Origin of the sequence: Cobetia sp. UIB-001 (genome assembly GCF_044789135.1) — a bacterium.
Taxonomy (GTDB): domain Bacteria; phylum Pseudomonadota; class Gammaproteobacteria; order Pseudomonadales; family Halomonadaceae; genus Cobetia; species Cobetia amphilecti.
The window spans coordinates 2359985-2475327 of record NZ_CP058244.1; the positions used below are offsets into that span (position 1 = coordinate 2359985).

At 62.8% G+C, this 115343-nt stretch carries 97 protein-coding genes and 3 pseudogenes (1 of these 100 cut by a window edge); 48 read left to right on the top strand and 52 right to left on the bottom strand.

Going from position 1 to position 115343, the window contains the following annotated elements:
* Together HA399_RS09810 and HA399_RS09815 are read right to left on the bottom strand one after the other, a co-directional pair.
* Positions 1 to 525, bottom strand: partial view of a PA4780 family RIO1-like protein kinase gene (locus HA399_RS09810; protein WP_054557253.1) — the 5' portion only. 339 nt of this gene lie to the left of the window's left edge; only the first 525 of its 864 coding nucleotides appear in the window; its start codon is at positions 523 to 525; its stop codon lies off the left edge, out of view.
* A gap of 148 nt (positions 526 to 673) precedes the next feature.
* Positions 674 to 1759 carry an NAD(P)-dependent alcohol dehydrogenase gene (locus HA399_RS09815; RefSeq protein ID WP_404324817.1) on the bottom strand — a complete coding sequence of 362 codons (1086 nt, stop codon included), beginning with the start codon at positions 1757 to 1759 and terminating at the stop codon, positions 674 to 676.
* Between the two features lie 330 nt (positions 1760 to 2089).
* Here HA399_RS09815 and HA399_RS09820 point away from each other — a divergent pair, with 330 nt between their 5' ends.
* Positions 2090 to 2278, top strand: a complete 189-nt coding sequence (locus tag HA399_RS09820) for a hypothetical protein (RefSeq protein WP_084589604.1) — start codon at positions 2090 to 2092, stop codon at positions 2276 to 2278.
* Between the two features lie 205 nt (positions 2279 to 2483).
* The gene (locus tag HA399_RS09825; RefSeq protein ID WP_404324818.1) at positions 2484 to 3041 is read left to right on the top strand and encodes an NYN domain-containing protein; all 558 of its coding nucleotides are present in this window, start codon (positions 2484 to 2486) and stop codon (positions 3039 to 3041) included.
* A 151-nt stretch (positions 3042 to 3192) separates the two neighbouring features.
* On the opposite strand, the gene HA399_RS09830 is transcribed toward HA399_RS09825, so the two are convergent.
* Complete coding sequence (locus HA399_RS09830) at positions 3193 to 3963, bottom strand: UTRA domain-containing protein (RefSeq protein ID WP_404324819.1); 771 nt, start codon at positions 3961 to 3963, stop codon at positions 3193 to 3195.
* 655 nt (positions 3964 to 4618) lie between these two features.
* Between HA399_RS09830 and HA399_RS09835 the strand changes: the two genes are divergently transcribed.
* The 7 genes from HA399_RS09835 to HA399_RS09865 all read left to right on the top strand — a co-directional run bounded on the left by HA399_RS09835 (position 4619) and on the right by HA399_RS09865 (position 11694).
* Entirely contained in the window at positions 4619 to 5707 is a 1089-nt protein-coding gene (locus HA399_RS09835) for an ABC transporter substrate-binding protein (protein WP_404324820.1), read from the top strand.
* Between the two features lie 92 nt (positions 5708 to 5799).
* Positions 5800 to 6633, top strand: coding sequence for an alkaline phosphatase family protein (locus HA399_RS09840; RefSeq protein WP_404324821.1), 834 nt, complete (start codon positions 5800 to 5802; stop codon positions 6631 to 6633).
* Positions 6633 to 7481 (top strand): ABC transporter permease subunit, encoded by an 849-nt coding sequence (locus HA399_RS09845; RefSeq protein WP_054557250.1) that lies wholly within the window; start codon positions 6633 to 6635, stop codon positions 7479 to 7481. Before HA399_RS09840 ends, HA399_RS09845 begins: the two co-directional genes overlap by 1 nt.
* The gene (locus HA399_RS09850; RefSeq protein WP_404324822.1) at positions 7465 to 8445 is read left to right on the top strand and encodes an ABC transporter permease; all 981 of its coding nucleotides are present in this window, start codon (positions 7465 to 7467) and stop codon (positions 8443 to 8445) included. The genes HA399_RS09845 and HA399_RS09850 overlap by 17 nt, the downstream gene beginning before the upstream one ends.
* On the top strand, positions 8445 to 9632 hold the full coding sequence (locus HA399_RS09855; RefSeq protein ID WP_404324823.1) for an ABC transporter ATP-binding protein: 1188 nt from the start codon (positions 8445 to 8447) through the stop codon (positions 9630 to 9632). The genes HA399_RS09850 and HA399_RS09855 overlap by 1 nt, the downstream gene beginning before the upstream one ends.
* The gene (locus HA399_RS09860) at positions 9625 to 10299 is read left to right on the top strand and encodes an HAD family hydrolase (protein ID WP_404324824.1); all 675 of its coding nucleotides are present in this window, start codon (positions 9625 to 9627) and stop codon (positions 10297 to 10299) included. Before HA399_RS09855 ends, HA399_RS09860 begins: the two co-directional genes overlap by 8 nt.
* Positions 10300 to 10488: 189 nt before the next feature.
* Positions 10489 to 11694 carry a GAK system CofD-like protein gene (locus tag HA399_RS09865; protein ID WP_404324825.1) on the top strand — a complete coding sequence of 402 codons (1206 nt, stop codon included), beginning with the start codon at positions 10489 to 10491 and terminating at the stop codon, positions 11692 to 11694.
* A gap of 178 nt (positions 11695 to 11872) precedes the next feature.
* On the opposite strand, the gene chrA is transcribed toward HA399_RS09865, so the two are convergent.
* The 4 genes from chrA to HA399_RS09885 all read right to left on the bottom strand — a co-directional run bounded on the left by chrA (position 11873) and on the right by HA399_RS09885 (position 16244).
* Positions 11873 to 13150, bottom strand: a complete 1278-nt coding sequence (gene chrA / locus HA399_RS09870) for a chromate efflux transporter (RefSeq protein WP_404324826.1) — start codon at positions 13148 to 13150, stop codon at positions 11873 to 11875.
* A gap of 246 nt (positions 13151 to 13396) precedes the next feature.
* Positions 13397 to 14716, bottom strand: a complete 1320-nt coding sequence (arsJ, locus tag HA399_RS09875; protein ID WP_404324827.1) for an organoarsenical effux MFS transporter ArsJ — start codon at positions 14714 to 14716, stop codon at positions 13397 to 13399.
* Position 14717: 1 nt separating this feature from the next.
* Entirely contained in the window at positions 14718 to 15767 is a 1050-nt protein-coding gene (locus HA399_RS09880) for an ArsJ-associated glyceraldehyde-3-phosphate dehydrogenase (RefSeq protein WP_404326953.1), read from the bottom strand.
* A 114-nt stretch (positions 15768 to 15881) separates the two neighbouring features.
* Positions 15882 to 16244, bottom strand: a complete 363-nt coding sequence (locus HA399_RS09885) for a metalloregulator ArsR/SmtB family transcription factor (protein ID WP_054557247.1) — start codon at positions 16242 to 16244, stop codon at positions 15882 to 15884.
* Between the two features lie 487 nt (positions 16245 to 16731).
* Here HA399_RS09885 and trxA point away from each other — a divergent pair, with 487 nt between their 5' ends.
* On the top strand, positions 16732 to 17055 hold the full coding sequence (gene trxA / locus HA399_RS09890) for a thioredoxin (protein WP_054557199.1): 324 nt from the start codon (positions 16732 to 16734) through the stop codon (positions 17053 to 17055).
* A 107-nt stretch (positions 17056 to 17162) separates the two neighbouring features.
* On the opposite strand, the gene HA399_RS09895 is transcribed toward trxA, so the two are convergent.
* From HA399_RS09895 to HA399_RS09905, 3 genes are all read right to left on the bottom strand, one after another.
* Positions 17163 to 17816, bottom strand: coding sequence for a TetR/AcrR family transcriptional regulator (locus tag HA399_RS09895; protein ID WP_404324828.1), 654 nt, complete (start codon positions 17814 to 17816; stop codon positions 17163 to 17165).
* 110 nt (positions 17817 to 17926) lie between these two features.
* Positions 17927 to 18874 (bottom strand): thioredoxin-disulfide reductase, encoded by a 948-nt coding sequence (trxB, locus tag HA399_RS09900; protein WP_404324829.1) that lies wholly within the window; start codon positions 18872 to 18874, stop codon positions 17927 to 17929.
* A 14-nt stretch (positions 18875 to 18888) separates the two neighbouring features.
* On the bottom strand, positions 18889 to 19215 hold the full coding sequence (locus HA399_RS09905; RefSeq protein WP_253064482.1) for a co-chaperone YbbN: 327 nt from the start codon (positions 19213 to 19215) through the stop codon (positions 18889 to 18891).
* A gap of 546 nt (positions 19216 to 19761) precedes the next feature.
* Between HA399_RS09905 and HA399_RS09910 the strand changes: the two genes are divergently transcribed.
* Positions 19762 to 20892: an L-dopachrome tautomerase-related protein gene (locus HA399_RS09910; protein WP_404324830.1), complete on the top strand. Its 1131-nt coding sequence runs from the start codon at positions 19762 to 19764 to the stop codon at positions 20890 to 20892.
* 1215 nt (positions 20893 to 22107) lie between these two features.
* Here the strand turns inward: HA399_RS09910 and HA399_RS09915 are convergent.
* The 5 genes and pseudogenes from HA399_RS09915 to HA399_RS09935 form a co-directional block, all read right to left on the bottom strand.
* Positions 22108 to 22449, bottom strand: a pseudogene (locus HA399_RS09915) (nuclease-related domain-containing protein); the annotation flags it as partial.
* 248 nt (positions 22450 to 22697) lie between these two features.
* On the bottom strand, positions 22698 to 23588 hold the full coding sequence (locus HA399_RS09920) for a LysR family transcriptional regulator (protein WP_404324831.1): 891 nt from the start codon (positions 23586 to 23588) through the stop codon (positions 22698 to 22700).
* 415 nt (positions 23589 to 24003) lie between these two features.
* A pseudogene (locus tag HA399_RS09925) lies at positions 24004 to 24624 on the bottom strand (trimeric intracellular cation channel family protein); the annotation flags it as partial.
* Positions 24625 to 24869: 245 nt separating this feature from the next.
* Positions 24870 to 25925 carry a GlxA family transcriptional regulator gene (locus tag HA399_RS09930; protein WP_404324832.1) on the bottom strand — a complete coding sequence of 352 codons (1056 nt, stop codon included), beginning with the start codon at positions 25923 to 25925 and terminating at the stop codon, positions 24870 to 24872.
* Positions 25926 to 26227: 302 nt separating this feature from the next.
* Positions 26228 to 27211, bottom strand: a complete 984-nt coding sequence (locus HA399_RS09935; protein WP_404324833.1) for a DMT family transporter — start codon at positions 27209 to 27211, stop codon at positions 26228 to 26230.
* A gap of 289 nt (positions 27212 to 27500) precedes the next feature.
* On the opposite strand from HA399_RS09935, the gene HA399_RS09940 reads away from it, so the two are divergent.
* Entirely contained in the window at positions 27501 to 28436 is a 936-nt protein-coding gene (locus HA399_RS09940) for a LysR substrate-binding domain-containing protein (RefSeq protein ID WP_404324834.1), read from the top strand.
* A gap of 65 nt (positions 28437 to 28501) precedes the next feature.
* On the opposite strand, the gene HA399_RS09945 is transcribed toward HA399_RS09940, so the two are convergent.
* The 3 genes from HA399_RS09945 to HA399_RS09955 all read right to left on the bottom strand — a co-directional run bounded on the left by HA399_RS09945 (position 28502) and on the right by HA399_RS09955 (position 31783).
* The gene (locus HA399_RS09945; RefSeq protein WP_215822954.1) at positions 28502 to 29731 is read right to left on the bottom strand and encodes a GGDEF domain-containing protein; all 1230 of its coding nucleotides are present in this window, start codon (positions 29729 to 29731) and stop codon (positions 28502 to 28504) included.
* 217 nt (positions 29732 to 29948) lie between these two features.
* Positions 29949 to 31370 carry a sodium:solute symporter gene (locus HA399_RS09950; protein WP_404326956.1) on the bottom strand — a complete coding sequence of 474 codons (1422 nt, stop codon included), beginning with the start codon at positions 31368 to 31370 and terminating at the stop codon, positions 29949 to 29951.
* Between the two features lie 74 nt (positions 31371 to 31444).
* A complete protein-coding gene (locus HA399_RS09955) occupies positions 31445 to 31783 on the bottom strand; it encodes a hypothetical protein (RefSeq protein ID WP_404324835.1) in 339 nt (112 codons plus the stop codon).
* A gap of 376 nt (positions 31784 to 32159) precedes the next feature.
* Here HA399_RS09955 and HA399_RS09960 point away from each other — a divergent pair, with 376 nt between their 5' ends.
* From HA399_RS09960 to dkgB, 4 genes are all read left to right on the top strand, one after another.
* Positions 32160 to 33341 carry an MFS transporter gene (locus tag HA399_RS09960; protein ID WP_404324836.1) on the top strand — a complete coding sequence of 394 codons (1182 nt, stop codon included), beginning with the start codon at positions 32160 to 32162 and terminating at the stop codon, positions 33339 to 33341.
* 108 nt (positions 33342 to 33449) lie between these two features.
* A complete protein-coding gene (locus HA399_RS09965; protein ID WP_404324837.1) occupies positions 33450 to 34364 on the top strand; it encodes a TIGR03571 family LLM class oxidoreductase in 915 nt (304 codons plus the stop codon).
* 73 nt (positions 34365 to 34437) lie between these two features.
* Positions 34438 to 35448, top strand: coding sequence for an alcohol dehydrogenase catalytic domain-containing protein (locus HA399_RS09970; protein WP_404324838.1), 1011 nt, complete (start codon positions 34438 to 34440; stop codon positions 35446 to 35448).
* A gap of 157 nt (positions 35449 to 35605) precedes the next feature.
* The gene (gene dkgB, locus HA399_RS09975) at positions 35606 to 36412 is read left to right on the top strand and encodes a 2,5-didehydrogluconate reductase DkgB (protein ID WP_054557189.1); all 807 of its coding nucleotides are present in this window, start codon (positions 35606 to 35608) and stop codon (positions 36410 to 36412) included.
* A 119-nt stretch (positions 36413 to 36531) separates the two neighbouring features.
* Here the strand turns inward: dkgB and HA399_RS09980 are convergent, their stop codons facing one another.
* The 12 genes from HA399_RS09980 to ltnD all read right to left on the bottom strand — a co-directional run bounded on the left by HA399_RS09980 (position 36532) and on the right by ltnD (position 52555).
* Positions 36532 to 38361 carry an amino acid ABC transporter ATP-binding/permease protein gene (locus HA399_RS09980; protein WP_404324839.1) on the bottom strand — a complete coding sequence of 610 codons (1830 nt, stop codon included), beginning with the start codon at positions 38359 to 38361 and terminating at the stop codon, positions 36532 to 36534.
* Positions 38358 to 40205, bottom strand: coding sequence for a thiol reductant ABC exporter subunit CydD (cydD, locus tag HA399_RS09985; RefSeq protein WP_404324840.1), 1848 nt, complete (start codon positions 40203 to 40205; stop codon positions 38358 to 38360). The genes HA399_RS09980 and cydD overlap by 4 nt, the downstream gene beginning before the upstream one ends.
* On the bottom strand, positions 40192 to 41190 hold the full coding sequence (gene cydB, locus HA399_RS09990) for a cytochrome d ubiquinol oxidase subunit II (protein WP_054557187.1): 999 nt from the start codon (positions 41188 to 41190) through the stop codon (positions 40192 to 40194). Before cydB ends, cydD begins: the two co-directional genes overlap by 14 nt.
* Before the next feature lie 4 nt (positions 41191 to 41194).
* The gene (locus HA399_RS09995; protein ID WP_054557186.1) at positions 41195 to 42601 is read right to left on the bottom strand and encodes a cytochrome ubiquinol oxidase subunit I; all 1407 of its coding nucleotides are present in this window, start codon (positions 42599 to 42601) and stop codon (positions 41195 to 41197) included.
* 607 nt (positions 42602 to 43208) lie between these two features.
* Positions 43209 to 44453, bottom strand: coding sequence for a diguanylate cyclase domain-containing protein (locus HA399_RS10000; RefSeq protein WP_404324841.1), 1245 nt, complete (start codon positions 44451 to 44453; stop codon positions 43209 to 43211).
* A complete protein-coding gene (locus tag HA399_RS10005) occupies positions 44450 to 45847 on the bottom strand; it encodes a GGDEF domain-containing protein (protein ID WP_404324842.1) in 1398 nt (465 codons plus the stop codon). The genes HA399_RS10000 and HA399_RS10005 overlap by 4 nt, the downstream gene beginning before the upstream one ends.
* 298 nt (positions 45848 to 46145) lie before the next feature.
* Entirely contained in the window at positions 46146 to 47522 is a 1377-nt protein-coding gene (locus HA399_RS10010; protein ID WP_054557183.1) for a GntP family permease, read from the bottom strand.
* A 162-nt stretch (positions 47523 to 47684) separates the two neighbouring features.
* Positions 47685 to 48680: a D-erythronate dehydrogenase gene (gene denD / locus HA399_RS10015; RefSeq protein WP_404324843.1), complete on the bottom strand. Its 996-nt coding sequence runs from the start codon at positions 48678 to 48680 to the stop codon at positions 47685 to 47687.
* Positions 48681 to 48763: 83 nt separating this feature from the next.
* A complete protein-coding gene (otnI, locus tag HA399_RS10020) occupies positions 48764 to 49576 on the bottom strand; it encodes a 2-oxo-tetronate isomerase (protein ID WP_404324844.1) in 813 nt (270 codons plus the stop codon).
* 38 nt (positions 49577 to 49614) lie between these two features.
* Positions 49615 to 50268, bottom strand: a complete 654-nt coding sequence (gene otnC, locus HA399_RS10025; RefSeq protein WP_107334577.1) for a 3-oxo-tetronate 4-phosphate decarboxylase — start codon at positions 50266 to 50268, stop codon at positions 49615 to 49617.
* Positions 50265 to 51617 carry a 3-oxo-tetronate kinase gene (otnK, locus tag HA399_RS10030; protein ID WP_404324845.1) on the bottom strand — a complete coding sequence of 451 codons (1353 nt, stop codon included), beginning with the start codon at positions 51615 to 51617 and terminating at the stop codon, positions 50265 to 50267. Before otnK ends, otnC begins: the two co-directional genes overlap by 4 nt.
* On the bottom strand, positions 51617 to 52555 hold the full coding sequence (gene ltnD / locus HA399_RS10035; protein WP_404324846.1) for an L-threonate dehydrogenase: 939 nt from the start codon (positions 52553 to 52555) through the stop codon (positions 51617 to 51619). The genes otnK and ltnD overlap by 1 nt, the downstream gene beginning before the upstream one ends.
* A gap of 162 nt (positions 52556 to 52717) precedes the next feature.
* Here ltnD and HA399_RS10040 point away from each other — a divergent pair, with 162 nt between their 5' ends.
* From HA399_RS10040 to HA399_RS10060, 5 genes are all read left to right on the top strand, one after another.
* On the top strand, positions 52718 to 53755 hold the full coding sequence (locus HA399_RS10040) for a LacI family DNA-binding transcriptional regulator (RefSeq protein ID WP_404324847.1): 1038 nt from the start codon (positions 52718 to 52720) through the stop codon (positions 53753 to 53755).
* A 281-nt stretch (positions 53756 to 54036) separates the two neighbouring features.
* Positions 54037 to 54972 (top strand): 3-keto-5-aminohexanoate cleavage protein, encoded by a 936-nt coding sequence (locus tag HA399_RS10045; protein WP_215822968.1) that lies wholly within the window; start codon positions 54037 to 54039, stop codon positions 54970 to 54972.
* Entirely contained in the window at positions 54969 to 55922 is a 954-nt protein-coding gene (locus HA399_RS10050; protein ID WP_404324848.1) for an L-carnitine dehydrogenase, read from the top strand. The genes HA399_RS10045 and HA399_RS10050 overlap by 4 nt, the downstream gene beginning before the upstream one ends.
* Positions 55922 to 56389, top strand: a complete 468-nt coding sequence (locus HA399_RS10055; protein ID WP_404324849.1) for a thioesterase family protein — start codon at positions 55922 to 55924, stop codon at positions 56387 to 56389. Before HA399_RS10050 ends, HA399_RS10055 begins: the two co-directional genes overlap by 1 nt.
* Positions 56390 to 56509: 120 nt before the next feature.
* Entirely contained in the window at positions 56510 to 57556 is a 1047-nt protein-coding gene (locus HA399_RS10060) for an alpha/beta hydrolase (RefSeq protein ID WP_404324850.1), read from the top strand.
* Between the two features lie 158 nt (positions 57557 to 57714).
* Here the strand turns inward: HA399_RS10060 and HA399_RS10065 are convergent, their stop codons facing one another.
* The 7 genes from HA399_RS10065 to HA399_RS10095 form a co-directional block, all read right to left on the bottom strand.
* The gene (locus HA399_RS10065) at positions 57715 to 58629 is read right to left on the bottom strand and encodes a hypothetical protein (protein WP_404324851.1); all 915 of its coding nucleotides are present in this window, start codon (positions 58627 to 58629) and stop codon (positions 57715 to 57717) included.
* A gap of 80 nt (positions 58630 to 58709) precedes the next feature.
* Positions 58710 to 59261 (bottom strand): hypothetical protein, encoded by a 552-nt coding sequence (locus HA399_RS10070; protein WP_404324852.1) that lies wholly within the window; start codon positions 59259 to 59261, stop codon positions 58710 to 58712.
* Positions 59258 to 59878, bottom strand: a complete 621-nt coding sequence (locus HA399_RS10075; RefSeq protein ID WP_404324853.1) for a HupE/UreJ family protein — start codon at positions 59876 to 59878, stop codon at positions 59258 to 59260. Before HA399_RS10075 ends, HA399_RS10070 begins: the two co-directional genes overlap by 4 nt.
* Positions 59879 to 60035: 157 nt before the next feature.
* Positions 60036 to 61145, bottom strand: coding sequence for a YHYH protein (locus HA399_RS10080; RefSeq protein ID WP_404324854.1), 1110 nt, complete (start codon positions 61143 to 61145; stop codon positions 60036 to 60038).
* Positions 61146 to 61373: 228 nt separating this feature from the next.
* Positions 61374 to 61724: a hypothetical protein gene (locus HA399_RS10085; protein WP_404324855.1), complete on the bottom strand. Its 351-nt coding sequence runs from the start codon at positions 61722 to 61724 to the stop codon at positions 61374 to 61376.
* Between the two features lie 149 nt (positions 61725 to 61873).
* A complete protein-coding gene (locus HA399_RS10090; RefSeq protein ID WP_404324856.1) occupies positions 61874 to 62917 on the bottom strand; it encodes a YHYH protein in 1044 nt (347 codons plus the stop codon).
* A gap of 334 nt (positions 62918 to 63251) precedes the next feature.
* Positions 63252 to 64208 (bottom strand): GlxA family transcriptional regulator, encoded by a 957-nt coding sequence (locus HA399_RS10095; RefSeq protein ID WP_054557162.1) that lies wholly within the window; start codon positions 64206 to 64208, stop codon positions 63252 to 63254.
* A gap of 539 nt (positions 64209 to 64747) precedes the next feature.
* On the opposite strand from HA399_RS10095, the gene HA399_RS10100 reads away from it, so the two are divergent.
* The 6 genes from HA399_RS10100 (at position 64748) to tdh (ending at position 75062) form a co-directional block, all read left to right on the top strand.
* Positions 64748 to 66535, top strand: a complete 1788-nt coding sequence (locus HA399_RS10100) for a BCCT family transporter (protein ID WP_404324857.1) — start codon at positions 64748 to 64750, stop codon at positions 66533 to 66535.
* 589 nt (positions 66536 to 67124) lie between these two features.
* Complete coding sequence (locus HA399_RS10105; protein ID WP_404324858.1) at positions 67125 to 68822, top strand: BCCT family transporter; 1698 nt, start codon at positions 67125 to 67127, stop codon at positions 68820 to 68822.
* A gap of 370 nt (positions 68823 to 69192) precedes the next feature.
* Entirely contained in the window at positions 69193 to 70731 is a 1539-nt protein-coding gene (locus HA399_RS10110; RefSeq protein WP_404324859.1) for a BCCT family transporter, read from the top strand.
* A gap of 434 nt (positions 70732 to 71165) precedes the next feature.
* A complete protein-coding gene (locus tag HA399_RS10115; RefSeq protein WP_404324860.1) occupies positions 71166 to 72677 on the top strand; it encodes a Na+/H+ antiporter NhaC family protein in 1512 nt (503 codons plus the stop codon).
* A gap of 124 nt (positions 72678 to 72801) precedes the next feature.
* Positions 72802 to 74040, top strand: coding sequence for a glycine C-acetyltransferase (locus HA399_RS10120; RefSeq protein ID WP_213114467.1), 1239 nt, complete (start codon positions 72802 to 72804; stop codon positions 74038 to 74040).
* A complete protein-coding gene (gene tdh, locus HA399_RS10125) occupies positions 74037 to 75062 on the top strand; it encodes an L-threonine 3-dehydrogenase (protein WP_324689738.1) in 1026 nt (341 codons plus the stop codon). The genes HA399_RS10120 and tdh overlap by 4 nt, the downstream gene beginning before the upstream one ends.
* A gap of 15 nt (positions 75063 to 75077) precedes the next feature.
* Here the strand turns inward: tdh and HA399_RS10130 are convergent, their stop codons facing one another.
* Positions 75078 to 76019, bottom strand: a complete 942-nt coding sequence (locus HA399_RS10130; protein ID WP_216060823.1) for a LysR substrate-binding domain-containing protein — start codon at positions 76017 to 76019, stop codon at positions 75078 to 75080.
* A gap of 131 nt (positions 76020 to 76150) precedes the next feature.
* Between HA399_RS10130 and HA399_RS10135 the strand changes: the two genes are divergently transcribed.
* From HA399_RS10135 to HA399_RS10150, 4 genes are all read left to right on the top strand, one after another.
* The gene (locus HA399_RS10135; RefSeq protein ID WP_404324861.1) at positions 76151 to 76603 is read left to right on the top strand and encodes a DoxX family protein; all 453 of its coding nucleotides are present in this window, start codon (positions 76151 to 76153) and stop codon (positions 76601 to 76603) included.
* 61 nt (positions 76604 to 76664) lie between these two features.
* Positions 76665 to 77390 carry a pirin family protein gene (locus tag HA399_RS10140; protein ID WP_404324862.1) on the top strand — a complete coding sequence of 242 codons (726 nt, stop codon included), beginning with the start codon at positions 76665 to 76667 and terminating at the stop codon, positions 77388 to 77390.
* Between the two features lie 269 nt (positions 77391 to 77659).
* Positions 77660 to 78100 carry a YkvA family protein gene (locus HA399_RS10145; protein WP_288388152.1) on the top strand — a complete coding sequence of 147 codons (441 nt, stop codon included), beginning with the start codon at positions 77660 to 77662 and terminating at the stop codon, positions 78098 to 78100.
* Between the two features lie 175 nt (positions 78101 to 78275).
* The gene (locus HA399_RS10150; protein WP_131432260.1) at positions 78276 to 78959 is read left to right on the top strand and encodes a hypothetical protein; all 684 of its coding nucleotides are present in this window, start codon (positions 78276 to 78278) and stop codon (positions 78957 to 78959) included.
* Positions 78960 to 79171: 212 nt separating this feature from the next.
* On the opposite strand, the gene HA399_RS10155 is transcribed toward HA399_RS10150, so the two are convergent.
* Both HA399_RS10155 and HA399_RS10160 read right to left on the bottom strand, forming a co-directional pair.
* Complete coding sequence (locus HA399_RS10155; RefSeq protein ID WP_404324863.1) at positions 79172 to 80134, bottom strand: DMT family transporter; 963 nt, start codon at positions 80132 to 80134, stop codon at positions 79172 to 79174.
* A gap of 96 nt (positions 80135 to 80230) precedes the next feature.
* Positions 80231 to 80611 carry a hypothetical protein gene (locus tag HA399_RS10160; RefSeq protein WP_404324864.1) on the bottom strand — a complete coding sequence of 127 codons (381 nt, stop codon included), beginning with the start codon at positions 80609 to 80611 and terminating at the stop codon, positions 80231 to 80233.
* Positions 80612 to 80953: 342 nt separating this feature from the next.
* Here HA399_RS10160 and HA399_RS10165 point away from each other — a divergent pair, with 342 nt between their 5' ends.
* Together HA399_RS10165 and HA399_RS10170 are read left to right on the top strand one after the other, a co-directional pair.
* Positions 80954 to 82648: an L-lactate permease gene (locus HA399_RS10165; protein ID WP_404324865.1), complete on the top strand. Its 1695-nt coding sequence runs from the start codon at positions 80954 to 80956 to the stop codon at positions 82646 to 82648.
* A 198-nt stretch (positions 82649 to 82846) separates the two neighbouring features.
* A complete protein-coding gene (locus HA399_RS10170; protein WP_404324866.1) occupies positions 82847 to 83773 on the top strand; it encodes a 2OG-Fe(II) oxygenase in 927 nt (308 codons plus the stop codon).
* 111 nt (positions 83774 to 83884) lie between these two features.
* On the opposite strand, the gene HA399_RS10175 is transcribed toward HA399_RS10170, so the two are convergent.
* Positions 83885 to 84523, bottom strand: coding sequence for a DUF1294 domain-containing protein (locus HA399_RS10175; protein WP_404324867.1), 639 nt, complete (start codon positions 84521 to 84523; stop codon positions 83885 to 83887).
* Between the two features lie 26 nt (positions 84524 to 84549).
* A complete protein-coding gene (locus HA399_RS10180; RefSeq protein WP_324689755.1) occupies positions 84550 to 85119 on the bottom strand; it encodes a DUF2628 domain-containing protein in 570 nt (189 codons plus the stop codon).
* A gap of 199 nt (positions 85120 to 85318) precedes the next feature.
* Between HA399_RS10180 and HA399_RS10185 the strand changes: the two are divergent.
* Positions 85319 to 85525, top strand: a pseudogene (locus tag HA399_RS10185) (LysR substrate-binding domain-containing protein); the annotation flags it as partial.
* 100 nt (positions 85526 to 85625) lie between these two features.
* Here HA399_RS10185 and HA399_RS10190 read toward each other — a convergent pair.
* On the bottom strand, positions 85626 to 86531 hold the full coding sequence (locus HA399_RS10190; RefSeq protein ID WP_404324868.1) for a LysR substrate-binding domain-containing protein: 906 nt from the start codon (positions 86529 to 86531) through the stop codon (positions 85626 to 85628).
* A gap of 152 nt (positions 86532 to 86683) precedes the next feature.
* Between HA399_RS10190 and HA399_RS10195 the strand changes: the two genes are divergently transcribed.
* Positions 86684 to 87292 (top strand): short chain dehydrogenase, encoded by a 609-nt coding sequence (locus tag HA399_RS10195; protein WP_404324869.1) that lies wholly within the window; start codon positions 86684 to 86686, stop codon positions 87290 to 87292.
* A gap of 61 nt (positions 87293 to 87353) precedes the next feature.
* Here the strand turns inward: HA399_RS10195 and HA399_RS10200 are convergent, their stop codons facing one another.
* Positions 87354 to 88328: a LysR family transcriptional regulator gene (locus HA399_RS10200; protein WP_404324870.1), complete on the bottom strand. Its 975-nt coding sequence runs from the start codon at positions 88326 to 88328 to the stop codon at positions 87354 to 87356.
* Positions 88329 to 88456: 128 nt separating this feature from the next.
* On the opposite strand from HA399_RS10200, the gene HA399_RS10205 reads away from it, so the two are divergent.
* From HA399_RS10205 to HA399_RS10215, 3 genes are all read left to right on the top strand, one after another.
* Positions 88457 to 89389: an NAD(P)-dependent oxidoreductase gene (locus tag HA399_RS10205; RefSeq protein ID WP_215822996.1), complete on the top strand. Its 933-nt coding sequence runs from the start codon at positions 88457 to 88459 to the stop codon at positions 89387 to 89389.
* 3 nt (positions 89390 to 89392) lie between these two features.
* On the top strand, positions 89393 to 90958 hold the full coding sequence (locus tag HA399_RS10210; RefSeq protein WP_404324871.1) for an aldehyde dehydrogenase family protein: 1566 nt from the start codon (positions 89393 to 89395) through the stop codon (positions 90956 to 90958).
* A 322-nt stretch (positions 90959 to 91280) separates the two neighbouring features.
* Complete coding sequence (locus HA399_RS10215; protein ID WP_404324872.1) at positions 91281 to 93341, top strand: CocE/NonD family hydrolase; 2061 nt, start codon at positions 91281 to 91283, stop codon at positions 93339 to 93341.
* A 9-nt stretch (positions 93342 to 93350) separates the two neighbouring features.
* Here the strand turns inward: HA399_RS10215 and HA399_RS10220 are convergent, their stop codons facing one another.
* Positions 93351 to 94289 (bottom strand): LysR family transcriptional regulator, encoded by a 939-nt coding sequence (locus HA399_RS10220; protein WP_404324873.1) that lies wholly within the window; start codon positions 94287 to 94289, stop codon positions 93351 to 93353.
* Positions 94290 to 94523: 234 nt separating this feature from the next.
* Here HA399_RS10220 and HA399_RS10225 point away from each other — a divergent pair, with 234 nt between their 5' ends.
* A complete protein-coding gene (locus HA399_RS10225; protein WP_404324874.1) occupies positions 94524 to 95951 on the top strand; it encodes a sodium:solute symporter in 1428 nt (475 codons plus the stop codon).
* 235 nt (positions 95952 to 96186) lie between these two features.
* Positions 96187 to 97473 carry an FAD-dependent oxidoreductase gene (locus tag HA399_RS10230; protein ID WP_404324875.1) on the top strand — a complete coding sequence of 429 codons (1287 nt, stop codon included), beginning with the start codon at positions 96187 to 96189 and terminating at the stop codon, positions 97471 to 97473.
* Positions 97474 to 97620: 147 nt separating this feature from the next.
* Here the strand turns inward: HA399_RS10230 and HA399_RS10235 are convergent, their stop codons facing one another.
* Positions 97621 to 98922 carry an SLC13 family permease gene (locus HA399_RS10235; RefSeq protein ID WP_192839290.1) on the bottom strand — a complete coding sequence of 434 codons (1302 nt, stop codon included), beginning with the start codon at positions 98920 to 98922 and terminating at the stop codon, positions 97621 to 97623.
* Positions 98923 to 98974: 52 nt separating this feature from the next.
* A complete protein-coding gene (locus HA399_RS10240) occupies positions 98975 to 99799 on the bottom strand; it encodes an amidohydrolase (protein ID WP_276315199.1) in 825 nt (274 codons plus the stop codon).
* A 151-nt stretch (positions 99800 to 99950) separates the two neighbouring features.
* On the opposite strand from HA399_RS10240, the gene HA399_RS10245 reads away from it, so the two are divergent.
* The gene (locus HA399_RS10245) at positions 99951 to 100703 is read left to right on the top strand and encodes a GntR family transcriptional regulator (RefSeq protein WP_215823002.1); all 753 of its coding nucleotides are present in this window, start codon (positions 99951 to 99953) and stop codon (positions 100701 to 100703) included.
* A 244-nt stretch (positions 100704 to 100947) separates the two neighbouring features.
* Here the strand turns inward: HA399_RS10245 and HA399_RS10250 are convergent, their stop codons facing one another.
* Positions 100948 to 101136, bottom strand: coding sequence for a CopG family transcriptional regulator (locus HA399_RS10250; RefSeq protein ID WP_131432268.1), 189 nt, complete (start codon positions 101134 to 101136; stop codon positions 100948 to 100950).
* Positions 101137 to 101429: 293 nt separating this feature from the next.
* Here HA399_RS10250 and dauA point away from each other — a divergent pair, with 293 nt between their 5' ends.
* Positions 101430 to 103202, top strand: a complete 1773-nt coding sequence (gene dauA / locus HA399_RS10255; protein WP_404324876.1) for a C4-dicarboxylic acid transporter DauA — start codon at positions 101430 to 101432, stop codon at positions 103200 to 103202.
* A 206-nt stretch (positions 103203 to 103408) separates the two neighbouring features.
* Here dauA and HA399_RS10260 read toward each other — a convergent pair whose 3' ends face one another.
* The 4 genes from HA399_RS10260 to HA399_RS10275 form a co-directional block, all read right to left on the bottom strand.
* Positions 103409 to 104110: a FadR/GntR family transcriptional regulator gene (locus HA399_RS10260; protein WP_043334187.1), complete on the bottom strand. Its 702-nt coding sequence runs from the start codon at positions 104108 to 104110 to the stop codon at positions 103409 to 103411.
* A gap of 114 nt (positions 104111 to 104224) precedes the next feature.
* On the bottom strand, positions 104225 to 105745 hold the full coding sequence (locus HA399_RS10265; RefSeq protein WP_043334188.1) for a tripartite tricarboxylate transporter permease: 1521 nt from the start codon (positions 105743 to 105745) through the stop codon (positions 104225 to 104227).
* Positions 105745 to 106215: a tripartite tricarboxylate transporter TctB family protein gene (locus tag HA399_RS10270; protein WP_107334525.1), complete on the bottom strand. Its 471-nt coding sequence runs from the start codon at positions 106213 to 106215 to the stop codon at positions 105745 to 105747. Before HA399_RS10270 ends, HA399_RS10265 begins: the two co-directional genes overlap by 1 nt.
* A gap of 59 nt (positions 106216 to 106274) precedes the next feature.
* The gene (locus HA399_RS10275; RefSeq protein WP_404324877.1) at positions 106275 to 107240 is read right to left on the bottom strand and encodes a Bug family tripartite tricarboxylate transporter substrate binding protein; all 966 of its coding nucleotides are present in this window, start codon (positions 107238 to 107240) and stop codon (positions 106275 to 106277) included.
* Positions 107241 to 107888: 648 nt separating this feature from the next.
* Between HA399_RS10275 and HA399_RS10280 the strand changes: the two genes are divergently transcribed.
* The 6 genes from HA399_RS10280 (at position 107889) to HA399_RS10305 (ending at position 115272) form a co-directional block, all read left to right on the top strand.
* Positions 107889 to 108665 carry an SDR family NAD(P)-dependent oxidoreductase gene (locus tag HA399_RS10280; protein WP_404324878.1) on the top strand — a complete coding sequence of 259 codons (777 nt, stop codon included), beginning with the start codon at positions 107889 to 107891 and terminating at the stop codon, positions 108663 to 108665.
* A gap of 208 nt (positions 108666 to 108873) precedes the next feature.
* A complete protein-coding gene (locus HA399_RS10285) occupies positions 108874 to 110466 on the top strand; it encodes an aldehyde dehydrogenase (NADP(+)) (protein ID WP_404324880.1) in 1593 nt (530 codons plus the stop codon).
* A 107-nt stretch (positions 110467 to 110573) separates the two neighbouring features.
* The gene (locus HA399_RS10290) at positions 110574 to 111602 is read left to right on the top strand and encodes a sugar kinase (protein WP_404324881.1); all 1029 of its coding nucleotides are present in this window, start codon (positions 110574 to 110576) and stop codon (positions 111600 to 111602) included.
* Positions 111603 to 111716: 114 nt separating this feature from the next.
* Positions 111717 to 112730 (top strand): 2-hydroxyacid dehydrogenase, encoded by a 1014-nt coding sequence (locus tag HA399_RS10295; RefSeq protein WP_404326958.1) that lies wholly within the window; start codon positions 111717 to 111719, stop codon positions 112728 to 112730.
* A 145-nt stretch (positions 112731 to 112875) separates the two neighbouring features.
* The gene (locus HA399_RS10300; protein WP_404324882.1) at positions 112876 to 114003 is read left to right on the top strand and encodes a LacI family DNA-binding transcriptional regulator; all 1128 of its coding nucleotides are present in this window, start codon (positions 112876 to 112878) and stop codon (positions 114001 to 114003) included.
* Positions 114004 to 114177: 174 nt separating this feature from the next.
* Positions 114178 to 115272 carry a TRAP transporter substrate-binding protein gene (locus HA399_RS10305; RefSeq protein WP_404324883.1) on the top strand — a complete coding sequence of 365 codons (1095 nt, stop codon included), beginning with the start codon at positions 114178 to 114180 and terminating at the stop codon, positions 115270 to 115272.
* The last annotated feature ends 71 nt before the right edge of the window (positions 115273 to 115343 follow it).

Genomic DNA, 115343 nt, shown 5'->3' on the forward strand with positions numbered 1-115343 from the left:
CAGCACGTTGAACTCGGACAGGTCACCATGCACCAGGCCGGCATGCAGCATGCGCACGATGTACTGCATCATCAGCGCATGGTCTTCCCGCGCCTGCTCGGCGGACATCGAGACATCATTCAGGCGCGGTGCCACATTGCCGTCATCATCGGTGACCAGCTCCATCAGCAGCACGCCATCGAAGCAGCCGAACGGCTGCGGCACGCGCACACCGGCATCGGCCAGACGATACAGCGCATCGACCTCGGCATTCTGCCAGGCGGCTTCCTGCTGGTTGCGTCCGAAGCCGGAGCCCTTCTCCATCGCCCGTTGACGGCGACTGTTACGCACCTTGCGGCCTTCCTGATATAGCACAGCCTGCTTGAAGCTGCGCTGGGCAGCATCCTTGTAGACCTTGGCACAGCGAATCTCTTCTCCGCAGCGCACGACGTAAACCGAGGCTTCCTTGCCACTCATCAAGGGGCGGAGCACTTCATCGACCAGACCGTCATCTATGAGCGGCTGGATTCTCTTTGGCGTTTTCATCGCGTTCTTATACGCGTTTTGCGATACATCGGGAATCACCCTGTAGCAATTTTGTGACATACCTTACGACAAAACCCCCGCCAATGCGTCATTGGCGGGGGTTTCAGCATTCACTGACAGACTGCCTGGTCGGCAGCAGCGCCAGCGCTTATTGGGCGTTCTTGAGGCTCTGCATGTCAATCACGAAACGATACTTGACCTTGCCTTCCCGCATGCGCTTCCAGGCATCATTGATGGTGTCGATGTCGATCATCTCGATATCGCAGCCAATGTCGTGCTCGGCGCAGTAGTCGAGCACTTCCTGGGTCTCCGGCATGCCACCGATCAACGAGCCCGCCAGTACACGGCGCTTCATGACCAGGTTGCCGCCCTGCAGCGCGGGGTCCACTTCCTGCACCAGACCGACGAGGATATGCGTGCCGTCGTACTTCAGGGTATTGAGGTAGGGGTTGAGATCATGCGGCACCGGCACCGTGTCGAGCAGGAAGTCGAAGGTCTCGGTGGCACCTGCCATCTGCTCGTCATCCGTCGAGACGATCACATGATCGACGCCATTCTCGCGCGCCTCCTCGACCTTGCTCTCGCTGCGGGTGAAGAGCGTCACTTCACAGCCCATCGCCTTGGCGAACTTGATGCCCATGTGGCCCAGGCCGCCCATGCCGATCACCCCGACCTTATCACCGGACTTCACGCCATAGTGACGCAGCGGCGAATAGGTCGTGACACCCGCGCACAGCAGCGGCGCTGCCACAGCCGGGTCGAGCTTGTCCGGGATGGAGACCACGAAGCGCTCGCTGACGACGATCTTGTCGGAATAGCCACCCTGGGTGAGGCTGCCGTCGTGACGGTCCGGGCTGCCGTAGGTCATGGTCATGCCGTCGAGGCAGTATTGCTCGAGCCCCTTCTGACAGGCGCTGCATTCACGGCAGGAATCCACCATGCAGCCGACGCCGACCATGTCGCCCACCTTGTACTGACTGACGTCATTGCCCACCTGGGTCACCCGGCCCACGATCTCGTGCCCCGGCACTAGCGGATACTGAGAAAAGCCCCAGTCATTGCGGCCGACGTGCAGATCCGAGTGACAGACACCGCAGTAGAGAATCTCGATGGCCACGTCGTCCGGGCGCGGCTGGCGACGCTCGAAGTTCCAGGGCGCCAGGTCTGCTGTTTCGGATGCCACCGCATAAGCGCGTGTCTGGCCGTCAAAACCACCGTTGGAAGGGCTTGTCATGGAGTCTCTCCTTGCTTGGCTGAGCGTCGGACAGCCTGGTCATCAAAGATGATTCAGCGCCCGTAAAAGGATTCGCATGCCATGCGGCAGTCGCGATCATGCCCACTGACCTCTTGCCGACAGCCCGACTTTTCAATGGCTTGGCTGCCCTGCATCACTGTGTTGGTCAGATCGCAACAGCGCCCCACCAAGCTGTGCGAGGCTTGCAGACACAAGGAAAAGCGGCGCAAAACATCTTGCTTCTGATTCCAAATTGACGCCATCAAGCAGCAAAGTTGCCACTGTGTTATCATGCACCTTCACCCCTCACGTCTTGGAACGGAGTCCCGCATGGCGAATACTCGTACTGCTGCAAAGAAAAAAGCACCGGCTGCTGTCGAAACCTCAGCCTCGCTTGAAGCTCAGATGCAGGCCTTCCTGGACCGTGGTGGCAAGGTGGATGTGATTGAATCCGGTGTCAGCGGCCAGGTCATTGGCGTCAAGCCGACCAAGCCGTCAAACCCTGCTGCCAAGAGCTGAGGCTTGCCCATCAAGCCTTGGTGCCCGAACGCGCTGCTCGCCTCACTCAACTGGCGCCTGCCATCGAGTCACTGACCGGTGAGAGCGTTGTTCATCGCTAGACCTCCAGCCGCTGCCCTGCATCATCAGGTAGCGGCCGGCTTCTTTCTGGGGAGAGGAAAATCACCTCTTGCCTGCCCTTGCTCCTCCCGCCACGGCGACGCCCATGCCAGCATCCTCTTCGCGCGACAGCTCCCTAGACTCCCGCCAGCACAGCGTGCATGGCACTCGCGACGCGGATGGGGCACGTGCGCGCCTGGCCGTCTTCATTGATGTGCAGAACATCTACTACACCACCCGCGATACCTTCGGCCGGCAGTTCGATTATCGTCGCCTGTGGGCAGAGCTAGAGCGCCTCGGCTCGATCCAACATGCCTACGCCTACGCGATCGACCGTGGCGACCCCAAGCAGCAGCAATTCCAGCAGCGCCTGCGCGAGATAGGCTTCGAGGTCAAACTCAAGCCCTTCATCCAGCGCGGCGACGGCTCGGCCAAGGGCGACTGGGATGTCGGCATCACCATCGACGTGATGGAAGCCGCCCCCGAGGTCGATGAGATCATCCTCGCCTCCGGCGATGGCGACTTCGCCTTGCTGCTGGATCATGTCGCCACCCGCCACGCCATCACCACCCGCGTCTATGGCGTCGAAGCCCTCACCGCCCTCGCCCTGATGAAAAGCGCCCATCACTTCCGCGAAGTCGATGAAAGCCTGCTGATGCGCTGATACCGATCGATCGGGTCTCAACCGCGCCCGAATCCTGCCCGTCGCACAAAAAACACCCGCACGGCCTCCACTGACAGAGAGGTGTGCGGGTGTTTTCGTCTGGGCCACCAGCGGCTTGCCAGGCATTCAGGCTTTACCGCGAACTTGCCGACTAGCTCTGTGGTGCGGCACTCAGCGTCAATTCGATGGCATCGTGGCGCCAGTGTTCATCATCGCAGTCCACCGCGCGGCCATTCTGATCGAAGTTGATGCGGGTGATGCGCTGCGCGGGGCTGCCCTGCGCGGCGTTCAGCGCGGCGGCGGCCTCAACGTCGAACACCGTGGAGGCCAGCTCGAAGCTGACGCGGCTGACACGAATGGCGTATTCGCGTCGATAGAGGTCGGTCAGGGAGTGGGCTCCGAGATCGAAATCGAGGATGCCCGGGAAGCAGTCACGTCGCAGGTGATGGCAGACATGCAGCACGCGCCGCCCGTCGATACGCCGCACGCGAGTGATGCGATAGACCACTGAGCCCTCCGCAATCCCCAGTCGCCGCGCGATCACCGCGTTGGCAGCGACCTCTCCTGCCGCCAGTACCTCGGTGCTGGCCACCCGCTGCTGTGACTCGACCATGTCGCGAAATGGCAGGCACGCCAGCAAGTCATAGCGCAGTCGTGGCGGCGAGACGAACCAGCCCCGCCGATTCTCGCGATAGATACGCCCCTCCGCCTCCAGCTGCAGCAAGGTGTCGCGTAGCGTGACCCGCGTCGTGGCAAAGCGTTCGATCATCTCGCGTTCGGAAGGCAGGCGCTGTGAAGCGCGTAGCGGCGCTGCCTCAAGATGGTTCAGAAGCTTGCCCTTGAGCCCTGCCACGGGGACATCCGTGTCAGGAGTTGCCGATGAGGCGGCGTCACTCTGGGGCTCAAGCGAAGATGAAGGCATGCGAAGTTCCTGAAAGATAACGAAAGACAGCAATTTCTGGCGAGTCACTTGCATGACATCCAGGGCGTCCAGGATGGAAAGGGTCAGAGCGAAGCGATTTCTGTGGTCTAGTTCAGATGCCCCGCAAAGCTCAGAGCGACTTTTCAAGACACGCTTGTCGAGACACGCATGAGGAGAATAGTGGCATTGGCGTGACAACTCGGTGACAGCGCAGGTCTGGCTGCCACGTCAGGTCAGTCATCACGCGCTGACTCATGCCTTGCACACCCATGCTTTGCACACTTATGACTGTGGAAGATAGCGAGGACCGGGGCCCGCGGCAAGGCACGAAGAAGGCACGGAGAAGGTATGAAGATGGCAGAGGCAGAGCCGCCACCCCATGCCATGACAACGACATGTTGACGACACGCAACTGTCACAGGCGAGCGCTAGAGTCGATCGTGCCTTTCGAACTGAACTAGACCACACAGTTTCGGCTCTCTCGGCTCTTGCCTGAGCACTTGGCAGAACACTGGCCTGATCAATGATCCGAGAACTGGCCTGAGCAATGACCTGAGCACCCGGATGTGCTCTCAGCGTGTCGACAGGGTGTCTGATGCCCGTCACGCCTTACCTTCAGCGCAGCGATTGTTCATCACCTACTGGGGAAATCTCCTTGAAGTCGATTGCCACTACCTCATCCCGCTCCACCGGCCTGCTGGTTTCCACCTGCATGGCCGCCCTGTTGGGCAGTGCCTCCGTCAGTGCCGCCGACATGCCGGCTGACCTTCTCGAGGCCGCTCAGTCCGAAGGCCGTGTCGATAGCGTCGGCATGCCGGACAGCTGGGCCAACTGGAAGGACACCTGGGCAGACCTCGAGTCGAAGTATTCCATCGCGCATAGCGATACCGACATGAGCTCCGCCGAGGAAGTCGCCAAGTTCAAGGCCGAGGGTGAGAACTCCACCGCCGATATCGGTGACGTGGGCTTCGCCTTCGGTCCGATCGCGGTGCAGCAAGGCGTGACCCAGGCCTACAAGACCACGACCTGGGAGCAGATCCCGGAGTGGGCCAGGGACAAGGATGGGCACTGGGTACTGGGCTACACCGGCACCATTTCCTTCATGATCAACAAGACGCTGGTCAGCGAAGATGAGCGCCCGACCTCCTTCGCCGATCTCGCCGAGGGTGACTACAAGGTGTCCGTCGGCGCCGTGGGCAAGGCCTCACAGGCCAACAACGCCATTCTGGCCGCCGCCTTCGCCAATGGCGGCAAGGAATCCGACCTGACACCGGGCCTGGAAGTCTTCGCGGAACTGGCGCGCCAGGGCCGTCTGTCACTGGCAGAGCCGAGCATCGCCAACCTGGAGAAAGGCGAAGTCGAAGTCGCCCTGCTGTGGGACTTCAATGCCCTGAACTATCGCGATCAGATCAACCGCGACACCTTCGAGGTCGTCATCCCGTCTGATGCCTCCGTCACCTCCGGCTACGCCACCATCATCAACAAGCATGCCGCGCACCCGAATGCCGCCAAGCTGGCCCGTGAGTACATCCTCTCCGACGCCGGTCAGCTGAATCTGGCCAAGGGCTATGCCCGTCCCATCCGCGCCGAGCACCTCACCCTGCCCGAGGATATCGCCGCCAAGCTGCTGCCCAACGAGCAGTACGCCAATGCACGTCCGGTCCAGGACTTCGCGGGTTGGGAAGCCAGTGCCAAGCAGCTGCCGCGTCAGTGGCAGTCCCAGGTACTGATCCACCAGCAGTGATCCTCGGCCTCTGCTTCACGCGAGCAGAGCGCGCACCATCCTGACAGACGGCATCGCCTTTGCGGTGCCGTCTTGAGCTTCACGGAGTCACCATGTCTCAGCGTGTCATTCTTGTCGTGCTCGACGGCCTCAACCACGCCGTGGGTCATCATGCCATGGGCTATCTGAGTGCCCTGGTCGAGGCCGGCCGTGGCCAGTATCAATCACTGGACTGCGAACTGCCGGCCATGTCGCGCCCGCTCTATGAATGCCTGCTGACCGGCGACCTGCCTGTCGACTCAGGTATCGTCAACAACGGTATCGTGCGCCGCTCACGCGGCATCAGCCTGTTCGACCTTGCCAGCCAGCAGGGCAAGCGCACGGCTGCCGCCGCCTATCACTGGGTCAGCGAACTCTATGTCGCGGCCCCCTTCGTGCCGGCCCGCCATCGCTGGCTCGACAACCCGGAATCCGCCATCCAGGCGGGCATCTTCTACTGGCAGGACCATTATCCGGATGACCATCTGTTCAGTGACGCCGAAATGCTGCGCCTGCGTCACGACCCGGATTTGCTGCTGGTGCATAGCATGAACATCGACGATGCCGGCCATCGTCATGGCGGCGACACGCCGCAGTATCGCAACGCCGCGCGGCATGCCGACGTCGCCCTGGCCGACTACCTGCCGGCATGGCTGGAAGCCGGCTATCAGGTGATGGTCACCGCCGATCACGGCATGAATGCCGACCGCTCACACTCCGGCCTGCTGGAAGAGGAGCGTCGCGTGCCGCTGTGGACCTTCGGCACCGCCTTCGCCAATGGCGCCGCGACGGATCTCAAGCAACGCGAGCTCTGCGGCACCCTGGCCACACTGCTGGGGCTTGAGCACAGCAAGGCGAGCAATCCGTCGCTGCTGGCGAGTCATGCTGCCACGCGAGGCCTCGAGTGATGTCTGCCGCCTTCAAGCGCCGCCTGACCAGCCCCGTCATGTGGCTGCTGCCGTTTGCACTGATCTTCGGCGCCTTCCAGATCGCGCCGCTGGTGTGGGTGATGATCAGCGCCTTCAAGACTCCCACGGGCTGGGGGCTGGCCAACTTTCACGAGATCGCCTCCTCGGCCTTCTTCCGGCAGGCCATCTGGCGCAGCCTCGAGATCTCCTTCATGTCCAGCGTGCTGGGACTGGCGATCGCCGCCGTGACCTGTCACAGCATGCACCGCTGCGGCCCGCGCCTGACGCGCATGATGATTGCCTTCACCAACATGACCAGCAACTTCGCCGGTGTCCCGCTGGCCTTCGCCTTCATCATCCTGATGGGCGCCAACGGCATGCTGACCCTGATGCTGGAGCGCTTCGGTCTGCTCGAGGACTTCAATCTCTACTCGCGCACCGGCCTGATCGTCATCTACACCTGGTTCCAGATTCCGCTGGGCATCCTGTTGCTGTATCCCGCCTTCAGCACCCTGAAGACGGAATGGCGTGAAGCCGCCAGCCTGCTGGGCGCCAATCGCCTCGCCTACTGGCAGCACATCGGCCTGCCGGTGCTGTGGCCGTCACTGGCGGGCACGCTCACCGTACTCTTCGCCAATGCCATGGGCGCCTACGCCACCGTCTATGCGCTGGTGAACACCAGCTACAACCTGATGACCATCCGCATCGCCAATCTGGTCTCCGGCGACCTGTTCCTGCAGCCGGAACTGGCCAGTGCACTGGCCCTGGTGCTGGTCGTCATCCTCGTCATCGTCACGCTGATTCAGCAATGGCTCATGCGCAGGAGCTACCATGTCACTTCCCGCTGAACTGCCCTATCGCCACGGCAAGCCCTTGCTGCCCAGCCTGATGGCGCGCCTGCGCCGCGTGAACATCTACACCTTCATCGTCACCAGTGTCTTCGCACTGCTGGCACTGCCGCTGATCGCGACGCTGTTCTACGCCCTGGCGACACGCTGGGGCGCCAGCCTGACCCCCGACGCCCTGACCGTGAAATGGTTTCTGGAGCTCTGGACCACACCGCGTTTTCTGGCGGCGTTCGGGCGCTCTCTGCTGGTCGCCGTCGGCGCGCTGGCACTGTCGTTGCTGCTGATCGTGCCGGTGGTATTTCTCGCCCACACACGCTATCCGCGCCTGGACAGCGTGATGAATGGGCTGATCCTGTTGCCCTTCGCCGTGCCACCCATCGTGTCATCGGTCGGCCTGCTGCAGCTCTACGCAGGCGGTCCGCTGGCCATCGTCGGCACGCCGTGGATCCTGATCCCCACCTACTTCACCATCGTGCTGCCCTTCATGTACCGCGCCCTGGCCAACAGCCTACGCGCACTGGACGTGGCGTCCCTGATGGAGGCCGCTCAACTGCTGGGGGCAAGTCCGCTCAAGGCGTTCTTCCTGGTCGTACTGCCCAATATTCGCATCGGCATCCAGATTGCCGTCTTCCTGGCCTTCTCGTTCCTGGCTGGCGAATTCGTGTTTGCCAACATGCTGGTCGGCACCCGCTTCGAGACCCTGCAGGTCTATCTGAACAATATCCGCGGCGCCAGCGGCCACTTCACCAGCGCCCTGGTCATCACCCTGTTCGTGTTCACCCTGATCCTGACCTGGCTCGGCAATCGTCAGCCCGCCGAGCAGGAGATGCCCGCGGATGACCCCGACGAGGCGCTGGCCACCGCCATGACCGACGGCTTGCCCGGCCCGGTGCCGAGCGCCGACCCCGAGCCGCGCCACACCACTCACCAGTCGTCAGACTCCGCACCCCGAGGGGACCGCTGATGCTTGCCATCGACACCGCCACCACTTTCGATAGCCAGAGCGCCGGCGGCCTTCTGACCAGCGCCCTGCGCGAACGCGCCGCCGACCAGCACTACCTCAAGCTCAATGGCCTGGCCAAGAGCTTCGGCAAGACCCAGGTATTCGCCGAGATAGAGGCCGAGATCGCGCGGGGGGAATTCATCACCCTGCTCGGCCCCTCCGGCTGCGGCAAGTCGACCCTGCTGCGCGCCATCGCCGGCCTCAATGATGTCGATGCCGGCCAGATCATCGTCGATGGTCACGACATCACGCCGCTGCCGCCGCAGCGTCGCGGCATCGGCATGGTCTTCCAGCACTATGCGCTGTTCCCCAACATGCGCGTGGCGGACAACGTGGCCTTCGGGCTGCGCATGAAGAAGGTGCGCCTGGAAGAACGCGAACGGCGTGTCAGCGAGGTGCTCAGACTGGTGGAGCTGACCGATCAGGCGCAGCGTTTCCCGCATCAATTGTCCGGCGGTCAGCGTCAGCGTGTGGCACTGGCACGCGCGCTGGTGGTCGAGCCGCAGATCCTGCTGCTGGATGAGCCGCTGTCGGCACTCGATGCACGTATCCGCCGCCATCTGCGTGATCAGATCCGCGATATCCAGAAGAGCCTCGGCCTGACCACCCTGTTCGTGACCCACGATCAGGAAGAGGCACTGCTGCTGTCGGACCGCATCTTCCTGATGCATCAGGGGCGCATCCTGCAACAGGGCAATGCCGAGTCGCTGTATACGCGGCCGGTGGATGCCACGGCGGCAGGCTTCATGGGGCATTACAATCTGATCGGTCGCGAGCTGGCGCGCCCGCTGCTCGGCTATGAAAGCGACAGCCCGCGCGTGGCACTGCGTCCGGAAGCGCTGTATCTGCAACCGGACACCAGCCCCCAGGGACAGCAGGATGAATATGCCAACTTCCCGACCCAGCCCTTGCCGGACAATGCCGGCCCCGGCTGCCCGGGCGTGATTCGCCGCCACCAGCTGCTCGGCAATATCGTGCGCTACGAGGTGGACTGTCAGGGACTGCGCCTGAATGTCGATGTCCTCAATCGCAGCGCTCGGCAGTTATTGCCGCGCCATCTGCGCGTGATGCTGCACGCCGATCTGGATGAGGTTCAGGCGCTGGGCGGTCACGAGACCGCCGCCACGTCGCAGGTGCCCCATGGATGACATCACAGGACTTGCCATCTTCGATCTCGACGACACCTTGCTCGAGGGCGATGCCACGGGGCTTTGGACCGACTGGTTGATCGCAAGGGGCTGGATCGCCGATGGCGAGGAATATCGCGCGATCTGGGCACAACAGATGCTGGACTACGCGGCCGGTGAGCTGGACATGGAGGTCCACCTGACCCACCTGCTGGCCCCGCTGGCAGGGCGCGCCGTCAGTGAGGTCGATGCCGAGGTGGCGCGCTTTCTCGATGCCGAGCTGATGCCGCGCCTGTATCGTGAGGGGTTGGAGCGAATCCACTGGCACCGCGCGCAGAACCATCAGGTCGTGATCATCTCGGCCTCGACGGCGCATCTGGTCGCCCCCCTCGCCGAGCGCCTGGCGCTGGACGCGGCCCTGGCCACGGCACTTGAAACCGAGCAAGGCTATTACAACGGGCGCGCCCGTGGCATTCGCACCTTCCGCGAGGGCAAGCTCGCGGCACTCAAGGCTTGGCAGCAGCAACACGCCAACCACGGCGCTGGAGTGCCCAGCTGGGGCTATTCGGATTCACGCAATGATCTGGCCTTGCTGGAATTCGTCGATCACCCCTTCGCCGTCCACCCGGACCCGACCCTTGCCAGCCTGGCGCAACAGCGCGCCTGGCAGACACTACGTTGGCAATGAAGGAAACCGGGTTGGCAATGAGAGAGGCTGGCAGCAAGAGAGGCTGGCAACAAGAGACGCTGGGCTGGGATAGAGAGACGGGAATCGAGAGTCCCTGCGCTGGAATTGAGAGAAAGTGCATAATAGGCGACGCTGGGCGGAAAAAAAGGCACTCTATGCCAAAAATGCAAGCATAAAGGAAGCCATGCAATGGCCAAGGTCAGGGTCAGTCGGACCGCACGTGTACCCGATCCCATGCGCGTCAGGCGCTATCTGAAAGCCCCCGAAGTCGGCCCGCGCGTGCTGTTCTTCAGTGGCGGTACCGCGCTGACCGGGGCCTCGCGCACCCTGACCCGCTATACCCACCACAGCATCCATCTGGTGACGCCGTTCGACTCCGGTGGCAGCTCGGCCAAACTGCGCGATGCCTTCTCGATGCCCGCCATCGGCGATCTGCGTTCACGCCTGATGGCGCTGGCCGATGACAGTGTCCTGGGCCATCCCGACATCTATCGCCTGTTTACTCACCGCCTGCCGCGTGAAGCGCGCCCGGAGATGTTGCACGCCACGCTGCGCGAGCTGGCAGCCGGACGTCATCCGTTGACCATGGCGGTCGCGGAACCGATGCGCACCCTGATCTGCCATCAGCTGGGCTTCCTCATCGACGCCATGCCGGAAGGCTTCGATCTGCGCGGCGCCAGCATCGGCAATCTGATCATTGCCGGCGGCTATCTGAACCATCACCAGCAGCTGGATCAGATCATCTTCCTGTTCTCCAAGCTGGTACATGTACGCGGCACGGTGCGCGCCGTGGTCAATGCCGATTGCCATCTGGCGGTGACGCTGGAAGATGGTCGCGAGATCATCGGCCAGCACCGCATCACCGGCAAGGAAGTCGCCCCTCTCGATTCGCCCATCGCGCGCATGCGCCTGGCCGCGACAGAGGGCGACCACCATGTGCCCGTGGTGCCGGAGCTGCACGCCAACAATCGCCAGTTGATCGAGTCGGCCGAGCTGATCTGCTTCCCTCCCGGCAGCTTCTATTCCAGCGTGCTCGCCAATCTGCTGCCCAAGGGCGTCGGGCGCGCGGTGCTGGCCAACCCCTGCCCCAAGGTCTACATCCCCAACTGCTGCCCGGACCCGGAGCAGACCGGCAAGCGCATGGATGAGCTGGTCAGCGTATTGCTCGACACCCTGTGTGCCGACCTGACCGGTCGCATGGAAGACTGCCCCACCGAGAACCTGCTCAACATCGTGCTCCTCGACAGCCAGCGCGGTGACTACCCCGGCGGCCCCTGCATCGAGGCGCTCGAGCGCATGGGCATCACCGTGATCGACACCCGCCTGATCAGCGAGCAGAGCGCGCCCTACTACGACAACGAGCTGCTGGTCACCGCGCTGCTGTCGCTGGTGTGACACCGACCGCGAGCTGCTCGGCATGAAATGCTCGGCCTGAGTTGCTCGGCATGAGTTGCTCTGCGAACAAGAACGCCCCCGCCTGCCAACAGCAGACGGGGGCGTTCTTGTTCCGGACATCAAGTCGAGACCTGATAGAGCGATGGTCGAGAGTTGCGTCCTGAAAGAGAAGCGAGACCTAGATCACGCCACGCACCGCGCCGAGGATCACCATCCCCAGCACCAGCTTCCAGGGGGCCAGCGAGAAACGCGTCAGAGCGATGAAGGCGGCCAGCGCGATCACCAGGTCCGTGCGGCTCAGCACGCTGGTGGTCCACAGCGGGTCATAGAGCGCCATGCCCAGCACGCCCACCACGGCCGCATTGGCGCCGGCGAGCGCAGCGCGCGCGCCGGCGCGGGCGCGCAGACGCCCCCACAAAGGCGCCACACCGATCAGCAGCAGAATTCCCGGCAGGAAGATGCTCAACAGCGCAATGACGGCACCGAGCAATGCCGAACCGCCGCCCACCTGCGCCATGCCGGCCCCCAGCCAGGCGGCAAAGGTGAACAGCGGCCCCGGCACTGCCTGGGCGGCGCCATAGCCGGTGAGGAAGGTATCGGCCGCGATATGGCCCGTCTCGACGGTGGAGGCCTCCAGCAGCGGCAGCACCACGTGCCCGCCCCCGAACACCAGCGCCCCGGCACGGTAGAAGATATCGACCAGACTGCCGGAGGCCACCAGCGGCAGGCCGATCAACAACACGAAGAACGCGACCAGGCAGTAGCGCGCCAGGCGCGTCGAGACCGGCAATGACAGCCCCGCGGCCTGGGCTTGCTGGCGCACGGATGCCGCCTTGTCATCACGACACAGCAGGCTGCCGAGCACTGCGCCCATCGCGATCACCCCGACCTGCGTCCAGGCGACCTGCGTCCAGGCGCTCTGTGCCAGCGCCAGGCCCAGCATGGCCAACAGCGCCAGACAGGTACGCCGCAAGTCCGGGCACAGCTTGCGCGCCATGCCCCAGATCGCCTGGGCGACGACGGCCACCGCTACCAGCTTCAAGCCGTGGATCACCCCGGAGGCCAGCGGCCCTTCGAGGCTGCCCGCCACCAGCGCCAATACCAGCAACGCCAGCGCAGACGGCAAGGTGAAGCCGATCCATGCCAGTATCCCGCCCATCACGCCACCGCCACGCACCATGCCCAGCGCGAAACCGACCTGGCTGCTGGCCGGCCCCGGCAGAAACTGACAGAGCGCGACCAGCTCGGCGTAGGCCTTGTCACTCAACCAGCCTCGCCTGCGTACCAGCTCATCGTGGAAGTATCCCAGGTGGGCAATCGGGCCGCCGAAGCTGGTCAGCCCCAGCGTGAGGAAGGTGCGCAGCACTTCACTGCGCCGCGCCTTGTCGCTTGCAAGCGAGGCATCAGGCGTCGCGTGGTCGCGCTCACGCCTTGCAGTTTCATCCGGATGTGACATGACGTTTCTCTTGGAGCGGAAAGGAAAGGATAACGATCAGAAATCCAGCGATGGGCTTAGCAAGAGCTATACGAAAGAATCTTCACTTGCTGACGCTACGGTGACATCAGGTGAATGCGCAATGTCCTGATTCTCGTCACTTGCATCACCCACCAGACTATCGCCGCCAGATGACAGGAAGCCCGCCCCATGATTGGGACGGGCTTCCTGCATAAGGGCTTAGGCGTCAGGTGCCCGGCGAAGGCTTCAGTTGGCCGACGTCTCCTGAGTGGAGGCATGCTGCGTGTCCGAGGGCAATGCGATGGCCATCACCGCGCTCGCCGCCACCAGCGCCGCCGACCACCACAGGCAGGCTTCCAGACCATAGGCCTGATAGAGCCAACCGGACAGCAACGTGCCCAGCAGACGCCCCATGGCGTTGGCCATGTAATAGAAGCCGACATCCATCGACACGCCTTCACTGCGCGCGAAGCGCACGATCAGGTAGCTATGCCAGCTGGAATTGACGGCGAAGATGACGCCGAACGCCAGCAGACCGATGATCAACCACTCAAGGGGTGCCAGCCCCAGCAGGATGGCCGCACTGCTGTCGCCACCCTGCTGCGCATCCAGCGACATGCTCGCCATCAGCGCGGGCAACAGCGCCAGCACACCGGCCAGCAGCACGGTCATCCAGCGCACGCCCGCATCCCCGCTCAAGCGACGCGCGATCGGCCCGGTGATGTGCGGGGCCTGGGTCTGCACCCCGCCGTAACCGATCACCCATGCGGCCATCAGGATACCGACCGTCCAGAAGTTCCAGCCATGTACCTCGGCCAGATAGACCGGCAAGGCGACAACGAACCAGACATCACGTGCAGCGAACAGGCACATGCGCGCCGCCGACAGCACATTGACCGCCCGCGAGGTCGAGAACATCTCACGAAACGCCGGCTTGCGGCTGGCCTTGCTCTGCCCCAGTGATGCCGAGAGCTTGCGCAGTGACAGCACCAGCACCACGGCCAGCATGAGCCACATGGCCAATACCGTGCCCTGGAAGCCGATGAGGCTGAGCGCCGCGCCACCGAGGAAGAAGCCCAGGCCCTTGAGGGCATTCTTGGAACCGGTCAGCAGCGCGACCCAGCGATACAGCGAGCTCTGCGATTCCGCCGCCTGCTGCCCCTTCGGCACCAGCACCTTGATGGCGCTCTTGGCGCTCATCTTGTTGAGGTCCTTGGCGATGCCCGACAGCGCCTGGGCGATCATCACCCAGACCACTGTCAGCATGGGCTCCGGCACCAACAGCATGCCGAGCGCCACCAGCTGCATCGCAAGCCCGGCATTCATGGTGCGATTGAGGCCGAGCCGCGCCCCCAGCCAGCCGCCGACCAGGTTAGTGACGACACCGAAGGCTTCGTAGAACAGGAACAGCAGCGCGATGTCCAGCGCCGAATAGCCCAGCGAATGGAAATGCAGCACCACCAGCATGCGCAGTGCGCCATCCGTCAGCGTGAAGGCCCAGTAATTCCCCGTCACCAGCAGGTACTGGCGCACCTCATGGGGCAGCTCTCGCAGGCGGGCAAGCATTTCAGCGCTCCCGTGTGCTGGCGTCGGCCAGATCACCCAGGCCCACTTTCAGCGCCAGCTCTGCGGTGCGGTTGGCATAGCCCCACTCGTTGTCATACCAGGCGTACAGCTTGAGCTGGGTACCCGCGACGACCATGGTCGAGGGCGCATCGATGATGCTGGAGCGGGAATCGGTACGGAAATCGATCGACACCAGCGGGCGTGTCTCGTAGCCCAGCACGCCGGCCAGTTCGCCTTCCGCCGCGCTCTGCAGCGCCTGATTGACCTCTTCCACCGTCACTTCGCGGTTGAGCTCGAACACCATGTCGGTCAGGGACGCATTGGCCAGCGGCACGCGAATGGCGTGGCCGTTCAAGCGGCCTTCCAGCTCCGGGAAGATGGCGCTGATCGCCTTGGCGGAACCGGTGGTCGTCGGAATCAGGCTCATGCCGCAAGCCCGAGCGCGGCGCAGGTCCTTGTGCGGCGCATCCAGAATCGTCTGGGTATTGGTGATGTCGTGCACGGTGGTCATGGAGCCATGACGAATGCCGAACTGCTCCTGAATCACCTTGATCACCGGCGCCAGGCAGTTGGTGGTGCAGCTGGCCGCCGTCACGATGCGATGCTGTTCGGCGCTGTAGAGGTGGTCGTTGACGCCCATGACGATGTTGAGCACGCCCTCTTCCTTGACCGGCGCGGAGACCACGACCCGCGCGACGCCCTGCTCGAGATAGGCGTTCAGCACCTCGGTGCTCTTCTTCTTGCCGGAGGCCTCGATCACCACATCGCAGCCCGACCAGTCGGTATCACCGATCTCACGCTGGCTTGAGAATGCCGTGCGCTGACCATCGAGGGTGATGGAGTCCGCGTCACTGGTGATACCGGCGCCCGGCGACCACTGGCCATGCACGGAATCGAATTCCAGCAGATGGGCGAAGGTCGCGGCATCGCCACCCGGGTCATTGATACGCACCACGTCCAGCGCGATATCCTCGCGCAGCTTCCACAGCGCGCGCAGGGCGAGACGACCGATGCGCCCGAAGCCGTTGATACCGACGCGCAGGGCCGGCATGCCCTCCGGCACGCTGATGGACGAGGAATAGGACGGAGCGCTATGAGCAGGACACATGGGCATTTCCTTGAGAGTGTTCAAAAAGATTCGGCTAACGTTCTAGGCCCTGTGCACTCAGCAGCAGCGCACAGGGCGGTTGGGCATCGTCTCCAGCCACGCCACCCAGCGCGACACCTCGCGGGCGTTGGCCTGACAGAGGGTCGCGAGAATCTGATGGCACCAGGCCGGCAGGTCAGGTGCCAGGCGGTAGTGCACCCACTGGCCACGCCGCTGACTGGTCAGCAGGCCAGCATCTCTCAGCTGGGCGAGATGCCGCGAGACCTTGGGTTGGGAGATGGGCATGGCGCGCTGCTCCAGCAGCCAGATAAGCTCACAGACACACAGCTCTTCCATCTGGGCCAACAGCTGCACGACGGTCAGGCGAGTGTCCTCGGCAAGGCACTTGAAGACCTGCAACGGTGTCAGGCAGGCCGCCATGTCTCCCACTCCATCAATAACGTCATTGGTTGACGGTTTCATGGCGATGTCCTCGCGTATGCCTGAGCCATCTTGCTCCCCTCCCGATTCCCTCTCACCGGCACCTGACGCATGGCAAGGCAGGTTGCCTGCCAGCCGGCTGAAGCGCGGTGACATACGAAATATCATATATGTGTTTTTCCATATATCAAGTGACACATGCATGACAGTTGGATGACAGCCGGTGCGTGAATCGATGACAGCGATGGAGAGAATGAAGGTTGAATGGAGGGCGAATGAAGCGCGATCAGAGTGTCGCCTGGCTCGGTGTACCAGCGGGTAGGCGGTCACACCATCGCCACTGTTGCGCAAACGGCACGCATATGTTGCCTGGCCTCAAAAGCGAATGCGCTTGCGAACAAAAGTCGAGCAGCGTTAGTGTGTGCCCATCAAGCACACCAAGTGCCCTTTTGAATCACGCATCCCTCGTGATGCACAGGAGAGACAAATGGCGGATTTCGCACAAGTCGTCGATAGCAACTACACCCAGGAAGTCATCGAGAGCGAGCAGCCGGTACTGGTCAAGTTCTGGGCACCGTGGTGCGGCCCGTGCAAGATGCTCGACCCGATCGTCGAATCCATCGCCGAAGAACAGGGTGATGCTCTCAAGGTCGTCGCCATCAATGTCGATGATGCACCGGACCTCGCCGCCCAGAATGGCGTCCGTGGCCTGCCGACCATCGCGCTGTTCAAGTCCGGCGAGAAGCTCGAAGCCCTGACCGGCGTTCAGCCGAAGGAAAACTTCGACGCCATGATCTCGCGTCACGCCTGAGCGAAACAGGTTCTGGCCGCAAGGCACTGACGCTGCAATGAAAAAACGCCCTCCATGAGGGCGTTTTTTCATTGCTACAACTGATCACGGAGTGGTGTGCAGGCGAACTACCAGATTTCCATGAAGAGCTCACAGGCTTCCTTGAGCTTGTCACCAGGCACACCATCTCTCGCCTGGATGGCAATTCCATTGACGAAGGTATCCAGCATCAGAACAAATTGATCCAATGGTTTTTCATAACGCCACTCCCCCCTTTCCTGCCCGCGCGCGATGCACGCCATCAGGGAAGCACGAATATCATTGCGCACCGAGAGTGCCATGTATTCGACGTCCTTGTTGTCATCACCACAGTTCAATCCTGACAGCACGATCATGCATCCCGAGGGCTGGCTTGAGGACGTTTGCATGGTGACATATTTGATCAACATGTTCTTGATGGCATCTCTGGCAGATACCTTTTCATTCTCGAGCTCTACAAACACTTGTTCACAGGTCCGGGTATACATCTCCAGACATTCGCGATAAAGCGCCTGCTTCGATTCAAATGCCGAATAGAAACTCGCAGAAGACAAATTGCCCAGTTCCTTTCGCAGCTCGGCCAGCGAAGTGCCCTCAAAGCCATTTTTCCAGAATAGCTCCATGGCCTTTCTAACAGCATCTTCGCGATCAAACTGACGTGGGCGACCTGTTCTAGCCATAGCATAATCTCGATAGCAACCTGCAAAGTGAAAGCAAGTATTACACATGATAACACTCGCCATGACATACCACCGTCATCATACCTGAGAATAGTCATTCCGTCGTTGGATATGCAACATCCTCAGGCATGTTTCATTATCGGCGGCGGAGACTATATCACGAGAATGTCAGACTAACCCTCGAGCTCTGCAAGATACTTCTCTGCATCAAGTGCTGCCATGCACCCCGTACCGGCAGACGTGATAGCCTGACGATAGTGGTTATCACTGACATCTCCTGCCGCGAAGACGCCTGATTTGCTGGTCAAGGTCTGGCCTCCTCCAATACCGGAATAGACATTGATATACCCGTCCGTCATGGCCAATGCGCCCTTGAAGATCGATGTGTTGGGGTCATGACCAATGGCGATGAAAACGCCTGCCACAGGCACCTCCTCCACCTCCCCCGTCAGCGTGGTAGCCAGGGAGATAGCCGTGACACCGGTGTCATCGCCCAGTACTTCCTCTACCTGCCTGTCCCATCGAATCGTGACCTTGCCTTGTTCAACCTTGTCAAAGAGACGCTTCTGCAGCACTTTCTCTGCACTCAGCTGATCACGACGATGCACCAGGGTTACATGAGAAACGATATTGGACAGGAACAATGCTTCTTCGACGGCAGTATTGCCCCCTCCTACGACCGCAACCTCCTTGTTTCTGTAAAAGAATCCATCACAGGTAGCGCAGGCTGATACCCCCTTCCCCATGTAGACCTGCTCACTTTCGAGTCCAAGATATCTCGCGGATGCTCCGGTCGAAATGATAAGCGCATCTGCGGTATAGGTATCTTCTCCCTTCAGAATGAAAGGGCGACTTTCCAGGTCCACTTCGGTGATATGATCGTAAGCGATCTCGGTATCAAAACTTTCCGCATGCTCCTTGAGCTGCAACATCAACTCAGGACCCTGCACCCCCTTGGGATAACCGGGCCAGTTCTCGACGTCGGTCGTCGATGTCAGCTGACCACCCACTTCCATTCCCGTTATCAACATGGGGGAAAGATTCGCACGGGCTGCATAGATGGCTGCTGTGTAACCCGCCGGTCCGGACCCGAGTATTATCAATTTTCGATGTGTACTCATGATGAGTCCTTGCCCTATGCGTAGCGTGTAATCAGCTTCTGAAGCTCAGGTGTCGGTAGCATGCCAACAGAGCGATTGACCTCCTTGCCATCCTTGAAGATGACAACGGTCGGAATGCTACGCACCCCGAGTCTTTCCGCAATGGCCGGATGCTCATCGATGTTGAGCTCTGCCATTACCAGGTCATCATTCGCGATGGCCTCGGCTACCTGACGATATATCGGTGACATCATGCGACACGGTGCGCACCATTCAGCCCAGAGCCGCACGGCAAAGGTCACGCCTTTATCGCTGAGAGACTGAAATTCCTTTTCGTTGAGATTGACGACGTTGGTTGTCATGAGTCTGACTCCTGATAAATAGGTCTGTGGCGATCCATCAACCCATCATGTGGCCTGCCGCTCGCTCACTTGTCAGTGACCAAAAACATGGGACGAGCGTGCTCGATCATCTTGTCGACTACCAGCTGCACACCAGAAACCGACAGACGCATGGCGATGAATGACATATGTTGTGGATCAATTGATCCATAAGATATTGAGCTAGCCGGTCGGTGTCAACAACTTTTAGATCAATCGATCCAAAATAAAGCCGCACTGCAGCCCCTACTGTCTGGCCCCTACTGTCTGGCCCCTTCCGTCAGGCCCAGCCAGCCGATGGCGAGATCATCCCTCCATCAACTCAGGATGCATTGCGCAACCGATTGATTTACATTGCTTTATTGTATGAACTTGTGCAGAGTCGCTGGCATGCACAAGGTGGACCATCGCGGGGACATGACAACCTCACCCCCGCCCAGGCCTGGGACTCATTCGCTCCCAAGCCGGACATGCCTGGAGGTTTCGTGGCATGCCGCGCGCTATCTTCACAGCAACAAGGAAGCATCGATGTACACAGCAGTCATTGGCGTCAAACGCTCCCCTCGGTTTCTGGGTGCCATCGCCCTGGTCAGTAGTTTGCTCACGGGCTGCGCCAACGGCCATACGACCCTGCCGGCCACCACCTCAGCGCTCAAGGCCGGGCCTGCCTACGGTGAAATGCGCTCTGTCGCCGTCATGCAGATTCGCCCCGGCAATGTGGCGGTGACGCCCAATGGGCAGGTCTTCGCCACCATCCACCCGATGGATGGGGATCACGACGTGCAGCTGGTCGAGATCACCGGCCAGAACAGCTATCGCGCCTGGCCCTCCCCCGCCTTGCAGACGCATGCCGGCCGCTACGGCGACGCCACCATCGATTCCCCGCTGGGCATCTATCAGGATGGCCAGGGCGGTCTGTGGATCACCGACATGGGGCTGCATCTGGGCAAGACCCGCCTGTGGGGCTTCGATATTGCCTCTGGCAAGCTGATTACCAAGCTGACTCTGCCTGCGAATATCGCCCCCGAGGGCAGCTTCGTGCAGGACCTGGCAGTGGACCGCAGCCGCGGCGTGGCCTATCTGGCAGACATCGCCAATCCGGGCTTGATCACCGTCGACCTGGAGAGCGGCGAGGCCACCCGCTTCAGCGAGCATCCGGCGCTTGAGGCAGAACCCGGTGCCACGCTCAAGATCGATGGCAAGGACGTCCATTTCAATGGCAAGCCTGCCAAGGTCGGCGTCGACCCGATCACCCTGTCCGGCGATGGCGAGACAGTCTTCTTCGGCGCCATGACCGGCCACAGCTGGTACAGCGTACCGGCCAGACTGCTGCGCGAAGGCGCCGATCACGCCACCATTGCCGCTGCCATCACCCGCGTCGGCGACAAGCCCGTTTCCGACGGCGCGGATACCGCTGGGGGCACCCACTACTTCACCAACCTCAATCAGCATGGGCTAGATGTGCTGAGCGCCGATGGCAAACTGACACCGCTGGTGCGCGATGAGCGTCTCGACTGGCCGGATGGCGTGCGCATGGCGCCCGACGGTTGGCTCTATGTCACCGTCAATCAGCTGGACAGCACGCCGCCCTTCAATGACGGCAAGGACAGTGGCCAGGCGCCGTACCGTATCTTCAAGGTCTGGCCCGTCGATAATTGAATCGACAATTGAGTCGGCTATAGAGAGGTCCATCGAGTCGACCCTCTGAACGACAACGCCCGCGTTCCTGTTAAAGGAATGCGGGCGTTGTCGTTCTGCAAGGCACCACATCAATCGGGCTGTCTCGGGCTGTCGGAATATCACGAACTCGTGCTCACATTGCGGGCAATGCCCCGAGTAGACCGCCCCGGACTTGCTCAGGCGTACGCTGTGATGCTCGCAGGCCGGACAGCCCTGCTTGAGTGATGTATTGGCGTTGCAGACCTGACATTTGACGTAATAGCCGTAGGGGCCGTAACGCCCCAGCAGTGCATCTTTTTCCTGACATTTCTGGCACTGGACTCGCACTTCCGGTGGCGCTGGCGTGGTGGCCGAAGCCTTCAGGCGTGCTGTAATTCTGTCGAGATGCTCGCTCAACTGTGGCGAGGCCAGACACGCTTCAGGCACTGGCGACCCGACAGGTACCTCGGCTGGCGGCGCTGGTGTTTCGGCTCTGGTTTCAGCTTTTGGCTTAGCGACGCTCTCGGCGCTTGCCTTCGCCTCATTGACTGCCGTTGCGGCGGGGGCGGCAACTGCCACTGCACTCGAATCGCCTTCCTGTCTGGCCATGGCGCGCTGCTTCTGTTTACAGCGCTCCTGGCTGCCGCGCTCCTGTTCGCCACGCCCATTGCTGCCAGGCGCATTGTCGCCAATGCCATTGCCGCCATGAGCACTGTAGCCCGCGCCGTTGTTACCGAGATCTTTGTTAGCGAGGTCTTTGTTGGCGAGGGCTTTGCTGTCAGATTCACGGATACCCCCCTCATTGATCGCCCATCGACTCGCGGCATTGCCAGCGGCGTCTGGCGTCTTCGCTGCCGGCTGCGGGCGACGACTCACCTCGCGGCGGACGGTCTCGACGGCATGCGCGCGACGCGAACGAGCGTCCTGCTTGAGCAGGAACTCGCTGACACGCTCAAGCTCATCCTTGGTGAACTCCGGACGCGTATCGAACAGCAAGGCACGCTTGACCATCGACCGCGCCCCGATCAGGCCACTGACCTGCTCGTGGAGAAACTCCGGCTTCACCACCTGAGCCGAGACCCCCTTGGCCATATCGTCACGGTGCACGATGGCATTGCTCGAGACGGCGCACAGCACTTTCCATTGTCGACCGGCAAAGCCGCCTTGCAGCCCCAAGGTCTTGTTCATCAAGCGAGTGCGATGCTCGATCAACAGGCGCTTGAGAATATCCTGCTGCAATTCCGCCTGACGCAGTGGTGACTTGAGCCCAGACCAATTGCCCCGATAGCTGCGCTGCCATTCACCTGCCGCATTGACCCTGACTTCACCAGTGATGCTTTTCGACTCGATGATGATGAAGCCGAAGGGATGCATGACCAGATGATCGATCTGGGCATTCTCCTCACCGTGTTTCAGTCGCAGATCATTGAAGATCACGACCTCGGGGTCGTCCCCGAAGGCACGCCGTAGGTGGAAGGCCACATCCTCTTCCTGGCGGTGACCGTACCTGGCGCGCTCATCGTCGCCACTGTAGGCCTCTTTTTCCTTGGCTATCATCTGCTCGTCCCTGAAGCGCTGATTACATGTTTGTCAGCCCAATATATCGCTATTGCCCGTGAAATACGCCATGCAACATGCGTCAATAAACAGATTTCATCAATAGATTATAAACTTTATTTAAATCAGCCCGACTCCACTGTCATGTTTCTGGAGCGGGATAATCGTTAAAACTCTGCGCCAAGACATATCCGAGCCACTTTATCCGCTGTTGTCAGGGCAAATCTGGGGCGCCAGACATCAGCCACTCACAGCGTCAGGCGGGTGGCGAGAAACTCGACGAAGGCGCTGATGCGCGGCGACAGCGTACTGTTGCGGTAATAGACCGCCTGGATCTGCTCGCGGGGATTGGGGCTCTGGATCTGGCCGGGCAACACTTCCACCAGAGCGCCGGTCTTGAGGTCATTGCCCAGCATGAAGTGCGAGATAAGCGCGATACCATGCCCCGCCAGGCACAGCTGACGCATGACTTCGCCACTGGTGGTCGGCAGATGAGGTGTCGTGTCAAAGCCCTGTGCTGCACCCTTGAGCGGCCAGCGATTGAGACGACTGGGAGGCAGGAACCCCAGCAGCTGATGGGTCTGCAGCGCCGCGACACTGGACGGCACGCCATGCTCGGCCAGATAGGCGGGGCTTGCGACCAGATGCAGCGTGGAGCGCCCCAGCACCTTGGCGTGCAGCGTGGAGTCATCCAGCTCGCCGATGCGGATGGCCACATCGGTACGCTGTTCCAGCAGGTTGATGATGTCATCGGCGGCAGACAGCTCCAGCGCGATGCCGGGATAGCTGCGTGAGAACTCCGCGACCAGCGGTACCAGCTGATGCAGCACGAAGGGGCTCGCGGCATCGACGCGCAGCCGCCCGCTGGGCTGATCGCGCTGCTGCAACAGGGCCTCTTCGGCACTGCCGAGCAGCAACAAGCCCTCACGTACTCGCTCGACGAAGCCGCGTCCCTCATCGGTCAGTGCCACGCTGCGTGTGGTGCGATTCAGCAGCGGCGTTTCCAGCTCACCCTCCAGGCGCTGGATGGCCCGCGATACCTTGGCCACCGGAATGTTCAACCGATTGGCGGCGGCGCTGAAGCCCCCGCTATCCACCACGGCCAGTAGCAACTCGAGGTCATCCGAACGGCTGCGCATGCTGTGATCTCCTTGAAAGTGCAAGATGCATGGTCCCATGCATCTTTGCAGAAATCACAATAATGATGCGCTTCATGATCACTTTTTCAATATTGCTTGCCGGTCAAATCACTCAGCAAAAGGATGTCGCCTAGAGCCCACCACGGCGGCGTTCGCCGGGGCGCAGCATCCTGACCCGTGCCTTGGGGGTGCGCCGCGGCAATGACGGAGGCGCCGGCGGTGTCTCCAGCTGACCTGAGGGCGAGACATCACTGGCACCGATCGAGCCGCCCAGCGTCGTCGCGAATTCCGAGCGCTGACGAGGCCTGCCATCTGGCGCGGCGTGCGCACCCTCGCGACTCTCCCCGCCCGTGCCCGCTGCCCCCGACGGGGCCTGATCATGCCTCTGGCCACTGTCTTGCGAAGCCAGCGGGGGTGGCGGGATGATCACCCAGGCAAAGGTCGGCAAGGTCAGATGCCAATAGATCGCCGGCAGGCGAATCGCCAGTATCAGCAAGATGGCAGCGCCGGTGGCCCACGCCGGGCCAACGCCCGCCTCGAGAAGCGCGATATAGAGAATGCCACCCGCCAGCGACGCCGAGGCATAGATTTCCTGACGCAACACCATCGGCACACGGCGCGCGAGCACATCGCGGATCATGCCACCCGCCACGCCGCTCATGGTGCCCATCAAGACGGCCACGATGCCATCCACGCCCAGCATGCGCGCCTTGTGCGCACCCAATACCGTAAACAGCGCCAACCCGAAGGCATCGGTGACCGGCAGGAAAACCCGCGTCAGGCGGTGGATATAGTGAAAGCCGAGCGTCGCCACCAGTACCGTCAACAGAATGACCCACAGATAGATCGGCTGCTCGACCCAGAACACCGGGCCGATTCCCAGCACGAGATCACGCAGCGTACCGCCGCCGATACCGGTCACGGCACCCAGCACCAGCATGCCGATCGGGTCCATGCGTGAACGGCACGCCACGACGACACCGGTCAGGGCAAAGATCATCACACCGGCCAGATCGAGCCAGGTTATCCAGTTCATTCTCGTGAAGCCTCCTGCAGTGCGCTGGCGTGCGCATGAAACAATGGCGTATATGCTTGTCGCGAACCCTGATGGCCTCTTCTGCCAAGTCGTCTGCTGCGATGGCGTTTCGGCGCAGCGGCGCAGCGGCGCAGCGGCGCAGCGGCGCAGCGGCGCAGCGGCGCGATCATACTCCCTTTTGCGGCTCTTTTTGCGCCCTCGACGTCATCCGCGCCGCCTTGAGGGGCGCAGGATAATGACCCGCCTCAGGGCGTGGCCTGACCACGGCGGGCGGTCGCGCTGGGCGGCTCACCGAATCGTTGACGATAGGCACGCGAGAAGTGCGCCAGATGCGTGAACCCGACGCCGAGGGCCGCCTGGGAGACGCTGCGACTGCTGTCGGCCAATACGCACCGTGCATGATCCAGGCGCATGCCGAGATAGCGCTGCTTGGGCGTTTCCTCAAAATGCGCCATGAACAGACGCGTCAACTGGCGCTGGGATTGACCGACCAGACGGCAGATGTCGGGGATCGAGAGCTCCTGGGCAAGATTAGCCTCCATCACGGCCAGCGCCTTGACCACACTGCGTGGCAGCGAATCGTCTCGAGTACTGACAGCAGCAGGCGACGCCAGATGCCCGCGCTGATGCACCAGCTGCCGCCCGACGGCGTCCGCCAGCGACGGCCCGTACAGAAACTCGATCCACGCCAGCATCATGTCGATACTGGCCGCGCCGCCAGAGCCCGTCAGCCGCTCGCCCTGCCATTCATAGTCGGCCTGACTGATCTCGAGTTGAGGGAATTCCTCGCGAAAGGCCGGGACGCTCTCCCAGTGCAGGGCGACCCGATGACCGGCGAGCACCCCGGCGCGCGCCAGAATGAAGGGGGCGGTATCCAACCCTCCCAGCCAGGCGCCATGGGCTGCCAGATGACGAATCACGCCACGCGCCTGGCTGCCGACGCTGACTTCCGGCCCGTAGGATGACACCACCATCAAGCGCGTCTGCGCCTCACTCTGGCAACCCGACGACGGCTCATTGACCAGAGACGACAAGGCACCATCGACGTCGATGCGCACGCCATTGCTAGCCACGACAGCCTCGCCATCACTGGACAGCAGACGCCAGGCGAACAGCGGCCGTCCGAAGCGATTGGCGACCCGTAGCGGTTCCAGCAGGCAGAACAACGTCAACATCGAGAAGCGCGGCACCAACCAGACATTCAGCGTGTGCTCGGCGGCCCCCGGTGCCAGCAGCGGCGGTGAATCCGGGCGCGGATACGGCGCAGAGAGGGGCTCCGACGCCGTCGCTAGAGGAAGCATGCGGGATGGCGCGGGCTGTTCTGAAAGCCCAGAGAATTCAGAGGGGTCGGACTGCGGTTCAGACATGAGGCAAATTTCATCAACCTGTGGCCATTTGCCTCAACCTTACCCGTGTCAGGCATTCGAGGTAAGTGGCACAGGGTTGAGACAGGTCACACCGGTTGAAACATGATGCTGCACCCCGCTCACAGGCAGGGTGCAGCATCAGGCGTTGGATCATTCCCCATCACTATCGCGAGCTACAGTTGCGATGCTCAGTCGTGCTTCTCTGCTGCGGCCTCAGTCATGATCCCAGGTGTTGATCATCGCGCCGAGTGATTCGAGGCCTCGAGGCCGCCTGAGCGAGGCAATACCTGTTCAGTCTCGCTGTCGCCTGCCTTGGGAGGCGCAACCTCCTGCTTCTGACGCGCGGATTGCAACAGGATGACGCCTACCAGAATGATCGCCATTGCCAGCAGGTCGAGTCCGCGAATGGGCTCTCCTATCAGCAGCACACCGATGATGACGGCAACCACCGGGGGCAGGTAGGTCACGCCAGAGGCCTTGATGGCACCAAGTTCGCCGACGATGAAGTAATAAAGCACATAGGCCACGCCGGTTCCCAACACCCCGAGGCCGATTACCAGCCCGGTCAAGGCAACGCCGTCGTTGCTCAGCGCCAGGATACCCTCAAGATCAATGACAGCGAGCAGCAGCAGAGTGGCAATCCCCGTCTGATAGGTAGCCAGGGCCAGCGAAGGGATCGCCAACGGCATCACGAAGCGCTTGGCATAGACGAATGACAAGCCGACACACATCGCGCCGCCGAGCATGGCGGCCACGCCCGCCAGCGAGACATCCGCCTGCAGCCCCTGCCATGGGCGGGCAATCAGCGCGATACCAATGATGCCGAGCAAGGTGGCGGTGATCGAACGTGCATTGATCGGCTCGTTGCGCAGGAACAAGGCCGCCGCCACGAAGGTGAAGAGCGGGATGGCGCCGCTGAGCATGCCCGCGACACTCGACAGCAATACCGAACTGCCATAGGCGAATGCCAGGTAGTACAGCGCCGTCGCCAGCAGGGCCATGACAACGAAGTGGTGCAGATGGCGCCAGTGCGTCCGGTGCAGAACGCCCTGGCAGGCAGCATAGAGGGCCAGGGGGATGAAGCCTGCCACGACACGCAGCAGGGTCACCTGACCCGGGGTGATCCACTCCGCCGCCCATTTCATGAACAGGAAGTTGCTGCCCCAGATGGTACCGAGCGCCAGAAAGGCAAGATGTGCCGAGAATCGTGAGCGAGGCATGGGGTACTCCTTGTGGCGAGGATACTTGGGGCGCCAACCACATGGTGCCCTTAGCGATAGCGCCGTGTGAGGCCGATAGCGCCATGTTCGGCTGTGCTCCGCGTCGCGACAAGCGGGCATTATTTGCATTACCCTGTAGAAAATTTTCACTCTCGTGCCATCAGGCGACACGCGCGGTGCGCCGGCTTCCCGCTCAGATAGCGTGCTGGCGCCGGAGGGGCATCGTCGCCCCCTGCCGGCCAAGCGCCCATGGCGCTTACATGAGCATGGCTCTGAGCATGAGCATGACATGCGCCTGAACATGAGCACGCCCCTGAACGTGAGCAAGAACATGAGCAAGAACCTGAACACGAAACTGCGCCTGGGCGCGCTGCCGGCCTTTGATGCGGCAGCGCGCAATCTCAACTTTCGCCGCGCGGCGCAAGAGCTGTCGCTCACCCAGAGCGCCGTGGCGCAGCGTGTACGCGAGCTGGAAACACAGCTTGGAGTAAAGCTTTTCCATCGTCTACCGCGTGGTTTGGCATTGACTCACGCGGGCCAGCGCTTCCATGAGCAGATCGCCCTAGCGCTGGGCAACATCGACAAGGCCGTGCGCGATGCCAGCCATGACCCCGCTGACACCACCCTGTCATTGAGCGTACCGCCCTCCTTTGCCGCCAAGTGGCTGATGCCCCGCCTGGCAAGCTTTCGCCACGCACATCCCGAATGGCAACTGCGGGTACACGCAAGCGAAGGACTTTCGAATCTGCATCAGGACGGGATCGATCTCGCCATACGCCAGGGCTATGGCCAGCATGACGCCGGACTCAAGGCGATATGGTTGACGGGGCTTGAGCGTATCGCCGTCTGCAGTCCCGGCTATCGGGAACAGCTGGGCGAGCGACTGGATAGGCTCGATATGCGCGGCAGCGTATTGATCGAGGACAGTCATCAGGGGTGGCATACCTTTGCGGCGCACTTCTCGGGGCTTGAGAAGGCCGATCGCCTCTGGGTCAATCACACCAGTCTCGCGATCGATGCCGCTCTGGCGGATCAGGGTATCGCGCTGACACCGCGCCTGATGGCGGCGGAAGGCATCGCGAAGGGGCAACTGGTCACCCTGTGTGGCCTGCCGAATCAGGGCCAGGGATTCTATCTGGTCTATCCCGGCGCACGGGCACATCAGGCAGAGCAGATCATGCTGCCGTGGCTTCGCCAGCAGCTGGGGCTGTCACACGAGACATGAGCGCACGCCCTCTTGCGCGCTCGACCCAGACTCCACAACGACACCACCACGACGACACCCCGGCGCTAGCCGGCGAAGGCGCGGCCCAGCGCCTGCTGATCCTGCTGAGCAAACAGCTCGCAGCGATCACGCCCCGAGGCCTTGGCACGATAAAGCGCCTCATCCGCCTGCTTGAGTATGGTCTCGAAGCTGCAGCCCTGGCCGGTGCCGGCGGCCGAGACCCCGATGCTGATGGTGGCGATGCCATGGCGTGAACTCCCCCCATGCGGTAGCGCCAGGTCGCGAACATGGCGGCGAATCTCTTCTGCGCGCGCCAACGCCTGTTGCGGCGTACAGGATGGCAGCAGCACCACGAACTCCTCGCCCCCGAAACGCGCCACGATATCGACATCGGGGTGCACGCTTTCAAAGATTGCCGTCGCGATACGCTTGAGGCACAGGTCCCCTTTCACGTGGCCGTAATGGTCGTTGTAGGCCTTGAAATGGTCGACATCGATCATGGCCACGCCGTATTGAAGCCGACTGTCGACCTGCTTGCCGAGCAGGGAGCTCACGAGACTGTCGAAGTGACGCCGGTTATAGACTTCGGTCAAGGGATCGATCGAGGCCAGGCGTCGGAACTCTTCATTCTTCTCGGTGAACTCCTCGACCCTGAGCTGCTCACGCAGCAACAACAGGTAGGAAAGGCGCTCGGCCTTTTCACTGCGCAGATTGGAAATGATCGAAAACAGCGTGATGGACAGAAACACCATCAACGCCATGAAACCCGCCGAGGCATAGGGCGCAGGATGGGCATTGACCAGATACAGCATCACGCCGAAATGGAAGGCCGAAGAGCACAGGGCATACCAGAAGCGCAGCTGAAACAGGACATTGCCCACCAGCACGATCAGGCCGAGTGCGAACAGGTCGAGAAAGGAATGTGGCGAGACTGACAACTGGATCAACAGGGCCGTGAAGATCATCGCGAAGCACACCAGCGCAGTCATCAACATCTCACGCAGTACCGGCGAGACACCCCGCTTGAGCAGGTAGATGCAGATCAGGGCGATGGGCGTCATGACCCCGACGCGAATGACGATGGCCTCCAGCATGTGGTCTGGGCGAAAGCGCCAGTCATTGAGCAGAAACAGCACATAGATACTGATCGCCACCGCGCCCATGCAGGCAAGCTTGTGGCTGCGCGCGACATGGATATCGTGCTCGAAGCGCGCTTCTATCTCGGCCGGGAAATGCACTCCCAGACCGCCCTCACGCTGTATCTGTCTGTCCACCTGCACCATCAGATCATTCATTCACGTCCCCTCCCTTGAGGACAGCCAATCAATGATCTCACTCTATACAAGGCGACACGGATCAATAAGTGCTCGGGCGCAAACGTGACAATCGTTCACAACCTTGTCAAACGCTTGTCCAAATTTCAGACAACTGTTTGGTCGCGCTAAACGCTCGATTATCAGAGCGGAGTGATGCCCCCGACAGCACTCCGCTCGCGATCTTCCCTGCGCAATCTCAGCGCTTGAGACTCCAGGGGGCGGCGATGCGGAAGAAGCGCAACGTCACCGCCTCATCCACCGGCCGTGTCAGCAATGACACCAGCACGAAGACCGGCAGGTTGAGCATCAGCCCCCAGAAACCGGCATGCAGGCCCAGCGGATGCGGCCATACGACGGTAAACAGCACCGTGACCACGAAGCCGGCACTGATGCCGCTGATGACACCTGCCGCCGAGGCGCGCGGCCAGAAGAACATGCCCACAAATGCCGGCAAGACCTGAGAGGCAAAGCCCAGCCCGATCAAGAGGATCATCACCAGATTGCCCGGCTCCCAGATCGCCAGGGGTGCCACGACCAGGAACATCACCGGGAAGATCAGCCAGCGCGCCAGCTTGCCAGCGCGCTGGTCATCAAGCTTGAGGCCCGGCTGCAGCACATCACGACTCAGGCTCAGGGCCACCGAGTGAATGAAGGGCTCGCTGGAGGACATCGAGGCCGCCAGCGTGCCCGCGCCCAACAGGCCCACCAGCCAGACCGGCATGTTGGCCATCGCGTATTCGAGCACCACGGTGTCGGCGCGCTCAAGCTCCGGCAGGCTGTAGATACCGATGAAGCCGACCACCACCAGCGGCAGGATCACCACATAGTAGGTCGGCAGCCAGCTGGCACTGCGACGGATGGTGCCGGCGGAGGCGGCGCTCATCCATTGCGTCCATACCGGCGGCATGAAGGACAGCATCGAGACGATGATCGAGGTGGTCCAGAAGCTGAAGCTCATGTCGCCGCCGGCGCCGGGCAGGCTCAGATACTCCGGATGGCTGGCCTCAAGACGCGTGAACACGCCACTGAAGCCCCATTCGCCGGTGGAGAGATAGGCCGCCCACAGGCCGATCACCCAGGCAACGACCAGCATCAACACGCCCTGGAAGGCATTGGTGCGCCCGATGGCGCGCTGGCCGCTGACGAACAGATAGACGGCGATCGCGCTGAGCACCAACAACACGCCAGCCCAGAGCGGAATGCGCCCGCCGCTCATCACCAGCAGGATGTAGGCCGAGCCGATGGTCTGCAGGACCGCGTAGGCGATGGAGGCAATCGACATCACCAGCGCCGACAGCGCGCCCAGCAGAGGGCTCTGATAGCGGTCCGCGATCGCGCTTGCCTGGGTGACATGCCCGAACTGCTCGCCGAACTTCCACACCTTGGGACCGAAGTACCAGGCCACCAGCGCCAGATAGGCCAGATAGATGGCGACATAGAACACCGGCACGCCCTTGCTGTAGGCCCAGCCCGGCGCGCCCATGAAGGTGTAGGCACTGACGCTGCCGGCGGCAATCAACAGATAGAGTGTCACGGGCCCCATCGAGCGCCCGGCGACTCCCCACTGCTCCAGCGTGTCCATGCGGCGGCCACCCCGCGCGCCGAGACCGATGGCCATGGCGAGGACGACATACCCCAGGGTGACCAGCAATGGCACGCTGTCATGCACGGACGAAAAGGCATGCGGATCAATCACGCGGCGCCTCCGTCTCTTTCGCCAGCGGGCGCTTTCGACAGTGGGTCTGCGCCGTGGCGACGGCGCAACAGGCAATTGCCCAACAGCATCGCGCCACTGCAGGCGAAGATGATCAGGTAACTCCAGATGATCAAGGACGGCATGCCCCACAACAGAGTCTGCTGGTTGATCCAGCCGATCACCGGCCAGATGCCCATCACGACCAGCAGCAGGAAGATCACCAGCAGGCTCCAGCCCCGCCAGGTCGAGGGCACGACGAGGCGCGGCAAGGAGCAGGGAGTCTCTGCAGTCCGGGCATCAGGCTGAGAGGAAGACGGGGTGTCAGGCGCGGCCAAGACGATCTCCGATGTGAACAGGGAGTGAATGAAAATTCTCGGCGCGCAGTGTAGCCGCTGCGCCCCGCCCTGTGGAGTCACCCTGGTGAATCCCGCTGTTGAGTCGCCCGGTTGAATCACCCTGTTGAGCCCCCCTGTCGAGTCCCCCTGTTGAATCACGCTGTTGAGTCACCCTGTGGCGCCATCTGGCATGAGATCGAGATGGCGACACGAGCTGACAGGGACAGGCGCTGCAAGGATGGGAGAAAGACGCCATCACAGGCAATCTTTACGAAAACTGCAAAAGTCTTTCATGATTTCGTGCGTTTATCACAAAGGTATCTCACGGCAGACTGCACAGCATCCAAGACCCACCCATTGCTGATGGAGAACTGCCATGCCCCTTGCCCTGCTGGCGCTGACATTGAGCGCCTTTGCCATCGGGACCACCGAGTTCGTGATCGTCGGACTGGTACCCACCATCGCTCAGGACCTGAGCGTCTCTCTGCCTTCCGCTGGCCTGCTGGTCAGCCTGTATGCCTTCGGTGTCGCCATCGGCGCCCCTGTACTGACCGCCATGACCGGCCGCTTCAATCGCAAGCTGGTACTGCTGGGACTGATGGCACTGTTCATCGCCGGCAACCTGTTGGCCTGGCAGGCACCCAGCTACAGCTCGCTGATCACGGCGCGCATCCTGACTGGCCTGGCCCACGGGGTCTTCTTCTCCATCGGCTCCACCATCGCGACAAGCCTGGTGAGCAAGGACAAGGAAGCCAGTGCGATCGCCATCATGTTCACCGGCCTGACCGTGGCTCTGGTCACCGGCGTGCCGCTGGGCACCTGGATCGGTCAGCACTTCGGCTGGCGCGCCACCTTCCTCGTGGTCTCGGTCCTCGGTGTGCTGGCATTGATCGGCAGCGCCATCCTGGTGCCCAACAATCTCAAGAAGAGCGTACCGGCCACCTTCGCCCAACAGATCAAGGTTCTGACCCATCCGCGCCTGCTGCTGGTCTACCTGATCACCATTCTCGGCTACGGCGGCACCTTTACGGCCTTCACCTATCTGGCCCCGCTGCTGCAGGACGTCAGTGGCTTCAATGAAGGCGCCATCAGTCTGATCATGCTGGTCTACGGCGTCTCGGTCGCCATCGGCAACATCCAGGGCGGCAAGCTGGCCGACCGCATGGGCCCGATTCGCGCCCTGACCCTGATCTTCGGTGGCCTGATCGTCATCCTCGGCATGCTGACCTTCACTGCCGCCAACCCGATCACCGCCGTGATCACCATCCTGATCTGGGGTGCCTTCGCCTTCGGCAACGTGCCGGGCCTGCAGGTCTACGTCGTGCAGCAGGCCGAACGCTTCGTGCCGCAGGCCGTTGACGTGGCCTCCGGCCTCAACATCGCCGCCTTCAACATCGGCATCGCACTGGGCTCCATCGTCGGTGGCCAGGTGGTCTCCGGGATGGCACTGACAGACACCGCCTGGATCGGCGCGCTGATCGTCACCGCCGCCCTGCTGCTGACCCTGCTGGCCGGTCGCCTCGACAAGCGTCACGCCTCTTCCATCGCGACCGCCTGATCCGCCGCGAAGCCTCCCGCCATCACGACGTGCCCCCGATTCCGACAGCTCAGCCTGCTGGCTCGGGGGCACCGTCGTCTACCCACCTGCTTGTTGAAGGAGTCCACCATGATCTCCCCGACCCGCCCGCTGGATCGCCTCACACAAGGCCCTCTGACCCTGGGCGTCGAACTGCCCCTCGACAATGACTGGGTCCACACTGACAGAGCCCCCTCCACGCCCTTCGGCGTGCCTGACATGCGCGCCCATGCCGAGCTGATCGGCCAGGTCGACAGGCTCGGCTTCCGCGCCGCCTGGTTGCGTGACGTGCCACTGTTCGACCCCGCCTTCGGCGATGCCGGTCAGGTCTTCGAGCTGTTCACCTACCTGGGCTATCTGGCCAGTCACACCGACAACCTGCTGCTAGGTACTGCCGCCGCGGTGCTGCCGCTGCGCCAGCCGTGGCTGGTGAGAAAGGCCGCCGCCAGCGTGCAGGCCCTGAGCGAAGACCGCCTGCTGCTTGGCGTCGCCAGTGGCGACCGACCGGCGGAATACCCGCTGTTCGGCGAGGAGTTCGCGACCCGTGGTGCCGCCTTCCGTCACGCGGTGGACGTCATCAAGGGCCAGGCGGACGACGCCCTGAGCGAAGGTCAGGCCATCCTGCCTGCCGCGACGCGTCCGCCGCTGTTGAGTGCCGGACTCTCCCAGCAGACGCCCGAGTGGATCGGTCGCGAGATGGACGGCTGGCTGGCCTACCCGGGCACACCGGAGGACCACATCCGTCGCGTGGCGCTCTGGCGTCAGGTCGCCGGTGACAAACCCTACGTCAGTTTCATCCACCTCAACCTGGAAGAAGACCCGCACGCCCCGGTGCGTCGTCATCGCTTCGGGTTGTCGAGTGGCCGCCTTGCCCTCATGGAAGAACTGTCGGCCATGCAGGATGCCGGGGTGAATCACATCGGCTTCCACCTGCGTCGCAATCGCCGCCCGCTCACGGAAACCCTCGAGGAACTGGGCCGTGAGGTGCTGCCGCACTTCTCATGAGGGCTGACGGTTCACACTGATCTGCCCCGCCATGGCGGAAAGGATTCACTGTTCACGCTTGCAAGGAGATCCCATGTCAGATTCCACAGAGACCACCACCCCGCAAGACATCAGTCACAGCGCCACCCGGGCGCCCGCCTGGGTATGGCAAGGCCCGGGAGAGCCTGAGGCGCTCGAGCAGTCAGAGGTGGACATCGGCGCCCCGGGTGACGGCGAGGTACTGGTCGCCACGCGTGCCATCGGCCTCAATCCCGTCGACTGGAAGTTCATGGCGATGGACAGTGAGCTGTGGCAAGCCGGTCAGATTCCCGGCGTCGATGCCTCCGGCGAGGTGATCGCCTGCGGTGCCAATATCAGTCACGTATCGCCGGGGGATCGCATCGCGGTCCACACCACCCTGGCGGGGCCGGGCACCTACAGCAAACGCCTGCGTGTGCCGGCGCGCGCCGTGATGCGTCTGCCCGTCACCCTGGGCTTCAATGACGCCGCCGCCTTCCCGTGCCCGGCGCTGACCGCCTGGCTTGCCATCGACAAGCTGCCCATCAAGGCCGGGCGACGCCTGCTGATCACCGGCGCCTCCGGCAGCGTGGGCCGCTGGTTGATCCAGCTGGCCAGACAGCGCAACTTCCACGTCATTGGCGTTGCCTCCGAGAAGCGCCACGCGGACCTCAAGGCGCTGGGCGCCGACGAGACGCTTGCGGACGCCGAGCAGCTGGACGCGCCGGTCTTCGCCGTGATCGATACCGTCAATGGTGATCACGCCCACAAGATGACCCGCCATCTGGGGGCCAATGGCCACATCGTCTGCATTCAGGACCGTCTGGAGGAGGCGGCCGCGCCGGCCTTCGATCGCGCCATCTCGCAGCACGAAGTCGCGCTGGGTGCGCTGCACTGGGCGGGTGACGACGAGGATTGGGCACGTCTGGTCGAGGCGGGTGAAGGCCTGCTCGAAGCGATCGCCGATGGCTCCATGAATCAGCCGGCGCCCTGCATCGAGCCGTTCACGGCGCTGCCGGCCTGCCTCGCCGAACTGGAGAGTGGTGAGCGTCGCGCCCTGAAATTCGTGATCACGGCTAACGAATGAGGCGCATGGCGGGCGGCGCGGGATTGTTGCGCAACCGGCACATGACTGATGCGTAGGCACGCCATTGTCGCGCCAGTTTCACAGCCCCAGTAAACACGACACAACACATGGAAACGTCCCCGCCGCACTCGGCGGGAACGTCAACAGGAGTTACCGCATGTCGACTACCCTACCAAATCCCGGCTTTGGCACCTTCCGCCTGGAAGGCGACACCCTGCGTGAGAGCATGAAGGCGGCGCTGGACGCCGGCTATCGTCATTTCGATACCGCCCAGTTCTACGGCAACGAAGCCGAAGTGGGACAGGTGCTCGCCGACAGCGGCATCCCACGCAGCGAGCTGTTCGTCACCACCAAGATCTGGTACGACCGCCTCCAGCCCGGTGACTTGGAAAAGAGCGTCGAGGAAAGCCTCGAGAAGCTCCAGATGGACTATGTCGACCTGCTGTTGATCCACTGGCCGTCACCCAATGACGAAGTCGCCATGGAGGACTACCTGCCGGCGCTCGCCAAGATGAAGGCCGAGGAGAAGACGCGTCATATCGGCATCTCCAACTTCACCTGCGAGCAGATGGAACGCGCCGTCGGCATTCTGGGGCGTGATGAGCTGCTGACCAATCAGGTCGAGGTGCATCCCTTCCTGCAGAACCGCAAGGTGCTCGACAAGTGTCAGGAGCTGGGGCTGGAAGTCAGCGCCTTCATGCCGCTGGCCGTCGGCAAGGTGATGGATGACGAGACCCTCAAGATCATCGCGGACCGCCACGGTGTCAGCCCGGCGCAGATCGCCCTGGCGTGGCTGAAGATGCAGGACATCGTGACCTTCCCGTCCTCCACCAAGCCGAAGAACATCCGCAGCAACATCGAGGCCTTCTCGCTGACGCTGACCGGCGAGGACATGGCCAAGATCGCCGAGCTGGACCGCGGCGAGCGTATCGCCAACCCGGATATCGCCCCCGACTGGGACTGATGGACTGAGCCCAATTGACTGACCTGATCGACGGGTTCAGTGACAAGAAAGCCTCCCGGGCACCCTGCCCGGGAGGCTTTTTCCGTTTTCCCCTGCCTTGATTTGATTCCGATGGATGCTCAGCGGTCCAGCCACCACACCCGAGTCACGGCCTCGGTGCCGGGGCGTGGTGCCGCGAGATCATGCTCATGCAGCAGATAGATCACCGTTCTGCCCGCCAGCCAGTCAGCGAGACCCTGCGCGACGCGTTGCGCCGTCGTGGCATCCAGCCCCGAGAAGGGCTCATCCAGCAGCACGAGGCCGGGGTTGGTCAACGCCAGGCGCGCCAGACTGATGCGCCGGGCCTGGCCACCCGACACCTGACGACCGCCCTCACCAACGCGTGTCGCCAGCCCCTGCGGCAGACTCGCGACCCAGTCGGCGAGATCCACCGCGTTCAGCACCCGCCACAGCGCGGCATCATCGGCGTCGGCGGCCCCCAGTCGCAGGTTATCAGCCAGACTGGCATCGAACATATCGACCTGCTGGGTGAGACAGCCGACGCCATCGGCAATCGCCAGCGGCGCGTAGTGATGCACCTCACGGCCATTGAGCAACACTCGCCCGCTCTGCTGTTCACCCACTGCGCTCTTCTCTTCAACACACCCTTTCAGCGCTTCATTGCGTCTGCTCTGCTGTTCATTGTGTTTGCTCTGCAGGCCGCGGGAGGCCAGGCTGGTCTGCCCGGTCAGCAGCGCTGCCAGCGTCGACTTGCCAGCGCCGGAGGCGCCACAGATCGCGACCTGCTCACCGGCTTCGACAGTGAGCGAGACGTTTGAAAATGCCTCGAACAAGGCGCCCGGGTAGCGGTAGCTGACCTGCTCCAGCGAGACGCTGATCGGTCCTGCTGACAGGCGAGCATCGCCATGCACGACACCCGCGGCGTGCTCGATATCGTTGAGGCGCTCCGCAGCGCCAAGCGTCGCCCCGGCCTGACTGAAGGCCGCCGGTAGCCCCGCCAGCCCCTCACCCAGCGCCATCGCCGCAAGCGGCAGCATCACCAGCATCGGGCCGCTGAGCTGGCCATCGCGCAGGGCGAGCATGCCCATCACCAGCAACAGCAACCAGGCGAGTCCGATCACCAGCACGGCCAGCGCATTGCCGACGGCACTGATGACCGCCAGCCGCCATTGGTCCGCCAACAGACGCGCCTCCACCGCCTCCAGCTGCTCACGCACATGGCCAAGCGCCGCGTAGGCCTCGAGTTCGGCATGCCCGCGCAGCGCCTCCATCAGGCTTGAGCGCAACGCCTCGAGAGTGGTCACACGCCGCCGGCTGGCCACCAGCCCCCAGCGTGCCTGCCCGAGTGTCAGCCACGCCCAGCCAGTCAACAGCAAGAGCGCCAGCCACGGCGTCGCGCCCGGCAGCCACACCAGCGTGATACCCAGCAGCGCCACGATCAGCAGCAAGGCCATCACCGGAGGTGCCGCCAGACGCAGATAGAGCGCATCGAGGGTGTCGATATCCGCGGTCAGACGATTGAGCCAGTCACTGGAACGCCGGGCTGCCAGCCGCGCGGGGTCCATGCTGACCAGCGAGGCGAAGGCACTGCCGCGCAGGCTGGCCAGCAGTCGCAGGATGGTGTCGTGATTGTAGAGACGCTCCAGATAGCGCGAGACGGTGCGCGAGACGGCAAACAGGCGAATCGCGCTGCCCGGCGTGTAGACATCCAGCACGGCGACGGCGCCGGCAGCCAGCGCCGCCCCCGTCAGGGCCGACGCCGTGATGAACCACCCCGAGACCGCCAGCAGTCCGAGTGCCGACAGCGCGGTCATTGTCATCAGCACCACGCCCAGCAGCAGTCGACGGCGGTAGCGCTCATGCACTCGCCACCAGGGCGCCAGCGCGGCCAGCGCCTCGCGCGTCGAGGGAGTGGAGCCAGGACCGAGAGTGCGAGCGGGTCCGATCATGATGCGCCCTCCCCAGCATCCTGTGTCTCTCCAATGGTGCCAACGACCCCATCACGGGTCAGGCACAGCTGACGCGTCGCCATGGCCCTCAAGGCCGGATGGTGGGTGGCGATGACCAGCGTACGGCCTTCTTCGGCCAACGCCTGGAAACCGGCGATCAGGCGCTGTTCGGTGTCGGCGTCCAGACTGGCGGTCGGCTCGTCGAGCAACACCAGCGGCGCATCGCTCAAGAAGACCCGCGCCAACGCCAGACGCTGGGCCTGGCCGCCGGACAGGCCGCGCCCACCTTCGCCCAACGGGCTATCGATGCCCTGCGGTAAGGCGGCCAGCACCTCGGCAAGGCCGGCGCGCGTCAGCGCCTGCGCGATATCATCGTCACTGGCGTCTGGCGCGGTGATACGCAGGTTGTCGGCCAGACTGCCCTGCATCAGCAGCGGCCGTTGATCCATCCAGGCAAGGCCAGTGGTATCTCGGCGCAGGCATTGGCCTTCATCGGGTGCCACGAATCCCGCCATCAGTTGCAACAACGATGACTTGCCGGCCCCGGACGGGCCGCTGACCACCAGCACCTCGTGGGCCTTCAAGGTGAGATCCAGCGGGCCAAGCACCCTGCCCCGCCCGGGATGCGTCAGCGTGACGGCCTCCAGCTGCAACATCACATCGTTGGGCAGCGAGACACTGACCGACGCAGTCGTGGAGACCTGACGCGCCGACGCGATGGGCGTGTCGAGCAGCTCCAGCAGCGAGTCCGCGCCGGCCAAGGCCGAGGCGCGATCATGATAGTGCTGAGACAGGGTGCGCAGCGGCTGGAAGAACTCCGGTGCCAGCAGCAGGATCAACAGCCCGCTGAACAGGGTCAGCGACTGGGCGGGCCCGAAGGGAATGTCGCCCAGCAAGCCGAAGCCGATATAGATCGCGACCACCGCGATCGACACCGACGAGAAGAACTCCAGTACCGCTGATGAGAGGAAGGCGAGGCGCAGCGTACGCAGACTGCGGCGACGATAATCATCGGCGACCAGCGTGACCTCGCGCGTGGCCTGCTCGCCCAGGCCGAACAGCCGCAGCGTGGTGATCCCGCGGACGCGATCGACGAAGTGGCGCGACAGGCGCGCGACCGCGACGAACTGCTCGCGATTGAGCGACTCGGCCCCCATGCCGACCAGCGCCATGAATAGCGGGATCAGCGGCGCGGTCAGCGCGAGAAGAATCGCCGCCAGCCAGTCCTGACTGACCACGATGGCCAGAATCACCAACGGGCTGATCAATACCAGGCGCAGCTGCACGTGGAAACGCGCAAAGTAGCCTTCCAGCGCCTCGACCTGCTCGACCCAGCGCTGGGCCACATCGGCGCCATGAAACTGCGCGGCGCGCACCGGGCCCAATGCCTGCAGGTGATCCAGCACCTCTCGACGCACCCGCTGGCGCAGGCGCTGACTGGCCTTCTGGGCGCATAGCTCCTGCGCGGCACTCAGCAGGGCGCGCACCGCCAGCAGCGCCACCAGGCCGCCGAACGGCCACCACAGGCGGGCCAACGCCTCGGGCTGCTCGATCACCTGGGTGACCAGCCAGGCCAGCAGCACCAGTTGCGCAACCGTTGCCAGCCCCGCCAGTGCGCCGCACAGCGCCGCCATAGCCAACAGGCGACGCTCGCGCGTCGCCTGTTGGGTGAGCCACTTGCCGGCGGCCTTGCGTCGGGCCTTGTCGCGCTCCTTGCCAGTGACACTGGCGTCGCTGACGCTGGCGCGCGCCGTATCATTGCCAGCGGCGCTGGTCGGGGCCTCCTGTGCTGCCCCCTGCTCTGCCCCCTGCGCTGCCCCCTGCGTGAGATCAGTGATAGCCACCGTCCTGCACCTTGCCGCGGAAGACCCAGTAGCTCCAGGCGGTATAGCCCAGCACGATGGGAATCACGAACAGTACGCCGATCAGCAGGAACAGCTGCGCGCCCGGGTCTGACGCCGCATCCCAGATGGTGATGTCCGGCGGCACCAGATACGGCCACTTGCTGAAGATCAGCCCCAGATAGGTGAACAGGAACAGTCCCAGGGTCGCGACGAAGGGCTGGCCCTCCAGACGCTTGCTGACGGCACGCCAGATGAAGGCCGCACAGCACAGCGCCAGCACCGGGAAGACCCAGAACATGCCGATATGATTGAACCAGCGCTCGCGCACGTATTCATCGACGAACGGTGTGTAGAGGCTGATGACCCCGAAGCCGACCAGCACGGCAATCAGCAGCTTGGGCGTGATGCGATAGGCCCAGGCCTGAACCTCGCCTTCACTCTTCAGAATGGTCCAAGTGGCGCCCAGCAGAGCGTAGCCCGCCACCAGCGCGAGCCCGGTGATCACCGTGAAGGGGGTCAGCCAGTCAAAGGCGCCTCCGACATAGATATGGCCTTCGGTGGCAAAGCCCTGGATATAGGCCCCGACCACCACGCCCTGACAGAAGGTCGCCACGTAGGAACCGCCACTGAAGGCGACGTTCCACCAATGCCGATTGCGCGTGGACTTGAAGCGGAACTCGAAGGCGATCCCGCGGAAGATCAGCCCGGCCAGCATCAGGAAGACCCCCAGATACAGCGCCGGCAGCAGAATGGAGTACACCGCCGGAAACGCCGCCAGCAAGCCGGCCCCGCCCAGCACCAGCCAGGTTTCATTGCCGTCCCAGACCGGCGCGACCGAATTCATCATCACGTCACGGGCGTGTTCATCCGGGGCGAAGGGATAGAGGATGCCGACCCCGAGATCGAAGCCATCCATCAGGATGTACATCATGATGCCGAAGCCGATGATCAGCGCCCAGATCATGGTCAGATTGATCAGTTCCATGTGCTCAACTCCTTACCGTACGGCTGGCATCATCATCGAGACTCTCGTGCGCGGCGGACAGCGGGCGCATCGCGGTTTCGACATCGTCATGCGGCAGCTCAGGCTGCATGCCGCCACGGATGACGCGCGTCAGGTAGTAGCTGCCGGTTACGAAGACCACCAGATAGACCAGGAAGTAGCCGATCAGCGTGGCAAGCACCATCCAGCCGGTCAGTGACGGCGTGACGGCCTCCTGCTGGGTCATCATCTCGTAGACCAGCCACGGAGAGCGCCCGGCCTCGGTGACGAACCAGCCGGCCAGCACGGCGAAGAATGGCGCGATCGACATCAGGCGCAGCGTCTGCAGGAAGGGGCGCGAGCGATAGAGCTTGCCATCGCGACGCAGGAACAGGCCGATGAACGCCACCGCGATCATCACCAGCCCCACCGCCACCATCACGCGGAACGACCAGAACACGAACCACACCGGCGGCTGCATGTCGGGCTCGACCTCCTTGAGGCCCGGCACCACGCCATCGGGGTCATGGGTCAGGATCAGGCTGGCCAGCTTCGGGATCGCGATCTCGAAGTGGTTCATCTGGGCTTCCTTGTCCGGCCAGGCGAACAGCAGCAAGGGCGCGCCCGACTGGGTCTCCCAGTTGCCTTCCATCGCCGCGACCTTGGTCGGCTGATGCTCCAGCGTATTGATGCCGTGCATGTCACCCACCACCGCCTGCGCCGGCGCCAGCACCAGCAGCAGCCACATGCACATCGACAGCGCGCGCTTGTTGGCCTCGACATCACGTCCGATCAGCAGATACCAGGCACTGACCCCAGCCACCACGAAGCCGCCGGTCAGGAACGAGGCGATCGCCATGTGCGTGAAGCGATACGGGAAGGAGGCATTGAAGATGGCCGCGCTCCAGTCATTCACGAAGAAGTGGCCATCAATGAAGTCGACGCCCGCCGGTGTCTGCATCCAGCTGTTGGAGGACAGGATCCAGAAGGAGGAGATGAAGGTTCCCAATGACACCATCAGTGCCGCGAACAGGTGGACGCCTTCCGGCACCTTGCCACGCCCGAACAACAGCACGCCGAGGAAGCCGGCTTCAAGGAAGAAGGCGGTCACCACCTCATAGCTGAGCATCGGGCCGATGAAGTTGGAGGTGGCATAACTGAAGTTGCTCCAGTTGGTGCCGAACTGGAAGGCCATCACGATGCCGGAGACCACGCCCATCGCGAAGACCACGGCGAATACCTTCACCCAGAACGCCGCAAGGCGCTCCCAGGCGGCATTGCCTGTCTTGTAGAAAAGGCCATGCAACAAGGCCACATAGGATGCCAGACCGATGGTAAACACCGGAAAGACGGCATGAAAGGACACGACAAATCCGAACTGTATGCGTGACAGGATCACGGGATCCAGTTCCATGGGCGACTCCTCAGGACTCCAGGGGTTGCACTCTGTTCATCCCGTTATGGGACGCACAGTCGCAGCGATATCACGGTCAGGCCCGTGACGACAAGGCATACCACCAAACTCCATCGATCATGGCAGTCATCTTTCTACCAGCTGACCCAAAGAGCATAGAAAACACCAGGCTATCGTGCACGATGACGCTTTGCCGCAGGCCCAGCCATGCGATCAATCGCCGTGTTGGTGATCGATCAGGCCCGCCATATTGCATGACAGCATCCACGTATTTTCCACTCGGCATGCTCAGGCTTGCCATCTATATTTCGCCGCACATCCGCCTTTATTGACGTACATCAAGATAACCACACGTCGAGCCTCGAATACGACCAATGCCAGGGGCCGTCGGACGCGATTTATCTTGAATTCTGCCGTGCTGCGCACCCTGAGCCGGCCAGGTATGTGCGCCCTGATGGCGGCATAAAGACAAGGCGCGCCCCCTTTCGAGAACGCGCCTGGCTGTCTCCATCTCTTCCCTCTTCCGTTTTATCTATTTCTTCTCTCTTCTCTCTTCTCTGTTCTCTCTATCCTTTTTCTTGTTGCCCTGCCCCTTCGCGTCAGAAACTCACCGTACGACACAGCAGTCGCGCCCCTGATGCTTGGCGTCATAAAGCGCCGCATCGGCGGCACGTACCAGATCGGTCAGATTGGTGTGCTGCTCGGCCTTGTAGCTCACCGCCCCGACGCTGACGGTCAGTACTTTCGCCACGGAGCTTTCAGGGTGGATCAGTTTGAGCGCACGCACCTTGCGACGGATGCGTTCGGCGCAGGCCCGCAATTGCCGCTCGGTCACTGACTCCAGCATGATCAGGAATTCCTCGCCGCCATAGCGCACCACCATGCCCGGCTGCGGGCCGATGGCAGCCTGAAGCGCCTCGGCAACCTGCTGCAGGCAGTGATCCCCTTCCACATGGCCATGATGGTCGTTGTAGGTCTTGAAGTGATCGACATCCACCATCAGGATCGCCAGCCCGTCTTCACGGGTCAGGTCCGCCCAGCGCTGGGCCAGATCCCGCTCCAGGTGACGCCGGTTGAAGACGCCCGTCAGCGCATCGCAGTTGGCCTCTCGGGTAAGACGTTGCCCGGCAGCCCGCTTCTCCTCCAGCAACAGTCGCTCACGCTGGCGCAGCAACCACACCTGACGCTGATTGTGCTCGAGCTGATGGTTGGCCAATAGCGAGAGCCCCGTGGTGCTGACGAAGATCACCATCGCCAGCAGCTCCAGCCCCTCCTGACCGGCAGGTTCCAACACGATCACCCCGGCCATGATGAGCGTGCAGGTCAGCGACGCCGTCAGTGCCTGGGGGAAGCGCAGCCGAAAGAGAATGTTGCCGACCATCGGAAAGAAGCCGAACAACAGCGTATCGACATGCGAAAGCTCGGTGCGCGACAGCTGCAACAGGATGGCGCTGACCAGCATGGTGTTGATCACCAGCGCGGTCATCAGCCATTCCTTGAGCCGCATGGAAAACGCGCGCTGCACCAGCGGCAGCACCAGCATGGCCACCACGCAGACACAGCCCAGCCGCAGCATGGCGGCCAGTGCCAGATCCTCACTGCGATGGATGGTGTCACTGATCAGGAAGGTGGCATACATCACGAAGGCGAAGATGCCGGAATACAGCAAGCCGCGCGTGCGCGAGACGCGCGTCTCTTCCACATACCGGGTCTCGAGGGTGTCGGGGAACATGAGCCGCCAGCGTGACGCGCCGCGACCGTCGATCAGCCCCTCGACGACACCGCGCTCGGCAGCCACCGCCGCCGGCATCATCGCCTCGCCGGCGCCGGGGAGTCGCTTTTGACTTCTCATGACAGGCCCGCTCCGCCCATCGGCGGCCTGTGATCTGGCAACTCAGCCTTCTGTTCATCGTGCTGCGCATTCTGCCGCTCACCCTGCTGCGCAGCCTGGCGCTCATCGTCAAGGCCATCGTGAAGGCCATCACGCAGGTCATCACTGGCCTGGGCGCGCGCCTTGCCATGGCCGTTGCCACGTTGCACGCAGGTACGGTTGCGGCCATGGCGCTTGGCACGATAGAGCCCCTTGTCGGCCTGATCGACCCAGCGGCTGAGCAGCGTCTCGACCGCCATGTCACGCGTCTTCTCATCTTCCATCCCCTCGCCCTCGAGCAGGCGCGACAAGGGGATGACGTAAAGCCCCACACTCAGGGTGACGACGCCGAGTTCCGACTCGCGGTGAGGCAGCTTGAGCGACTTGATGGCATAGCGCATTGCCTCGGCCAGGCTGCGCGCATGCTCGAGATCCCGCACGGCCACCAGGGCGGTAAACTCCTCGCCGCCGAAGCGGACGACGCTGGCCAACGCAGCCTCTTCCCCCTCGAGAGAACCGGCGATGCCAGCGCCTTTTTCCCTGTCCAGTGTTTCCTGCAAGGCCTGGGCGATCTGATACAGGCAGTTGTCGCCCGCGACATGTCCGTAGTGATCATTGAAGGCCTTGAAGTGATCGACATCCATCATCATCAGCGCCAGACATGGTAACGGTGGCACCGGATGGGACGCTGACACGCCGCTCTTCGCCTGCTGAGCATCGCCATGGTGCTGCTTGAGCACCTCGATCAGATGACGGCGATTGTAGAGCTGGGTCAGCGGATCGAGACAGGCCATTTCCTGCAGCTCGGCATTGCGTGACTCCACGTCCTGCAGGCGCAGTTGATCGATGGAGGTCATCAGATAGGCATGACGGGCCGAGAACTCGATGCGGAAGCTGGCAATCAGCGAAAACAGGCAGAACGCCATGAAGACGAAGACGATCGCGAAGTCCATATGGGCATAGGGCATCGTTACGCCTAGCGCCACGCTGATCACGATGGCCATCCCCCCTGCCGACAGCACCAGAGACGCGACGAAGCGCAACTGCATCAGGACGATACCGACCAGTGGCACCACGCCCAGCGCATAGAGTTCGAGGAAGCAGCGCAGGTGGTTCTCGCGCACCGCCAGCCACGTCGCCAGGCCGATCACGCCCCACAGGGTCGCGACCAGCAGCGCCTCGCGCCCGGCGGGGCGACAGACCTCACTCTTGAGTACCAGCACGAGGATCGCGAGCGCGATGCAGACATACAGGCGCAGCATCACGGCGAGATTCTCTGTCACCGGCATCGCGACCGGCGCATAGACGGTGTCATAGAGCACGAACATCAGCTGGAAGATGATCAGGTTCCAGCAGCCCATTACGGCACGGCTCATGCGCCGACGATGCTCGAACTGTTCAAAGTCCCTCTCGAGTTCAGGGGCAAAGCTCAGCCTCGCAGGAGTCGTGGCACTCAGGTGTTGCTCCAATATTGCCATTCGTGAAGGCATGTCTGATTTCCCTTCGATCGCCCTGCTTTCTTTATCACATGCGCAGATGTTGAAAGCCACGCTGACGGAAATGCTCAAGCGCCGCATGTCCGTGTTGATACCTCGCTCATGAACGAAAATCCAACGAAAAGCCGGGCCTCGATGAGGCCCGGCGTTCTTGATGCAGCTGACTGCTCTGGCTGGCTCAACCGACGATGGCGTTGAGCAGCAACAGGGTGATGATGGAAATGGCCCAGGCCAGCGTCGTCGGCAGGGTCAGCACCAGCATCTGATGCTTGGTGCTCTTGACGCCGAGCATGCGATTGACGACCCAGAAATAGCTGTCATTGAAGTAGCTGAAGAACATCGCGCCGATACAGGCGGCCTGCGCGGCCAGCACCATGTTGACGTCCGGCATGCCCATCAGGATAGGTGCGGAAATCGAGGCCGCGGTAATCATCGACACCGTGCCACTCCCCTGGATGAAGCGCACCAGGGTGGCGATGATGAACGGAATCAACAGCGGCTGAAGCCCCAGTGCCGCCACCTGCATGGCGATGTAATCGCCGCCACCACTGGCACGCAGTACCGAGCCCAGCGCACCACCGGCACCGGTGACCAGCAGGATGATACCCGCCGTCTCGACACCCTTTTCCAGATGATCGAACACTTCCTGCTTGGGGGTCTTTGGCATCAGACCATAGATGGCGACCAGCACCCCGATACCCACGGCGATCACCGGGTTGCCGACGAAGGCGATGGTGCTGGTGAGCGCATTGCTGGTATCGCCCATCACGGCACTGACCAGCGTATTGAGGAAGATCAGCGCGATGGGCAGACCGATCGGCATGCAGGACATCAGCAGGGAAGGCAGCTCCGATTCAGGCATCATGCTGTCGGTGTCATGCTTGACGCTACCTTCGAAACCACCCGGCTGGGCTTCCAGCATCGCCTCGATACGCGGGCCCATCAGGCGGGCATAGATCACCAGTGCAATCAGCGCCGGCGCGGTAATCACCAGGCCCCAGCCGATCATCAGACCGATATCGACACCGAAGATACCGGCCACGCCCAGCGGGCCCGGGGTCGGTGGCACGCTCGAGTGGGTGATGATCAAGCCGGCCGCCAGCGCGATGCCCAGACCGATCACCGAACGTCCGCTGTTGCGCGCCAGTGAACGCACCAGCGGGTTGAGGATGACGTAGGCCGAATCACAGAAGATCGGGATGGAGACGATGTAGCCCGTCAGCGCCATCGCGGCCTCTTCCTTGTTCTTGCCCAGCAGATTGAGGATGGCGTAGGCCATGCGCTGGCCGGCACCGGTCACCTCCAGAACACGCCCCATCATCACGCCGAAGCCGATCACGAGGCCGATGGTGGAAAGCGTCTTGCCGAAACCGGTGGTGATGGCACTGATGACCTCATTGGGCGGCATGCCACCGATCAACCCCGCCAGCGAGGCGGCGATGATCAAGGCCAGCAAGGCATGCACGCGGGTTTTCAATACCAGATAGATCATGACGAAGATGGCGATGCCCAGGCCGATGATGACCTGTGGCCCCGCGACGGCGGCGTCTGTCATGGGGTGCTACTCCTGTAGTTTGTTATTGTGTGGCGCAAGGTATGCGGTGTCGGCGCTGCCGGCTGGCATGACGCCGATCGTTGTTATTGACGTACTGATGTGACGAGCAGGTCTGGCAAGGTGTCTGGCGAGCTCGTCCTGGATGAGATGCCCGTACGCTGGCTAGGCGATGGCGCTCTCGTCGCGATACGCATTGAGAATCTCGTGCAGGTCGGCATCGCCGACGAAGCCCAGCGAACGCGCCTTGCGGGTGTCAAAGCGCGCCGGCCAGCTGCCGACGATGGCGGTGATACGCGGGTCAGGCTCATGCCTGACGAGTGCCAGCGCCTGCTCACCGGCGATATCCTTGAGTGCCGCGAGCATTGACGCGACGCTGACGGTGATGCCCGGCAGCATGAAGCAGCGAGAGAGGCCGAAGTCCGCGCTCGCCACCTCCGCGCCCTTGAGCAGGGCCGCGACTACCCGACGGGGCGACATCACGAACATCTCGAGCTCGCTTGGTACCGGGCAGATGGCGGCTTCGCCATTGAGCGGTTCGCGCAGGATGGAGGAGGCGAAGCTCGAGGCTGCCGCATTGGGACGCCCCGGGCGCACGATGATGGTGGGCAGACGCAGCACGCAGCCATCCACCAGCCCGCGACGGCTGTAATCATTGATCAGCAGTTCCGACATCGCCTTCTGGGTGCCGTAGGAGTTCTGCGGCACCAGCGCGGTCATGTCGCTCAGCGTCTCGGGGAGATCGCCTCCGTAGGCGGCGACCGAACTGGCCATCACCAGCCGGGTGCCGCGCAATCCACGCGCCGCGCAGCCTTCCAGCAGCAGGCGAGTCGCGTCGAAGTTGACGCGCATGCCGAGCGCCAGGTCCGCCTCGGCCGCCGAGCTGACCACGGCTGCCAGGTGATAGATCACCTGCGGCTCGCCCGCCAGGCAGCGATCAAGCACCTCGCCGTCGGCGATATCGCCTGCCACGATCTCGATATCCAGCGAGGTGGCCGGTTCGACTGCCAGACATGACGCCGCCTCGGGACGTGGCGCCTCGATCTGATCCAGCAGGGTCAAGCGTGACAATGGCTGCCCCTTCAGGCTGCCCTTGTCGATCAAGGCCTCGGTCAGGCGCTGACCGAGAAATCCGGCGGCGCCGGTAATCATGACGTGCATCGTGTGGACTCCTTGCTCGCCGCCTGGCATGACGGCTCATGGCGTGTTGTCGTTATTGGCGTTTCTGCTGTCTTGAGTCGTGATCAGGCGGTGCCGGACTGGCCGTCGTTGAGCCCGAAGGCGCGACCCCAGCCGAGGCCTGCGCGCGTCTCACCCCGCGGACGGTATTCACAGCCGATCCAGCCGTCGTAACCCAGACTCTCCAGCCGGTCGAACAGCGCCGGATAATGCACTTCCCCGACATCCGGCTCGTGACGGTCCGGCACGCCGGCGATCTGCACATGGCCCATATATGCGAACTGCGCTTCCAGATTGCGGATCAGATCGCCCTCGACGATCTGGCAGTGATAGAGATCGAACTGCACCTTGAGGTTGGCGGCGCCGACCTGGGCGAGAATCTCGCGTGCCTGCGCCTGGCCGCTCAGATAGAAGCCGGGCATGTCGCGCGGGTTGATCGGTTCGATCAGCAGTGTCTTGCCGACCTTCTCAAGCTCGGCGGCGGCGTAACGCAAGTTGCTGATATAGGTCTCGGTACAGCGCGCGCGCATGGCGTCATCCGCGCCCTGCGGCACCAGGCCCGCCATGGCATGCACGCGCGGACAATCGAGCGCCTGGGCATAGCGGATCGCCTCGGCCACCGAGGCCCGAAACTCCTCCTCGCGCCCCGGCAGACAGGTCAGGCCACGCTCACCGGCCTCCCAGTCGCCCGGCGGCAGATTGAACAGCACCTGCGACAGCTGGTGCTCATCGAGCCTTGCGCGCAATTCTTGCGGGGAATAGGCATAGGGGAAGAGATATTCGACCCCGCGAAAACCACTTTCGGCCGCAGCCGCGAAGCGATCGAGAAAGTCATGCTCGGTGAACAGCATGCTGAGATTGGCGGCCAATCGGGTCATGTCAGATCCTTGGATTTCACAGACGAAGACGTCATCACTCAGGGGCGCCCGAACCTGGCTTCGAGTTCCGCCACCTGTTCCGGGGTCATCCCACGTGGGTTCTTGCCCTGCAGCAGCAGGAACAGCTTGGCGGTTTCCTCAAGCTCTTCCGTGGCATAGACCGCTGCTTCCAGAGTCTTGCCGGCCACCACCGGGCCATGATTGGCCAGCAATACGGCGCAGTGCTTGCCGGCCAGGCCACGCACGGCATCGCCAAGCGCGGGGTCACCCGGCATGTAGTAAGGCACCAGCGGCAGCTTGCCGACCCGCATCACGTAATAGGCCGTCAGCGGAGGAATGCACTCGCAGGGATTCACGTCCGGCAGGCAGGACACCGCCACCGAGTGGGTCGAATGCAGGTGGACGATGGCACCCGACTGCGGGCGCTCGTCATACATGGCGCGATGCAGGAAGTGCTCCTTGGTCGGCGCGTCGCCATCGATCAATACGCCCTGGGCGTCGAGGCGCGAGATGCGCGCCGGATCCAGGCGCCCCAGGCAGGCATTGGTCGGCGTCATCAACCAGCCGCCATCGTCCAGCCGCTGGCTGATGTTGCCGCTGGACCCCATGGTCAGGCCGCGGTCGAACAGTGACTTGCCGTAGGTGGCGATCTGCTCACGCAACACGTTGATGTCGTGCTGTGACTGACTCATGCGTTCTCCTCGCGAGGATTCATGGCATCCAGCACGTCGAATGCCCGGGTAAAGAAGTCTTCACCCCCGAAGTTGCCAGACTTGAGTGTCAGCGAGAGCATCGCCTCCGGCTGCGAGGGGCCGGCGGCCGGGTGCGGTGCCTGTGTCCAGGGCACGCCGGGGTCGATCTGACCGCCGATACGCAGCTCACGGATGTCGAGTGCCGAGACCACCGCGCCGGAGGTTTCCCCCCCCGCCACCAGCAGGCGCCCAACGCCTTCTCCAACCAGCGTGCTGGCCAGACTGGCCAGGGCGCACTCGATGAGCTCACCGGCCTGCTTGACGCCCAGTGACGCCTGCGCCGCCTTGACGCTTTCCGGCTCGGCCGAGGCGTAGATCAGAAATGGCTTGGGGTCCGTCGCCGCCAGTTGCTCACGGGCGAAGCCCAACGCCGCCTCGAAGTGGGCATCGCTCGCGTTGAGCTTGACGGGGTCCAGCGCGAAGGCAGCATGCTGCTGCGTGAAGTGCGCCACCTGCTTGAGCGTCATGCGAGAACAACTGCCGGACAGCACCATCGCGGCGCCCTGCGCCGGGGCCAGCACCGCCGCATCATCGATCGGCTCAAGCCAGCTTTTGCGGCGGTACTGGGCAGGCAAGGCCTGGGCGAGGCCAGAGCCACCGGTGACCAGCGAGTGATCCACCAGCGCCTCGGCCAGTACCTCGAGATCCTGCTCATCGAGGCTGTCACAGACCACATGACGCACGTCTTGATGGGCAAGCTCGTCCAGACGCTGACGGGCCGCCTGCGCGCCGCGGCGTAGAGTGGCGTGATCGAGCAGCCCCACCCCATGCGGCGTCTGGCGTGACAGCACGCGCACGATGTCGGCATCGGTCATCGGGTTGAGGGGATGATGCTGCATGCCGCTGTCATTGAGCAGGCGGTCGCCGACGAACAGATGGCCCTGATAGACACTGCGCCCGTTGATGGGGAAGGCCGGCACGAAGGCCGTCTGCGTGGCGGACAAGGCCTCCAGCAAGGCATCCGCGACCGGCCCGATGTTGCCCTCGGGCGTGGAATCGAACGTCGAGCAGTACTTGAAGAACAGCTGGCGCGCGCCCTGGGCTTTCAGCCATTCAAGCGCCGCGAGGGATTCACTGATCGCCTGATCCACCGGGCAGCTGCGCGACTTGAGCGCGACCACCACGGCGTCGACCTCAGTCAGATCCAACCCGTTCGCCGCCCCTTCCTGCAGTGCATCCTGGGGTACCCCGATCACCTGCACGGTGCGCATGCCGGCACGTACCAGGTTGTTGGCAAGATCCGTCGCGCCGGTGAAGTCATCGGCGATTCCGCCCAGTACGATCGGCATCACTGCGCTCCTTCATCATTCGCGGCCGGCAGGTTGAAGCTGCCGAGACGCTGATAGACCTTGATGACGGCCGAGTCATCCTCGCGCCCGAAGCCTGCCCCACTGGCGGCGGTGAACTGCTGCAGGGCACTGCCAGCCACCGGCATGGCAAGCTTCAGCTCGCGCCCGGTGCTGTGCACGATGTTCAGGTCCTTGACGAAGATGTCGACGGCTGACAGCGGCGTGTAATCGCCCTTGAGGATGTGCGGCACGCGATTCTCGAACATCCAGGAATTGCCCGCGGAATGGGTGATGACGTCATACAGGGTGTCGGGGTCGATCCCCATGCTCATGCCTAGCGCCATGGCTTCTGCCGCCGCCGCGATGTGCACGCCGGCGAGATGCTGGTTGACCAGCTTGACGCTCGAGCCCGGGCCGGCGCAGTCGCCCAGCCGATAGACATTGGCTGCCATCGCCGCCAGCACGCGTTCCGCCTTGATGTAAGCCGCTTCACTGCCGGAGGACATCACGGACAGCTCACCACTGCGTGCCTTGACGGCGCCGCCGCTGATCGGGGCGTCGAGCAGCTCAAGCTGCATGCCGTTCAGGCGGGTTTCGAGATCACGCGCGAAGCTCGGCGCCACGGTGGCGCACTGGATCACCAGGCTACCCGGCGCGAGTCGCTCGGCCAGACCGCCCTCACCCTCGGCCCCGAACAGCACCTGCTCGACCTGATCGGCATTCACCACGACCAGCACCACCACCTGACACTCGGCCGCCAGTTCCAGCGGCGAGGCAACGGCGCGGCCACCCGCCGCTTCGAAGGCCTGACAGGCGGCGGGCGAGATATCACAGCCGATCACGTCCAGGCCTGCTTCCAGCATGGCGCGCGCACTGCCCATTCCCATCGCGCCGAGGCCGACAAGGCCGATCACTGGTGAAGTCGTTGCTGCTGTCATCTCGCATCTCCCGCGGAAGCTGTTTCAAGTGATGATCAAGGCGACCTCATGCGGCACACCGATCAGCACTTCACTGAATGTTAGCGCTACCATGTTAGCGCTAACATCATTAATAGATTAGGCTCCAAGCCACGACAAGCGGCAAATGAGAAAACGCGACATATGTCTAATCCACCATCATCTCCCCGCCGCAGCCGCAAGGGTGCCATGCAGCCGACCCTGAATGACGTGGCCCGGGAAGCCGGGGTCTCCTCGATCACCGTCTCGCGCTACTTCAACAGCCCCGACAGCGTGCGCGAAGCGACCCGCATCAAGGTCGAAGCGGCCATCGAGAAGGTCGGCTACGTGCGCAACATGATTGCCGGCAGCCTGGCCTCGGCCTCCAGTCGCGTGATTCCGGTGATCGTGCCCTCGTTGTCCAACGTGGTGTTCATCGATGTGATCAAGGGCCTGCAGGACGAATTCGAGGCACACGGCTATCAGCTGCTGCTGGGCAAGACGGATTACGATCTGGCTCGGGAAACCCAGCTGATCCGTACCTTTCTGGGCTGGTCGGCCGCGGGCCTGGTGGTGACGGGACTGCGCCATGACGATGCGACGCGCCAGATACTGGAGAACTGGAATCAGCCGATCGTTGAGATCATGGAGCTGGGGGAAGGGTTGGATCTGAACGTGGGGATGGATCATGTCGCCGCCGGACGCGCCATGACCGAGCACCTGCTGGCACGCGGGTACCGCACGATCCACTTCGCCGGTGCCGAGCTCGATCGCGACTATCGCGCGGCGATGCGCTATGCCGGACACCGTGAGGCACTGGCGGCGGCCGGCATCGAGGAGGCCCCCCTGCTCGACCTGCCCGTGCGGCAACAGATGACCAGCGGTGCTCAGGCGCTTGAGCGTATCAAAGCGACCTTCCCTGACTGCGACGCCATCCACTTCGCCAACGATGACATGGCCTGTGGTGCCATTCTCGCCGCCGCGCGGCTTGGGGTGCGTATCCCGGACGACATCGCCATCGCCGGCTTCAATGGCCTGCCGATCGGGGAGCATGTCACGCCGCGCCTCACCACCATCGTCTCACCGCGAGAGCAGATCGGCCGCATGGCAGCGCGCAAGCTGCTGGCGCGCATCAATGGCGAACCCGTCGGGGAATTGAGCCACGACCTGGGGTTCACGCTGCGGGTCGGTGGCAGCACCTGAGGCCGCGAAACCTCTCTAAGGCGCTGCCAGATTGGCTCACGATCGAGGCCTCTCAACGACGCATTCGCGTCCGTTAGGGCGAGTTGGCGCCCAGCCTGAACAAAGTTGACGTAAAACGCAAAGTATCCGGCGTATTCTGATCATCTCGCTGCCCTCAACTTCACGACACTGTGTTCAACAAAGGCGCAGAGGCGATGCGACCGGGACGTGCAGGTTGACGTCTGGTGACATGGCCGCTGCGACTTACCGCAGACAAGTGTTCTGACACGTGAGGCCCGACGATGAATCGCAAGACTATCCTGACATGCGCCATCACTGGCGCGGGTGATACCGCCAGCAAGAACCCGAATGTCCCGGTGACCCCGAAGCAGATCGCCGATGACTGCATCGCGGCCGCCAAGGCCGGTGCCAGCGTGGCCCACATTCACGTGCGTGATCCGGAGACCGGCGGCATCAGCCACTCCACCGAGCACTTCCGTGAAGTCATGGACCGTGTGCGTTCCGCCGACACCGACATCGTCATGAACATCACTGCCGGTGGCGGCGGCGACTGGATTCCAGACGTCAACGACCCGACTCGTGGTGGCCCGGGCACCGACATCCAGACCCCGGCCGAGCGTCATGCGCCGATCCAGGCACTGCTGCCGGAACTGTGCACCCTGGACTGCGGCAGCCTGAACTTCGGCGACATGGTCTACATCAACACCGCTGACTGGCTGCGCGAGCACGCTCGTCTGGTGCAGGCCGCTGGCGTCAAGCCGGAGCTCGAGTGCTTCGATCTGGGCCACGTCTGGTTCGCCCGCCAGCTGCAGCAGGAAGGTCTGCTCGACGACGACCTGCTCTTCCAGCTGTGCCTGGGCATCCCGTGGGGCGCGGAAGCCGACACCGAAACCATGCTGACCATGAAGAACAAGCTGCCGACCAACTCCAACTGGGCTGCCTTCGGCATCGGCCGCATGCAGATGCCGATGGTCGCACAGGCCGTGCTGCTGGGCGGTCACGCTCGCGTCGGTCTCGAAGACAACCTCTATCTGTCCAAGGGCGTGATGGCGACCAACGCGCAGCTGGTCGAGAAGTCCTCCGGCATCATCGAGAACCTGGGTTCCAGCGTGATGACCCCGGCCGAGACGCGTGAATTCCTCAAGCTGCGTGATCCGTCCACCGGCAAGACCGCTGGCGATATCGCCGCACTCGAAACCGCTGGAGGTGTCGCATGAGCCAGTTGTCTGTCGTAGGAACCGGTGTCATCGGCAATGGCTGGATCTCGCGTGCACTGGCCAATGGCTGGGATGTGGTCGCCTTCGACCCGGCTCCGGACGCCGAAGGCCGCACTCGCGCCTTCGTCGCGAATGCCTGGCATGCGCTTGAGAAGGATGGCCTGGCAGAGGGTGCCTCCGTCGATCGTCTGCGCTTCGCCGCGACCCTCGAGGAAGCCGTGGTCGGCGCCGACCTGATCCAGGAAAACGTGCCGGAGCGTCTGCCGCTCAAGCAGGAAATCCTCAGCGCCATCGATGCCGCGGCCGAAGAGCACGTCGTGATCGGCTCTTCCACCTCCGGCTTCAAGCCGACCGATCTGCAACAGGACTGCAAGAAGGCACCGGGCCGCGTCATCGTCGCTCACCCCTTCAACCCGGTCTATCTGCTGCCGCTGGTCGAGCTGGTCGGTGGCGAGCACACCTCACCGGCACTGCTGGAAGGCGCCCGTGACGACTACCAGAAGCTGGCGATGCGTCCGCTGATCGTGCGTCGCGAGATCGAAGGTCACATCGCTGACCGCCTGATGGAAGCGCTGTGGCGTGAAGCCCTGCACCTGGTCAACGACGGCGTCGCCACCACCGAAGAGATCGACGCTGCCGTCGTCTATGGCTGTGGTCTGCGCTGGTCGCTGATGGGCACCTTCCTGACCTTCCACCTGGCAGGCGGCGAGCCGGGCATGCGTCACATGCTCGAGCAGTTCGGCCCGGCACTGAAACTGCCGTGGACCAAACTCGAAGCGCCGGAGCTGACCGACGAGCTGATCGACAAGGTCGTGGAAGGCTGCGAATACCAGGCAGCGGGCCGCCCGGTCGCCGAGCTGGACCGTCGTCGCGATGAATTCCTGGTCGAACTCTTGAGCCTGACGCGCAAGTACTGGCCGGAAGCCGAAGGCCTCGAGGGGCGTATCTGATGGACCTGCTCGAGATCACGGTACCGCACGAGTGGGTCGACTATAACGGCCACATGAATGATGCCGAGTACGCGCGTGCCTTCTCGATGGCGGTCGAAGCCTTGATGGAGCACGTGGGGCTGGATGTCGAGGGTCGTCGCGAACACGATCTGACCATCTACACCCTGGAGACGCACCTGTGCTATCTGGCGGAAGCGCATGAAGGCCAGACGCTCAAGGTCAAGGTGCTGCTGCTGGACCATGACGCCAAGCGCCAGCATGTGCTGTTCACCCTGACGGATGCCGACGGCGGCGAGATCGCCACCAGCGAGCAGATGTTGATGGCGATGAGCATCAGTGGCGGTCGTCCGACGCCCTGTCCGGAATCGGTGGCAGAGCGCATTGCCGCCCTGCCCCAGCCGACAGACGACGATGGCTGGCCCAAGGCGGCCGGTCGTCGTATCGCCATCCGCCGCAAGACGGCCTGAGACGTGTGACAATCGATGTCCGCTTCGGATAACAAGTCGCTGATTTAGCGTCGAAACCCGCACCCTGCCAGTCTTCTGGCGGGGTGTTATTGTCTTGGGACACCCGCCGAGAGCCGATTCATGACCATGACGCCTTCCCCCATCACCTGTCGCGCCTTCATCGATGACTTCGCGCGCGGCATGGATGAAATGGTAGAGATGCCCCAGGCAGACGCCCGCAAGCGCTATGAACAACTGTGCCAGCAACTTGGCGCGCCGCTCGCCGAGGGAGTCACGACCCACGAGAATCACGTCGAGATCGCCGGCCGGGCAACGCCGCTGCGCCTGCGCCACTTCATCCCGGAGGTGGCACGCAAGGCGGAAGGCAACCTGCCGGCACCGGTGGTGTTTCTGCACGGCGGGGCCTGGCAGATAGGCTCGCCGGAGAGCCATCAGGGCATCGCCTCCAGCCTGGCCGCCCAGCTGGGGCGTGAGGTGGTCAGTGTCGATTATCGCCTGCTGCCGGAAGCCAACTATCAGGACGCACTGGCGGATTGCCTGGCGACCATCGAGCACCTCTCCGCCACAGTCGAACCGGTGGCCATCGTCGGTGACAGCGCCGGCGCTCGACTGGCGATGGATGTGGCGCGCCGACTCGATACCGAGATGCCCAACATCGGCCTGCAGGGTACGCGCATGCAGAGCCTCGGCACCCACGGCGCGGAAATGGAGACGGCCCACCATCAGGAGCATCCGGCCCCCGACAAGCCCACAAGCTATGTGCTGGGGCTGATCTACCCGCCGATGGACCCGGTCTTCGTGCTGGCCAGGGAGAACGAGTTCGCGCTGGGCTCGGATGCGCCACTGCTCGGCCGCGATGAAGTGGTCAGCATGTGGCTGACCGTCGCCGAGGGCGACCGCTCCGCCAGCTACTCACCCTCGCCGGCACATTCCCAGCAGCCGCCGGCACGCCAGATCGAAGTGCTGGCCGCCGAGCATGATCCGCTGACCCAACCGCTGGAAGCAGCGGTGGATGTCTGGCGCTGGCGCGGTGCCGATGTCGGCTATCGCAGTGCAAGCGGCATGGTGCATGCGGCGCTGCACGCACATCATGCGCTCCCCGAGATGCAGCACGCCTGGCAGGCCTTCTGTGAAGCCCTCGATCGGCGCCTGTGCGCCCTGGACTAGCGCAAGCCCCTCACGTACACAAACGCCCAGCCACGAAAGTCGTGACTGGGCGTTTGCGCATCTGGACACAGACATAGCTGGTGACCGACATAGCGGATGACAGATATAACCGAAGACTGAAAAGCCCGGTGGGAACCGCTCGAGCGTCAAGCCGTCGCCTAAGTCTTCAGACTCGCCGGTGACATGAAGCGCAGCTCGATGGCGACCGGGCACTGACGGATGCGCTGATGCCACTCCTGCTCCAGCCGCTCCCGCGTCATGCCCTGAGACGAATTCTCCGTCAGCACGACCACGACGATCAGTCTGAAATTGGCGTCCAGGGTGCGGTCCGCCAGCAGCGCTTCGTAGAGCAGACTTTGCAGCACCGTCTGCGCTCTGGCGTAGTGCTTGAGCACCTTCACTTCGATGAACGTAAAGGGGGCGCTTTCTCCCTCCAACAACGCATCGAAGCAGGCATCGGTCTCGCCGACACGCACATGACGCGTCATCGCGCCGCTCGCACTACCGCCACCACCACCCGCAGTGGAGGACTCCTGCATCTGACGCAGCACGGCATCCTTCAGCTGGGTCATCTGCTGGCGATGATGATCCAGATGCTCGGCACGCGATAACGGCGCCTTCTCGTCGGCGCCGTCCTGAGGGCTCAACAGCTGCGCGACATCGGCATCGTCGACGGCCTGCCCGCTATCCTCAGCGGCGGCTGACACCTGAGCCTCGGCGTCTGCTCCGCCCTGCTGCCAATCACTCTCCCCCAGCGACGCCTGCACCTCGCGAGTCAGACGCTGCTCTTGCTCGGCTGGCGATAGCGTGCGCATGAAGGAGCGGTCCTTGTCGTAATCCCCCGGCGCATACAACTTGCCGTGATGATGGGTCACGAGTCGATAGAACACTGCCAGCACCAGCAGCGGAAACACCACGATGAAACCGATCAACGGCCAACGCTCCGCCACCGTCAGTGTCTCGGCCGCCGAATTCAGCAGCAGACTCGCGAAGCCATAGATCAACGAGATGAACAACGCGATGATCCCCAGCGGGTTCCGCGCCAACTGCCTGGCATATTTCATGAACTGCATACGCGCTCCATTCCTTGGGGCTTACTGAGGGCATCCTCATGCAATGGGGGCGAGCAGCCTGATAATGCAAGAGGCCAGCCTCACCACTGCATCACGATGAAGGTCAGGGTCATCACGCCGATGGCGACCAGCCAGGCGCCCAGCACCCGCTGGGCGATGACGAAAGCCGTCTCGGGGAGCAAACGCCCGGCCAAGGCAAGAATCCCCCAGCCGGCGACAACGATGAGGAGTATGGCCGTCATTACGCCGAGCAGTATTGCCACTGGGGTAGTGGCCACGTCATGCCCGACGAACAGCAGGCCGACCACCAGCCCCAACAACGCTGCCGGGACACGCGCCATCAGCGCCCTGCCCCACAACGTGCGCAGTGGTAGATGAATCGACACCAGCAAGGCCGTGACGATCGCGAAACCCACCACTGCCATCACCAGCGAATCCGGCGCGTACAGCGCCACCACGATTCCCAGCACCATGGCATTGATCAGACGCAGAACGCCGCGCAGCCACTCGCCAGTCGTGAAGCGGCTCTGACAGGCAACGCCCACCAGACTGGCCGTCAGCATCAGATACAGGATCACCGGGCTTCCGGTGGCGGCGCGAACGCCCAACAGCCATTGATCCCACATCATCATGCCAGGGCCTCCAACAGGAAGTAGACACCCAACAGCGCCGTCACTGCGCCCAGTACCCGCAGCAACACGCCCTGATGAAAGCGCTCTGCCACTACGCCCACGCCGATACCGGCGGCATGCAGACTGCCGGTAGCCAACATGAAGCCCATCGCGAAGGCGAAGGGATCAGAGGCCTGGGGCAATTCCGCCCCGTGGGCGTATCCATGACAGATCGCGAACACCGAGACCACCAGACAGGCGAGCCACAACGGCAATGCGACCCGCCACACGATGAAGGCGCCGAGTACCAGTGCGGAAAGCGCGATACCGATCTCGATGCCCGGCAGCGCCAGGCCCACGATGCCGACCACACTGCCCAGCGCCATGATCATCGGGAAGACAACCGGCAGCAGCCAGGTGGCGGGCCGCCCCAGAATCACGCCCCACAGGCCCACCGCCACCATGGCCGTGAAGTGATCAAGCCCGGTCAGGGGATGCAGGAAGCCCGCGGCAAAGCCGCCGACCGAATCGGTAACGACATGGGCATGCGCAGCCCCGGAGAACATGACCAGCAACAGAGCCAGGCGAGAGGTGGCTGCCCGCGTGAGTCGCGGCGCCGAAAAGCGGGTGAACGTCATGAGGTAACAATCCTTCGGTGAAAAGCATGAAGCCCCGCGGCAATGCAGGTCTTTCGCATGGCCGCAGGGCTTCTTCATACAGCACGCTATTTCATACAGCGCTTGTGCTCAGGCAGTCCGCGCGACTGTCGGCAAGGTGGCGCGCCAGGCTGCCGCCCTACTGCTCGCTGGATGCCTGAGACGGGGCCTCTGACGGCTGATCAGACTCCGGGCGATCAGACGTGTCCTTCTCCGGCCCACCCGGACCACCCGGACCACCCGGGCCGGGGCCCTGGCCCGGTATGCGCGGCGAGCCGATGCCCATGCTGGCCGTGGTCACGAAGTTGTCCTTGGCGACCACGCCCTTGAGGCACTTGGGCAGATTCGGGAACTCGTCGGTGGCGTGATAATGGTACTCGCCCTCGGGGTGGCGCTCGGTCGGGCCGAAGTGACCATTGCAGCTGTCGAGGTCCGTCGGGACGCTGCCGCCGGAATCCTGAGTGCCGAACATCGGATAGCCATCGAAGGCATAGGCGAACTGGGCGGTATGGCTCTGTGGCAGCTGACAGTGGGCATCGACACCGAGCTCGTCATAGAGGGTGTCGATATCGGTCGCCGTGGCATGCCAGTGATACCAGCCACCGGGATCGACATGCCCGCCGCAGGTATCCAGCGCCGGCAGGTTGCCGGTATCCAGCACTGACGGGGCGTCAGCGAAGATAGGCACGCCATCCAGGGCAAGACCGATCTTGGCGACGGTGCCCAGCGGCGTGGGCTCGTCAGCCTCGACCGGTTCGAGGGGCAGCAGCACGGTCATCTCGACGCTCTCATCCTCGGCCACGTTGAGGCAGTTGTTGGCCTCGACCGGCCTCTTGCTCAGGTCCGTCATGATGTGGAGCGTTTCGTCGTCATCATGGAAATGAAAGCCGAGCGTATCGAGCATCTCGAAAAAGGCGCGATCCAGCCGATAGAGGCCCGAGTTCTCGCCATCCCAGTCCCAGATACCGCCCTCATCATCCAGAGATGGCGGACAGAACGGGCCGGTTTTCAGGCCATCCGGCTTGTACTTGACCACCAGACGGGTGCACTGGGACTGCGTGCCATTTTCCAGCGTACAGCTCACCGTTTCAGGGGCTTTCACCAGCGCGGCCGAGGAGAATTGGCTCGGCACGACTTCAGCATGAGCCGCGCCGGCCATCAGCATCGCGACCGATGCTGACAGCACAGCAGCGGGCAAGCGTGCCTTGTGCCGCACGGCAGCTGCACGATGAGGAGGTGTGATGGTCATTCAATGACTCCTGACAGGACGCTTGGACGTCGCGGCAAGCGCAAGATGTCACCGCGACAGAAAGGGTGAATCAACCAGAACGCATGCAAAAGAGAGCGCTTCAGTCCAAAAGCCAGCACTGACAACCGGCAGCCCACAGACAGCAACGCCCGCCCTCTGATTCCATGCAACATCATCAGAGTGGCGGGCGAAGCATTCACGGTGCATGCGGCGCAGGCGCCTTCAGCCTCAGCGTTCCGCTGGGCCACCCGGCGGCTTGGCACCCTCGGGCAGGCAGGCAAGACCTTCACCGCCATCGGCCGGCGCGTCACCTGATGCACCCGGGCCAGGGCCGCCCTCGGGCGGAGCGATGCACTGACCGGGGATCAGATCCTGCTGACCTTGCACCTGAATCTGACACTGGTCTCCCACCTGCTTGGCGATACATGCCTCCAATGCTTCCTGAGGCGGCTTGCCGCGCGGCGGTTGCTGCGCCGCACTCACGGCACTGACTGCCAGCAGGGCGCCGGTGATGGCAAACATTGCGCCACTGCGGGCGAGGGCCTGACTCACGCCAGAGAGACCAGAAAGCTTCATCATGCTCGTTCCTTGTGTATTCGTGCGGATGAACGCAGGGTGCCGCCAGAGTGTGCAGGCAATATGTCAGAAAGCCGCAACCACGCCGACAACCCGAGGCAACCCCTGCGCTCGCAAGGGCTCCCCCCTGCACACGAGAGAAGCCTTCGGCATCACGCCTCGTCGTGAGGCTTTTGCCCTTCAGGCCCGCCCTCGGGCGGCCCACCTGCCGGGCGTTCATCTGCCTTGCAGACCGCATCCGGCGAGTCGAGCCCACAGCCGATCTCGCCCTTGAAGCAGCCCAGAATCTCGTTCTTCTCGGCACTGTTGCCGTGATAGTGATAGCCGATCCCTGTGGCGACGTGACCGCTGCAGGCATCCAGCTCGGCCTTTTCAGCATCCTCACCGGTCAGCTTGGCCAGTATCGGGTAACCGTCCATCGCGAAGCCGATCATCGGGGCATCCGCTTCCGCTTTCTCCTGCTTGGGGCTACAGCCATTGGCACCGTGGTAGTGATAACCCACGTGCAGATTCACATGCCCCCCGCAATCGTCGAACGGGGCCAGAGTATGGGCAGCGAGAATCGCATCCTGCGGCGCTGCGGCATCGAATCTGACGCCATTGAAGGCGATACCCCGTGGGCCTGGCGTGCGCCCTGTTGCCTCATCCTGACGGGCGACAGGCACCAAGGGCAGCACATAGGTGGTCTCGACGACCTCATCCATGTATTCCGTGCGGCATTCCACGCAGTAGTTGTTGTACTCCTCGGCCACATCCGGCCTCGCCGCCTGATCACACGCGGTCCTGGTATCGGTGACGTGAACCTTGCCGGTATCCTCATCGAACAGCTGCCACTCGGGGTCATCATAGAAGGTGGCCAGATTTTCGATGAAGGCACCATCCACGTCGTATTGCGTGCCGTCGCGCACCCAGATACCGCCCTCATCAGCAGTGTCCGAGATATTGCCCGGGCACCAGGGGCCCATCTCATCGGCGGCCAGCGAGTTCTTGAGCGTGATGCTGAAGCATTGGGTCTCGGTGCCGCCGGAAAGCGTGCAATCCACCACCTCGGGGCCTGCCACGACGCTGTCGGCATCGAACATCGTCTTGATAGTTGCCAGGCGCTCGCTCATGTCGGTGCCATGGGCCACGGCGGTCGTGGAGGCCATCAAGGCGATGGCACTCCCCAATAGCAGCTTGCTTGTCAGATGCTTCATTCCCCATCCCCTTGTCATTGCGAAAGTCGCTCTCATGCCTCTGCAGGCCACACGCAGCTGTCACTCACCCGCGGCAAACGCCGGCTGAAACCTCGTACTTCCTCCAGCACAAGACGCACCCTGCCCGACAGCATGGCACCTCAAGGCGTGGATACCCGCTTTCTGGCAGCCTCTCCCATCAGATCACGTTTTTGACACGCGGGTATGACAGCCGCATGAGGATCACCGACAAAAGCCAGTGGTGAGAGCCGAACGCAGGCAAGGTGGCGCACGAACTTGCAGCAATTGTTGAAAGCAGCGCCCTTGTGTTGAAAGCAGCGTCCTTGGCCAGGCCTCAGCGCGTCTGGCGCGGGGAATGCCCGAAGTGGTTGCGGTAGGCACGCGAGAAGCTGGAGCTGGAGGTAAAGCCGCTCGACAGCCCGACCGAGAGAATATCGAGGTCGGTTTCCTTGAGCAGATGCCGCGCCCGCTCCAGGCGCAGCCGCAGGTACCAGGCCCGCGGCGAGGTCGACAGCTCCTGCTCGAACAGGCGCTGCAACTGGCGCAGCGAGACGCGACAGCGCTTCGCCAGCTCCTCCAGCGACAAGGGGGTGTCCAGGTTCTGCTCCATCAGGGCGACCGCATCGACCAGCTGGCGCTTGTGGGTGCCCAGGCGGCGCGCCAACGTCATGCGCTGCTGGTCCGTCCGCGTGCGCATGCGGTCGTGTACCAGCTGCTCCGAGACATCCACCGCCAGCGCCGTGCCGTGCCGGCGGGCAATCACATCCAGCGCCATGTCCATCGCGGCTGCCCCACCGGCACAGGAAAAGCGCCGCGCGCCCAGCTCGAACAGCTCATCCGAGGTACTGATGGTAGGGAAGCGCTCACGAAACGCCGGCAGGCTTTCCCAGTGCAGCGTGACGCGCTCGCCGTCCAGCAGTCCTGCCGCCGCCAGCAGGAAACAGCCGGTATCCAGACCGCCCAGCACACAGCCTCCGCCATCGAGACGATGCAGCCAGCCCGTCAAGGCGCGATTGAGGTGCGCCTCGGGCTCGAAACCGCTGCATACCGCCAGCGAAGGCAGGGAGCGAATATCGAGAATGCTGTGGTCGGCGACCAGCGTCATGCCACTGGAAGACGTGACCGGCTGGCCATCCTCACTGATGAGCAACCAGCGAAACAGCGGCTTGCCACTGATGCGATTGGCGATGCGCAGAGGCTCCACGGCCGCGAAGAACGCCATCATCGAGAAGCGTGGCAGCAAGAGAAACCCGATGGTTTCCGGTAGCGGGCCGATGTAATCGAGTCGCATCGTGCAGTGGCTCCAGAGAGTGAGAAGGTGAATCCGTCCTGCCCGGCGGCTGAGCGCAAGCAGCGTCAATGACGTCGTGAGGGCAAGCGTCCGAGGTGCAGGCTCTGCTCACGACCCTGCACCGCCGAAATGTTATCCCGAAAGCGTCCCACAGATGGCCAACATTGTCGTATTCAGACAATCAATGGTCGTATCACGTCAAGAATATCATTGCATGATTTCTGCCTCTCGGACAGCCGCGACGCCCCTGCGCGATAGCCCTTGCCAATGAGCCTGCGTGACCGAATGGGCTCGCTGGCGAACGCGCTTTTCTGACACAGCCAATTTTCCAGAAGCTGTAGCCATCAAAATCAATTCCATACATAATATATTGTAATGCTTTGAGGGAGTTAGCGTCTTCCCGCGCCTCTCGACAAGCATTCACGTCTTCATCTCGTTGCCTTATCGACAACAATTTTTCGCGACAGATGAACGGTCATTCCGCCGTGACCGCGACAGGGAACGCTGGCCCTACGACCAGCTCGAACAGGAGATATTGCGTGACCCCACCTCAGCCTGACCCCGCCTCACCTGACAATTCCAGTACTAAAAACGCCAGTACCAAAAAAAACACCTCAGACGGCAGCGCCGCGGCAATCGTCGGTTCTCAGCGCTACCATTCGCCGGACCTGAGCCTGCGCGTCGAGACCTCCGGCCCGCTCAAGGGCATGCACAAGGGCATGACCCTGACCTCCGCCGGCCTGCTGCTGCTTTTCGTTCTCGCCACCGGCCTGGCCCCCGAGCTGTCCTCCAGCCTGTTCGGCGCCGCACGCGCCTGGATCGAATCCACCTTCGGCACCTATTACCTGGTGACCATCGTCGGCCTGATCGGCCTATGCATTGCCCTCGTCTTCTCCCCCTGGGGCAAGCTGCGCCTGGGCGCGCCGGATAGCCGCCCTGAATTCTCGCGCTTCACCTGGATCTCGATGCTGCTCTCGGCAGGCGTCGGGATCGGCATCCTGTTCTTCGGCGTCGCCGAACCGATGTTCTACTTCGACAACTCCGGCGGCTTCGGCTACCCCAACAATCCGCACGCTGACCTCGCCGGCCATATGGCGATGGATCACGCCCGCGCCGTCGACGCCCTCAAGCAAGCCTTCTTCCACTGGGGCCTGCACGGCTGGGCGGTCTATGTCATCGTCGGCATGACGCTGGCCTACTTTGCCTATCGCCGTAATCTGCCGCTGGCACTGCGCTCCGCGCTCTATCCGCTGATCGGTGACCGCATCTACGGCCCCATCGGTCATGCCGTCGACATCATGGGGGTACTGGGCTGCGTGTTCGGTATCGCCACCTCGCTGGGGCTGGGCGTCAGTCAGATCGCCGTCGGCCTCAACCGCCTGACCGGTATCGACTCGGGTATCGGCACCCAGGTCGTGCTGATCGCGATCATCAGTGTGATCTCCATCGCCTCGGCGGTCTCCGGCGTCCAGCGCGGCATCCGCATCATTTCCGAGCTGAATGTCGGCGTGTCCGTCATCGTGGTCGGCAGCTTCCTGATCGGTGGCCCGACCCTGTGGCTGATCAGCATGTTCGGCGAGACGGTCGTCTCCTACGTGCGTGACGTCATTCCCATGGGCCTGTGGGTCGCGAGCACGCCGGTCGAGCGCGACTGGCAGGATGCCTGGACCATCTTCTACTGGGCCTGGTGGCTGGCATGGGCGCCGTTCATCGGTCTGTTCATCGCGCGTATCTCCAAGGGCCGCACCCTGCGTGAGTTCATCCTCGGCGTGCTGATTGCCCCGCCGCTGATCATCTTCATCTGGCAGACCCTGTTCGGCGGCACCGCCCTGCATCAGGAGCTGAACGCGGCCATGGGCCCGGGCACCGGCCAGCTGATGGGCATGATTCGCGACTGGAATCTGCCAGAGGCGCTGTTCGCCACCGCCGATGCGCTGGTGAGCAATGACATTCTCAGCACCGTGCTGACGTCACTGCTGATCTTCCTGCTGATCAGCTGGTTCGTGACCAGCTCCGACTCCAGCACCCTGGTCATCACCACCATCCTGTCGATGGGCGATGAAGACCCGCTGCCGCGTCACCGCATCTTCTGGGGTGTCTGCATCGGCTCCGTCGCGGCGGTACTGCTGATGGCAGGCGGGCTCAAGGCGCTGCAGACGGTCCTGATGGCTGCCGCCCTGCCGGTCAGCTTCGTGATCCTCGCCATGACGCTTGGCCTGCTGGTCGCGCTGGTCGATGAATCGCGCAGCATGATCACGTCGCGTCGTCAGCCGAAGACCGGCCCGCAAGCCACGCCGCGAACGGCCAGCCAGACCAACGCGGGCTAAGGCCTCTGCCAGTGATTTCGTGACGCAGGATTCCATGATGCAACCGTAGAGAGGGCAGCGTGGCGCTCTCGGCAATAGCGCCGCAGCCCTCTCAACAAAGGCACCGGCATCACAGGCTCATTGGCCCGCATTTATAAGAATGCGTGTGACCACAGCATCATCAATGCCCGCTCAGGCCAACACCTGAGCGGGCATTGTCATTTCTGGCGTCTTTTGCATGCTCTTCACGTCGTGTTGTGGCAAGCAGGCGTCGCTTGCCTCCAACGTCCCCACACCGCACCTGACTAGTCTGGAAAGGCGCAACCCTCGGCCTGACAGCCGGTTGCGCTGCTGACAGGAGAATGACAGCAAAAGTGCCCAGCCAGGCACGCATGACGCTCTCTGCGCTCTCGAGATTGGCCACCCTCGGCATTGGCCTGATCGAGAACACCATCCCCCACTTTAGCCACTGGCCTAGCCCCTACCGCTTGCGCACTCAGGGCTTCAATGTAATCAGCCTCAAGGCACTCAGGCCGCAGCAGGAGCGACAGCTCAAACAGCATTAGAACGACAGCTCACACAACAACTACAACAATTCAGGAGTCTTCTCATGGCAGCGACTGACCATGATCCGCTCGGTGATCCCGCACCACACCCTTCGCAGAACAATGCCCTCACGGCACATATCCGGGTGGAAACCAGTGGCCCGCTCAAGGGCATGCACAAGGGCATGACCCTGACCTCGGCCGGCCTGTTGCTGGCGTTCGTCGTCGGGGCCGGTCTCTCTCCCGATGGGGCAGCCGCCATCTTCGGTGCCGCGCGCAGCTGGATCGAACATACCTTCGGCACCTACTACCTGGTGCTGGTGGTCGCGATGATCGCCCTGTCGCTGGTACTGGTGTGTTCGCCGTGGGGCAGCCTGCGCCTCGGCCCCAAGGACAGCGCGCCGGAATTCTCGCGCTTCACCTGGATCTCGATGTTGCTCTCGGCAGGTGTCGGCATCGGCGTGCTGTTCTTCGGTGTCGCGGAGCCGATGTTCTATTTCGACAATTCCGGTGGCTTCGGCTACCCGAACAACCCGCATGCGGATCTGGCCGGCGCGACCGCCATGGATCACGCCCGCGCCGTCGAGGCGCTCAAGGTGGCCTTCTTCCACTGGGGGCTGCATGGTTGGGCGATCTACGGCATGGTCGGCATGACGCTGGCCTACTTCGCCTATCGCAAGAAACTGCCGCTGGCGCTGCGTTCCGCGCTCTATCCGCTGATCGGTGATCGCATCTACGGCCCGATCGGCCATGCCGTCGACATCATGGGCGTGCTGGGCTGCGTGTTCGGTATCGCCACCTCACTGGGCCTGGGCGTCAGCCAGATCGCGGTGGGCCTCAATCGCCTCACCGGTCTGGATGCCGGCATCGGCACCCAGCTGGCGCTGATCGTCGCGATCAGTGCGATCTCGATCGCCTCGGCGGTCTCCGGCATCAAACGCGGGATTCGCTTCATCTCCGAGCTGAACATCGGCGTGTCGGTCCTCGTGGTCGGCAGCTTCCTGATCGGCGGCCCGACGCTGTGGCTGATCTCGCTGTTCGGCGAAACGCTGCTGGCCTATCTGCGCGATGTGGTGCCGATGGGGCTGTGGGTCGCCGAAACCGCGGGAGAAAACAGCTGGCAGGTCGGCTGGACCATCTTCTACTGGGCCTGGTGGCTGGCGTGGGCGCCGTTCATCGGGCTGTTCATCGCCCGCATCTCCAAGGGCCGCACCCTGCGGGAATTCATTCTGGGCGTGCTGATCGCGCCGCCGCTGATCATCTTCATCTGGCAGGCGCTGTTCGGCGGTACCGGCCTGTATCAGGAGCTGACGGCCAGCATGGGTGCCGGCAGCGGCGAGCTGATGACGCTGGTGCGCAACTGGAATCTGCCCGAAGCGCTGTTCGCCACCGCCGATGCCCTGGCGGGCAACAGCGTGCTGAGCGTCATCCTGTCGTCTCTGCTGATCTTCCTGTTGATCAGCTGGTTCGTGACCAGCTCGGATTCCAGCACCCTGGTGGTCACGACCATCCTGTCGCTGGGCGATGAAGAACCGCTGGCACGCCACCGCATCTTCTGGGGCATCTGCATCGGGCTGGTGGCCGGTACGTTGCTGATGGCGGGCGGACTCAAGGCGCTGCAGACCATCCTGATGGCCGCCGCCCTGCCGATGAGCTTCGTGATCGTGGCGATGACGCTGGGCCTCTTGGTAGCGCTATGTCAGGAATCCGGCATCGTCCTCATGAAGCTCGGCAAGCCGAAGCCGGACAGAGGCCAGGCCTGAGCTTGAGGCTGAGACTGAGAGTAAGCCTGAACTTGTGCCAGCCCCCACATGAAGCCTCACTGGCAAGACAGGCTCTGCCAGACCGGTCCTGCCAAACCCCACTCGCCGAGCCATCCCGTGACAGGGGCGGCTCGGCGAGCCGCGTTGGGCAACACATCAAGCTCATGCCTGCCGATATTGCCCTGAAGCGGGCCGTCATGTCGCAACAAGCCAATTAGTTGTCGTGCATATCCAAAACTGCTTACCCAGTACGGATAGTCTTATGAGGTCCTTGCCATTCACAGGAGCTCAGCATCGGCCTCTTCAACGCGTCACCTCATCCCCGCATCACGTTGCCTGCCACGACAATAACAACATCAGGACTCGCACAATGACCCACCACTCGCCCTCTGCACAGCCTGCTTCTGATCAATCCGCGCCTGAACAGTCCGTCTCTGGACAGTCAAATCATGAACAACAGAACGCGCACTCCGCTGACGACATCTGCGGGCTGGGAAACTCGACCTGTGGCAAGGAGCAATACCTGACCTCGATCGCGACCGTCTGCGTGATCGCGCTGCTGATCGGTGCCGCCGCCCTGTTTCCCGAAGGATTTCTGGCCAGTCTCGACCTGATCAAGGGCTCGGTAATCGGCAACTTCGGCTTCCTGTTCACCTGGCCAGCCTTTGCCGTCTCGCTGATTCTGGTCGCAGTCTGCTTTACCCCACTGGGCAAGCTGCGCTTCGGCGAAGGCGACCCTGAATTCCATACCCTGAGCTGGATGGGCATGCTGTTCGCCACCGGCATGGGCATCGGCCTGCTCACCTGGGGCGTGCTGGAACCCAAATACCACACCGATGCCGGCCTGAGCACCGACATGGCGCTGCTCAACGCCTTCAATCACTGGGGTCTGCTCGCCTGGGCCGGTTATCTAGCCATCGGCGCGCTCTTCGCCCACGCCATGTACAACATGAAGATGGTCAAGCCCGCCGAAGAACTGCTGGGCAACGGCCTGTGGAGCAAGCTGAACCTGATCAGCCTCGTCGTTTCCACCGTCATCGGTCTGTCGCTGTCCTTCACCTACGCGACCACCCCGATCCAGCAGGGGCTGGTCAAGCTGGTCGGCATCGAATTCAGCCCGACCCTGATCATCTGCGTGCTGGCCGTGTGCGCCATCATCTCCTCCGCCTCGGGCCTCAAGCGCGGCATCAAGTGGCTGAGCAACTACAACACCCTGTTCGCGATCATCCTGATGCTCGGCGTGCTGGTGCTGACCGTGCCCGGCGATATCCTCGCCACCTTCGTGCGCTTGGTGCCGGAATACCTGCTCAAGTACCCCGCGATGGCCACCGATATCGGCCTGGGCGATCCGGAGCGCAAGACATGGCTGGCAGACTGGCTGTATGCCTTCGAGGCGGCCTGGTATGGCTGGTTCATCTTCACCGGCGTCTTCATCGCCCGCATTTCCAAGGGCCGCACCCTGCGTGGCATGGTGCTGGGCGTGATGCTGGTGCCGACCCTGTTCTCGTGCCTGTGGTTCGTGGTCTTCGGGCTTGGCAGCCTGAGCCTGGGCGTCGATGACGTCTTCGTATTGATCGACACCATCGACAGCAGCGGCCTGCTCTCCCTGATCCTGACGCTCAACATCCTGCTGTTCTTCATCACCAGCGCCGACTCCGCGGGCCTAGTGTGCGAGATGCTGACCGTCAAACGCTCACGCGCCTTCTGGATCGTCTCCATGGCGACACTGGCTGTCGTGGTCAGCTGGCTGGGCGGCGATGTCTACAAGACCCTGCTGAGCCTGATCTCGGTCGCCGCGATCCCCGTCGCCTTCGGTATCTTCGCGCTGGTGATCGCCTTCGTGATCCGCGTACGCCGTGATCGCGCCACCCGCGCCGTCCCGGCGCCGGCGCCACTTACCCAGCGCTGAACCGCCAAGGCGTTAGATGCGTCGCAGCGCGCACTGATGCAATACAGTCTGTCCAACACAACGGCCCTGCCCTCTAACGAGGTGCAGGGCCGTGTCACGTCTGATGAACACCTTTTTTCGCTACCCGCCACGAACGACACGTCTTGCGCCTTCGCCGCATTGACAGTCCATCAGCACACCCTGATAGGCTGAAATGACTGGCAGAACGCTGGATTTTCAGCGCTTCATGCTGGCAAGACATCAAACATCCACAAACCTTGCTGGCGTTTGTATTGCTGACAAGGCCATGCGGGCATCGTAATTGCGCTCAGGCATGTGCCGAGTGCAATCCGATGCAAGGTGAAGCAAGTGCCTTGCCATGCGGAAGATCGTCTTGCCCAGCGCCTGCCTCAAGTCGTCACCCAACAATCACAATGACGTAGACAGGTAATGACATGTCCCCGACTTCCCAGCAGAATCCTGGGCAGCAGAACACTGCTCACCCGCCCAATGACGCCTCACACGCAGCGCCTGACTCCCCTTCGCTGACATTCCGCTTCGGTGCCTGGGGCGCCGCCATCCCGTTGATCTTCTTTGTCGTCTGGGCAATCACGACCAGCGTGCTGGGGCTGTCCTCTGAAATCGGCCTGGTCATGGGGGCACTGTTCGGGCTGACCCTCGGTCTGTTCTTCTGCACCAGTCGCTGGGAGGACTATGCCAACGGGCTGTTCGATGGGCTGACGCAGCCCATCGGGGTGGTCGCCATCGTCGCCTGGTTCTATGCCGGGATGTTCGCTCAGGTTCTGCAGGTCGGGGGGCTGGTCGAAGGGCTTGTCTGGCTGGGCGGCATCTCGGACATGACCGGCGGCTGGTTCGTCGGGCTCACCTTCCTGCTCGCAGCCGTGTTCTCGACCGCTGTCGGTACTGGTTACGGCACCACGGTCGCCTTCTGCACGCTGATGTATCCGGCCGGCATTGCGGTGGGCGGTGACCCCACCCTGCTGTTTGCCGCGATACTGTCCGGTGCCATCTTCGGAGATAACCTGGCCCCGGTGTCGGACACCACCATCGTCTCCGCCACGACCCAGGGCGCGGATGTCCCCGGCGTGGTGAAAAGCCGCTTCAAGTACTCGATTGCGGCAGCCTTGCCGGCACTGGCGCTGTTCGTGATCTTCGGCGGCAGCGAGCAAAGCGGCATCACCGACCCCGCGGCGGTTCAATCGATGCAGGAGGCCGCCGATCCAGCGGGCCTGATCATGCTGGCGCCCTTTGCACTGGTGCTGATACTGGCACTGCGTGGACAGCACCTGCTGACCTCTCTGACCTGGGGCATCCTGCTCGCCATTCCTGTCATGCTGATCGCCGGCACCGGCAGCCTGCCACAGATCATCGCCTTCGATGCCGAGGCCGATGGCGTCATGACTGGCGCATTGGTTCGCGGCGTCGAAGGTTACGTCAACATGGGCATCCTGATCCTGCTGATCGTCGGTGCCGCCCACCTGATGACCCTCGGCGGCACCATGGAGCATGTCACGCGCCTGCTGATGCGCTGGATCAAGCAATCGATGCGCCGCGCCGAAGTGGCCATCTGGGGCATCGTGGCGCTGCTCAACAGCGCGATCACCATCAATACCGCCGCCGAGATCGCGGCCGCGCCCTTCGTGCGTGCGCTGGGCACCCGCTACCGCATCCATCGCTATCGCCGCGCCAACATGCTGGACGCCGTGACCTCTGCGCTGGGCTACATCTTCCCTTGGGGTGCACCGGTACTGCTGGGCTGGTCGACGATCCAGTCCATGCAGGGCACCTATGATTGGCTGCCCTCCGTCTCGCCGACCGCCGTCTTCCCGTTTGTCTTCCAGGGCTGGTTTCTCGTGGCCATCATGCTGCTGGCCGCCGTCACCAGCTGGGGGCTGACCTTTGAAGACGAGGATGGCAACGAACTCAAGGAGCGTCCGGCCAGCTGAGCGCACGATCCGCACCACACCGCTGACAGACCCCGACTACGCTGAAAGCCTGTGCCATCACGTTTCCCGCAGGCGTTCAGCGTCCATCGGAAGCGAACAGGACCACTACAGACAGGAGCGACGCATGCCAGCCAGTTTCCACGACCACCTCAGCCGTCAGATCAATGAGCTGCATGAAGAAGGTCTCTACAAGCAGGAGCGCGAGATCACCTCGCCCCAGCGTGCCAGCCTGCGGGTCGCGGGCGGTGATGAACACGAGGGGCAAGGGTCGGAGGTGATCAACTTCTGCGCCAACAACTATCTGGGCCTGGCCGATAGCCCCGAGCTGATCGCGGCCGCGCAACAGGCGCTGGAGCGTGACGGCTTCGGCATGGCCTCGGTGCGCTTCATTTGCGGCACTCATCATCAGCATCGCGTGCTGGAAAAACGCCTCGCAGCCTTTCTCGGCATGGACGATGCCATCCTCTATTCCTCGTGTTTCGACGCCAATGGCGGCCTGTTCGAGACACTCTTCGGCCCTGAAGACGCCATCATTTCCGATGCGCTCAATCACGCCTCCATCATCGATGGCGTGCGTCTGTGCAAGGCAAGCCGCTATCGCTATGCCAACAATGACATGCGCGAACTCGAGGCCCGTCTCAAGGAGGCGGACGCCGCCGGTGCACGCTTCAAGTTGATCGCCACCGACGGTGTCTTCTCGATGGATGGCGTGATCGCCAACCTCAAGGGCATCTGCGAGCTCGCCAGACGCTACGATGCGCTGGTGATGGTGGATGACTCCCACGCCACCGGCTTCGTGGGGGCCAACGGGCGTGGCAGCCACGAATACCATGACGTGATGGACCAGATCGACATCATCACCACCACCTTCGGCAAGGCACTGGGCGGGGCCTCGGGCGGCGTGACGGCCGCGCGCGGACCCATCGTCGAGTGGCTGCGCCAGCGCTCGCGCCCTTACCTTTTCTCCAACTCGCTGGCGCCGCCCATCGTGGCGGCGACTCTCAAGGCGCTGGACAAGGTCGAGGACAGCGCCGAGGCGCGCCATCAACTGTGGGAGAACGTCGAACGCTTTCGTCGTGGCATGCAGGAGGCCGGCTTCACCCTCGCGGGTGCCGGTCACGCCATCATTCCGGTGATGATCGGCGATGCACGCCTGGCGGGCGACTTCGCCAATCGCCTGTTGGAGGCCGGCATCTACGTGATCGGGTTTTCCTATCCGGTGGTGCCCAAGGGACAGGCGCGCATTCGCACCCAGATTTCGGCGGCGCATACCCCGGAGCAGATCGAGACGGCCATTGCCGCCTTCACGCGCATCGGCCGCGAGATGGGCGTGATCGACTCCACGACGGGAGGTGATGCATGAAGGCGCTGGCCAAGCTCAAGCCCGAACCCGGCATCTGGATGACCGAGACGGCCGTGCCGGAAATCGGCCACAACGATGTGCTGATCAAGATCCGCAAGACCGCGATCTGCGGCACGGACATGCACATCTATCAATGGGATGAGTGGTCGCAGGCGACCGTGCCGGTGCCGATGGTCACCGGTCATGAGTATGCGGGGGAGATCGTCGCACTGGGCAGCGAGGTGCGCGGCTACGAGATCGGTGACCGTGTCTCGGGCGAAGGGCACATCACCTGTGGCCATTGCCGCAACTGCCGCGCGGGGCGTCGCCATCTGTGTCGCAATACCGAGGGCGTGGGCGTCAACCGCCCCGGCGCCTTCGCCGAATATCTCGCCCTGCCCGCCTACAACCTCTTCAAGTTACCGGATGAGATCAGCGATGACATGGCAGCCATCTTCGACCCCTTCGGCAATGCCGTGCATACGGCGCTGGCGTTCGATGTGGTCGGCGAAGATGTGTTGATCACCGGCGCCGGGCCCATCGGCATCATGGCGGCAGCGGTCATCCGCCATATCGGGGCTCGCCACGTGGTGATCACCGACGTGAATGACTATCGACTGGCACTGGCCGAGCAGATGGGCGCGACCCGCACCGTCAATGTCAGCCGCGAATCCCTGAAGGAGGTGATGGCGGAGCTCGACATGCATGAGGGCTTCGATGTGGTGCTGGAAATGTCCGGCGTGCCTTCCGCCGTCGAGCAGATGCTCGATGTCATCAATCATGGCGGCAAGATCGCCATGCTGGGCATTCCGCCCGGCGAGATGGCCATCGACTGGACCAAGGTCATCTTCAAGGGGCTGACCATCAAGGGTATCTACGGCCGCGAGATGTTCGAGACCTGGTACAAGATGGCCAGCCTGATCCAGTCAGGGCTGGATCTCTCGCCCATCATCACCCATCGACTGAGCGTCGAAGACTTCCAGCAGGGCTTCGAGATCATGGGCTCCGGTCAGTCGGGCAAGGTGGTGCTCGACTGGGGCTGAGGGCGTCTGCTCGGTTCAGTCTCCACGCAAGTCAGTCGCCGCCTCGCGCGGCAACAGCCCGAAGGCCTCACCCATGCCGGGGGCGGCAAGGCGCTCGAGGAACCATTTGAGCGCCTTGCCCTGACGGCCACTGCGCCAGGCGAGCGAGAGATCGATCGGCGCGCGCTGCGTCTCCAGCTGCAGCAGTGCCAGACTGCCCTCCTCCAGATGACGATGGATTCGATGCCGCGGCAGATAGCCGACTCCCAGCCCCTTGCGCTGGACCTCGATCTTCTGCGCCGTGGTCTTGACGATGATCTGGCTGCGGCCGTCCAGCAAGCCGGAAGAATGACCGGGCAGACTGCGCGAACTGTCCGCCACGATCACGGTGGGATACTCCTGCAGCGCCTCGATGGCAATCGGCTGCGCCAGCCGGGTCAGCGGATGATCTGCCGCCACGGCGAAGACCGGTTCTATTGCGCCGAACCGCCGGCACGCAAGCCCCGACACCGGCGGCTCGCCGGGCGCGCCGATCACCAGATCACAGCGATTGTCATGCAGCGCATCCCAGGCACCCGCCATCACCTCCTCACTCAACACCACTCGCGTGCGCGGCTGGATGGCCTGGAATTCCTCCAACAGCGGATAGAGCGCCTCCGGATCAAGAATGGTATCGACGCAGATACGCAGCTCGACCTCCCAGCCGGCTCCCGCCTGACGCGCCAGCGCCGTCATCTCCTCGGTGGCCAGCAGAATGCGCCGCCCATGCGCCAGCACCAGGTGGCCCGCATCGGTCAGCTCGGCCTTGCGACGTGAGCGATCGAACAGCGGCACGCCCAGCTCTTCCTCCAGCTTCTGGACCGAATAGGAAATCGCCGAGGGCACGCGATGCAGCGTCTCGGCGGCCGCGGCGAAACTGCCCCGCCGCTCGATGGCATCCAGCACGCGCAGGGCGTCGAGTGTGATGGGTGAGACCATGATTCAAAAATTCTGATCATTGAGACCAGAATCCTCCGTTATTTTTTTGATAAGCCACATTCTATAGTAGCTCCATCGATCAAACACACTGATCTGAAAGACCTCATATCCCCTGATCAATGGAGCCACGCATGTTCAAGTCTGCCCTCTCTCGCCTGATGAACACCGATTCCAGCCTCGCAAGTCTGGTGCTGCGTGTCCCGACCGGCATCATCTTCATGGCCCACGGTTCACAGAAGCTGTTCGGCGCCTTCGGCGGCTATGGTCTGGAAGGCACCGGTCAGTGGATGGCGTCCATCGGTATCGAACCCGGCTACCTGATGGCGCTGCTGTCCGGCAGCGGCGAGTTCTTCGGCGGACTGGCGATCCTGATCGGCCTGCTGACACGTCCGGCGGCTGCCGTGCTGGCTTTCACCATGCTGGTCGCCATCCTGACCGTGCATATCGGCAATGGGCTGTTCGCGAGCAACAACGGCTACGAATACGCGCTGGCACTGCTGACCATCGCGGCGAGCCTGGCGATCACCGGCGGCGGCAAGCTGTCACTCGACCGTCTGCTGAGCCCGGCCAGGCACGATTCATAAGCCTGCTGAAGGCTGGCTATTCATCACTCAATGCGCGCCCGCACAGCCTCAGGAGGTTGCCATGCTCACGTTACGTCCCGGCAATGAGCGCGGCCATGCCAGGTTCGCCTGGCTGGAAAGCCGCCATAGTTTCTCCTTCGCCAGCTACTACGACCCGGCTCACATGGGCGTCTCCGTACTGCGCGTGATCAACGATGACCGCGTGGCGCCGGGCGCGGGCTTCGATCCGCACTCGCACAGCGACATGGAAATCATCAGCTATGTGCTGTCAGGCAGCATCGAGCACCGCGACAGCATGGGCTCACGGCACACCCTGGGGGTCGGCGAAGTCCAGCTGATGAGTGCCGGGACGGGCATCGAGCATAGCGAGTACAACGCCTCGTCCCGCGAGCCACTGCGCTTTCTGCAGATCTGGATCACGCCACAGGCCAAGGGGCTGCCGCCGCGCTATCAGCAGCAGCCCTTCGCCGCCCGCGACGGTCTCACCCTGTTGATCGCACCACCGGCGCAAGCCGCGCCTGGGGTGCTGGCCATCAATCAGGATGCCCGGATGTATCGCATCGCCCTGCAAGGGGATGACGAGCAGCGCGCAGCACTGGAGCTGCCACTGGGCGCAAGGCGCCGCTACTATCTGCACGTGATCGAAGGGTCCACGCGCTTGAGAGGGGACGATGCGCAAAGTGTCTCGCTGGGCGCAGGCGACGCCGTGACGCTGGATCAGGCATCACGACTCGTGCTGAGCGATGCCCACCGGCTGCATGCCCTGCTGTTCGACCTGCCCGCCTGAGCCGTTGATGCTGACCAATTCCTGATAGCCAAAAAAGACGCCGCCTCCTTGCCCAGTCGATACGGGTAAGGAGGCGGCGTCTTTCTGTCTGCCATTGCCAGCACGCAGCGGCTCACAAAGCGCTCCACAGAACGACACACGGAGCGATTCCCGGAGCGAACCATGGAACGACGCAACCCGTAAAAAGTCACATGGTAGAGTAAGGTCTGCAGTGCAGGGTATGAGACTGGCAGCCATTGCCGACACCTTCAGATGACGGAGACAGCGCCATGACGAATGAGACCATCATCGCCGCCGAGCCGCCTGAGACACTCAGGCTGCCAGCACCGGATCAGGTAGCGCAGACAGGCGATGGCAGCCGTCCACACCAGGAGGCCCTCGACGCCCATGCCGAGGACTACTCGGAGGCTGGCTTCTGGCGCAAGGTGAGCGGCGCCGCCAGAAAGGCCGGCAAGCGCGTGCTCAATCCCGCATTTCGCATGTATTTCGCCGCCCAGGACCCCGATACGCCTCTCTGGGCGCGCACCACCATCTATGGGGCGCTGGGCTATTTCATCTCGCCCATCGATGGCCTGCCCGACTTCACGCCACTGCTTGGATACACCGATGACCTGACGCTGATGGCGGGTGCCGTCGCCATCGTCGCCGCGCACATCAAGCCGGAACATTCCGCGCGCGCGGAGACGACGCTCAAGCGCTGGTTCGATTGAGCTGGCGCCTCTTGCATGTCTTCATATATACAAATGCAACAATATTCAACAAAAGTTAACAATGGTTGAAAGGCGTTGTCTGGCCCGTGTTTAGCCTTGTGACATGCGCATGTTACGGTGAGCGACAACTTCGCCACGCCCGAGAATTCGTCATATGCCCGTCACTCGTATGCCCATGCCATTGATGAAACTCGCTACCGCGGGCATTGCCCTCATGGTGATGGCCGGCTGTGTGTCGCGCGCGCAGATCGATGTCCCGAAAGTAACGCCGGTGGAGGCGCAGGCCTACCAGCACAAGGTGTTCTATTCCGACGTCTATTACAGCCAGCCACAGGCCAACCTGTTTTCCGGCGCAGCCCAACAGGCCATGCAACCACTGGGCAACATCAAGCTGTCGCGCGCCTGTTCACCGGCGATGACCCACTTCAATCAATTGCTGCGTGAGCAATTGCCCGCGTCTTCGCGCATCACCCATGATGCACGTGCCAGCGACTACCGCCTGCAAGTGGAAATCCAGGCCCATGAGAATCGTGGCCCTGTCTATCTTGATTACCTGATCGCACAGAACCTGACCAAGAATCTGCTGACCTTCGGTGTCGCCAATGAAGATTTCGATATCATTGCCGATTTCGATGTCCAGTATCGTCTCTACGACAAGAACGAGCAGTTGCTGTTCAGCAAGGATTACGCCGTTCAGGACTCCGTGCCGCACCAGGCAGGCAACTTCGACTTCGGTGATCGCATCTTCCTGCCGGCCCAGAACATGATGAAGAAATACCTGCTGCTGACGATGAATGACTTCTTCGTCAACGCCAGCCGCCCGAGCCCTGAACTTGCCGCCGTGCTCAGCGATAGCTGATAGCGAGGCAGATCCAGCACGCACTGGCATCACTCGACTTCATACACGTCACAACACGACAACGCCTCGCCAGCCAAGCTGACGAGGCGTTGTCGTGTTTCAGGCCCCTTCATCCCTTCGCTATTGCCCTCGAGACTCGCGCTTCGTGTACCTCGCGGCATTCAGCACGATCGCGAGCAGAATGAAGACATCAGTTCAGGACTCACAAGGCGTCATTGACTTGTCTGTTCCGTCTGCTTCGCCTGCGCGTCTCTTGAGGTGTCCTTGCGCAGCCCGAGCGGCATGCGCAGCAACACATCCGGGCGGTTCTGCGCCAGGCTCAGCACCGTGATCGCGAGCAGAATCAGCGCCATGCCACCTATCTGCATGGCACTCAGTCCCTGTCCCAGAATCAACAGGCCATACAGGGTGGCAGTGATCGGCTCGATCATGGCGACGATGGAGGCGACTGACGGCAAGCTATGGCGCAGCCCGGCAATATAGCAATAGAAGGACAGGCCACCGCCCACCAGCCCGAACAGGATGAAGACCCACCACTCATCGGCGAAGGGCACCGCAATCGCCTGTCCCATGTCCGTGAACGGCACCATGATCAAGGTGCTCAAGCCCAGCGCGATGGCCAGGATGCCCGGCACACTGCCGTGCCGCGAAGCGGACTTGAAGGCAAAGATGAACACGGCATAAGACACGCCCGCCAACAAGCCAAAGGCGATGCCCAATGGGGTGACAGAGGCAGAGCCGGATTGCAGCACGCCTGTCAGCAATACGATGCCAATCATCACCACCACGATCGATCCCAACTTGGTCGGCGTCGGTTTCTCGACCCGCGCCAGGAAAGAGGCGATATAGACAAAGATGGGTGCGCTGTACATCAGCGTGGCAGCCACCGCGACACTGCTTTCATTGACGCTCTTGAAATAGAACATGAAATTGCCGGCGACACCCAGCCCCGCCAGCAATGACCACACCAACAGACCCCGCGTGGAGTCGGCCGGGCGCTTGTGATAGCCCAGCAGAAACATCCAGCCCAGCATGCAGATGAACCCCACCATGGCGCGCCAGAACGAAATGACTTCGGCCTGCCAGCCCCACGACATCAACTGACTTCCCAGCCCACCGGTAATCCCCCACTGGAGGGCTGCCAGAATGACCAATAACGTGCCCCATTGTGCCATGCGCTCTCCATAGACGTGATTGATTAAGGTAAGACAGCGTAACAAGACACGCCCGGCGCCTGTAAATATACACAGCAGGCTTATTTGTACTTTCTTTTATTTAAATGGTATCCAATTGTTATTATCAATCAGCCAACGAAAGTTAAACTTGAATACCTGTTGCCAATGCATGACAGACATGACGGCTACTAGTGACTTGTCACTGAATCGTGCGCGACTTCTTGAATAATCAGTGGATATATCCTTGCCTGAACAGGGCTTAATTTCGCCCATCATCTCGATGACAATGACGCCCCCATGAAGCTGGGATTCACGCAAGCCAGCAAGGCGTGAGCCGCCCTTATGGCGTGCAAGACACCCCCACCCGACCAGCTTCTTGTTCGCCATTCCTCCTTCTATTGGGGCGCTTTTGGCGCTTTTGGCGCTTTTGGCGCTTTTGGCGCTTTTGGCGCTTGGGGCACGTGAAGCGCGTGACATGCAGATGTCATTGGCCGCGCGCCCTTCCTGTCACGCTCAGGAAGCAGACGCCTCTCACCCGGTAAACTGCCGCCTTTTAGTCTAATAAGCTGACCTGCTGCGCGTGATGAGTGGGCTGCGACACCTCACAGAGTCATTGACTATCAATGAGTTGGCGCAAATAAACCTCACGATCATCACTGGTAATACCAGATGACCTCAAGTAGCAGAAACAAATGGACTCTCTTACCTTGAGCTAGCGTCAGGTGCGACATAACCACGCACCCACCAACAACAAAGTCTTATAAAACGACGTTCGCCACGCAACATGGGGCGCCACGCAACATAGGGAGAGTGCTGCACATGAATCAGTCGCTATTGGCACTATTGGCCTTTGTGCCATTGCTGCTCGCCGGGGTGCTGTTGATCGGCTTTCGCATGGCCGCCCGCCTCGCCATGCCCATCGTCTTCGTGGTCACTGCACTGATCGCCCTGCTGGCCTGGGACATGACCTTCACTCGTGTCCTGGCCTCGTCCCTGCAGGGACTGATACTGACAGTCGCGATCCTGTGGATCATCTTCGGCGCCCTGCTGCTGCTCAATACCCTCAAGCATTCCGGCGGCATTGCCGCGATACGCAACGGCTTCTCCGGCATCAGCCCGGACCGCCGCGTGCAGGCCATCATCGTCGCCTGGCTGTTCGGCTGCTTCATCGAAGGTGCCTCCGGCTTCGGCACCCCTGCCGCCGTCGCCGCCCCCTTGATGGTGGCGCTGGGCTTCCCGGCACTGGCGGCGGTCGTGGTGGGCATGATGGTGCAATCGACGCCGGTCTCCTTCGGTGCGGTCGGCACGCCGATCGTGGTCGGGGTCTCCGGTGGCCTCGACAAGGCCGGTGTCAGCGAGACACTGGCCACAAATGGCTCGAGCTGGGACGCCTACTTCCAGCTGGTGACCTCTGAGGTCGCCATCACCCACGGCATCATCGGGATCTGCATGCCGTTGACCATGGTTGCGGTGATGGTGCGCTTCTTCGGCGCCAATCGCTCCTGGCGTGAAGGGCTGGAAGTCGCGCCCTTCGCGCTGTTCGCCGGTGTCTGCTTCGTGGTGCCTTACGTACTGGCGGGCATGCTGCTGGGGCCGGAATTCCCGTCGATGATCGGCGCCATGGTGGGGCTCGCCATCGTGGTACCCGCAGCGCGCAAGGGCTTTCTGCTGCCCAGCCGGACCTGGGACTTCCCGAACGCAGACAACTGGCCCGCAGAGTGGATCGGCAAGCTGGACATGACACTTGAGCCCGTCGAGGGCCGCAAGCCGCTCTCGGTCGGCATGGGGTGGCTGCCGTATGTGCTGCTCGCGGTGCTGCTGGTGATGTCGCGCGTCATCGCGCCGATCAAGGAGGCGCTGACCTCATGGAGCTTCGGCTGGAGCGGCATTCTCGGGGAGGCTGACATCTCCGGCAGCCTGCAGCCCTTGTACCTGCCCGGCGGTATCCTGGTGGTCGTGGTACTGCTGACCATCGTGCTGCACCGCATGCGCATGCGAGACGTCAGTGCTGCCGTCAGCGAATCCAGCCGTACCATCCTCGGCGCAGGCTTCGTGCTGCTGTTCACGATTCCGATGGTACGTATCCTGATCAACTCCGGCGTCAACGAAGCGGATCTGGTGTCGATGCCGGTGGCAATGGCACAGTTCATCGCCGATAGCGTGGGCGATATCTATCCGCTGTTCGCGCCGAGTGTCGGTGCCCTCGGGGCCTTCATCGCCGGCTCCAACACCGTCTCCAACCTGATGCTGGCCGATTTCCAGTTCAACGTCGCCCAGGCTCTGGGCATCTCCAGCGCCATGATGGTCGCCCTCCAGGCGGTCGGCGCGGCTGCCGGCAACATGATCGCCATCCACAACGTGGTGGCTGCCTCGGCCACCGTCGGCCTCCTGGGTCGCGAAGGCGTCACGCTTCGCAAGACGATCCTGCCGACGCTCTACTACGTGATCTTCGCTGGCATCATCGGCATGATCGCCTTCCACGGCCTGGGTGTTGTCGACGGCTTGATGAGCTGACAGCGCGCCTCGTATCACTCTGGCAAACGACAGCAGGCCCGCATTGTGTGCGGGCCTGCTGTCGTGCGGAGATCATCAACAGAATATTGAATGTGTTTACTCCAGGGGCCTGTTTATCAACAAGGCACGGCGTAATAAATTGCCCAACATCGCCGAAACGGCAGCCTTCATGTCGCAAGCTTCTGGAGCAGACATCCCATGACCCACTCTGTATTGCATTCCACTCGACTACAGCAGGCCCGCGAGCTCGAACTTCCTTCCCGCGAGGCCATGCTGCGGCGCGCCCCCTCCGTCCAGCAATTCTGGGACAGCCATCGTCAGCTGCTGAGTGACGCCTGGCGTGAATGGGAAGCCGTCGAGCAAGACGACCTCGCCATCCTCGATAGTGGATTGATCGACGAGGCGCTGCGCACTGCCGTCAAGCAAGCGTGGGAAAATCCCGAGCGCGAGACGGACATCAAGGCGCTGATGACAGAAGTCGCCACTGACGTCTATCAGTTCCAGCTCTTCGATGTCGAGCGCATTGCGGATCTGCGCAACATGCTGGAACAGGCATGGGACGCCGGTATTCCGCTGCGTCCGCCCTACGGCATCGTGCTCAATCGACGCGGCGCCATGCTCGACCATCGCTCAGAGGGCTATCTGGCGGCACCGGGTTTCCAGGCGTTCTATCAGCAACTGCTGGACACCTACATGCGCCCGATCTCGCGGTTGCTGTTCCCGGAAATCATCGGCTACGACAGCCAGTCCTTCGGCTTCTCGATCCATTATCAGCCCACCACGGACGCCTCGATTCGGCCGCATACCGACGCCTCGTCCGTGACTCTCAACATCAACATGAACCTGCCCGACGAGACCTTCGAGGGCTCTGAACTGGACGTTCTGGACTCCGCGAGCGGAGACGCAGTGCGCTTCTCGTTCACGCCCGGCTCGGCCATGCTGCATCGCGGTAATGTGCCGCATGCCGCGCAGCCGATCACCAGCGGCCAGCGCTCCAACCTGGTGCTGTGGCTGTATGGTGAGCGAGGACAGATACCGCCACAGGGCGCGCAACGCCGGGCGATACCTGCCAGAGACCGCTGGGTCGCCTCGAGCGCCGAACAGGATGATTACGCACCGTTCTGATGGCCAGCGTGCTCTACTGGTAAACATTAGTGAGCAACGACGACAAAGGGGGCCCTTGATAGGCCCCCTTTGTCGTTGTCATGCGCTCGATAACGGCGCTCAATCATCCCCTCATGACCACCTGATCATGGCCTCGCCTGCCATGACGGGAAAGCCGAGCAGGTCACGAAGGGTCGCGGCATCCGGCGAGAGAGTCAGCCAGCTCACGGCGGCGATATTGAGCAGTACCGCACACCAGAACACGAACTGGTAGCTTGTCTTGCGCGTCTTGTGACGCAGGCTCTGCTGGGCGATCAGCGCGCCCGGCCAGCCACACAGCAGCTCCATGAAGTGCAAGGTATCCTCGCGAACTCTCTGTTCACTCTCAGCAGCGGCCAGTTTATCTACCCGATACGCCATGTACGCCACCAGGCTCATGCCCAGATACGCTGCAGGCAACATCCATGGCAGACGCTCCTGCCACCAGCCCGCTCCGAGTACGACCATCACGGCTAATGCCACCAACCATGCAAGCCACACCCCGGTAGAGGTGGTGGATGCTCCGGCCCCATGGGTGCGAAAGCGGATGGCACGTGGGCGGTTGTTGTCATCCATGCCCAACTGATAATGCACCTGCGCGCTAGCCTTGGGTCGCCCGCGCCCCTGGTAGGCGCTGATATGGGCAAAGACATCCTTGCCACCCGACGCCGGGGTGATGAAGCCAAAGCCCTTGTCATCGTTCCAGCGCGTCAATCGTCCTTGAAGGTTCATCGTCTCATCTCTTCCCGGTCCGGCCCTTAGCCGATGAAGGTGCCCGTGGCGTTGCCGCCGCCCTTGCCACTGGAGCCACCATCGCCGTTGTCGTCATCATCTTTTTCATCTCTTTCAACTCTGTCACCCCTGCCATCCTTGCGCTCACGCTCGGTCTCCCGCTCGTCACGCTGATCACCCCAAGGGTCCTGATCCTGAGAGCGAGCGCCGCCTTGTTCATGATCGCGGATATCGGCAGCAGAGGCCTTTTGCGAATTGGCGTACACGGCGAGCGCATCATCGGGATTGCGCGCCGAGACCTGGGCCTGCTCTTGATAGCCCTGGGTTTCCAGCAGGCTCGCGTACCACAGGTTGCCCTTGAGGCTGATGGTCAAGTTGAGGCCCAGGAACAGGATATTGGAGATCAGCTGCCCTCCCTGCGTCGCCGGAATGAAGACCGAGCTGAGCACGATGAAGCCGAACAGACTGGCCGCCAGCAGCCACATGCGCTTGTAGAGCGCCCAGAACAGGCCGAAGAAGAATGCCGGCCATGACCAGCCGATCTTGACGGCACGCGTCCCGTGCTCGGGATGCGTCAGAATACGAAATGAAGCCATCGTGAAAATCCTTGTCTGTGATGCCGAGCGGGCAACAAGCTGTGACAGGCTCGGATAAATGACACACGCTTCGTACTATACCGCCAGCCACTTGTCAGGACCATGAACTGATCTATTGCTATCTCACTGATTTGCATCGGGCTTGTCAGCCGGTCAGAGAGGACTGAAAGTCACCATCAACCTCGAGCGCCTCCCTGAGTTGTGCACTGAGACGGTAGTCGTGGAGCGTGTGTCCAACATGATCGAGGAAGGCTTCGATATCGCCGTGCGTATCGGCTCCCTGCCCTCCTCGGGGCTTTCGGCGCTGAGAGTCGGCAGCGTGCGGCGCGTGGTGTATGGCTCACCGAGCTATTTCGCCCGCGAGGGCACGCCGGACTCGCTTGAGGCCTTGCCCGGACAGCGCATCGTTACCTCGAGCAACATGAATGCCGGCAAGGAGTGTCGCTTCGGTCGCGCAGGAGAACACGCCATACGAGTGAGCCCCCGGCTAACGATGAGCCCTGCCTTCAGATCGCCAGCTGATCAATCGGCTGCTGGCGCAAGGCCTCGACCAGATGATCCGCCAGCGCACGCACCGCCGGACGGATCAGACGCTGCGAGGGGTGGAGCAGATGAATGGGCAGCGGCGGCATCGCGAAGTCGGCGAGCACTTCGACCAGTTCGCCCTGCTCCAGCCCTCGCGTCACATAGAGCGCCGGCAACAGGGCAATGCCCAGCCCCTGCAGGGCAAAGTCGCGCAGGCACAGCGATTCATTGGCCTCGAGACTGCCGTTGACCTTGATGAGAGTGGGCTTGCCGTCGACCTGATAGCGCCAGCGTCGCGCGCTGGAGAGCGCCGGATTGATCAGGCAGTCGTGCTCTGACAAGGCCGCTGGCGCAAGCGGCGTGCCGCAGCGGGCGAGATAGTCGGGGCTGGCGACGGTCTTGAACGCCAATTCACCGACGCTGCGCCCCACCATGCTGGAATCGTCCAGGTAGCCGGCACGTAGCGCCAGATCCACCTCCTCCTCGATCAGGTCCACCTTGCGGTTGATCAGGTTGAGCGAGATCTCCACCTGCGGGTGCTGGCGCCGAAAGCTCGCCAACAACTCAGGCAACACGTACTGGCCCATCATCATGGGGGCCGTCATGCGAATGCGCCCGCGGACCTGCTGGCTGTCATTGCGCATGTCACTCAAATCATCCACCTGGGCGATGATCTGCTCGACCTTCTCCAGATAACGGTGGCCCTCATGGGTCAGGTGCAGCGCACGGGTGGTGCGATTTATCAAGCGCACGCCCAGCCACTTCTCCAGCTCACTGATCTGGCGACTGACCGCCGATGGCACCAGATTGAGGCGTTCGGCAGCACGGGTGAAGCTCTGCTCATGCGCCACCTGGCGATAGATACGAAACGCGTTGAGAAGGTCCATGCCGCCACCTCTGCCATCAATGATTATTCAGAATTCTTCACAAATGATATGTCAGTGATGTGATTTATTGAATTTTCAGCGCCTCGTAAGATGCCACTCATCGACCCGAGCCCGGGTCAGCGACGAATGACATCCCCATGAGGAGCAGGCAGATGAAAATCGTAGTGATCGGCGCCACCGGCACCATCGGCAAGGCAGTCAGCAGCGCCCTGCAGGAGCATGAAGTCATCAAGGTCGGCCTGAACAATGGCGACTATCAGATGAACCTGGAATCCCCCGAATCCATCCGTGACCTGTTCGCCAGTATCGGCAAGGTCGACGCCGTGGTTTCCACTTCGGGCCAGATCGTCTTCGGGGCCGTCAATGAGCTGAGCGATGCCGACTACGCCATGACGATCAACAACAAGCTGCTGGGGCACCTGAGCCTGTTCAGGATCGCCGCACAGCACCTCAACACCGGCGGCAGTTTCATCGTGACCACCGGCTATCTCGCCCAGCACCCTATCCCCGGCTCTGCCGCCATCAGTACCGTGAATGCCGCGCTGGATGCCTTCGTCAAGGCCGCCGCGCTCGAGATGGGCGACACTCTGCGCGTCAATGCCGTCAGCCCGCACTTCGTGACCGAAACCATGCTGGCGATGGGCATGCCCACCGACGGCGGCATCAGCGCCGCCGACACTGCCCTCGCCTATCGTCACCTGCTGGAAGGCGATCACAACGGCATCTCGCTGGATGTGCGTGACTTCCTGGCCTCACGCTGAGCCGAGGCGACCACTGCAAATCACTTCTTCAGCCCCTGGGCGAGCCAATCTTGTGGCCCGCTCAGGGGCTGAAGGCCGTCATGTCCTGTTGCAGCAGGCTCGACAGCCGACTGGCGCCATCGCTCAACTGACGGCCCAGGCGGCTGATCAACTGCACATGCGGCGTGACGAATTGGGCTTCCTGCAGCGGGATTCGACACAGGCGGCCGGCGGCGACTTCCTCGGAGACCACGAACTCCGGCAGCAGGGTCACGCCGCCATGCAGCGCGAATTGCTTGAGCATGGCGAGGGCATTGCAGGTCAGGGTCGGGCTCAGCATCACACCGGCCTGATGTTCGGCCTGGGCCACGATCTGGCGGATGCCGAATGACACCTCCGGCAGGGCCAGGGAGTGACTGGCCAGTGCCGCCAGCGATAGCGGCTCGAGCGTGCCTGCCGCCCGCCTTGAGCCTTCCTGAGCCGCGAACTGTTGCCCCCCGAACGGCTGCCCCCCGAACTGTCGAGCCAAGACATGCTGCGGATTGACCACCGCACACACCGGCTGCGGCCGCGAGACGTGTGTGCGAATCTTCGGATCGCGAGTCGGGTGAAACACCAGCCCCAGATGCGCTTCGTCCTCGACCACCTGACGGATCACTTCATTGGTCCCGCATAGATTCACCTTGAGTTCGATGCCCGGATAACGCGCGGAGAAACGACTCAATGGCCCCGCCAGCCCCTCGATGAACCCCTCACCGATCGCCAGCACCAGCGAGCCACTCTGCAGCCCCTTCAATGACTGCAACGACTCGAGCAGAACCTCCTGCTGCGCCAGACGCTGCCGGTAATACTCCAGCACCCGTTCCCCCGCCTCCGTCGGCTCGACCCCGCGACGATGGCGCTCAAGCAGCGGCATGCCCAGCTCATGCTCCAGCTGGGTGATCTGCCGACTGACTGCGGAAGGCGCCACATTCAGGAAATCCGCCGCCGCGCGCACGCTACCGAGTCTTGCCGCCTCATGGAAGTGACTGATACGTCGATCCTGCACCAGACTCATCACGCCCCCAGCATTGCCTTGAAGGCAACATTAAAGTGAATTCTGGATTATTGCTGGAACACAGAAGCGCTGTCCATACTCGAGTCACCGGGTAGTACTCCCCCTTTCACCACGACAGGAACGCCACAATGACAACAACCGTCGGTGTCATCGGACTGGGCAACATGGGCGGCGGCATGGCCGCGACTCTCGCCCGTCATGACTTCCCCGTATTCGGGTTCGATCTATCACAGGCTGCGCGTGACAAGGCGGCTGCGTCAGGCGTCACGCCGGTCGATTCCCTCACCGAGCTTCTCGAGAAGGTTGAGGTGGTGATTCTCTCACTGCCCAAGGCCGAGCATGTCGAACGCCTGTGTCTGGGCGGCGAAGATGCGCCAGTCAGCGATGCAGCAGACGACCACCAGGCCGAAAGCCTGCTGGCCCTGGCCAGGCCGGGACTGATCGTGATCGACACCACCACCTCGACTCCCGAGACCAGCCGCAAGGTGGCAGCGGCGCTGGCGACGCGCGGTATCGACTTCATCGACGCCCCGGTGTCCGGCGGCCCCAAGGGCGCCGCGAGCGGCAGCATGTCGATGGTGATCGGCGCCGAGGATGAGGTGCTGGCACGCGCCAAGCCAGTGCTTGAGACCATGAGCGGCAGCCGAGTGCACGTCGGTCGCTGCGGGGCGGGCAATGTGGCCAAGATCGCCAACAACATGCTGGCTGCCTGCCATCTGATCAGCACGGCGGAAGCCGTTGCCATGGCCGCCAGAGCGGGCGTCTCCCCCGAGAAGTTGCTGGAAGGCGTGAATGCGGGTTCCGGGCGCAGTGGCGCGAGCCAGGTGATGTTCCCCAACTGGGTGATCAACAAGGCCTACGATTCCGGCTTCACCATGGGCCTGATGCGCAAGGATGTCGGGCTGGCCAGTGAGCTGGCGCAACAGCTCGGGATGGAACTGCCTCTCGCCAACGCCGTCGCCCAGCTCTGGATTGAAAGCAGCGCGACGCTGGATGACAGCGAGGATTTCTGCGCCATCGTGCAACGCACTGACCCGACTCTCTTTGGCCACGGAGCATAAGCCATGCTGACCCACGACATGACCCCGGTACCCTCAACGACTCAGCGTATCGCCGAACTGATGCAGGCGTTTCAGGACAGCAGCCAATCTCAAGACGACACGCTTGTCGTCAGCAGCCTGATCGGTGGCGAGTTCATCAAAGGAAGCGGTGAGCGCATCGAGGTGCGCAACGCCCAGGATGACAGCCTGATGCTGTCCTTCCCGGATGCCGACATCTCTCAGGTCGCGCTCGTCAATGCCGCCAGCCGCGAGGCCCAGCAGCAATGGGCCGCCCTGACCGCCCAGGCCCGCGGGCGCGCCATCTACCGGATAGGCAGCTTGATCCGAGAGCAGGCCGACACCCTGGCCGAACTGGAGGCGCTGAGCGCCAACAAGCCGATTCGCGATGCGCGGGTCGAGGTGGCCAAGGTCGCCGAGATGTTCGAGTACTACGCGGGCTGGGCCGACAAGCTGCACGGCGAGGTGATTCCGGTCCCGACCTCGCACCTCAACTACGTCACCTACGAGCCGCTGGGCACCGTGCTGCAGATCACGCCGTGGAACGCCCCCATCTTCACCGCCGGCTGGCAGATCGCCCCGGCCATCACCGCCGGCAATGCGGTGATTCTCAAGCCCTCGGAGCTGACGGCGCTGTCCTCGCTGGCGCTGGGCGTGTTGATCGAGCGCGCCGGTGTGCCGCGCGGGCTGGTCAATGTCATCGCCGGTTACGGCCATAGCATCGGCCAGGCGTTGATCGCCGAGGGCGACATTCGCAAGGTGGTATTCGTCGGCTCACCCGCCACCGGCCGCCACATCGCCACCGCCGCGGCGCAGCGCTGCATCCCCTGCGTGCTGGAGCTGGGCGGCAAGTCCGCCAACATCGTGTTCGAGGATGCCGATCTCGAGGTGGCCCTGCGCGGCGCCCAGGCGGCCATCTTCTCCGGCGCCGGCCAGAGCTGCGTGTCCGGCTCGCGCCTGCTGGTGCAGGCCTCGATCTTCGACAAGTTCACCACTGCGCTGGCCGAGGCCGCCACGCAATTCACCCTCGGTGACCCGCAGGACCCGGCGACCCAGATCGGCCCGATCAACAACGCGAAGCAATACCAGCATGTGACGTCGATGCTTGCCGGCGCCATCGAGGACGGCGCGCGTCTCGCCGATGGCTCAGCAGACCCCGTACCGGACACCGGCGGCTATCATGTCGCGCCGACGGTACTGCTGGGTGACAACGCCATGGCCTGCGCGCAGGAAGAGATCTTCGGCCCGGTCGTGGTCGCCATTCCCTTCGAGGAGGAAGCCGAGGCCATCCGCATCGCCAACGACAGTCGCTTCGGGCTGGCCGGCGCCGTCTGGACGCGCGACGTCGGGCGCGCCCACCGCGTGGCACGCCAGGTGCGTGCCGGCACCTTCTGGGTCAATGGCTACAAGACCATTCACGTCAGCTCGCCCTTCGGCGGCTACGGCGAGAGTGGCTATGGCCGATCCTCAGGGCTGGATGCGCTGCGCGAATACAGCGAAGTGAAGAGCGTGTGGGTCGAGACAGCAGCCGAGCCCGCCGCCAGCTTCGGCTATGGAGCGAGTCTGGAGTAGCGAGATGTGATCGTGTTGCCTGTCAGCAGGGCAGCGCCCAAGACAAGCAGTGGTTGACGGGATGCATGGCCTTGAAATGCCATGCATCCTTGCTCCCTCCCCGCATGACACCGCAAGGCGCCGTGGATTTCCCTCCACGGCGCCTTGCGGCGTTTGACGGCATGCGCCAGCATCGACTTCCGACTTCTGATTTCCGAATTCTGAGTCCTGGCGTCGCGGCCAGTGGCAAGCAGTACTCCCGTGACAAGCAGCACTCCCGTGACAAGCAGTACTCCCGAGACAAGGCATCCGTCCATCGCCCCGACGACACAAGGATACGTGAATGCGCGTCAAGACCGACTTCTCCCATCGCGTCCGCGAGATCGAGCACACGCTGATTCCGCTCTCGGACGGCACGCAGCTGGCCGCCAGAATCTGGCTGCCGGAAGACGCGGAACAGGCACCAGTGCCGGCCATCCTCGAATACCTGCCCTACCGCAAGAGTGACGGCACCATCGCGCGTGATGCCCTCACCCACCCCTACTTCGCGGGCCACGGCTACGCGTCAGTGCGCGTCGACATGCGCGGCAACGGCGAATCCCAGGGGCTGATGGAGGATGAATATCTGCCACTGGAGCAGTCCGATGCGCTGGAGGTGATCGACTGGATCGCCAATCAGCCATGGTGCACCGGCAAGCTCGGCATGATGGGCATCTCCTGGGGTGGCTTCAATTCGCTGCAACTGGCCGCGCACCGGCCCGAACCGCTCAAGGCTATCATCACTCTCTGCTCCACCGATGATCGCTACACGGATGACATCCACTACAAGGGTGGCTGCCTGCTCAACGAGAACCTGGCCTGGGCCGCCACCATGCTGAGTTTCTCCGCAGCACCGCCGGACCCGCGTCTGGTCGGTGATGAATGGCGCACCATGTGGCAGGAACGCTTGGACGAGATGCCGCTGCTGGCCGAGACGTGGCTTTCGCATCAGCACCGCGATGAATACTGGAAGCAGGGCTCCATCAACACCAATTACGCCGATATCGAAGCGGCGGTCTATACCATCGGTGGCTGGGGAGATGCCTACAAGAACACCGTCGGGCGGATGATGGAAAACCTGAGCTGCCCGCGCAAGGCGCTGATCGGCCCGTGGATTCACAAGTATCCGCACTTCGCGGTGCCCAATCCGGCCATCGGCTTCCTGCAGGAAGCGCTGCGCTGGTGGGACCACTGGCTGAAAGGCGAGGAAAACGGCGTGATGGACGAGCCGTCCGCCACCTTCTATCTGCAGGACTCCCTGCCGCCGAAGACGATGTATGCCGAACGTCCGGGGCGCTGGGTGCAGACGGATGACTGGCCCGCCAGCGATGTCGAGATGCACCAGATGTCGCTGAGCGAGTCAGGCCTGAGCGACGACGCACGTCAGGGCCAGCAGGCACTGTCCAGGCCGGTCGTGGTGGATTCACCGCTGACCGCTGGCCGTCATCAGGGCGAGTATTGCGCCATCTGGTTCGGGCCTGACCTGCCGGGAGATCAGCGGCTCGATGATGCACTCGCCGTGTGCTTTGACAGTGAACCGCTCGACGCGCCGCTGGATATCCTTGGCAAGCCCAGGCTCACGCTGACACTGACCAGCGACCAGACCTGTGGCCAGCTGACGGTGCGCCTGAGTGATGTGCAGCCGGATGGTCAGGTCGCACGCATCACCTACGGCGTGCTCAACCTCGCGCTGCGCGATCATGACAACCCGCAGCCTCTCACTCCGGGCGAGCCCATCAATATCGAGCTGGAACTGGACATGGCGGGCTATCGGATTCCAGCCGGCCACCGTCTGCGCGTGGCACTGGCGACAGCCAACTTCCCGATGGTGTGGCCTGCACCCCGGCGAGCGGCTCTGACCCTGCAACCGGGCCTGCAATCACTCGCGCTGCCGGTCTTTACCGGCGAGGCCGTCGACACCCCCTTCGCGGCGCCGGAATCCGCCCCACCGGCCAACATCAGCGAGCAGCGTGCCGCCAGGCCGAGTCGCAGCGTGGTCGAAGATGCGGCCAGCGGCGAAGTCACTACCATCGTCGCGGATGACCTGGGCGCGATGACGCTCGAGGACAGCGGCATGCGGGTCGAGTATCGCTGTACCGAGCGCTATACCGCGCACCCGCAAGATGCGGATCGTACCCGTGCCGAGATCGTCTGGCACTACCACGCCGGCCGCGATCAACTCGGGCGTGACAGTGCGCTTGGCGAGACCACCCCGGGCCAGTTCGACGTCCGCGTCGAGAGCCACTATCGCATGCGCTGCGACGCCGAGAACTTCTATCTCGAAGCCGAGCAGATCGCCTGGCAAGACGACGAGGAAGTCCATCGCCGTGACTGGCAGCGCACTCTGCCGAGAACATCGGTCTGAGGCGCCCGCTCAGGCGCCTGGCGCGTATCTGTCCTGCGAACGTTGCTGCCAGGCGGCCAGTTCCGCCGCCAGATAGGGCATGAAGCGCTGCCCCTGACGCGAGACGGGATGGAAGCGCGAGGTGACCAGCGCGACATCCAGATTGATGATCGGTGTGAAGGGCACGATGCGCAGATGGCAATCGCGGCGGGCCAGCATCGCCTCCGCCGTCACCGGATCGATCAGGGCGATCCCCAGCCCTTCATTGACGAGCATCGCGACCGAGGGAAACAGATGGGTCTCGATGCTCGCCTGCAAGGTCATGCCGACCTGCTGGAAGGCACCCGCGAGTTTCAGAGTACTCTGGTGATGCTGGTCCAGCGTGATGATGGTCTCCCCGGCCAGGTCCGCCGGGCTCAGTGATGCCTTCTCGGCGAGAGGATTGCCTTCGGGAACCGCAAGCGCCATGCACAGCCGATACTCCTCGAGCACCAGCTCCTCGATGGCGGCGTCCGACTCGATCACGCCGAGATCGAACTGGCCCTCGGCGACCCACTCGGCGATCTTGCGCGAACTGAACGTCTGCAACGACAGGCGGCTGTCGGGAAAATCGACCAGATAGCGCGCCATCACTCGGGGCATCACCGTGGGAGACAGCCCCGGCATCGAGGCCACGGTGAGCTTGCCGGCATGGCCGTCTCGCAGCCCATCGGTCAGCTCATCAAGGTGGCCCACCGAGGCCAGCACCTTGTCGACCCCCTCGGCCAGATGGACGGCTTCCGGCGTCAACTGGGTACCGTAGTGGTTGCGGCGAAAGAGCAGAAAGCCGACTTCGCTTTCCAGATTGGTGATCGCCGTGCTCACCGCGGGCTGGGTGATGGCCAGGCGACGCGCTGCCTGGGAGAGACTGCCCGTACGTACCACTTCCTGAAAGATCTGCAATTGACGCAGGTTGTGTCTGAGTTTCATGACGGCTGGGCTCTCATCTCATGGCAGGGCTCTCGTGGCAGAGCTCTTGTGGCAAAGCTCTTGTGGCAAAGCTCTCGCGGCGGGGCACTCATGTCCGGATTCTCGAGACTAGCCTTTCTCGGGCAGACTCTAAATTGTTCTTATGACTTAATAGACAGCCTTTAGTTGTGCTTATACCCCCTGCGGGAGGAAGCTGACCAGACCCTCATAACCAACAACAAAGGGCCACAGACAATGCATATGATCGACCTCATGGGGCTATTGCTGTATTTCGCGATACTGCTCTACATCGGCTACCGCAGTGCCAGGAAGACCTCCAGCAGTGCCGACTTCGCCGTCGCCGGCAACAAGATCATCTGGCCGGTGCTGTTCGCCACGCTCGCCGCTTCCTTCCTAGGCGGGGGCGCCTCGATGGGCCGCGCCGGCAAGGCCTTCGATGAGGGCTATGCCTTCATGTTCGCGGCCTCCGCCTTCCCCATCGCCACCATCATCGCAGGCCTCTACATCGCACCGCGCCTCAAGCGCTATGCGGGCGCCCAGACGGTCGGTGACATCATGGCGCATCACTATGGTCGCAGCGCTCGCCTGCTGACCGGCATCTTCTCGCTGATCTTCTGCGTCGGCATCCTCGGCGCTCAGGCGCTGGCCATCGGCACCGTCTTCAATGCCATCCTGGGCATCGAGATCAGCACCGGCATCCTGATCGGCATGGCAGTGGTACTGGTGTACTCCACGGCCGGCGGCATGTGGGCCGTGATCCAGACTGACGTGGTGCAGTTCGTGATGCTCGCGGTCTTCCTGCCCATCACCATGATCGTCGGACTCGACAAGATCGGCGGCCCCGATGCCCTGATCGCCGCGCTGCCCACCGAGCACTTCAGCATCATGGGCGATTACACGCCGCTGATGTTCATCAGCATCTTCATCGCCTTCCTGCTCGGCGAGACCCTCGTCCCGCCCTACACCCAGCGCGCCCTGTCGGCACCGGATTCCCGTCATGCCAAGATCGGCTACTCGCTGGCCGGCGGCTTCGGTCTGCTGTTCTATGCCGTCAGCTCCACTATCGGCCTGATCGCGCTGGTGCTCTATCCGCAGATCTCGCCGGATCAGGCCATGCCGGAACTGATTCGCGACGCCCTGCCGCTGGGCCTGACCGGTCTGGTGCTCGCCTCACTGCTGGCCGTGGTGATGTCGACGGCGGATTCCTACCTGAACTCGGCAGCGGTCATCTTCGTGACCGACATCTACAAGCCCTTCATCAATCCCGCCATGTCCGGCAAGCAGCAGCTGTGGATCGAGCGCGGCGTCAATCTGGCCATCGGACTGGGCGCCATCGTCTTCGCGCTTTACGCCACCTCGATCATCGATGCGCTGCTGCTGAGCTACGCGCTGTGGGCGCCGACCATCCTGCTGCCGTTCATCTTCGCCGTGCTGTTCAAGATTCGCTGCAAGCGTGCCGGCATCGCCGCGATGCTCGCCGGGGCACTGGCCACCAGCGTCTGGAAGTGGAGCAGCCTGGAACTTGAGGCATTGAGCGGCATCACGCCGCTGATCGCCGGCGTCATCGCCAATATCGTGGTCTTCACCCTCGTCTATCAGTTCTTGAACGTGGCGCCAGATCACAACGGCAATAACGCCCCGACCCAGCCCACCCACTCCTGAGGACCTGACCATGTTCGGACTGACCCTGTATGTGATCTGCCTGCTGAGCATCCTCACCGCCGTGGGCATCGCCATCGCCTCCTGGAAGTTCTACCGCGACAACTGAGCCATCGGCAGGGCCTGCGCCGATCGACCAAGGGCCTTCCAAGGCTCTGTCATGGCCCTGCCACCGTCTTCATCACGCCGATCATGTCGGGCAATCCGCCCGGCATGACCGGCAAAGAGAGTACGCGCGATGACCCCGCAATCCTCCGCCGCCGAAGCGGCGAGTCACGACAGCATTGCCGTCATTGGCGCCGGCATCATCGGTCTGGCGACCTGCCGCGCCTTGCAGGCACGTGGCTATCACGTTCGACTGTATGACCCGAACCCCATCGGCGAAGGCACCTCCTTCGGCAACGCCGGCCTCATCGCCAACTACGCCACCTCACCGATGGCCAGCGGCGATACCCTGCGCCAGCTGCCGGGCCACCTGCTGAGCAGGCAGCCCTCCCTTGCCATCGCCCTGCGCCACACGCCTGCCCTCGCGGATTTCGGCTGGCGCTTCCTCAAGGCGGCAACGCCCTCCAATTTCCAGCGCCACAAGGCGGACCTGATCGCCCTGCTGGCCAATGCCGTCGAACGACAGCATGCCCTGATCGATGATCTGCAGACCAGAGCGCCCACTGCACTGGCCAGCCAGACAGGTTGCCTGCAGATCCAGCGCGACACCGCCATCACCCCGGCATCGCTGGAGAAGATGGCCCAGGCGAAACGTCATGACGGAGTCGAATGTCAGGCACTGGGCGCGAACCAGCTGCGGGATCTGGAACCGTCGCTCAACTCGAAGGGACTGGCAGGCGGCCTCTACTACCCTGATACCCGCCATCTCACCAGCCCGCTGTCACTCAGCCGCCAGCTCTTCGCACAGCTCGAAAAAGGCGGCCTTGAGTGGACGGCGCAGCAGGTCGATGCCCTCACGCCGCTTTCCAGTGGTGGCTGGCGCATCGACACCGCCACCACCTCACAGGAGGTCTCGCATGTGGTGATCTGCGCCGGTATCGCGAGCAATACGCTGCTGGCAGGACTCGGCAAGCGTCTGCCGGTGGTCAGCGAGCGCGGCTATCACATCGAGCTCGCCACATCGCTGCCACTCGCACGCCCGGTGGGCTGGCTGGCGCATCACTTCTACGCCTCGCCCATGGCCGCAGGCATACGCCTGGCGGGCACCACCGAGTTCTGCGCGCCATCGCGCCCCGCCTCGCCGGAGCGTTGGCAAGCCCTCAAGCAATGGGGCGAGACACTCTTCGGTCAGCCGCTCGACGTCGCCCGCCACTGGATGGGCGTGCGTCACTCCACCCCTGATGGCCTGCCGGTAGTAGGCGAAATGCCCGGCTGCCCCGGCCTGCTGCTCGCCTACGGGCATGGCCACCTGGGCCTGACACTCTCGGCCGAGACGGGCGATCTGGTGGCACGCACGGTGGCGCACGAACCCCTGCCGGAATACGCGCGCAGCCTGTCGCCCGCCAGGTTCTGCCAATGATCCCGCTCTCCTGAGCAAGCAGAACTGCACTCTTGCCCATGAAGACGAAAGCCCCTGACAGGCGAGCCTGTCAGGGGCTTCTTGTTTCTTGCGTCAGAGCTTGCAAGAGCTTCTGCTTACAGAAGGTGGAGAGAAAATTTCCGCTCCTCAATACACGAAAGCGAACAGGAAATTGAAGATCAGCGCAGCCCCGAAGCCCAACGGCGCTGCCTTGAACAGCAGCTTGGGCAGTAGGTCATTGCGACGCTCTTCACTGGGGCATGAACCCAGAATCAGGCTACCGCCGGAAGAGAATGGCGAGATAGCGGTGGACTGAGCACCGATGACAATGGCGACAAACAGGATCATCGGGTCAATTCCCAGCTGGGTGGCCAACGCCGGCACGACAGGGAACAGCGCAGGCGTCACCACTCCCAAAGTGCTGGCGAAAAGCGACATGATCGCTGAGATCACTCCAAATACGATCGGCACCGCGTAGACCGGGATATTGCCGCTCACCCAGGAAGCCAGAAGATCGATAGTGCCGACCTTGATGGCAATCGAGATCAGCATGCCGACACCACAGATCATGATGATAGTGCCCCACGGCAGCGAAGCGATCGCCTTGCGCTCATCCCCCAGCTTCATCAACAACGCGATCACCGAGAACACGCTGGCAATCAACCCTATGTTGATGCGGTCGTTGACGTAAGCCACCAGCGCATTATCCGGCAGGATCATCGCGGTGATCGGCGGTGCCAATACAGTGACCATCAACAGCAAGGTCAGACGCAATGTCAGTCGCTGCTCACGGTTCATCGGCGAGGGCTGGGCAGCATCGGTAATTTGCACACCGCCCTGACTTCCTCGCAGCGAGAACAGCACCAGCAGTCCCAGCACCACGATGGGCACGACCATGGTCGCCAGGAAGATGCCGAAACTGTAATGGAAGGCATCACCGGACGAGATGCCGGCACCGGTCATCAAACCTTGAAAGATGATGCCACTCTGACTGGAAACGAAGTTGGCCCCCGCCAACGCGCCGTAGTTGACTGCCATGGCACCGACGATCAGCGACAGGCGAGTCTTGTCACACAACAACAGCGTGATGGGCGCCATGAAGGCCAGTACCGTGTAGTAGCCTGCACCCAACGCCGAGATGATCACCGACGAAAAGAAGATGGCAAACGGCAACAAGGCTGGCACATTGCGACAGCGGTATAGCAGATGTTCCGCCAGCTTCTCAAGCGTGCCGTTGACGATGGCGAAGTTATAGAACAGACAGACCGAGAAGATGATGAAGAAGATCTTCAGCGGCCATAGGCCGATCACCTCGTTGGGCGACATTCCAAGCCAGAAGCAGCCAATCAGATAGGAGAAGGCAATGGCGAACAGACCGATGTTCAGGCGCAAGCGATAGCCCAAGACGATCGAGACCACGATGGCCAGTATGACGACAAGACTCGACATGGCGAACACTCTTGTTATGTGGGGACAGGGCAGATGTGGCAGGACAATGAAGTTACAGCTGCAGCAGACGACGCGGGTTGTGGATCATTACCTGTTCGATCAGCTCCGGGCTCAACAACAGCTCGCGCATGCACCGGGTCTGGGCTGCATGATCGGCCACGTGTTCGAAACGGGTGTGCGGCCAGTCGCTGCCCCAGATCAGCCGCTGGTCATTGCCCATGGCCTGGCGCAACACGGCGAGCGAGCGTCGTGACTGCTCAAGCGTTGCGCCCGAGCGATACGGCGCGGAGACCTTGACCCACAGCTGCGGAGAACTCACCAGCGTCAGAAAGCGCTGATGATCGGGGAGTCCAGGAGTAAGCTCACCCTCCTTCGGCAGGCCGAAGTGGTCGATCACCAGTGTCACGCCAGTCTCGATCAAGCTCGGCAGAAAGTCGGCGAGATCGGCCACGCTGCGCTGGATTTCTACATGCCATCGGCGGCGCGCCAGCTCACGATAGAGCGACAGCCATTCCTCCCCGAGATAGTCCGCCGGTGTCGCACCGATCAGATTGAGGCGAATGCCGACCACGCCCTTCGCTCCCATGCGATCCAGCTCCGCCATGGAGATGGCACTGTCAACCACTACCACGCCCTTGAGGCGCTCAGGAGATGCGGCAAGCGCCTGTAGCAGGAAACGATTGTCGGTGCCCAGAAAGCTTGGCTGGACCAGCAGGCCATGTGACAGCCCCTGCGAATCCAGCTGCGCCAGATATGCGTCGACCGTGGCATCATACTCAGGGCAATAGCGACGACCTTCCACCATGGGGAGGTCATGAAGAAAGACATGGGCGTGGCAATCAACGCCACGACAGGAAGTCAGTGAATCTACAGTCATCAGGGTCACTCACTATCGATGTGTATGTCAGGAAGCAGGAATATCAGGCCATGCCTCCCGTAATTCATGCAAACATATATATGTATTTCGAGTGACAGGTTAGCGTAAAACTTACGCTGATAGCAGAGACCCATGACCAAAGGAGTAATGCATGCCGCAAGCACGGTCAGTTCGGGGGATCACTGGAACGGACAGCCGACTACCGCTTTACCAGCGCCTTCGCGATGAATTCCTTCTGCAGATCGCCGAGGGTCATTGGGTGCCGGGCACCCCCATCCCGACCGAAGCCGAGATGACGCGAGAGTATGAAGTCGCGATCGGCACGGTTCGCAAGGCCATCGAGACACTGGTGCAGGACGGTATCCTGGAGCGCCAGCAAGGACGCGGTACCTTCGTTCGCCGCCCGGAATTCACGCATTCGTTGTCGCGCTTCTTCCGTCAGGTCGACTCGCAGGGCATTACCCGGATTCCGGAGAGCGATATCCTGTCATTGGAGAGCGAGCCTGCCAGCCAGCATGTCAGGCAGGCACTGAACCTTGGAGCCAGAGCAGGAGTCATCCACTTGGAGCGTCTACGCCGCCTGGAGGGAAAACCGCTGTTCCATGAGCGGATCTGGCTCCCTCAGAAGCGCTTTGCCGCACTGCTCGAGACCCCGAAGGATGCACTGGGTGACCTGCTTTACCCGACCTACGAAACACTATGTGGGCAGCTGGTCGCCCATGCGCGGGAAACACTCTCCATCGGCGTGGCAGACGCATCTACCTCTGAGCTACTAGGTGTAGCCCTCGAGACACCAGTCGTGGTGATCGACCGTATCGCCAGCGGCTTTGATGGCACTCCGTTGGAGCTGAGGCGCTCCTACGGTATCGCCAGCGAGTTCCGTTATCAGATCGAGATCGCCTGATATCTCAAGAGGGAGAGAGCAGGATGCAACGAGGGAAATTTCCAGCGCACGCTAGAACATGTTCCTGAGGTCAAGCCTTCATGCCCCGCGAGAAACCTATAAGCCTGCACCCTTCATCTACGTGAGGTAGTGCAAAAACAAGAAGCCCCTGACAGGCGAACCTGTCAGGGGCTTCTTGTCTCTTGCGTCAGAGCCGGGCTCATCAGCGCAGGGCTTGTCAGAGCGCCCCACCCAACCCGCTCGTTCAGGAAGATGGGGGTTGTGGACGCCCGGGCTGGGACGCGTACTCGACGCCATGCGCCTGCAGATACTCGCGGATCAACTGACGGACGACCTGAGACGGCGTCTGATCCTGCGAGGCACACAGCTGCTCGAAGGCCTGCTTCTTGTGCGGGTCAATCATCAGGGTCAGGCGTGCGGTCTTCTTTTCCATCTTCAGCTCTCCCGAAATCATTAACATCAGATGGTAATACCGGGACGCCGATACCGACAAGCCAATCCTTGCGAACCCGCGTCGAACCTCTGGGCAAGCGAATGACGATCATGCTAATTACATGTTAATGTTTTTACCATGTGATTATCATGTGATCATGACAGGGCAGTCCGTCACAGACGGCTGGCCTGCTGTCGCCTGGCGCAGTGTCATGTTCGGACATGCCACGCCATGCCCTGATACGGCCAGCACCAGGTTCAGCGTCGAGATTCCCTCCGCGAGGACCCGCCCCGATGACCTCCAAGCGCTCTCCCATGCGCCTGCCCCCGATTGCCACCGGCCTGCGCAGTGCATGGCACTCAGGCTACGGCCTCACCGATCTGCGTCAGGATATTCTGGCCGGGTTGACCATCGGCACCGTGGCAGTGCCGTTGTCCATGGCACTGGCCATCGCGGCCGGGGTCGCGCCACAGCATGGCCTTTATACGGCCATCGTCGCGGGGGCAATCATCGCCATGACGAGCGGCTCACGCGTCAACGTCTCCGGGCCCACCGCGGCCTTCGTGGTGATCCTGTTTCCCATCGTTCAGCAGTACGGACTCGGCGGCCTGTTGATCGCCACCATGATGGCGGGGGCGATTCTGGTACTGCTGGGGCTGACGCACATGGGGCGGCTGATCCAGTTCGTGCCCTATCCGGTCGTGCTCGGTTTTACCGCCGGCATCGCCGTGGTGATCGCCGTCCTGCAGGTGCCTGACTTTCTGGGCCTGAGTGTCGGCCAGCTCAGCGAGCACTTCGTCGAGAATGTCGGGCATATTCTGGCCGCCCTGCCGACGCTGAACCCTCATGAGCTCTCCATCGGGGTCTTTTCACTGACCGTCATGCTGCTGTGGCCACGCCTGCATCTGCCCGTCCCCGCACCACTGGTCGGCTTGATCGTCGGCGCACTGGCGGCCCATGCGCTCGACCTCGCCTTCGGCGGTGACACCCAGGGTCCGCTGGTGGAAACCATCGCCTCCCGCTTCAGCTGGGAAGCGGCGGGCAGCAGCGGCACGGGGATTCCGCCCATCGCCCCAACGCTGGTGGCTCCCTGGCAGCTGCCCGACGTGAATGGCCAGCCGCTGACACTGGATTTCGAGCTGATCCGTGCATTGATGGGGCCCGCCATCGCCATTGCCATGCTGGGGGCGATCGAATCCCTGCTGTGCTCGGTGGTATCCGATGGACTGACGCGAACGCGCCATGACCCGGATGCGGAGTTGATCGGCCAGGGGCTGGGAAATCTGATAGCACCGTTGTTCGCGGGCATTACGGCCACTGCCGCCATCGCACGCACCGCCACCAACATTCGCTGCGGAGCCCGTTCACCACTAGCGGCAGTGGTGCATTCCGCGGTGGTACTGCTTGCGGTGATCGCACTGGCGGATCTGCTGGGGAAGGTGCCGATGGCAACATTGGCGGCGCTGCTGTTCATCGTCGCCTGGAACATGAGTGAAGCTCGCCACTTCGTGCATAGCCTGCGTTCCGCCCCGGGAGGCGATGTGGCGATCCTGTTGATCTGCTTCGGCCTCACCGTGCTGTTCAACATGGTGCTGGCGGTAGCAGTTGGCGTCGGTCTGGCGGCGGCGCTGTTCATACGCCGCATGATGCAGCTGACGCAGCCCCGCCAGATCACCGACACGCCACAGGGCGAGGCGCTTCGCCAGACACCGTGCGAGGGAAGCGACAGCAGCGCCATCGCGCTCTACGACATCGATGGCCCCCTGTTCTTCGGCGTGGCCGAGAAGGCGCTGACCTCACTGCGCCTGGTCGATGACAGGGTCCGGGTCGTGATTCTCGACATGAGCGATGTACCGAGCATGGATGGCACGGCCATCGTGGCCCTGAAATCCCTGATCGATGACATGCATCTCCAGCGAGTGGCGCTGATTCTGGCGGGGCTGCCGAGCCATCTGATCGTCAAGCTGCGCCGGGCCGGCATTCACACGCGTGCGCACAAGCTCAGCTGGTGCCGCAGCCTGCCACGCGCCGTCGCCGTGGCACGTCGCTGGCTGGGCGAGCACTAGCCTAGCGAGCATCGTGCTCTGGCTATCTTCACAGGCCGCTTGCGTGCCTTCAGGCCGCATTTTCACGTCTCCTGATACGACAATGCCTCTGATCGGTGACGATCAGAGGCATTGTCGTGGGTCATGACTTCTTGGCGGAACGCTTACCTGTCGAGGGGCTTGCCTCTGGAGGGGCTTGCCTATTGTGGGGCTTACTTCTTGAGAGGCTAAGGCGCATGAACGCCTTCGAACATGCGTCGGCGCGCGCCTTCGAGATGCGCCCGCATCGCACTTTCGGCCGCTGTGGCGTCCTTGTCGGCAATCGCATCGATGATCGCCTGATGCTCATCCTGGACGATGCGCAGGCGCTCTTCCGAGGCGCGCAGTGACAGGCCGCGCGTCAGGTTCATGCCCTCCTTGATGCTCTGGTTGAGCGAGCGCAGCACGGTGGCGTAGTAGTGATTGCTGGCCGCTTCGGTGATCGCCAGATGGAACTCGAAGTCTTCATCCGAGGCGCGATCATGGTTGAGATTGGCCTGGTTGATGGCTTCGAAGCGCTGGCGAATGTGCTCCAGCTGCTCCGGGGTGCGCCGCAGTGCGGCAAGGCCCGCCGCACTGGCCTCGACATTGGTGCGAAACTCGAAGCAACGCTGGATGTCGGCGATGCTGGAGATGCGCGCGAATTCGAGCACGGCGCTGTCGGGTCGATTGATGACGAAGCTGCCGGAGCCCCGCCGCGAGACGACGAGATTGTCCTCGCGCAGCCGCGCCAGCGCATCACGCAGCACCGGGCGCGACACCTCATACAGCTCACACAGGCGCGCCTCGGTAGGCAGCTTCTTGTTGACGGGGTAATCACCGCTGATGATGGCCGCCAGAATCTTCTCGTAGACCACCAGCGCCAGTGAATGCTTGGCTGCGTCACTCATCGTGTCATGTCGCCCTTTCTCATCACTCTTGGTCCACCTTCAGGCATGTCGGATGGTGTGCAATTCTACCGGAAACCCTGCCAGTTGAGGAAAGGCCGCGCGGCTGACGCCCGTTCAGGCATCCTGGGGCTGAGTCGCTTCCTCTGCCTGCGGTGCCTTGCGCCCTGCCTTCACGCCATTGACGATGATCATGCTCCACACCGCCACCGCGGCGATGGCCAGCACCATGGCGATGGGACGGTCCACGAAGGCGGTCAGGTCGCCATTGGACTTGAGAATCGAGCGCATGAAGTTGCTCTCGACGATCGGTCCGAGAATCACCGCCAGAATCATCGGCCCGACCGGGAAGTCGTTCTCGGCCATGAAGAAGCCCATCAGGCCGATGCCGAGCATGATCCAGATATCGAACATGGCATTGTTGGCCGCGAAGGCACCGACGATGCAGAACATCAGGATCAGCGGGAACAGGATGCCGGTGGGGATCGACAGGATGTGACGCGCCCCGCGGATCGCCATGAAGCCCAGCGGCAACAGCAGCAGGTTGGCCAGCACGAAGACCATGAAGATGGCGTTCACCAGCGGCGCCTGGTCGGTGAAGACGTCCGGCCCCGGGGTGATGCCCTTGGTCATCAGGACGCCGATGATGATCGCCGTCACCGTATCGCCCGGGATACCGAACACCAGCGCAGGAATGTAGGCACCGGAGAGCGAGGCATTGTTGGCGGAACTGGCCGATACCAGGCCTTCGGGATGGCCCTTGCCGAACTTCTCCGGCGTTCGGGAGAACTTGCGGCTGACGGCATAGCTGATCCAGGAGGCGATGTCAGCACCGGCGCCGGGCAGAGAGCCGATCACGGTTCCCAGTGCCCCGCCGCGCAGCACGCCGCCCTTGTACTTCCACAGGGTCGAGCCGACGCCCTCGAAGGGACGCTTGATGACCGGCGGCACGATCGGCGCCGGGTTGCGCGTCTCTGGCATGCGGCGAATCAGCTCGGAGATCGCGAACAGACCGATCAGCACCGGCAGGATGGAGATACCGGCCAGCAGGTCGTAGTTGCCGAAGGTGAAACGCATCTGGCCGGAGACACTGTCCATGCCCACCATCGCGATGACCAGACCCGCCAGCATCGAGATGCCGCCCTTGAGCGGATCACGCCCCGAGACGAGGATCGCGCAGGACAGCCCCAGCAGTGCCAGCCAGAAGTACTCATCGCTGGTGAACTGGATGGCGAACTCGGCGATGCGCGGTGCGAAGAAGGCCAGGATCAGCACCCCGATCACGCCGCCGATCATCGAGCAGGTCACGTTGAGGCCCAGCGCCAGACCCACCTTGCCCTGCTTGCCCATCGCATAGGCTTCCTCGGTATACACCGCCGAGGCTGGCGTACCGGGGATTCGCAACAGCGCCCCGGGAATGTCCCCGGCCACGATCGCCATGGCCGTGGCGGACACGATGGCGGCGATGGCCGGCAGCGGGTCCATGAAGAAGGTGACCGGCACCAGCAGGGCCGTGGCCATGGTGGCGGTCAGGCCCGGAATCGCGCCCATGAACAGCCCGAAGAGGGAGGCGGCCAGGATGATCAGCATCACTTCCCAGGTGAAGACCATCGTGGCGGCTTGCAGTAAGTCACTCATCAGTAGATCACCTTTTCCAGCAGTCCCAGCTCGAGCGGCACGTGCAGCAACTGGCCGAACACGCCCCAGATCACCCCCGTCGCCGTCACCGCGATGCCGGCAGCGGGCATCCAGCGACGATGATGGAAGGTGTAGAGCAGCAAGGTGAGCAATACGAAGGACACCACGGGGAAGCCGACCACCGGGGTGAGATAGATGTAGGCGATGATGGAGGCACAGATGGCCACCAGCGTCAGAATGAAGGTGATCAGCGGCACGGGGTGCTGCCAGGCAAACCAGACTTCACGATTGCGCAGCCCACGGACGAGCAGGATGGCCCCGAACAGTATCAGCAGTGCGCCGATGACGGTGGGAAAGGTACCGGCCCCATATTCCTGGCGCGGCAGGTTCTTCAGGTCGAGGGAGGCATATATGACGGCAGCCCCGAAGGCTGCCGTCACCACACCCGTTACCTTGTCGTTGGTACGCATGTGCGGTTACTCATGAAGACTCAGGAGGAAACGTTCGAACACCAAGCGATGCGACGTGCTCAGTTGGCCAGCCCCAGCTTTTCGATGGTGGCAGCGTTCTTTTCGTCCTGATCTTTCATGAAGGCACGGAACCCTTCGGCATCTTCCCACACGGTGCCGTAACCGCGACTGGCCATGAAGTCCTGGAACTGCTCGGACTTCCAGACCTTCTCGGTGGCTTCAGACAGACGCGCGGTGACCTCTTCCGGCAGACCCTCAGGGCCGACCAGACCACGCCAGGAACCCTGGCTCCACTCGGAACCGGTCAGCTCCTTGGCAGACGGAATGTCATCGAAGGAATCGACACGCTCATTGGCGAGTACCGCCAGCGCCTTGACGCGCCCCGACTGACGCATGGATTCGATTTCCGGCAGCGAGGAAAACACGATATCCACGCCACCGGCGGCCAGTTCCTGCAGACCCGGTGCCGCGCCTTCGCTGGGTACCAGCGTCACGTCATTCGGGTTGATGCCCTGCTGATCCAAGAAGCCCGCGAAGGACAGATGGTAGGCCGCCCCCGGCGCAGAACCGGACACGGTGTAGTCACTGGGGTTGGCCTTCAGCGCGGACAGCGCATCATCCAGCGTCTTCCATTCGGAATCGGCATTCACGGTGAAGGAGGCGTAGTCCAGATTGAGCAGCGCGATCGGCGTGAAGTCCTCATAGGACAGTTGCGCGGTGCCGATGTGCTGATAGGTGGCGATCTCTGCCGTGCCAAGCCCCAGGGTATAGCCGTCGGGACGCGCCATCTTCATGGCCATGTGCCCCACCACCCCGGAACCGCCGGTCTTGTTGACCACATTGACCGGCTGACCGAGCTCTTCCTGCAGGCCCGCCGCCAGCTGACGACTGACCGCATCGGTACCGCCACCGGCAGACCAGGGCACGATCAGCGTGATGGGCTTGTAGGGATAGTCGGCTGCCATCACCGCGGAAGCGGACAGGGTCAGCACGGAGGCGCAGAGGACTTGTGACAATTTACGCATGGCGAAGACTCTCTCGTTGTCTTGTTATGGAGGCGTTGCGTGGCTGTGTCGATTGTGGCGTTGCAGCGTGGGGCAGCCACTTTGAGGGTTGGCGATGACTGCCCCGAATACGCAGATCAGTGTCAGCGGGATGCACGAATTTTACAAGTTATGACAACTTGAACTTTAGACCAATCCAAAAATGGACGGCAGGGAGGGAGCGGGGGTTGCAGGTCGTGACAGGCTGACCGGATCAACCCCTAGGATAGCCGACCCCGGCCCCTGCGACCCTTATCCAATGGCCGCAACGTCTTGCGGCGCGTCGGCCGATCCGCATCACACGAATTGCCACAAACCGTTGATTTATTGTCTTTATCAGGAAGTTCACGACAAATCAGTCTCTCGCCTGATGCGCACAGTCCCCTCTCCCTTCAGCCCCGGCCAGCACCGCGCGAACCAGGCCTCAGGACAGCCTTCTCACGTCATTTGATAGGCGGGACTGCACTAAAGCACTATTCGCTAGTTGTCATTATTTGTTTGTCGATCCTGTTTGTCTGGGCTAAGGTGACTCGTGCCGAGAGGGAGCCGATGCTCGCCGCAGGCCCCTCCACCTTTCATTCGCCATGCCGCCTCCAAGAGCGTACGGCTTTCCACCGTCAGGAATCCCACATGTTCACCGATCTCAAGCAGAAGAAAGTTCTCATCACCGGCTCTACCAAGGGCATTGGTCTGGCTGCCGCTGTCGCCTTCGCCCGTGAGGGTGCCGTGGTCGGCATCAACAGCCGTCAGCAGGATGACGCCGCGCGCGACGCCATCGCCCAGCTGGAAGCCACTGGGGCACGCTTTGAATATTTCGCACGTGACCTGTCCACCAGCGAAGGCTGCGCCACGCTGGTGGAAGACTTCACCAAGGCCTTCGGCGGCATGGACGTACTGGTCAACAACGCCGGTGGCCTGGGTGTGCGAGCAGGACTCGAGAGTCTGGACGATGCCGCCTTCGACCTGGTGATGGACCTGAACCTGCGCTCCGCGATCATGACCACCAAGTACGCCATGCCGCACCTGAAGGCCTCCGCCAAGGACTCCGGCACCACCGCCAGCGTCATCAGCACCGGCTCCATCGCGGGTCGCGAAGGCGGCGGCCTGGGCGCCTCCCTGTACGGCGGCACCAAGGCCATGCTGCACAACCTGCATCGCAACTGGGTGAAGGAATTCACCAAGGACAACGTGCGCTTCAACATCGTGTCGCCGGGCACCATCGATACCGTCTTCCATGCCGACAAGAGCGAAGAGCTGCGCACCAAGATCGCCGGCAGCATCGCCATGGGCCGTTTCGGCACCTCCGAAGAATGCGCGCCGACCTTCCTGTTCCTCGCCTCGCACGCCACCAGTGGCTATATCACCGGTCAGGTGATCGACATCAACGGCGGCCAGATGTGCCCGTAAGGCATGTCGCCTGTCACCTTCAGCGCGGTGGAATGACGTGAAGTGACGCGCAACCCCCAAGGCGGTGACGCCTCGACTGGCCTGGCCTGTCGAGGCGCCTGTCCCCCTGGCCCTCCGCGCGTCCTTCGCACAGCACCTACCACGCACCCCAGGCCCCACGCACCGTAAGCCCCACGCACAGCACGCCCAACGAAAAGAGAGACGCCTCATGTCACCTTCCGATCAGACGACACTGCGCGGCCATCAGCTCATCGGCCAGCAGAGCCTGCTGGCTGACGGCAAGCCGGTTCATGCCATCAATCCTGCCAATGGCGAACGACTGACCCCTGGCTATCCCGCCGGTGGTGCCCGCGAGGTGGAGCTGGCCTGCCAGTTGGCACATGACGCCCTCGACAGCTTCCGGGAGACGGACGCCGAGACCCGCGCCGGCTTCCTCGAGACCATCGCCGAGGAAATCGAGGCCATCGGCGAGCAGATCACCGAACGCGCCCTTCAGGAAACCGGCCTGCCGCGCGCACGTCTGGAAGGCGAACGCGGCCGCACCTGCGGTCAGCTGCGTCTGTTCGCCGGTGTCGTACGCGCCGGGGAATGGCTGGATGTGCGCATCGACCCGGCCATGCCGGAACGCAGCCCGATGCCACGTGCCGACCTGCGCCAGCGGCGCATCGGTCTCGGCCCTGTGGCGGTGTTCGGGGCCAGCAACTTCCCGCTGGCCTTCTCGGTGGCCGGTGGCGATACCGCCTCGGCCCTCGCGGCGGGCTGTCCGGTCATCGTCAAGGCGCATTCCGCTCACCCGGGCACGTCCGAGCTGGTCGGCGGCGCCATCCAGCGTGCCGTGAAGCGCTGCAATCTGCCGGAAGGCGTCTTCTCGCTGCTCTACGGCAGCGGCAACACCCTGGGCCAGGCACTGGTCAATGACCCGCGCATTCAGGCCGTGGGCTTCACCGGGTCGCGCAGTGGCGGTACGGCACTGCTCAAGACGGCTCAGGCCCGCCCGCAACCGATCCCGGTCTATGCCGAGATGAGCAGCATCAACCCGGTACTGCTGATGCCGGCCGCGCTGGAAGCTCGCGCCGAAGCGCTGGGACAGGCCTTCATCGCCTCGCTCAACATGGGCGCTGGCCAGTTCTGCACCAATCCGGGGCTGGTGCTGGCGCTCGAAGGTGAGGCGCTGGAGCGCTTCCTCAACACCGCCGCCGACAACGTCACGGCCAGTGCCTGCCAGACGATGCTGACGCCGGGCATTCATGACGCCTACCGCGGTGGCGTAGAGAAGCTTTCCGCCCTGCCTCAGGTACAGGAAGTCGCGCGCGGTGCGCTGGATGGTGACAACGCAAGCCCGTGTCAGACCGCGCTGTTCCACACCACCGGCAGCGACTTCCTGAGTGAAGCCGCATTGCAGGAAGAAGTCTTCGGTGCCAGCTCACTGGTCATCGCCTGTCGCGATCTGGACGAGATGCGTGCGGTCTGCGAGCACCTGGAAGGCCAGCTGACCGCCACCCTGCATCTGGACGATGCCGATATCGATGCCGCACGCAGCCTGATGCCGGTCCTCGAGCGTCGCGCGGGTCGCATTCTCGCCAATGGCTGGCCGACCGGTGTCGAGGTCTGTCAGGCGATGGTCCACGGCGGCCCCTGGCCTGCCACCTCCGACAGCCGCACCACCTCGGTGGGCAGCGCGGCGATCGAACGCTTCCTGCGCCCGGTGTGCTACCAGGACCTGCCCGAAGCACTGCTGAGCCCGACCCTGCGTGACAGCGCCGACCTGCCACGCCTGGTGGACGGCAAGCGCCAGCACTGAGTCGCGCCATCACTATCGGTGCAGCACTACCATGACGGCGCGGCTTCGCCAGCCGCGCCGTCATGCCTGACAAATACAAGGAATGTCTCCAGGACAAAGGACACGCCATGATGTCTGAGCAAGCCAGCGCGTCTGCGACGCCCACCTCTTCCCCTTCTTCCTCGCCACTGGAAATCCTCGCCTTTGGCGAAGCCATGGCCATGCTGGTCGCCGAGAGCGAGGGAGATCTTGCGCACGTCTCACATTACGAGCGCCGTATCGCCGGGGCCGACACCAATGTCGCCATCGGCCTCGCCCGCCTGGGCTTTCATGTCGGCTGGCTGAGCCGCGTAGGCGACGACAGTCTCGGGCACTATCTGCGCCAGACCCTGCAAGACAATGGCCTGGACTGTCGCCATCTGACTCGGGACAACGAGGCGCCCACCGGCCTGATGTTCAAGGCGCGCGCCAGTCAGGGCGAAGACCCCCATGTCGAGTACTTCCGCCAGGGCAGCGCCGCCAGCCGCATGAATGCACGCGATGCCGATGGCATCGATTTCAGCGCCCTGCGCCACCTGCATGCCACCGGCATTCCGCCGGCCATCTCCCCCAGCTGCCGCGAGCTGTCCTTCCACCTCTTCGAGCAGGCCCGCGCCTCAGGCGCCAGCATCTCGTTCGACCCCAATCTGCGCCCCACCCTGTGGTCGAGCGAGCGTGAGATGCGCGACACCCTCAATCAGCTGGCAAGCCGCGCTGACTGGGTGCTGCCGGGTCTGGCGGAAGGCGAACGCCTGACCGGCCACAAGACCCCCGAGGCCATCGCGGGCCACTACCTCGAACAAGGTGCCAAGGCCGTCATCATCAAGCTCGGGCCTGAGGGCAGCTATTACCGTGGGCTGATCGGCGGCCAGGAAGCCGCCTTCAGTGTCCCCGGCCAGCGCGTCGACCAGGTCGTCGATACCGTCGGTGCCGGCGATGCCTTTGCGGTGGGTGCCATCAGCGCCTTGCTCGATGGACTGTCACCTGAAGCTGCCATGCTGCGCGCCAACCTGCTGGGCAGTCGCGCGGTGCAGGTGCGCGGTGACATGGAAGGCCTGCCGGATCGCCAGACACTCACGGCGATCGAGAACGGAGAGGCCGCCAGTCTCGTGTCCTGAGCCGCGATCTGCGCTTGTCGATCCGCGCCTGTCGATCCGTTCGTGTCGAACGCTCATGAACTCAAGGAGACCTCCATGCACGCACAGCACTACTCGCCCCAGGGTGCCAGCCAGATGGCCAGCGATGCGGCCAACCCCCTGCCCCGCCGCAAGGTCGTCGTGCTCAAGGCACTCGACGATAACCAGATGAGCACCCTGCGCGAGCATCATGATGTCGTGGTGTTGCCGGATGGCCTGTCCGCACAGGCACGGGAAGACGCGCTACGCGATGTCCTGCGAGATGCCCACGGCCTGATCAGCTCAGGCCATGTGATCACGCCATCGCTGCTGGACGCCGCCCCTGTACTGCGGGTGATCTGCTCGGTCTCGGTGGGCTATGACAACTACCCGCTGACGGCGATGAACACGCGCGGCATCCTGTTGTGCAATACCCCGGATGTGCTGACCGAGACCACGGCGGACACCGGCTTCCTGTTGATCATGGCCACGGCGCGGCGCGCGGTGGAGCTGGCCTGCAAGGTTCGCGATGGCCAATGGACAGAGAGCCTCACACCGTCCCACTTCGGCACGGATGTGCACGGCAAGACACTGGGCATGATCGGCATGGGACGCATCGGCGCGGCGATCGCGCGGCGCGGCGCGCTCGGCTTCAACATGCGCATCCAGTACTCGAACGCCTCCCCCAAGCCTGGGCTGGAAAGCGAGCTTGGCGCGACCCGTGTCGAACTGGACTCACTGCTCGAGACCAGCGACTTCGTGTGCGTCACCGTCCCGCTCAGCGAGCAGACCGAACGCCTGATCGGCAAGCGCGAACTGGAGTTGATGCCCGCCAGCGCCTTTCTGATCAACATCGCCCGCGGGCGCGTCATCGATGAAGGCGCCTTGATCGAGTGTCTCGAGCTCGGCGGCATTCGTGGGGCGGGGCTGGACGTCTTCGAGCAGGAACCGCTGCCGGCAAGCTCGCCGCTGACGCGCCTGCCTCAGGTCGTGGCGCTGCCGCATATCGGCTCGGCGACCCATGAGACCCGGCGCGCCATGGCGCAGCGTGCGCTGGACAACCTGCTGCTGGCGCTGGCTGGTGAATCCCCCTTGAGCGCGGTCAATGAAACCCACTGGACGCGCCGCTAGCACGGGCACGCCTGCCAGACCAAAGTGCTGAAGGGATAGCCGAGGGATTGCTCTATGCTGACGACAAGGAATTGGAACAATCCAAAACGCCAGCACCCCAGCCCAGGCTTGGGATGACAACAAGAAAATGCCCAGGAACGACGCCATGAAAGCGCCCATCACGCCACCCCCTGCTCGGGAAGATGCCGACCCGTCATCACAGGGCCATTCGACTCAGGGCCATTCACCCCAGGGCGCCTCGAGCAGCATCACGCTCCAGGATATCGCGGCCCACGCCAAGGTCTCGCGCAGCACGGTCTCGCTGGTGCTGCGCGAAAGCCCGCTGGTGGCGAAGCGCACCCGCGAGAAGGTCCAGGCCTCCATCAAGGCGCTGGGCTATGTCTACAACCGTGGCGCCGCCGCCATGCGTGGCAGCCGCACCGCCACCCTGGGCGTGGTGGTCTATGACATCGCCAACCCCTTCTTCGGCTCCATGGTCGCGGGGATCGATGCCGCCCTGCATCAGGAAGGCTATGTGTCATTTCTCGCCAACAGCGAGGATTCCCCCGAGCGCCAGCAGCGCTTCATCGAGCGCATGCGTGAACATCGCGTCGATGGCCTGCTGCTGTGCCCCGCCGAACACACAGACCCCAACCTGATCCATCAACTGGCCGACTGGGGAATGCCCTGCATCCAGGTGATGCGCTATCTGGACGCGCCGCCCTTCGATTACGCCGGCACCGATTTCCGGCGCGTGGCCGAGATGGCCGTCAATCATCTCGTCGGCCTTGGCCATCAGCGCATCGCCTTCATCGGCGGCGCGGATCACTCGGTCAGCCATGACCGCTGGCTGGGCTATCAGGCTGCGCTGGACCGCCACGGCCTGGCCTATCGCCGCCTGGTACGCGGCAACGGCGTGACCCGACGCGTCGGCCATGAATTGATCAAGAGTCTGATGCAGGAAAGCCCGCGCCCGACGGCGGTGGTCTGCCACAACGACCTGGTGGCCTTCGGCGCCATGCTGGGCCTGCGCCAGATGGGGCTCGAGCCCGGCCGCGACTGCGCCGTGATCGGCACCGATGACGTCGAGGAAGCCGAACTGGGCGACCCGCCCCTGACCAGTATCGCCACGCACCCCTACGCCATCGGGGAGCAGGCGGCGCGCCTGGCCTTGCGCCGGATCGCCAATCCCGGCGGCGAGCGAGAGAGCGTCATCATGCCGCCGGAACTCAAGATACGCCGCTCCTGCGGGAGTCCTGACGACGCCAGCATCGCGACGCCCCCAAAGGACTGATACCAAGCTTCACCTGAACGGCACGTCATGCCTTGAGAGCATCGACAAACCGCGTAGCCCCCGAGCATGGACCGGCAGTCTGGAGACTGTCGGTCTGGCAAGCGCAAGACGGCAAGACTGCAAGACCAGAAGATGCAAGGCACAACAACAAACAACGCCAAGGAAAACGCCATCATGCTGAATTGGATCAATCCAACCAATGCCTCTCTCTCTATTTCTACCTCTACCTCTAGTCCCATCTCTCCCTCCCAGCGCTCACGCCTGGGCTCCCGGCTGGGCAAAGGGCTAGGCAAGAGCCTGGCCATCGCGGCCACCACCGGCACCCTGCTGGGCGCCACGCTCGGCGTCTCGGCCAGCGCCCAGGCGATGGAGCTGCGCTTCGGCCACGCCGGCACCGAAGATACCGCCTATCAACTCGGCGCCGAGCGGCTGCGCGACCTGCTCGCCGAGAAGACCGATGGCGACATCACCATGACCATCATGGGCAACTCGGTGCTGGGCCATGAGACCGAGATGTTCGAGCAACAGATGGCCGGCGCGCTGGACATGTCCATTGTCAGCCCCGGGCTGATCACCGACTTCTCGCCCACCGCCAACGTGTTCACGATTCCCTTCCTGTATCGCGATGTCGATCACTGGCAGAAGGTGCTGGATGGCGATGTCGGCCAGGAGATTGCCCAGAAGATCAGTGACGAGACCGATGTGAAGGTGCTGGCCTACTTCGGGGGCGGCAAGCGGCATATCGTCAGCTCGCGCGAGGTCACCTCACTCGATGACCTCAAGGGCCTCAAGCTGCGTACCAACCCGACCAAGCCGCTGATCGTCGCCTGGCAGGCACTCGGGGTCGAACCGAGCGTGGTGGCCTGGAAGGAGATCTACACCGCCATCCAGCTGGGCGCGATCCACGGGCTGCTCAACGAGCCGGAATGGACCCTGCGCATGCGCTTCCACGAAGTCGCTCCCAACATCGCGCTGTCCGAGCACGATATCACCGTGCGCCTGCTGACCATGTCCAAGATGTCCTGGGACAACCTGGATGAGCAGCAGCAGAAGACCCTGATGGAGTCGGCCCATGACGCGGCGGCCTATGCCCGCAAGGTGCAGCTGGAGCAGGACGCGGACGCCCTCGCCGAGCTCGAGAAGCAAGGCGCCAAGCTGCATGAGATCGATCGTGAGCGCATGCAGGAAATCGTGGCCGAGCCACTCAAGGAAGTGATCGCCGAGATGGGCCTCAAGGAAATCTACGACAAGGTGCGTGCGGTCAAGTAAGCCACGCCTGAGGGGCAGTCATGCAGCGTCTGGCTGCCCCATCTTCAGGTTGGCTTGAATGATCTCGCCGC

What these genes read in the sequence shown, in the direction of transcription:
- trxA (WP_054557199.1), top strand. Translation starts at nt 16,732, where the DNA reads ATGGCGGATTTCGCACAAGTCGTCGATAGCAACTACACCCAGGAAGTC.
- HA399_RS10060 (WP_404324850.1), top strand. Translation starts at nt 56,510, where the DNA reads ATGACCATGACGCCTTCCCCCATCACCTGTCGCGCCTTCATCGATGAC.
- otnC (WP_107334577.1), bottom strand. Translation starts at nt 50,268, where the DNA reads ATGAGTCAGTCACAGCACGACATCAACGTGTTGCGTGAGCAGATCGCC.
- HA399_RS10105 (WP_404324858.1), top strand. Translation starts at nt 67,125, where the DNA reads ATGGCAGCGACTGACCATGATCCGCTCGGTGATCCCGCACCACACCCT.
- ltnD (WP_404324846.1), bottom strand. Translation starts at nt 52,555, where the DNA reads ATGACAGCAGCAACGACTTCACCAGTGATCGGCCTTGTCGGCCTCGGC.
- HA399_RS09840 (WP_404324821.1), top strand. Translation starts at nt 5,800, where the DNA reads ATGTCTCAGCGTGTCATTCTTGTCGTGCTCGACGGCCTCAACCACGCC.
- cydB (WP_054557187.1), bottom strand. Translation starts at nt 41,190, where the DNA reads ATGGAACTGATCAATCTGACCATGATCTGGGCGCTGATCATCGGCTTC.
- HA399_RS10205 (WP_215822996.1), top strand. Translation starts at nt 88,457, where the DNA reads ATGACAACAACCGTCGGTGTCATCGGACTGGGCAACATGGGCGGCGGC.
- HA399_RS10235 (WP_192839290.1), bottom strand. Translation starts at nt 98,922, where the DNA reads ATGTCGAGTCTTGTCGTCATACTGGCCATCGTGGTCTCGATCGTCTTG.
- HA399_RS10280 (WP_404324878.1), top strand. Translation starts at nt 107,889, where the DNA reads ATGTTCACCGATCTCAAGCAGAAGAAAGTTCTCATCACCGGCTCTACC.
- HA399_RS10275 (WP_404324877.1), bottom strand. Translation starts at nt 107,240, where the DNA reads ATGCGTAAATTGTCACAAGTCCTCTGCGCCTCCGTGCTGACCCTGTCC.
- HA399_RS09855 (WP_404324823.1), top strand. Translation starts at nt 8,445, where the DNA reads ATGCTTGCCATCGACACCGCCACCACTTTCGATAGCCAGAGCGCCGGC.
- HA399_RS09980 (WP_404324839.1), bottom strand. Translation starts at nt 38,361, where the DNA reads ATGATCGGACCCGCTCGCACTCTCGGTCCTGGCTCCACTCCCTCGACG.
- HA399_RS10230 (WP_404324875.1), top strand. Translation starts at nt 96,187, where the DNA reads ATGACCCCGCAATCCTCCGCCGCCGAAGCGGCGAGTCACGACAGCATT.
- HA399_RS10110 (WP_404324859.1), top strand. Translation starts at nt 69,193, where the DNA reads ATGACCCACCACTCGCCCTCTGCACAGCCTGCTTCTGATCAATCCGCG.
- HA399_RS10240 (WP_276315199.1), bottom strand. Translation starts at nt 99,799, where the DNA reads ATGACTGTAGATTCACTGACTTCCTGTCGTGGCGTTGATTGCCACGCC.
- HA399_RS10130 (WP_216060823.1), bottom strand. Translation starts at nt 76,019, where the DNA reads ATGGTCTCACCCATCACACTCGACGCCCTGCGCGTGCTGGATGCCATC.
- HA399_RS09920 (WP_404324831.1), bottom strand. Translation starts at nt 23,588, where the DNA reads ATGCGCAGCCGTTCGGATGACCTCGAGTTGCTACTGGCCGTGGTGGAT.
- HA399_RS10010 (WP_054557183.1), bottom strand. Translation starts at nt 47,522, where the DNA reads ATGACAGACGCCGCCGTCGCGGGGCCACAGGTCATCATCGGCCTGGGC.
- HA399_RS10225 (WP_404324874.1), top strand. Translation starts at nt 94,524, where the DNA reads ATGCATATGATCGACCTCATGGGGCTATTGCTGTATTTCGCGATACTG.
- HA399_RS10305 (WP_404324883.1), top strand. Translation starts at nt 114,178, where the DNA reads ATGCTGAATTGGATCAATCCAACCAATGCCTCTCTCTCTATTTCTACC.
- HA399_RS10210 (WP_404324871.1), top strand. Translation starts at nt 89,393, where the DNA reads ATGCTGACCCACGACATGACCCCGGTACCCTCAACGACTCAGCGTATC.
- HA399_RS10080 (WP_404324854.1), bottom strand. Translation starts at nt 61,145, where the DNA reads ATGACCATCACACCTCCTCATCGTGCAGCTGCCGTGCGGCACAAGGCA.
- HA399_RS10085 (WP_404324855.1), bottom strand. Translation starts at nt 61,724, where the DNA reads ATGATGAAGCTTTCTGGTCTCTCTGGCGTGAGTCAGGCCCTCGCCCGC.
- HA399_RS10120 (WP_213114467.1), top strand. Translation starts at nt 72,802, where the DNA reads ATGCCAGCCAGTTTCCACGACCACCTCAGCCGTCAGATCAATGAGCTG.
- HA399_RS09820 (WP_084589604.1), top strand. Translation starts at nt 2,090, where the DNA reads ATGGCGAATACTCGTACTGCTGCAAAGAAAAAAGCACCGGCTGCTGTC.
- HA399_RS10285 (WP_404324880.1), top strand. Translation starts at nt 108,874, where the DNA reads ATGTCACCTTCCGATCAGACGACACTGCGCGGCCATCAGCTCATCGGC.
- HA399_RS09815 (WP_404324817.1), bottom strand. Translation starts at nt 1,759, where the DNA reads ATGACAAGCCCTTCCAACGGTGGTTTTGACGGCCAGACACGCGCTTAT.
- HA399_RS10040 (WP_404324847.1), top strand. Translation starts at nt 52,718, where the DNA reads ATGTCTAATCCACCATCATCTCCCCGCCGCAGCCGCAAGGGTGCCATG.
- HA399_RS10045 (WP_215822968.1), top strand. Translation starts at nt 54,037, where the DNA reads ATGAATCGCAAGACTATCCTGACATGCGCCATCACTGGCGCGGGTGAT.
- chrA (WP_404324826.1), bottom strand. Translation starts at nt 13,150, where the DNA reads ATGTCACATCCGGATGAAACTGCAAGGCGTGAGCGCGACCACGCGACG.
- HA399_RS09995 (WP_054557186.1), bottom strand. Translation starts at nt 42,601, where the DNA reads ATGGAACTGGATCCCGTGATCCTGTCACGCATACAGTTCGGATTTGTC.
- HA399_RS09935 (WP_404324833.1), bottom strand. Translation starts at nt 27,211, where the DNA reads ATGCCTCGCTCACGATTCTCGGCACATCTTGCCTTTCTGGCGCTCGGT.
- HA399_RS10095 (WP_054557162.1), bottom strand. Translation starts at nt 64,208, where the DNA reads ATGCGACTCGATTACATCGGCCCGCTACCGGAAACCATCGGGTTTCTC.
- HA399_RS10140 (WP_404324862.1), top strand. Translation starts at nt 76,665, where the DNA reads ATGCTCACGTTACGTCCCGGCAATGAGCGCGGCCATGCCAGGTTCGCC.
- HA399_RS09885 (WP_054557247.1), bottom strand. Translation starts at nt 16,244, where the DNA reads ATGGCGGCCTGCCTGACACCGTTGCAGGTCTTCAAGTGCCTTGCCGAG.
- HA399_RS10145 (WP_288388152.1), top strand. Translation starts at nt 77,660, where the DNA reads ATGACGAATGAGACCATCATCGCCGCCGAGCCGCCTGAGACACTCAGG.
- HA399_RS10295 (WP_404326958.1), top strand. Translation starts at nt 111,717, where the DNA reads ATGGCCAGCGATGCGGCCAACCCCCTGCCCCGCCGCAAGGTCGTCGTG.
- HA399_RS10200 (WP_404324870.1), bottom strand. Translation starts at nt 88,328, where the DNA reads ATGAGTCTGGTGCAGGATCGACGTATCAGTCACTTCCATGAGGCGGCA.
- HA399_RS09960 (WP_404324836.1), top strand. Translation starts at nt 32,160, where the DNA reads ATGCCCCTTGCCCTGCTGGCGCTGACATTGAGCGCCTTTGCCATCGGG.
- HA399_RS10000 (WP_404324841.1), bottom strand. Translation starts at nt 44,453, where the DNA reads ATGAGAAGTCAAAAGCGACTCCCCGGCGCCGGCGAGGCGATGATGCCG.
- HA399_RS09830 (WP_404324819.1), bottom strand. Translation starts at nt 3,963, where the DNA reads ATGCCTTCATCTTCGCTTGAGCCCCAGAGTGACGCCGCCTCATCGGCA.
- HA399_RS10070 (WP_404324852.1), bottom strand. Translation starts at nt 59,261, where the DNA reads ATGATGATGTGGGATCAATGGCTGTTGGGCGTTCGCGCCGCCACCGGA.
- HA399_RS09970 (WP_404324838.1), top strand. Translation starts at nt 34,438, where the DNA reads ATGTCAGATTCCACAGAGACCACCACCCCGCAAGACATCAGTCACAGC.
- HA399_RS10075 (WP_404324853.1), bottom strand. Translation starts at nt 59,878, where the DNA reads ATGACGTTCACCCGCTTTTCGGCGCCGCGACTCACGCGGGCAGCCACC.
- HA399_RS10215 (WP_404324872.1), top strand. Translation starts at nt 91,281, where the DNA reads ATGCGCGTCAAGACCGACTTCTCCCATCGCGTCCGCGAGATCGAGCAC.
- arsJ (WP_404324827.1), bottom strand. Translation starts at nt 14,716, where the DNA reads ATGCTTGCCCGCCTGCGAGAGCTGCCCCATGAGGTGCGCCAGTACCTG.
- HA399_RS10190 (WP_404324868.1), bottom strand. Translation starts at nt 86,531, where the DNA reads ATGGACCTTCTCAACGCGTTTCGTATCTATCGCCAGGTGGCGCATGAG.
- trxB (WP_404324829.1), bottom strand. Translation starts at nt 18,874, where the DNA reads ATGAGTACACATCGAAAATTGATAATACTCGGGTCCGGACCGGCGGGT.
- denD (WP_404324843.1), bottom strand. Translation starts at nt 48,680, where the DNA reads ATGCACGTCATGATTACCGGCGCCGCCGGATTTCTCGGTCAGCGCCTG.
- HA399_RS10290 (WP_404324881.1), top strand. Translation starts at nt 110,574, where the DNA reads ATGATGTCTGAGCAAGCCAGCGCGTCTGCGACGCCCACCTCTTCCCCT.
- HA399_RS09865 (WP_404324825.1), top strand. Translation starts at nt 10,489, where the DNA reads ATGGCCAAGGTCAGGGTCAGTCGGACCGCACGTGTACCCGATCCCATG.
- HA399_RS10180 (WP_324689755.1), bottom strand. Translation starts at nt 85,119, where the DNA reads ATGGCTTCATTTCGTATTCTGACGCATCCCGAGCACGGGACGCGTGCC.
- dauA (WP_404324876.1), top strand. Translation starts at nt 101,430, where the DNA reads ATGACCTCCAAGCGCTCTCCCATGCGCCTGCCCCCGATTGCCACCGGC.
- HA399_RS10090 (WP_404324856.1), bottom strand. Translation starts at nt 62,917, where the DNA reads ATGAAGCATCTGACAAGCAAGCTGCTATTGGGGAGTGCCATCGCCTTG.
- HA399_RS10260 (WP_043334187.1), bottom strand. Translation starts at nt 104,110, where the DNA reads ATGAGTGACGCAGCCAAGCATTCACTGGCGCTGGTGGTCTACGAGAAG.
- HA399_RS09895 (WP_404324828.1), bottom strand. Translation starts at nt 17,816, where the DNA reads ATGGCGAGTGTTATCATGTGTAATACTTGCTTTCACTTTGCAGGTTGC.
- HA399_RS10250 (WP_131432268.1), bottom strand. Translation starts at nt 101,136, where the DNA reads ATGGAAAAGAAGACCGCACGCCTGACCCTGATGATTGACCCGCACAAG.
- HA399_RS10155 (WP_404324863.1), bottom strand. Translation starts at nt 80,134, where the DNA reads ATGGCACAATGGGGCACGTTATTGGTCATTCTGGCAGCCCTCCAGTGG.
- HA399_RS10170 (WP_404324866.1), top strand. Translation starts at nt 82,847, where the DNA reads ATGACCCACTCTGTATTGCATTCCACTCGACTACAGCAGGCCCGCGAG.
- HA399_RS09845 (WP_054557250.1), top strand. Translation starts at nt 6,633, where the DNA reads ATGTCTGCCGCCTTCAAGCGCCGCCTGACCAGCCCCGTCATGTGGCTG.
- HA399_RS10245 (WP_215823002.1), top strand. Translation starts at nt 99,951, where the DNA reads ATGCCGCAAGCACGGTCAGTTCGGGGGATCACTGGAACGGACAGCCGA.
- HA399_RS09880 (WP_404326953.1), bottom strand. Translation starts at nt 15,767, where the DNA reads ATGCCGGCCCTGCGCGTCGGTATCAACGGCTTCGGGCGCATCGGTCGT.
- HA399_RS09905 (WP_253064482.1), bottom strand. Translation starts at nt 19,215, where the DNA reads ATGACAACCAACGTCGTCAATCTCAACGAAAAGGAATTTCAGTCTCTC.
- HA399_RS09940 (WP_404324834.1), top strand. Translation starts at nt 27,501, where the DNA reads ATGCGCCTGAACATGAGCACGCCCCTGAACGTGAGCAAGAACATGAGC.
- HA399_RS10135 (WP_404324861.1), top strand. Translation starts at nt 76,151, where the DNA reads ATGTTCAAGTCTGCCCTCTCTCGCCTGATGAACACCGATTCCAGCCTC.
- HA399_RS09950 (WP_404326956.1), bottom strand. Translation starts at nt 31,370, where the DNA reads ATGGCCATCGGTCTCGGCGCGCGGGGTGGCCGCCGCATGGACACGCTG.
- HA399_RS10265 (WP_043334188.1), bottom strand. Translation starts at nt 105,745, where the DNA reads ATGAGTGACTTACTGCAAGCCGCCACGATGGTCTTCACCTGGGAAGTG.
- HA399_RS10165 (WP_404324865.1), top strand. Translation starts at nt 80,954, where the DNA reads ATGAATCAGTCGCTATTGGCACTATTGGCCTTTGTGCCATTGCTGCTC.
- HA399_RS09965 (WP_404324837.1), top strand. Translation starts at nt 33,450, where the DNA reads ATGATCTCCCCGACCCGCCCGCTGGATCGCCTCACACAAGGCCCTCTG.
- HA399_RS10115 (WP_404324860.1), top strand. Translation starts at nt 71,166, where the DNA reads ATGTCCCCGACTTCCCAGCAGAATCCTGGGCAGCAGAACACTGCTCAC.
- HA399_RS10195 (WP_404324869.1), top strand. Translation starts at nt 86,684, where the DNA reads ATGAAAATCGTAGTGATCGGCGCCACCGGCACCATCGGCAAGGCAGTC.
- otnK (WP_404324845.1), bottom strand. Translation starts at nt 51,617, where the DNA reads ATGCCGATCGTACTGGGCGGAATCGCCGATGACTTCACCGGCGCGACG.
- HA399_RS10175 (WP_404324867.1), bottom strand. Translation starts at nt 84,523, where the DNA reads ATGAACCTTCAAGGACGATTGACGCGCTGGAACGATGACAAGGGCTTT.
- HA399_RS10150 (WP_131432260.1), top strand. Translation starts at nt 78,276, where the DNA reads ATGCCATTGATGAAACTCGCTACCGCGGGCATTGCCCTCATGGTGATG.
- dkgB (WP_054557189.1), top strand. Translation starts at nt 35,606, where the DNA reads ATGTCGACTACCCTACCAAATCCCGGCTTTGGCACCTTCCGCCTGGAA.
- HA399_RS09860 (WP_404324824.1), top strand. Translation starts at nt 9,625, where the DNA reads ATGGATGACATCACAGGACTTGCCATCTTCGATCTCGACGACACCTTG.
- otnI (WP_404324844.1), bottom strand. Translation starts at nt 49,576, where the DNA reads ATGACCCGATTGGCCGCCAATCTCAGCATGCTGTTCACCGAGCATGAC.
- HA399_RS10300 (WP_404324882.1), top strand. Translation starts at nt 112,876, where the DNA reads ATGAAAGCGCCCATCACGCCACCCCCTGCTCGGGAAGATGCCGACCCG.
- HA399_RS10270 (WP_107334525.1), bottom strand. Translation starts at nt 106,215, where the DNA reads ATGCGTACCAACGACAAGGTAACGGGTGTGGTGACGGCAGCCTTCGGG.
- tdh (WP_324689738.1), top strand. Translation starts at nt 74,037, where the DNA reads ATGAAGGCGCTGGCCAAGCTCAAGCCCGAACCCGGCATCTGGATGACC.
- HA399_RS10065 (WP_404324851.1), bottom strand. Translation starts at nt 58,629, where the DNA reads ATGCAGTTCATGAAATATGCCAGGCAGTTGGCGCGGAACCCGCTGGGG.
- HA399_RS10160 (WP_404324864.1), bottom strand. Translation starts at nt 80,611, where the DNA reads ATGTCACGCGCTTCACGTGCCCCAAGCGCCAAAAGCGCCAAAAGCGCC.
- HA399_RS09945 (WP_215822954.1), bottom strand. Translation starts at nt 29,731, where the DNA reads ATGAATGATCTGATGGTGCAGGTGGACAGACAGATACAGCGTGAGGGC.
- HA399_RS10220 (WP_404324873.1), bottom strand. Translation starts at nt 94,289, where the DNA reads ATGAAACTCAGACACAACCTGCGTCAATTGCAGATCTTTCAGGAAGTG.
- HA399_RS10050 (WP_404324848.1), top strand. Translation starts at nt 54,969, where the DNA reads ATGAGCCAGTTGTCTGTCGTAGGAACCGGTGTCATCGGCAATGGCTGG.
- HA399_RS09850 (WP_404324822.1), top strand. Translation starts at nt 7,465, where the DNA reads ATGTCACTTCCCGCTGAACTGCCCTATCGCCACGGCAAGCCCTTGCTG.
- HA399_RS09910 (WP_404324830.1), top strand. Translation starts at nt 19,762, where the DNA reads ATGTACACAGCAGTCATTGGCGTCAAACGCTCCCCTCGGTTTCTGGGT.
- HA399_RS09825 (WP_404324818.1), top strand. Translation starts at nt 2,484, where the DNA reads ATGCCAGCATCCTCTTCGCGCGACAGCTCCCTAGACTCCCGCCAGCAC.
- HA399_RS10055 (WP_404324849.1), top strand. Translation starts at nt 55,922, where the DNA reads ATGGACCTGCTCGAGATCACGGTACCGCACGAGTGGGTCGACTATAAC.
- HA399_RS10005 (WP_404324842.1), bottom strand. Translation starts at nt 45,847, where the DNA reads ATGAGCCGTGCCGTAATGGGCTGCTGGAACCTGATCATCTTCCAGCTG.
- HA399_RS09930 (WP_404324832.1), bottom strand. Translation starts at nt 25,925, where the DNA reads ATGCTTCCTCTAGCGACGGCGTCGGAGCCCCTCTCTGCGCCGTATCCG.